The 115,343-nt window shown below is 43.9% G+C and carries 103 protein-coding genes, 1 pseudogene and 1 riboswitch (1 of these 105 only partly in view); of the genes and pseudogenes, 20 read left to right on the top strand and 84 right to left on the bottom strand.

Annotation, left to right across the window (positions count from 1 at the left end; all coding sequences use genetic code 11):
* Positions 1 to 45: 45 nt before the first annotated feature.
* The gene (gene gdhA, locus G5B12_RS01515; RefSeq protein ID WP_173761932.1) at positions 46 to 1,380 is read left to right on the top strand and encodes an NADP-specific glutamate dehydrogenase; all 1,335 of its coding nucleotides are present in this window, start codon (positions 46 to 48) and stop codon (positions 1,378 to 1,380) included.
* 97 nt (positions 1,381 to 1,477) lie between these two features.
* On the opposite strand, the gene nrdR is transcribed toward gdhA, so the two are convergent.
* A complete protein-coding gene (gene nrdR / locus G5B12_RS01520; RefSeq protein WP_021976805.1) occupies positions 1,478 to 1,927 on the bottom strand; it encodes a transcriptional regulator NrdR in 450 nt (149 codons plus the stop codon).
* Between the two features lie 139 nt (positions 1,928 to 2,066).
* Between nrdR and G5B12_RS01525 the strand changes: the two genes are divergently transcribed.
* Together G5B12_RS01525 and sigG are read left to right on the top strand one after the other, a co-directional pair.
* Positions 2,067 to 2,321, top strand: a complete 255-nt coding sequence (locus G5B12_RS01525) for a YlmC/YmxH family sporulation protein (protein ID WP_118063059.1) — start codon at positions 2,067 to 2,069, stop codon at positions 2,319 to 2,321.
* Positions 2,322 to 2,434: 113 nt separating this feature from the next.
* A complete protein-coding gene (gene sigG, locus G5B12_RS01530; RefSeq protein WP_148446691.1) occupies positions 2,435 to 3,214 on the top strand; it encodes an RNA polymerase sporulation sigma factor SigG in 780 nt (259 codons plus the stop codon).
* 65 nt (positions 3,215 to 3,279) lie between these two features.
* On the opposite strand, the gene pap is transcribed toward sigG, so the two are convergent.
* Positions 3,280 to 4,752, bottom strand: coding sequence for a polyphosphate:AMP phosphotransferase (gene pap, locus G5B12_RS01535; protein WP_174087665.1), 1,473 nt, complete (start codon positions 4,750 to 4,752; stop codon positions 3,280 to 3,282).
* Between the two features lie 318 nt (positions 4,753 to 5,070).
* Here pap and G5B12_RS01540 point away from each other — a divergent pair, with 318 nt between their 5' ends.
* Positions 5,071 to 5,439 (top strand): hypothetical protein, encoded by a 369-nt coding sequence (locus tag G5B12_RS01540; RefSeq protein ID WP_174087624.1) that lies wholly within the window; start codon positions 5,071 to 5,073, stop codon positions 5,437 to 5,439.
* A gap of 20 nt (positions 5,440 to 5,459) precedes the next feature.
* On the opposite strand, the gene G5B12_RS01545 is transcribed toward G5B12_RS01540, so the two are convergent.
* The 3 genes from G5B12_RS01545 to G5B12_RS01555 form a co-directional block, all read right to left on the bottom strand.
* Positions 5,460 to 6,641 carry an ATP-binding protein gene (locus G5B12_RS01545; RefSeq protein WP_148446695.1) on the bottom strand — a complete coding sequence of 394 codons (1,182 nt, stop codon included), beginning with the start codon at positions 6,639 to 6,641 and terminating at the stop codon, positions 5,460 to 5,462.
* Between the two features lie 19 nt (positions 6,642 to 6,660).
* A complete protein-coding gene (locus G5B12_RS01550) occupies positions 6,661 to 7,404 on the bottom strand; it encodes an ATP-binding protein (protein WP_148446697.1) in 744 nt (247 codons plus the stop codon).
* A 100-nt stretch (positions 7,405 to 7,504) separates the two neighbouring features.
* Complete coding sequence (locus G5B12_RS01555) at positions 7,505 to 8,194, bottom strand: Crp/Fnr family transcriptional regulator (protein ID WP_021650714.1); 690 nt, start codon at positions 8,192 to 8,194, stop codon at positions 7,505 to 7,507.
* A 153-nt stretch (positions 8,195 to 8,347) separates the two neighbouring features.
* Here G5B12_RS01555 and G5B12_RS01560 point away from each other — a divergent pair, with 153 nt between their 5' ends.
* Together G5B12_RS01560 and eutJ are read left to right on the top strand one after the other, a co-directional pair.
* Positions 8,348 to 10,480, top strand: a complete 2,133-nt coding sequence (locus G5B12_RS01560; RefSeq protein WP_174087625.1) for a glycogen debranching protein — start codon at positions 8,348 to 8,350, stop codon at positions 10,478 to 10,480.
* A 59-nt stretch (positions 10,481 to 10,539) separates the two neighbouring features.
* Complete coding sequence (gene eutJ, locus G5B12_RS01565) at positions 10,540 to 11,364, top strand: ethanolamine utilization protein EutJ (RefSeq protein ID WP_021976796.1); 825 nt, start codon at positions 10,540 to 10,542, stop codon at positions 11,362 to 11,364.
* A 116-nt stretch (positions 11,365 to 11,480) separates the two neighbouring features.
* Here the strand turns inward: eutJ and G5B12_RS01570 are convergent, their stop codons facing one another.
* From G5B12_RS01570 to eno, 41 genes are all read right to left on the bottom strand, one after another.
* A complete protein-coding gene (locus G5B12_RS01570; protein WP_174087626.1) occupies positions 11,481 to 14,741 on the bottom strand; it encodes a response regulator in 3,261 nt (1,086 codons plus the stop codon).
* A gap of 30 nt (positions 14,742 to 14,771) precedes the next feature.
* Complete coding sequence (locus tag G5B12_RS01575) at positions 14,772 to 16,496, bottom strand: recombinase family protein (RefSeq protein WP_174087627.1); 1,725 nt, start codon at positions 16,494 to 16,496, stop codon at positions 14,772 to 14,774.
* A 181-nt stretch (positions 16,497 to 16,677) separates the two neighbouring features.
* Positions 16,678 to 16,839, bottom strand: a complete 162-nt coding sequence (locus G5B12_RS01580; protein ID WP_174087614.1) for a hypothetical protein — start codon at positions 16,837 to 16,839, stop codon at positions 16,678 to 16,680.
* Between the two features lie 149 nt (positions 16,840 to 16,988).
* Complete coding sequence (locus G5B12_RS01585; RefSeq protein WP_173733188.1) at positions 16,989 to 17,219, bottom strand: hypothetical protein; 231 nt, start codon at positions 17,217 to 17,219, stop codon at positions 16,989 to 16,991.
* A 4-nt stretch (positions 17,220 to 17,223) separates the two neighbouring features.
* A complete protein-coding gene (locus G5B12_RS01590; RefSeq protein WP_174087628.1) occupies positions 17,224 to 17,544 on the bottom strand; it encodes a DUF6508 domain-containing protein in 321 nt (106 codons plus the stop codon).
* A gap of 464 nt (positions 17,545 to 18,008) precedes the next feature.
* Positions 18,009 to 18,722, bottom strand: a complete 714-nt coding sequence (locus G5B12_RS01595; protein ID WP_330384935.1) for a succinate dehydrogenase/fumarate reductase iron-sulfur subunit — start codon at positions 18,720 to 18,722, stop codon at positions 18,009 to 18,011.
* The gene (locus G5B12_RS01600) at positions 18,719 to 20,263 is read right to left on the bottom strand and encodes an FAD-binding protein (RefSeq protein ID WP_174087629.1); all 1,545 of its coding nucleotides are present in this window, start codon (positions 20,261 to 20,263) and stop codon (positions 18,719 to 18,721) included. Before G5B12_RS01600 ends, G5B12_RS01595 begins: the two co-directional genes overlap by 4 nt.
* On the bottom strand, positions 20,260 to 20,799 hold the full coding sequence (locus G5B12_RS01605) for a hypothetical protein (RefSeq protein WP_025579815.1): 540 nt from the start codon (positions 20,797 to 20,799) through the stop codon (positions 20,260 to 20,262). Before G5B12_RS01605 ends, G5B12_RS01600 begins: the two co-directional genes overlap by 4 nt.
* A gap of 10 nt (positions 20,800 to 20,809) precedes the next feature.
* Positions 20,810 to 21,328 carry a DUF6921 family protein gene (locus G5B12_RS01610; RefSeq protein WP_021650478.1) on the bottom strand — a complete coding sequence of 173 codons (519 nt, stop codon included), beginning with the start codon at positions 21,326 to 21,328 and terminating at the stop codon, positions 20,810 to 20,812.
* A 16-nt stretch (positions 21,329 to 21,344) separates the two neighbouring features.
* Positions 21,345 to 23,699, bottom strand: coding sequence for a heavy metal translocating P-type ATPase (locus tag G5B12_RS01615; RefSeq protein WP_174087630.1), 2,355 nt, complete (start codon positions 23,697 to 23,699; stop codon positions 21,345 to 21,347).
* A gap of 58 nt (positions 23,700 to 23,757) precedes the next feature.
* Positions 23,758 to 24,117: an ArsR/SmtB family transcription factor gene (locus tag G5B12_RS01620; RefSeq protein ID WP_021650476.1), complete on the bottom strand. Its 360-nt coding sequence runs from the start codon at positions 24,115 to 24,117 to the stop codon at positions 23,758 to 23,760.
* Positions 24,118 to 24,634: 517 nt separating this feature from the next.
* Positions 24,635 to 26,149: a glucosaminidase domain-containing protein gene (locus tag G5B12_RS01625; protein WP_174087631.1), complete on the bottom strand. Its 1,515-nt coding sequence runs from the start codon at positions 26,147 to 26,149 to the stop codon at positions 24,635 to 24,637.
* Positions 26,146 to 26,562 carry a phage holin family protein gene (locus tag G5B12_RS01630; protein ID WP_118253355.1) on the bottom strand — a complete coding sequence of 139 codons (417 nt, stop codon included), beginning with the start codon at positions 26,560 to 26,562 and terminating at the stop codon, positions 26,146 to 26,148. The genes G5B12_RS01625 and G5B12_RS01630 overlap by 4 nt, the downstream gene beginning before the upstream one ends.
* 92 nt (positions 26,563 to 26,654) lie before the next feature.
* Positions 26,655 to 28,055 (bottom strand): hypothetical protein, encoded by a 1,401-nt coding sequence (locus G5B12_RS01635; RefSeq protein ID WP_174087632.1) that lies wholly within the window; start codon positions 28,053 to 28,055, stop codon positions 26,655 to 26,657.
* The gene (locus G5B12_RS01640; protein WP_174087633.1) at positions 28,055 to 29,797 is read right to left on the bottom strand and encodes a hypothetical protein; all 1,743 of its coding nucleotides are present in this window, start codon (positions 29,795 to 29,797) and stop codon (positions 28,055 to 28,057) included. Before G5B12_RS01640 ends, G5B12_RS01635 begins: the two co-directional genes overlap by 1 nt.
* A 110-nt stretch (positions 29,798 to 29,907) precedes the next feature.
* Entirely contained in the window at positions 29,908 to 30,537 is a 630-nt protein-coding gene (locus G5B12_RS01645; RefSeq protein ID WP_174087634.1) for a YczE/YyaS/YitT family protein, read from the bottom strand.
* 34 nt (positions 30,538 to 30,571) lie between these two features.
* Complete coding sequence (locus tag G5B12_RS01650; RefSeq protein WP_174087635.1) at positions 30,572 to 31,039, bottom strand: hypothetical protein; 468 nt, start codon at positions 31,037 to 31,039, stop codon at positions 30,572 to 30,574.
* Positions 31,040 to 31,064: 25 nt separating this feature from the next.
* Positions 31,065 to 31,250 (bottom strand): DUF6440 family protein, encoded by a 186-nt coding sequence (locus G5B12_RS01655; RefSeq protein ID WP_174087636.1) that lies wholly within the window; start codon positions 31,248 to 31,250, stop codon positions 31,065 to 31,067.
* A 59-nt stretch (positions 31,251 to 31,309) separates the two neighbouring features.
* Positions 31,310 to 31,609 carry a hypothetical protein gene (locus G5B12_RS01660; protein WP_291543553.1) on the bottom strand — a complete coding sequence of 100 codons (300 nt, stop codon included), beginning with the start codon at positions 31,607 to 31,609 and terminating at the stop codon, positions 31,310 to 31,312.
* 129 nt (positions 31,610 to 31,738) lie between these two features.
* Complete coding sequence (locus G5B12_RS01665) at positions 31,739 to 32,737, bottom strand: ParB N-terminal domain-containing protein (protein WP_174087637.1); 999 nt, start codon at positions 32,735 to 32,737, stop codon at positions 31,739 to 31,741.
* Complete coding sequence (locus G5B12_RS01670; RefSeq protein WP_174087638.1) at positions 32,727 to 33,512, bottom strand: ParA family protein; 786 nt, start codon at positions 33,510 to 33,512, stop codon at positions 32,727 to 32,729. Before G5B12_RS01670 ends, G5B12_RS01665 begins: the two co-directional genes overlap by 11 nt.
* A 14-nt stretch (positions 33,513 to 33,526) precedes the next feature.
* A complete protein-coding gene (locus tag G5B12_RS01675; protein ID WP_148446720.1) occupies positions 33,527 to 33,847 on the bottom strand; it encodes a SymE family type I addiction module toxin in 321 nt (106 codons plus the stop codon).
* A gap of 132 nt (positions 33,848 to 33,979) precedes the next feature.
* The gene (gene rlmD / locus G5B12_RS01680; RefSeq protein WP_243278894.1) at positions 33,980 to 35,206 is read right to left on the bottom strand and encodes a 23S rRNA (uracil(1939)-C(5))-methyltransferase RlmD; all 1,227 of its coding nucleotides are present in this window, start codon (positions 35,204 to 35,206) and stop codon (positions 33,980 to 33,982) included.
* 102 nt (positions 35,207 to 35,308) lie between these two features.
* Positions 35,309 to 36,154, bottom strand: coding sequence for a class II fructose-bisphosphate aldolase (locus tag G5B12_RS01685; protein WP_118071573.1), 846 nt, complete (start codon positions 36,152 to 36,154; stop codon positions 35,309 to 35,311).
* Between the two features lie 106 nt (positions 36,155 to 36,260).
* On the bottom strand, positions 36,261 to 37,160 hold the full coding sequence (iolE, locus tag G5B12_RS01690; RefSeq protein ID WP_118063076.1) for a myo-inosose-2 dehydratase: 900 nt from the start codon (positions 37,158 to 37,160) through the stop codon (positions 36,261 to 36,263).
* A gap of 26 nt (positions 37,161 to 37,186) precedes the next feature.
* Complete coding sequence (iolG, locus tag G5B12_RS01695; RefSeq protein ID WP_148446722.1) at positions 37,187 to 38,200, bottom strand: inositol 2-dehydrogenase; 1,014 nt, start codon at positions 38,198 to 38,200, stop codon at positions 37,187 to 37,189.
* 632 nt (positions 38,201 to 38,832) lie between these two features.
* Entirely contained in the window at positions 38,833 to 39,876 is a 1,044-nt protein-coding gene (locus tag G5B12_RS01700) for a LacI family DNA-binding transcriptional regulator (protein WP_174087639.1), read from the bottom strand.
* Positions 39,877 to 39,903: 27 nt separating this feature from the next.
* Positions 39,904 to 41,490 (bottom strand): response regulator transcription factor, encoded by a 1,587-nt coding sequence (locus tag G5B12_RS01705; protein WP_174087640.1) that lies wholly within the window; start codon positions 41,488 to 41,490, stop codon positions 39,904 to 39,906.
* Positions 41,490 to 43,229, bottom strand: a complete 1,740-nt coding sequence (locus G5B12_RS01710) for a cache domain-containing sensor histidine kinase (RefSeq protein ID WP_174087641.1) — start codon at positions 43,227 to 43,229, stop codon at positions 41,490 to 41,492. The genes G5B12_RS01705 and G5B12_RS01710 overlap by 1 nt, the downstream gene beginning before the upstream one ends.
* Positions 43,230 to 43,366: 137 nt before the next feature.
* Positions 43,367 to 44,755: a glycoside-pentoside-hexuronide (GPH):cation symporter gene (locus tag G5B12_RS01715; RefSeq protein WP_148446731.1), complete on the bottom strand. Its 1,389-nt coding sequence runs from the start codon at positions 44,753 to 44,755 to the stop codon at positions 43,367 to 43,369.
* Positions 44,756 to 44,984: 229 nt separating this feature from the next.
* Positions 44,985 to 45,932, bottom strand: a complete 948-nt coding sequence (locus tag G5B12_RS01720) for a substrate-binding domain-containing protein (RefSeq protein WP_173761922.1) — start codon at positions 45,930 to 45,932, stop codon at positions 44,985 to 44,987.
* Between the two features lie 124 nt (positions 45,933 to 46,056).
* Positions 46,057 to 47,208, bottom strand: coding sequence for an iron-containing alcohol dehydrogenase (locus G5B12_RS01725; protein WP_173761921.1), 1,152 nt, complete (start codon positions 47,206 to 47,208; stop codon positions 46,057 to 46,059).
* 138 nt (positions 47,209 to 47,346) lie between these two features.
* Positions 47,347 to 48,132: a 5-deoxy-glucuronate isomerase gene (locus G5B12_RS01730; protein ID WP_021976607.1), complete on the bottom strand. Its 786-nt coding sequence runs from the start codon at positions 48,130 to 48,132 to the stop codon at positions 47,347 to 47,349.
* Positions 48,133 to 48,148: 16 nt separating this feature from the next.
* Entirely contained in the window at positions 48,149 to 50,080 is a 1,932-nt protein-coding gene (iolD, locus tag G5B12_RS01735; RefSeq protein ID WP_148446735.1) for a 3D-(3,5/4)-trihydroxycyclohexane-1,2-dione acylhydrolase (decyclizing), read from the bottom strand.
* A gap of 18 nt (positions 50,081 to 50,098) precedes the next feature.
* Positions 50,099 to 51,133 carry a 5-dehydro-2-deoxygluconokinase gene (gene iolC, locus G5B12_RS01740; protein WP_173761920.1) on the bottom strand — a complete coding sequence of 345 codons (1,035 nt, stop codon included), beginning with the start codon at positions 51,131 to 51,133 and terminating at the stop codon, positions 50,099 to 50,101.
* Between the two features lie 385 nt (positions 51,134 to 51,518).
* Positions 51,519 to 52,547 (bottom strand): LacI family DNA-binding transcriptional regulator, encoded by a 1,029-nt coding sequence (locus G5B12_RS01745; RefSeq protein ID WP_148446739.1) that lies wholly within the window; start codon positions 52,545 to 52,547, stop codon positions 51,519 to 51,521.
* Between the two features lie 141 nt (positions 52,548 to 52,688).
* On the bottom strand, positions 52,689 to 54,071 hold the full coding sequence (gene larC / locus G5B12_RS01750) for a nickel pincer cofactor biosynthesis protein LarC (protein WP_174087642.1): 1,383 nt from the start codon (positions 54,069 to 54,071) through the stop codon (positions 52,689 to 52,691).
* Positions 54,072 to 54,815, bottom strand: coding sequence for a nickel pincer cofactor biosynthesis protein LarB (gene larB, locus G5B12_RS01755; RefSeq protein ID WP_021976612.1), 744 nt, complete (start codon positions 54,813 to 54,815; stop codon positions 54,072 to 54,074).
* Between the two features lie 120 nt (positions 54,816 to 54,935).
* Positions 54,936 to 55,673, bottom strand: a complete 738-nt coding sequence (locus G5B12_RS01760; RefSeq protein WP_021976613.1) for an ABC transporter ATP-binding protein — start codon at positions 55,671 to 55,673, stop codon at positions 54,936 to 54,938.
* A gap of 23 nt (positions 55,674 to 55,696) precedes the next feature.
* Positions 55,697 to 56,473 carry an ABC transporter permease gene (locus tag G5B12_RS01765; RefSeq protein WP_021976614.1) on the bottom strand — a complete coding sequence of 259 codons (777 nt, stop codon included), beginning with the start codon at positions 56,471 to 56,473 and terminating at the stop codon, positions 55,697 to 55,699.
* A 206-nt stretch (positions 56,474 to 56,679) separates the two neighbouring features.
* Positions 56,680 to 57,975 (bottom strand): phosphopyruvate hydratase, encoded by a 1,296-nt coding sequence (eno, locus tag G5B12_RS01770; protein ID WP_021976615.1) that lies wholly within the window; start codon positions 57,973 to 57,975, stop codon positions 56,680 to 56,682.
* 462 nt (positions 57,976 to 58,437) lie between these two features.
* Here eno and G5B12_RS01775 point away from each other — a divergent pair, with 462 nt between their 5' ends.
* Entirely contained in the window at positions 58,438 to 58,929 is a 492-nt protein-coding gene (locus tag G5B12_RS01775) for a DUF2798 domain-containing protein (protein ID WP_021976616.1), read from the top strand.
* A 219-nt stretch (positions 58,930 to 59,148) separates the two neighbouring features.
* Here G5B12_RS01775 and G5B12_RS01780 read toward each other — a convergent pair whose 3' ends face one another.
* From G5B12_RS01780 to G5B12_RS01885, 21 genes and pseudogenes are all read right to left on the bottom strand, one after another.
* Positions 59,149 to 60,480: an MATE family efflux transporter gene (locus G5B12_RS01780; RefSeq protein ID WP_174087643.1), complete on the bottom strand. Its 1,332-nt coding sequence runs from the start codon at positions 60,478 to 60,480 to the stop codon at positions 59,149 to 59,151.
* 12 nt (positions 60,481 to 60,492) lie between these two features.
* Positions 60,493 to 61,482 carry a guanosine polyphosphate pyrophosphohydrolase/synthetase gene (locus tag G5B12_RS01785; protein WP_021976618.1) on the bottom strand — a complete coding sequence of 330 codons (990 nt, stop codon included), beginning with the start codon at positions 61,480 to 61,482 and terminating at the stop codon, positions 60,493 to 60,495.
* Between the two features lie 39 nt (positions 61,483 to 61,521).
* Positions 61,522 to 62,334, bottom strand: a complete 813-nt coding sequence (locus G5B12_RS01790) for a purine-nucleoside phosphorylase (RefSeq protein ID WP_118071568.1) — start codon at positions 62,332 to 62,334, stop codon at positions 61,522 to 61,524.
* A gap of 102 nt (positions 62,335 to 62,436) precedes the next feature.
* Entirely contained in the window at positions 62,437 to 62,847 is a 411-nt protein-coding gene (locus tag G5B12_RS01795) for a peptide deformylase (RefSeq protein WP_021976620.1), read from the bottom strand.
* A 22-nt stretch (positions 62,848 to 62,869) separates the two neighbouring features.
* A complete protein-coding gene (locus tag G5B12_RS01800; RefSeq protein ID WP_118063097.1) occupies positions 62,870 to 63,730 on the bottom strand; it encodes an alpha/beta hydrolase in 861 nt (286 codons plus the stop codon).
* Positions 63,731 to 63,809: 79 nt separating this feature from the next.
* On the bottom strand, positions 63,810 to 64,322 hold the full coding sequence (locus tag G5B12_RS01805; protein WP_118063099.1) for a GNAT family N-acetyltransferase: 513 nt from the start codon (positions 64,320 to 64,322) through the stop codon (positions 63,810 to 63,812).
* 79 nt (positions 64,323 to 64,401) lie between these two features.
* A complete protein-coding gene (locus G5B12_RS01810; RefSeq protein ID WP_174087644.1) occupies positions 64,402 to 65,238 on the bottom strand; it encodes a YitT family protein in 837 nt (278 codons plus the stop codon).
* Between the two features lie 145 nt (positions 65,239 to 65,383).
* Positions 65,384 to 65,899, bottom strand: coding sequence for a DUF2318 domain-containing protein (locus G5B12_RS01815; protein WP_021976624.1), 516 nt, complete (start codon positions 65,897 to 65,899; stop codon positions 65,384 to 65,386).
* Between the two features lie 22 nt (positions 65,900 to 65,921).
* Complete coding sequence (locus G5B12_RS01820; protein ID WP_174087645.1) at positions 65,922 to 67,277, bottom strand: urease accessory protein UreH domain-containing protein; 1,356 nt, start codon at positions 67,275 to 67,277, stop codon at positions 65,922 to 65,924.
* A 188-nt stretch (positions 67,278 to 67,465) separates the two neighbouring features.
* A complete protein-coding gene (locus tag G5B12_RS17260; RefSeq protein ID WP_202031866.1) occupies positions 67,466 to 68,866 on the bottom strand; it encodes a PAS domain-containing protein in 1,401 nt (466 codons plus the stop codon).
* Between the two features lie 185 nt (positions 68,867 to 69,051).
* Positions 69,052 to 69,127, bottom strand: a riboswitch (cyclic di-GMP riboswitch).
* Between the two features lie 78 nt (positions 69,128 to 69,205).
* The gene (gnpA, locus tag G5B12_RS01835; RefSeq protein ID WP_174087646.1) at positions 69,206 to 71,368 is read right to left on the bottom strand and encodes a 1,3-beta-galactosyl-N-acetylhexosamine phosphorylase; all 2,163 of its coding nucleotides are present in this window, start codon (positions 71,366 to 71,368) and stop codon (positions 69,206 to 69,208) included.
* Between the two features lie 34 nt (positions 71,369 to 71,402).
* Positions 71,403 to 72,518, bottom strand: a complete 1,116-nt coding sequence (locus G5B12_RS01840; protein WP_118071566.1) for a phosphotransferase enzyme family protein — start codon at positions 72,516 to 72,518, stop codon at positions 71,403 to 71,405.
* Positions 72,519 to 72,595: 77 nt separating this feature from the next.
* The gene (locus G5B12_RS01845) at positions 72,596 to 74,620 is read right to left on the bottom strand and encodes a beta-galactosidase (protein WP_118064695.1); all 2,025 of its coding nucleotides are present in this window, start codon (positions 74,618 to 74,620) and stop codon (positions 72,596 to 72,598) included.
* Between the two features lie 121 nt (positions 74,621 to 74,741).
* Positions 74,742 to 75,572 carry a carbohydrate ABC transporter permease gene (locus tag G5B12_RS01850; protein ID WP_021976630.1) on the bottom strand — a complete coding sequence of 277 codons (831 nt, stop codon included), beginning with the start codon at positions 75,570 to 75,572 and terminating at the stop codon, positions 74,742 to 74,744.
* A complete protein-coding gene (locus tag G5B12_RS01855; protein WP_118071565.1) occupies positions 75,565 to 76,464 on the bottom strand; it encodes a carbohydrate ABC transporter permease in 900 nt (299 codons plus the stop codon). Before G5B12_RS01855 ends, G5B12_RS01850 begins: the two co-directional genes overlap by 8 nt.
* A 107-nt stretch (positions 76,465 to 76,571) precedes the next feature.
* The gene (locus G5B12_RS01860; RefSeq protein WP_021976632.1) at positions 76,572 to 77,861 is read right to left on the bottom strand and encodes an ABC transporter substrate-binding protein; all 1,290 of its coding nucleotides are present in this window, start codon (positions 77,859 to 77,861) and stop codon (positions 76,572 to 76,574) included.
* A 321-nt stretch (positions 77,862 to 78,182) separates the two neighbouring features.
* Positions 78,183 to 78,695, bottom strand: coding sequence for a hypothetical protein (locus G5B12_RS01865; protein WP_118064704.1), 513 nt, complete (start codon positions 78,693 to 78,695; stop codon positions 78,183 to 78,185).
* 85 nt (positions 78,696 to 78,780) lie between these two features.
* Entirely contained in the window at positions 78,781 to 79,716 is a 936-nt protein-coding gene (locus G5B12_RS01870; protein ID WP_021976634.1) for a helix-turn-helix domain-containing protein, read from the bottom strand.
* 198 nt (positions 79,717 to 79,914) lie between these two features.
* A complete protein-coding gene (locus G5B12_RS01875) occupies positions 79,915 to 80,211 on the bottom strand; it encodes a hypothetical protein (protein ID WP_118170822.1) in 297 nt (98 codons plus the stop codon).
* A 129-nt stretch (positions 80,212 to 80,340) separates the two neighbouring features.
* A pseudogene (locus tag G5B12_RS01880) lies at positions 80,341 to 81,195 on the bottom strand (aldo/keto reductase); the annotation flags it as partial.
* Between the two features lie 203 nt (positions 81,196 to 81,398).
* Positions 81,399 to 82,157, bottom strand: coding sequence for a hypothetical protein (locus tag G5B12_RS01885; RefSeq protein ID WP_021976638.1), 759 nt, complete (start codon positions 82,155 to 82,157; stop codon positions 81,399 to 81,401).
* A gap of 170 nt (positions 82,158 to 82,327) precedes the next feature.
* Here G5B12_RS01885 and G5B12_RS01890 point away from each other — a divergent pair, with 170 nt between their 5' ends.
* Positions 82,328 to 82,729, top strand: a complete 402-nt coding sequence (locus G5B12_RS01890; RefSeq protein ID WP_021976639.1) for a TM2 domain-containing protein — start codon at positions 82,328 to 82,330, stop codon at positions 82,727 to 82,729.
* Positions 82,730 to 82,909: 180 nt separating this feature from the next.
* On the opposite strand, the gene G5B12_RS01895 is transcribed toward G5B12_RS01890, so the two are convergent.
* From G5B12_RS01895 to G5B12_RS01910, 4 genes are all read right to left on the bottom strand, one after another.
* A complete protein-coding gene (locus G5B12_RS01895; protein WP_174087647.1) occupies positions 82,910 to 86,029 on the bottom strand; it encodes an alpha-mannosidase in 3,120 nt (1,039 codons plus the stop codon).
* A gap of 30 nt (positions 86,030 to 86,059) precedes the next feature.
* Positions 86,060 to 86,299 (bottom strand): hypothetical protein, encoded by a 240-nt coding sequence (locus G5B12_RS01900; protein WP_148446772.1) that lies wholly within the window; start codon positions 86,297 to 86,299, stop codon positions 86,060 to 86,062.
* 117 nt (positions 86,300 to 86,416) lie between these two features.
* Positions 86,417 to 87,199, bottom strand: coding sequence for a ZIP family metal transporter (locus G5B12_RS01905; RefSeq protein ID WP_173761904.1), 783 nt, complete (start codon positions 87,197 to 87,199; stop codon positions 86,417 to 86,419).
* A 223-nt stretch (positions 87,200 to 87,422) separates the two neighbouring features.
* The gene (locus G5B12_RS01910) at positions 87,423 to 89,123 is read right to left on the bottom strand and encodes a recombinase family protein (RefSeq protein WP_174087648.1); all 1,701 of its coding nucleotides are present in this window, start codon (positions 89,121 to 89,123) and stop codon (positions 87,423 to 87,425) included.
* A gap of 337 nt (positions 89,124 to 89,460) precedes the next feature.
* On the opposite strand from G5B12_RS01910, the gene G5B12_RS17360 reads away from it, so the two are divergent.
* Complete coding sequence (locus G5B12_RS17360) at positions 89,461 to 89,646, top strand: hypothetical protein (protein WP_014080774.1); 186 nt, start codon at positions 89,461 to 89,463, stop codon at positions 89,644 to 89,646.
* Complete coding sequence (locus G5B12_RS01920; protein ID WP_005348504.1) at positions 89,639 to 90,247, top strand: hypothetical protein; 609 nt, start codon at positions 89,639 to 89,641, stop codon at positions 90,245 to 90,247. The genes G5B12_RS17360 and G5B12_RS01920 overlap by 8 nt, the downstream gene beginning before the upstream one ends.
* A 47-nt stretch (positions 90,248 to 90,294) precedes the next feature.
* Here G5B12_RS01920 and G5B12_RS17770 read toward each other — a convergent pair whose 3' ends face one another.
* Positions 90,295 to 90,429 (bottom strand): hypothetical protein, encoded by a 135-nt coding sequence (locus G5B12_RS17770; RefSeq protein WP_004844681.1) that lies wholly within the window; start codon positions 90,427 to 90,429, stop codon positions 90,295 to 90,297.
* Positions 90,430 to 90,680: 251 nt separating this feature from the next.
* On the opposite strand from G5B12_RS17770, the gene G5B12_RS01925 reads away from it, so the two are divergent.
* Positions 90,681 to 92,927, top strand: a complete 2,247-nt coding sequence (locus G5B12_RS01925; RefSeq protein ID WP_174087649.1) for a tetratricopeptide repeat protein — start codon at positions 90,681 to 90,683, stop codon at positions 92,925 to 92,927.
* 37 nt (positions 92,928 to 92,964) lie between these two features.
* On the opposite strand, the gene G5B12_RS01930 is transcribed toward G5B12_RS01925, so the two are convergent.
* The 5 genes from G5B12_RS01930 to G5B12_RS01950 all read right to left on the bottom strand — a co-directional run bounded on the left by G5B12_RS01930 (position 92,965) and on the right by G5B12_RS01950 (position 97,521).
* The gene (locus G5B12_RS01930; RefSeq protein WP_005348496.1) at positions 92,965 to 93,837 is read right to left on the bottom strand and encodes an ATP-binding cassette domain-containing protein; all 873 of its coding nucleotides are present in this window, start codon (positions 93,835 to 93,837) and stop codon (positions 92,965 to 92,967) included.
* Positions 93,838 to 93,840: 3 nt separating this feature from the next.
* The gene (locus tag G5B12_RS01935; protein WP_008705633.1) at positions 93,841 to 94,497 is read right to left on the bottom strand and encodes a hypothetical protein; all 657 of its coding nucleotides are present in this window, start codon (positions 94,495 to 94,497) and stop codon (positions 93,841 to 93,843) included.
* Positions 94,494 to 95,564, bottom strand: a complete 1,071-nt coding sequence (locus G5B12_RS01940) for an ABC transporter permease subunit (protein ID WP_173688852.1) — start codon at positions 95,562 to 95,564, stop codon at positions 94,494 to 94,496. Before G5B12_RS01940 ends, G5B12_RS01935 begins: the two co-directional genes overlap by 4 nt.
* A 116-nt stretch (positions 95,565 to 95,680) precedes the next feature.
* Entirely contained in the window at positions 95,681 to 96,859 is a 1,179-nt protein-coding gene (locus G5B12_RS01945; RefSeq protein ID WP_174087650.1) for a HAMP domain-containing sensor histidine kinase, read from the bottom strand.
* Positions 96,847 to 97,521: a response regulator transcription factor gene (locus tag G5B12_RS01950; RefSeq protein ID WP_019161010.1), complete on the bottom strand. Its 675-nt coding sequence runs from the start codon at positions 97,519 to 97,521 to the stop codon at positions 96,847 to 96,849. The genes G5B12_RS01945 and G5B12_RS01950 overlap by 13 nt, the downstream gene beginning before the upstream one ends.
* A 220-nt stretch (positions 97,522 to 97,741) precedes the next feature.
* On the opposite strand from G5B12_RS01950, the gene G5B12_RS01955 reads away from it, so the two are divergent.
* The 6 genes from G5B12_RS01955 (at position 97,742) to mobQ (ending at position 102,873) form a co-directional block, all read left to right on the top strand.
* Positions 97,742 to 98,659, top strand: coding sequence for a ParM/StbA family protein (locus G5B12_RS01955; RefSeq protein ID WP_015560112.1), 918 nt, complete (start codon positions 97,742 to 97,744; stop codon positions 98,657 to 98,659).
* Positions 98,660 to 98,662: 3 nt separating this feature from the next.
* A complete protein-coding gene (locus G5B12_RS01960) occupies positions 98,663 to 99,046 on the top strand; it encodes a hypothetical protein (protein WP_015560111.1) in 384 nt (127 codons plus the stop codon).
* Between the two features lie 18 nt (positions 99,047 to 99,064).
* On the top strand, positions 99,065 to 99,781 hold the full coding sequence (locus G5B12_RS01965; RefSeq protein WP_014080781.1) for a replication initiator protein A: 717 nt from the start codon (positions 99,065 to 99,067) through the stop codon (positions 99,779 to 99,781).
* Entirely contained in the window at positions 99,778 to 100,635 is an 858-nt protein-coding gene (locus tag G5B12_RS01970; RefSeq protein WP_174087651.1) for an ATP-binding protein, read from the top strand. The genes G5B12_RS01965 and G5B12_RS01970 overlap by 4 nt, the downstream gene beginning before the upstream one ends.
* Positions 100,636 to 100,805: 170 nt before the next feature.
* Positions 100,806 to 101,027, top strand: a complete 222-nt coding sequence (locus G5B12_RS01975) for a DUF3847 domain-containing protein (RefSeq protein ID WP_005348485.1) — start codon at positions 100,806 to 100,808, stop codon at positions 101,025 to 101,027.
* A gap of 136 nt (positions 101,028 to 101,163) precedes the next feature.
* Positions 101,164 to 102,873: a MobQ family relaxase gene (mobQ, locus tag G5B12_RS01980; protein WP_174087652.1), complete on the top strand. Its 1,710-nt coding sequence runs from the start codon at positions 101,164 to 101,166 to the stop codon at positions 102,871 to 102,873.
* Between the two features lie 131 nt (positions 102,874 to 103,004).
* On the opposite strand, the gene G5B12_RS01985 is transcribed toward mobQ, so the two are convergent.
* The 4 genes from G5B12_RS01985 to G5B12_RS02000 all read right to left on the bottom strand — a co-directional run bounded on the left by G5B12_RS01985 (position 103,005) and on the right by G5B12_RS02000 (position 107,629).
* Positions 103,005 to 104,471 carry a caspase family protein gene (locus tag G5B12_RS01985; protein ID WP_006859000.1) on the bottom strand — a complete coding sequence of 489 codons (1,467 nt, stop codon included), beginning with the start codon at positions 104,469 to 104,471 and terminating at the stop codon, positions 103,005 to 103,007.
* A 166-nt stretch (positions 104,472 to 104,637) separates the two neighbouring features.
* On the bottom strand, positions 104,638 to 105,009 hold the full coding sequence (locus G5B12_RS01990) for a TnpV protein (protein ID WP_006859001.1): 372 nt from the start codon (positions 105,007 to 105,009) through the stop codon (positions 104,638 to 104,640).
* 31 nt (positions 105,010 to 105,040) lie between these two features.
* The gene (rlmD, locus tag G5B12_RS01995; protein WP_174087653.1) at positions 105,041 to 106,678 is read right to left on the bottom strand and encodes a 23S rRNA (uracil(1939)-C(5))-methyltransferase RlmD; all 1,638 of its coding nucleotides are present in this window, start codon (positions 106,676 to 106,678) and stop codon (positions 105,041 to 105,043) included.
* 3 nt (positions 106,679 to 106,681) lie between these two features.
* Positions 106,682 to 107,629, bottom strand: coding sequence for a 3'-5' exoribonuclease YhaM family protein (locus G5B12_RS02000; protein WP_021975915.1), 948 nt, complete (start codon positions 107,627 to 107,629; stop codon positions 106,682 to 106,684).
* Positions 107,630 to 107,937: 308 nt separating this feature from the next.
* Between G5B12_RS02000 and G5B12_RS02005 the strand changes: the two genes are divergently transcribed.
* The 3 genes from G5B12_RS02005 to G5B12_RS02015 are packed head-to-tail and all read left to right on the top strand — an operon-like array spanning position 107,938 to position 112,444.
* Positions 107,938 to 110,319 (top strand): endonuclease MutS2, encoded by a 2,382-nt coding sequence (locus G5B12_RS02005; RefSeq protein WP_174087654.1) that lies wholly within the window; start codon positions 107,938 to 107,940, stop codon positions 110,317 to 110,319.
* Positions 110,320 to 110,336: 17 nt separating this feature from the next.
* On the top strand, positions 110,337 to 111,038 hold the full coding sequence (locus G5B12_RS02010; RefSeq protein ID WP_015524367.1) for a response regulator transcription factor: 702 nt from the start codon (positions 110,337 to 110,339) through the stop codon (positions 111,036 to 111,038).
* Entirely contained in the window at positions 111,035 to 112,444 is a 1,410-nt protein-coding gene (locus G5B12_RS02015; RefSeq protein WP_174087655.1) for a sensor histidine kinase, read from the top strand. The genes G5B12_RS02010 and G5B12_RS02015 overlap by 4 nt, the downstream gene beginning before the upstream one ends.
* A 169-nt stretch (positions 112,445 to 112,613) precedes the next feature.
* On the opposite strand, the gene G5B12_RS02020 is transcribed toward G5B12_RS02015, so the two are convergent.
* The 3 genes from G5B12_RS02020 to G5B12_RS02030 form a co-directional block, all read right to left on the bottom strand.
* Positions 112,614 to 113,114, bottom strand: a complete 501-nt coding sequence (locus G5B12_RS02020) for a tRNA (cytidine(34)-2'-O)-methyltransferase (RefSeq protein WP_021975912.1) — start codon at positions 113,112 to 113,114, stop codon at positions 112,614 to 112,616.
* A gap of 81 nt (positions 113,115 to 113,195) precedes the next feature.
* Entirely contained in the window at positions 113,196 to 113,810 is a 615-nt protein-coding gene (locus tag G5B12_RS02025; RefSeq protein ID WP_021975911.1) for an AIR synthase-related protein, read from the bottom strand.
* Between the two features lie 104 nt (positions 113,811 to 113,914).
* Positions 113,915 to 115,343 carry the 3' portion of a B12-binding domain-containing radical SAM protein gene (locus G5B12_RS02030; protein ID WP_174087656.1) on the bottom strand. 257 nt of this gene lie beyond the right edge of the window, so only the last 1,429 of its 1,686 coding nucleotides appear in the window; its start codon lies beyond the right edge, outside the window; the stop codon is at positions 113,915 to 113,917.

Genomic DNA, 115,343 nt, shown 5'->3' on the forward strand with positions numbered 1-115,343 from the left:
TTTAGTTTTCAATGCAATTTAATATGTGATGAGGAGGAAACAACAATGTCTTACACAGAAGAAGTTTATGAAAGAGTTGTAGCACAGAATCCTGGCGAGCCAGAATTCCATCAGGCAGTTAAGGAAGTTCTCGATTCCCTTAAAGTCGTAATTGACAAAAATGAGGAAGAGTATCGTAAGCTTTCCATTCTTGAGCGTCTTGTAGAGCCAGAGAGAATCATCTCCTTCAAAGTACCGTGGATCGATGACAACGGAACTGTACAGGTTAACAAAGGATACCGTGTTCAGTTCAACAGTGCTATCGGACCATACAAGGGCGGCTTAAGATTCCATCCTTCTGTAAATCAGGGTATCCTGAAATTCCTTGGCTTTGAGCAGATCTTCAAAAACTCTCTTACAGGCCTTCCGATCGGTGGCGGAAAAGGTGGCTCCAACTTCGATCCTAAGGGTAAATCTGACAGAGAGGTTATGGCATTCTGCCAGAGCTTTATGACAGAGCTTTGCAAATATATCGGCGCAGATACAGATGTTCCGGCTGGTGATATCGGTGTCGGCGGACGTGAGATCGGATATCTCTTCGGACAGTACAAGAGAATCCGTGGTCTTTATGAGGGTGTCCTCACAGGTAAAGGCCTCTCCTTCGGCGGTTCCCTGATCCGTACAGAGGCTACTGGTTACGGTGTTGTATACATGCTCAACGAGATCGCAAAAGCACACAACGACTCCGTAGCAGGAAAAACAATTGTTGTAACAGGTTCTGGTAACGTAGCTATTTACGCTGTTGAGAAAGCTACTCAGCTTGGTGCCAAAGTTGTTGCAATGAACGACTCCAACGGATATATCTACGATCCGAACGGAATCAACCTTGACGTTGTAAAAGACATCAAAGAAGTTAAACGTGGACGTATCAAAGAGTACGCTGACCGTGTTGAGGGTGCTACTTACACAGAGGGACTTGGCATCTGGAACATCAAATGTGATATCTATCTTCCATGTGCTACTCAGAACGAGCTTGGTCTTGACGGAGCTAAAACACTGGTTGCAAACGGCTGCAAATATGTCGTTGAGGGTGCTAACATGCCTACTACTCTTGATGCAACAACATACCTTCAGGAGAACGGTGTTCTCTTCATGCCTGGTAAAGCCGCAAACGCTGGCGGTGTTGCCACATCCGCACTGGAGATGAGCCAGAACTCCATGAGACTTTCCTGGACAAGAGAAGAGGTTGATGAGAAACTTCACAACATCATGATCGACATCTTCCACAAAGCTGATGACGCTGCTAAACGTTACGGTATGGAAGACAACTATGTTGTAGGTGCAAACATCGCCGGCTTCGAAAAAGTTGTTGACGCTATGAAAGCTCAGGGTATTGTTTAATTTAAGTTTCCTGAATCATTAACATAAATTATAACAGGAACCGCAGAGGAATTTTCCCCATGCGGTCCCTGTTTTTTTATATGTTATTATGAGTTTTTCAGTTGATCAGTTTCTTCAGCTCGTCCATAAAGGTACTGACATCTTTAAATTCCCTGTATACAGACGCAAAACGTACATATGCCACAGCATCCAGATCCTTCAGATGCTCCATGACGATCTCTCCGATCTTGGTGCTGCTGATCTCACGATCTTCTGACCGGAAAATATCCCCTTCTATGGAATCGATCATCTCTTCCACTCTCTCAATGGGAATGGGGCGTTTATAGCAGGCACGAAGAACACCATCCTGGATCTTGGAACGTTTATAGCTCTCCCGGTTCTGATCCTTCTTGATCACAGTCAGTGGAATCGTTTCCACCTTCTCATAAGTTGTAAAACGCTTTCCGCAGGCATCACAGAGACGGCGGCGGCGGATAGAATTGGTATCCTCTACAGGTCTGGAATCTACAACTCTTGTATTATCCTGGTTACAGAACGGACATCTCACGGAACTCTCCCCCTTTCCGGATCAAAAAATCATTACTAAATTTGTTTTTATTATAGAATAAATGCATATAATGTGTCAATAATCGGACTTGCATAAATTTTACAGATTTTCCATAAAATCATATCAGGTGATGAATTTTATGCGTATCTGCGAACTGAAACAGAAAGAAGTGATCAATATCCACACCTGCCGTAGCCTTGGCTGTCCTCTTGATGTGGAATTCTGCTGTGAAACCGCCCGGCTGAAAGCCCTGATCATGCCGGAACCCGGGAAATTCTGCTGGTGTTTTTCAAGAGAAAGTGAATGCATCATCCCCTGGGACTGCATCCGCCAGATTGGTGAAGATATCATCCTTGTTGATTTCCGTGATGAAAAACGGCTGGGAGGAGACTGAACCGACTACATTTGTCAAGGCCCTTTATTTTTTATATTTTCCCCGGAAAAGTATATTTCAACCGCCCTCTGAGAATCATCTTAATGTACTGACAAGACAAGGAGGATTCTAAGATGGCACTGAATAAAGTTGAAATCTGCGGAGTAAATACCTCAACGCTTCCTGTTCTCAACCAGGAAGAAAAGGATGAGCTCTTCAAAAGAATCAAAGCTGGCGATGAAGAAGCCAGAGAATTGTACATCAAAGGCAATCTGCGGCTTGTTTTAAGCGTGATCCGCCGTTTTCAGAACAGCAGTGAAAATCCAGATGACCTTTTTCAGATCGGCTGTATCGGCCTGATCAAAGCAATCGATAATTTTGATACCACCCTTCAGGTAAAGTTTTCTACCTATGCAGTTCCTATGATCGTCGGTGAGATCCGAAGATATCTCCGGGATAACAACAGCATACGGGTCAGCCGCTCTCTGCGGGATATTGCCTACAAAACCATCTACACCAGGGAAAACTATATGCGGCAGCATCTCAAAGAGCCTACCATCGCGGAGATCGCTGATGAGATCGGCATTGACAAGGAAATGATCGTCTATGCCATGGATGCGATCCAGAGCCCGGTGAGCCTTTTTGAGCCGGTGTATTCCGAAGGAGGAGATACTCTCTATGTCATGGATCAGATCAGCGACAAAAAGAACCGGGAGGAAAACTGGGTGGAAGATATTTCTCTCCGGGACGCCATGAACCGGCTGGGAGAACGGGAACGACACATTATTGATCTCCGCTTCTACGAAGGAAAAACCCAGATGGAAGTGGCCGATGAGATCGGCATTTCCCAGGCCCAGGTCAGCCGCCTGGAAAAACATGCCCTTCACAGTATGCGAAATTATCTCAGAAATTGATTCATAAATATCTTCAAACAAAAACTGCGGCAGAATATCCATTATCCTGCCGCAGTTTTTATCTTTTATTTCAACGCTTTCTCAATTTCCTCAATCACGATCCGAAGCGCTTTCAGCCTTGCATATTTCTTGTCTACCGATTCCAGAATATGCCATGGCGCATAAACCGTGCTGGTTTTCTGCAGCATCTCATCTACTGCCATTTCATACTGATCCCACTTCTCGCGGTTTCTCCAGTCCTCGTCTGTGATCTTCCACTGTTTTTCCGGGTTGCTCTGGCGGTCATTAAATCTTGCAAGCTGGGTATCTTTATCAATGTGGACCCAGAATTTCACGATCACAGCACCCCAGTCGGAAAGTTCCTTCTCGAATTCATTGATCTCATTGTATGCACGTCTCCAGTCGTTCTCACTGCAAAAACCTTCCAGTCTTTCCACCATCACTCTTCCATACCAGGTCCGGTCAAATATGGCAATGTGTCCATCTTTAGGCAACCTTGTCCAGAAACGCCACAGATAATGACGGGCTTTTTCATGAGGTTCCGGGCTGGCGATGGGATGTACCTCAAAACCACGGGGATCAAGAGCTTCCGTGATCCTCTTGATATTTCCGCCTTTTCCGGCAGCATCCCAGCCTTCATAGGTGATGATCACCGGCACTCTTTTGCGGTAGAGCCGATTATGCAGGCTTCCGAGCTTCGCCTGGAGTTCTTTAAGCTCTGCCTTGTACTCTTCGTCTCCCACTTCTTTTCCATCCAGAGGGATCTCGCTTAATTTCGGCATCTCCACCAGAGGAAAAACATTCTGGAGAATCGGCACAGCATGTTTGCTGTTCTCCATGGCAACCTCGATGTTGCTGATCATGGTTTCCAGTACCTGTAATTCCGCCCATTTCCGGTCATTGGCATCTACGATATACCACGGAGCAGAAGAAGTGTTGGTATCCTGCATATACTGGTCAAAAACTTTTCTGCATTTCTTGTAGTGATCATTCTGCCAGAGATCGTATTCATTCACTCTCCATCGGGTATCTTTGCTTTCCAGAAGGATGCCCATACGTTTCTCCTGATCTTTCCGGTCGATCTGCATAAAGAATTTCAGAAGTACGTATCCGTTATCCGTCAGCTGCCGTTCAAATCTGCGGATGCTGTCAACCCGTTTTACATAATCATCCCCTTTCAGTTTTTTGTCCATGCGCTCCCGACAGGTCTGATCCATCCATCCGGAATCCAGGAATGTAAATTTACCGGCTTCCGGGATCTCCTTAAAATACCGGTAAAGAAATGGTTTCCGAAGGTCCTCTTCTGTAGGCGCTGACATAGTTGCGACTTTAAAAAAACGGGGATCGATATTCTTGATCACTTTACTTATGGTACTGCCTTTTCCGGAAGCTCCCCAGCCTTCAAACAACACGATCACCGGAATCTTATGCTCCTTTAGAGCCATCTGCAGCTCATATAATCTGGTTCTTGCAGCACTTAAACGCACTTTGATATCCTCTTTTTCCGGAATCTGTTCCGGGTTCCAGTTTTTTAACATCTGCATCGTCCTTCCTCGAATTTTTTGAATATTCTTATTATACCACAGGAGTCCCTGTTTTACGACGAATTTTACATAGATTTAACGCATCATTCCGAAAAAATATCCATATTGCACAATTGTAACTCTTGTTAAACAGCTAAAAATATTTTTTAACCTATTGACATTTTGATCTTCTCTTCATACAATATAGGCACTGTTCGTTATTTTTTTAACTCGTAGTCAAACGGATATTCGCAACCCCGCAGGGGACTTCCTTGATTCGGTTAAAACAGCACAAAAAAGCTGCCCCAAGCAGCAAATCTCAAGGAGCCGATCATGAAACTTACAGAAGAACTTCTGAAAGAAATGGAAAAGAAAAAAGAACTCTACGGTGACGGCATCATCATGCCGGATGGAGATTACCGCCTAATCCAGGACGGACATTTGAAGACCCTTATGGCCCTTTTACCATATACGGAAAATGAAATCTGGAAAATGATCCCGGATGATGATTCCGCTCTTTTCTGGCTGGTAGAAAAAACAGGCTGCGTGCTGACAGATGTCAATTCCACCATCGGAATGAAAATGACCCCTGCACAGCAGAAAACTTACGAAGCGCTTTCCAGCCGTGGGATCGTCTCTAATGAATATTATGATCTTACCAGGCAGCGGGAAAAAGTAAAAGCTGCCCGGGCGAATGCCTGAGCAGCTTTTGTTTTTGTATATCAGTCGTCATACCCTTCCAGGAAGGAATGTTTCACGCCGTCTTTTTTATAGGCAATGACTGTATGAAGATTCACGTTTTCCACACTTCGGAAAATATTACTTTCAATATGGGGATTTACCTTCTTAAGCTCCGCAATGAGATTTTTGATCTCCATTCGCTTGGAAACACTGGTGCCGTCTGTACGGCAGGTAGTACAGGTATCAGTGAACTTGCAGGCACACTGGATAAAATGCAGGTCATTGTAGTCTCTCCAGTGCTTGATATCTGCCTCACGGATCAGATACATGGGGCGGATCAGCTGCATCCCCTCGAAGTTTGTGCTGTGGAGTTTCGGCATCATAGTCTGTACCTGTGCTCCATAAAGCATTCCCATCAGGATCGTCTCGATCACATCATCATAGTGATGGCCAAGAGCGATCTTGTTGCATCCAAGTTCCTTTGCCTTACTGTAAAGATATCCTCTTCGCATACGGGCGCAGAGATAACACGGAGATTTTTCCACATTGTAAACTGCATCAAAGATCTCAGTCTCAAACACTGTGATAGGAATTCCGAGAAGTTTGGCGTTGTGTTCGATCACCGCACGGTTGGCCTCATTATATCCCGGATCCATCACAAGAAATACCAATTCAAAAGGAAACTTGTTATGACGTTTCAACTCCTGGAACAGTTTGGCCATCAGCATGGAATCCTTACCACCGGAAATACAGACCGCGATCTTGTCTCCCGGCTTCACCAGTTCATAGTCGTTGATTCCTCTGGCGAATCTGGAAAACAGCTGCTTGTGGAACTTCTTGCGGATACTCAGCTCGATATCTTTCCGGCGCTGTTCCATTGCTTCATTTTCCTCTTCTTCACTGTCCCCTTTATTGGACTCTTTCTGCATCTGCTGGAAAAGCCAGCCTGTATATCCGCCCTTCAGGCTCAGTGCGGGAATTCCTTTTTCCCGGAGCATCCCTGCCCCTTCCTGGCTGAAAAGTCCTCTGGTACAGTAAAGAACCGGAATCTTATCCCCTTTCAGTTCTTCTGCCCGTTCTTCCAGTTCCTGCTCCGGAACAGAAATCGCTCCCGGGATCATTCCATATTCCACAGTTACTTTATCACGGGTATCTACCAGAAGATATTTTTCCCGTTCCTTCTCTATTTCATCAAAAGAAATCTCCAGTGTTTCTTCACTCATGCTGTTTTTATTCCTTTCCTTACAGCTCCTCCCTGATCGTGCCGTCACAGGCAATGGTCACTACCTGCCATGGGATCATCTTTCCGCTTCGCTCCATGGCACGGATCACTGCATTCTCGATGCCTCCGCAGCAGGGAACTTCCATGCGGACGATACGGATACTCCGGATGGAATTATTTCCTATGATCTCTGCAAGCTTATCTGCATAATCTCCCTCATCCAGTTTGGGGCATCCGATCAGCGTCACATGATCTTTCATGAATTTCTCATGAAAACCTGCATAAGCGTAGGCAGTACAGTCTGCCGCGATCAGAAGCTGTGCATTTTCAAAATATGGTGCATTGACAGGAACCAGTTTGATCTGTACGGGCCACTGGGCAAGACGGCTTGTCTGTTCCCCTGCATTTTGGGGAACTTTTTTCCGCTCTGCCTGCACCGGCGGTTCCTGCTTTTTATTAAGGCTTCTTGCCATACTTCCGGGGCACACGTGTGGCTTCCCTGCTGGCATCGAGGCCTCTGTTTTCTTAAGCTTCATTCTTTTTTCCACTGCCTCCGCGTCATAATCTGCGGCTTCCCGCTCTATAATACGGATCGCATCGGCAGGGCAGGCCGGAAGACAGTCTCCCAGTCCGTCACAGTAATCATCCCGGATCAGTTTTGCCTTGCCGTTTATCATGGCAATAGCTCCTTCGTGGCAGGCAGCTGCACAGGCACCACAGCCGTTGCATTTCTCTTCCTCAATGTGTACGATCTTTCTTATCATGATATCATCTCTCCCTGATTTTTATATTTCTGCAAATGTTTTTTTGTTTTCACTGACATCATACAAAAATCCCGGAGATTCTTCGGTAACATATGTTACCTTACAGATATAACTCCATTTTTTCCTGATCTTTCACAAGGATCTGACGCCTGTCAAGTTCCAGGATTCCTTCTTCCTGCATCTTTCCCAGTTCTCTGGAAAGAGACGGCCTGGTAATGTTTAAATAATCCGCCATCTCTTCTCTAGAAAGATTCATGTGGATCTGTCCTTCACTGTCCTGGCATTCTACAAGGAAACGGACGATCCGCTCCCGGAGACTGCCACTTCCAAGGATCCGAAGCTTCCGGTTCATATTGTAAGCCTTCCCGGCAAAAACCTCAAGAAGATTTTCCCGAAGTTTCCGGCTTAAACTATTTTCTTCCCTGTCTGTAAAGATCCGGCTGCTCATGATCAGAACGGAAACCTGCGTCAGCGCTTCCACATACATGTCATAGGAAGCTTTCTCCATAAAGGCATAAACCTCCCCGAACAGAGCCCCTGGATCTTCCAGCTGCGCCAGAAGGATCCTTTTTCCGGAAAACGTCTCTTTTGCGATGATCACACTTCCGTTAAGAAGCATATAAACCGAATCCGGCCGGTCTGTTTCCTGAAAGATCCGCTCCCCTCTGGAATAAGTCCGCACCGTTCCTTCCTGCTCCATGAGGTTTAGGAGTTCTTTTTCTTCCAGGTTTCTGCAGAGCCGGCTTTGTCTTAAAATAGCCATCCATTCTTCTCTTCTTTTTTCTTCCACTTTTTCACCTCATCTCTGTACAGGTTTTTATCACATTTCTGCAATCTCTGTCAACTCCCGTGAACTTCATAGGTTCCCAGCCTGTACTTTTTTCTGAAAATCAGTTATAATATTTTTTGTTTGTAAAAAATTCTACCAAGGAGGATACCGGAAATGAAAACACAGAATCAGACTATGCTTTCTGAGAATACACTGACATCCCGGCCCACAGATATTATCGCGGGATTTCCTGTACGTCCCGGTTTTTTTGAATTAAATGGCGCTACTCCCCTTTCCAACGGAGTCAACTTTACCGCACATACCCGTCACGGTACATCCTGCGAGCTTCTTCTTTTCCACTCCGGAGAAGAGGAGCCTTTCGCAGTTCTTCCTTTTCCCAATGCCTGTCGTATCGGTGATGTCTATTCCATGATCATCATGGGACTGGACATCGAAGACCTGGAATACGGCTACCGCATCGACGGTCCTTATGAACCGGAAAAAGGCCATATCTTCGATAAGACAAAAGTTCTTCTTGATCCTTATGCCAAAGCCGTTGCCGGTCAGCGCGAATGGGGACAGCAGAAGATTGGAAGCTATCACGCCCGTGTGGTACGCGATTCTTTCGACTGGGAAGACATGCCTCAGTCCACCCGTAAGATCAGTGACCTGATCATCTACGAACTTCATGTCCGCGGATTTACACAGGACGCTTCTTCCGGTGTCACACACCCGGGAACTTTTGCCGGGCTTCGTGAAAAAATCCCTTACCTCAAAGAACTGGGAATCAATGCGGTGGAGCTGATGCCTATCTTCGAGTTCGACGAGAACATGAATGTCCGTACCGTAAACGGCAAGCGTCTTCTGGAATACTGGGGATACAATTCCGTTAACTTCTTTTCCCCAAACACCAGCTATGCTTCCAAGGCAGAACATAACTGTGAGGGAACCGAACTGAAAGAACTGATCCGTGAACTTCACGAAAATGGAATTGAAGTAATTCTTGATGTTGTATTCAACCACACTGCCGAAGGAAATGAACTTGGAAAAACTTTCTGCTTTAAAGGATTTGACAATAAAGTTTATTATATGCTGACTCCGGAAGGAAATTACTACAATTTCAGCGGATGTGGAAACACTCTGAACTGTAATCATCCGATCGTGCGTCAGATGATCCTGGAGTGTTTACGTTACTGGACCATCAACTACCGCGTGGATGGTTTCCGTTTCGACCTTGCAAGTATCCTGGGACGTCATGAGGACGGTTCCCCTCTTAACAACCCGCCACTTCTGGAACTTCTTGCTTACGATCCGGTTCTTCGAAATGTCAAGCTGATCGCAGAGGCCTGGGATGCCGGCGGACTGTATCAGGTAGGTTCTTTCCCTGCCAGCCGCAGATGGGCTGAGTGGAACGGCCGTTACCGTGACTGCCTCCGTTCTTTCCTGAAGGGAGATTTCTGGAACGCCTGGGACGCCGCATGGAGCATTTCCGGTTCCGGTGACCTGTATGGCGGTTTTTATTCCGATCACAATGACAACTATGCAGGATACAATTCCTGCGTCAATTTCCTTACCTGCCACGATGGTTTTACCATGTATGATCTCTATTCCTACAACGAGAAACACAACGAGGCAAACGGCTGGAACAACGCAGATGGTTCCAACGACAACCGCAGCTGGAACTGTGGAGAAGAGGGTGATTCCACCAATCCGGAAGTCCTTTCCCTCCGCTTCCGCATGATCCGAAACGCCTGCGCGGTACTGATGTCCAGCCGTGGAACCCCGATGTTCCTTGCAGGTGACGAATTTGGAAACACCAAACATGGAAATAACAACACCTACTGCCAGGATAACGAAACTTCCTGGATCAACTGGGATCTTCTGGAGAAAAATCACGATCTTTTCGAATTTTTCAAATATATGATCCAGTTCCGAAAAGACCACCCTGTCATCTCCCGCAAGCTTCCAAACGCAGTATGCGGTATGGAAAGCATACACACCCATAACATTGATGCAAGGGATGTGACCATCCCAAGAGATGCCCACACCTTCGCCGTAAGCTTTGCAGGTTATGATAAGAGTAAAGGCGCCGATGACCTGATCTACATCGTTATCAACGCATACTGGGAAGATGTAACGGTTACGCTTCCGGAACTTGCACGCCCTGGTGCATGGTATCTCTGTGTCAACACATTTGGAGACGGAGATGGCCGTTATTTCTATGAAGAAAGCCAGGAGCCACGTATTGAGCACGATTTCTGCATGCGGCCCAGATCCGTTGCCATCTTTACCGGTCGTAATTATTAAAATTCATATCAGGGACAAAATCTTTTTTGTCCTTGTCCGAAAGAAATGGAGTATTTTGAATGGAATTAAAAAACAGAACTTTGTCCAACTTCGCAGAACTTGTGGAAACCGGTGAATGCAAAAAATTCCGCGGCCGTCTGAAAACGGGTATTGACCTTGGTACTGCCAACACCGTTCTTGCTGTCGTTGACCGGAACAACCGTCCCATCGCCGGAATTTCCGCACCGTCCCATGCCATTCAGGATGGTGTGATCGTTAATTATTACGAATCCGTCCAGCTTGTAACAAAGCTTAAAAATGAACTGGAAGAAAAACTTGGCACAGAACTTACCTACGGTGCAGCTGCCATCCCTCCTGGTGTTTCGGAAGGCAGTGTCAAAAGCATCGGTTATGTCCTGGAAGGTGCAGGTTTTGAGGTTACCAATATCGTAGACGAGCCTACCGCTGCCGCTGCTGTCCTCAAAATTACAGACGGCGCCGTTGTAGATGTGGGCGGCGGTACAACCGGCATCAGTATCCTGAAAGATGGCAAAGTCATTTACACAGACGATGAGGCTACCGGAGGCAGCCATATGACCATGACTGTGGCCGGACACTATAAAATCCCTTATGAGGAAGCGGAAATTTTAAAGACCACTCCGGAAAAAGAAGATGAAATTTTTCCTGTAATCAAAGCAACCGTTGAAAAAATGGCTGTTATTACCGAAAAATTTCTCCATGGTTATCAGGTTCCGGCTGTTTACGTTGTAGGCGGATCTTCCATGTTTAAAGAATTTACAACCGTTTTTGAGAAGAAACTGAAACTTCCTGTGTACAGACCTGTACATCCTCTTCTCGTTACACCCCTTGGCATCGCATATCACTGTGAACTGCCCAAAATATGATTGATTCCTAAAATGATCATCTCTCTGCTTTGTATGTAAAAACTGACCAGAAGGCTGTATAACAGGCCCCTGGTCAGTTTTTACATTCATTTATATACATATCGGTTAATGTTCTGTCAGTTATCTTTCATAATCTTATCAATCGTATTGATCAAAGCTTCCGCACTGACAGGTTTTGCCAGATATCCATTCATACCGGCTTCGTAAGATTTTTCTCTGTCTTCCTCAAACGCATTTGCCGTCATTGCAACAATCGGTACAGACGCTGTTTCTCTGTTTTTTAATGAACGAATCTGTTTTGCAGCTTCATAGCCATTCATAACAGGCATCTGGATGTCCATCAGAATCAGATCGTATTGTCCCGGAACCGCCTGTTCCATTTTTTTGACCGCGACCACACCATCACCGGCTGTCTCAACCATAAATCCTGCATCTTCCAGGATTGTCTGCGCAATCTCCTGATTCAGTTCATTGTCTTCTACCAGAAGAATTCTTTTTCCATTGTAAATCCATTCCCTTTTTTCCGGTTCTTTTGTTTTCGGAACAGGATTCGTAAGCAATTCCCGCAGCTGCGACATAAACAGTGGCTTTTCGCAGAAGGCAGTTACACCTGCTTCTTTTGCTTCCTCTTCTATATCTGACCAGTCATATGCAGTCAGTATGATGATCGGGCTGCTGTCCCCGATAACCCGTCGGATACGTCTTACCGTTTCAATTCCGTTCATATCCGGCATCAGCCAGTCAATGATATATGCGTAAAATTCATCACCCATTTCCATGGAATGCTTCGCCCGGATCACCGCTTCCTTTCCGGAAACCGTCCATTCTGACCGCATACCTATTTCTGTCAGCATGCCGGAAATGCTGAGACAGGTATCTGTATCATCGTCTGCAACCAGAACTTTAAGGCCCTGAAGCTGTTCAATCTTTTCGTAGCTTTTTGCTTCGCCACATAATTTAAAGGTCAGATTTACAGTAAATTCACTGCCCTGTCCTTCTTCACTTTTTACTGTGATGGTACCTCCCATCATATCTACAATATTCTTGGTGATCGCCATTCCAAGGCCGGTTCCCTGGATTCCGCTTACCGTTGAGGTTTCTTCTCTGGTAAAGGATTCAAATATATGTTCCTGAAACTCCGGCTTCATGCCAATTCCGGTATCCCGGATAATAAACTGATAGCTTCCATATCCTGTGGGTGCAGATTTCAGCTGCCGGATTCTTAAACTGATTGTTCCACCTGTCCTGTTAAATTTGATTCCATTACTCAGAATGTTCAACAGGATCTGCGTCAGCCTCAGTTTGTCCGCAATAATATCTTCATTTTTTACATCTACGGTATCAATCAGAAAATCCAACTGCTTGGAAGTAATATTGGGCTGTACAATCGTTCGTATGTCGTGGAGCAGTTCCGGAAGGTTCAGCGGATTCTCATTGATCTTCACTTTTCCGCTCTCTATTCTGCTCATGTCGAGAATGTCATTGATCAGTGAAAGCAGATGTTCACTGGAAGTGGAGATTTTGGATAAATATTCTTTTACTTTCTCCCTATTATCTACATGAGAAGCCGCCAGAGATGTAAATCCTATAATGGCATTCATAGGGGTCCGGATATCATGGGACATATTATTCAAAAATGTGGTTTTTGCCGAGTTTGCACTTTCCGCATGCATCAGGGCAGTCTCCAGTTCATGATGGCTTTCTTTCAGTTTCTGGTTCAGTTCATAAGACTGTCTGGCTGCTCTTTTGGCTTTTGCCTCTGCAATCCTGGCTTTCTGCAGGATACCAAGTATGATCAGCAATACAGCCAGAAATACACAGATAAACAAAGTTGCCACTGCCAGCAGATTCTCCTTTATGAAATCCAGCAGAGTAACCTTCTGGGAAGCATTATCGTAGGCAGACAGTGCACCTGTAAGTTTGGATGTAGGCATAGACTTCAAAGTCTTATTCAGGATCGACAGAAGAACGGAATTTCCCCGGCTGACTGCAAAGGATATATTGTCCGGCTGTGTCAGAAAAACACTGTAAAGCTTTTTGTCATTGACATACTCTGTCGCCCGGCCTGAACTGGAAAGAAAACAGTCTGCCTTTTTATCCTGTACGGCTTTTCTTGCATCCTCAAAGGAATCATACTCCATAATTTTCCATGTCGGATAATTATAGGAAATAAACCATTTTAAATTCAGATCACTTTTCGGTATAGCAACGCTGTTTTCTTCATTTTCATCAAAGGATCTTTTACCGGTCACTGCTGCCAGACTGGAAACAAGGACCGTATTGGACAGGGCCATGTCATTTTGTTCTGCAGCATAAGGGTTCTGGCTGGTATGAAAGATCATGTCGATCCTGCCGTCTTTTAATGCCTGGATCAGTTCTTCCTGGGAGTCAAAGCCTTCTATATTAAACTTCAGGCTGCTGTTTCCCAGACAGTCCACTGCATATTTAATATAATCGTTGATCACACCCGTCATTTCACCACTTTCTTTGTCAAAAGTACTGAAACTCTGGTCGTTATTCAGAAATCCCACACCTATCTCACCGTGCTGTTCCAGCCATTCCTTTTCTTCACTGGAAAGGACGGCAACAGACTGTGCAGAAAGATATCTCTGGTAAAGTTCATCGCCGTAAAATAGTTTATCATACTCCATGGAACGCATGGCTGCATCCAGTTCTTCTTTCAGATCCGGACGGTCTTTGCTGATGCCATAATAAATATCAGAGCCACCGATCGTCACAACCGCTGACATTCCGGCTTCAACCCAGGCAGGAGTCTCTGTAGATATCACTCCGTCAATCTCCCGATTCCCGGCCATTTTTTTCGCCCGTTCAAAGCTGTCCACATCCAAATGCTGTGTCTTTATATTCTGCTTTTCTTCCCATTCGCGAAACTGAGTTCCCTGTACGCTCTCTTCCATTACCGCGATCCTTTTGCCATTCAGGGTAGAAAGATCTGACGGAGAAATATCCGTATTTGTAAGATCTGCATACAGATAATATTTTTCTTTTCCCATGGGGAGATCTGAGAACAGCATCGTCTCAGCACGTTCATCGGTATAGGAAAGTGCAGCCATCAGGTCGATCTCGCCATTTTGGAGCTTTTCCACAAGCTCTCCCCAGTCGCCTTTTATATATTCGTAATTCCAGCCTGTATAGGCGGCAACTGCCTGTTCGTATTCATAACCATATCCGCTTCGTTCACCATTTTCACCGGTAATATGATAGGAATCCGGATACCAACCTACCCTGACTGTTTTCGATTCTGTATCTGTCTTCGTTTCCGAAGCAGCCACAGGAACCGGAAGTACTGTAAAGATCATCAGCAGACATAATGCCAGCCCCACATGTCTGCATAAAGTTCTCCTGCTCTTATTCATACTTTTTCCTCGATAATATCGTATTTTTTGTCAAACTCTCCCGCTGTTTCGTTTCCCCGGACGGGTTCTGCGGTTTTCCAGGAGACAGACGACTTCGACTGTGTTTCCTTTGGGCATACGAATTCTTGTCCCTTTACAATCTCCATAATACACCGGAAACGCAAGATCAATATGTTCAATGCGCGAACCCTGACCTGTCCCATTATTAACAGTTTCATTCTTCAATTCAATCTTCTCAATAAATGTATTCATAAATTCTTTCTTTTCCATATCTGTCATTTTATCATACAGTATATCAAAATCCAGAAGAAATTCATACAATTTTTTACCCGTAATTTCTTTCCCGTAAGATGCCCCAATCTTAGCATCAATATCTTTCATCGCCTCCTCAAACTCTGCCACCTTATCATACAGGTTATCCAGCCTGTCCTGCATATCCTGGTATTTTCTCGTATAATGCTTATCCCCAGTATCCAGACGATCCAGCATCTGTATCAGTTTCAGTTTCGACCCTTGTACCTGTTTCAGCTGTTTCTGCAGCTGCTCCCTCTCAGTTTCCAAAGCAGAAACATCCACCTTCTCTTCCAGTTTCTCCTGCACAAACTTTCGGAACTCATCCCCCGCAACCATATACCGGATAAATTCCTCTACTTCTGCATTAAACATTTTCTGGTTCAGCATCGGCTTGTAGTCACAAATCTTTCCATCAACTTTTTTTCTGTGATGGCATCTGTAATAAAATGTATCTTTGTATTCCCCAGTTTTCTTATTCTGCCGTCGCTGAACAGTTCCACTCATTCCACCGCCGCAAAGAGGACATCTGATTAATCCAGTTAAAATATGTTCATGCTCCAGACTATGAGTTTTAACAAATCTAACCCCCGTCCTCTTCCTTTTCTCTCTCGCCGCCTCCCACGTCTCTTCATCCACAATCGCCTCATGCAGTCCATCTGCCAGCAGGTAATCATCAGTCTTCACACGCCGGTATTCATCCCTCGTTCCCTTCACCTTCTCCGTAACATTCTTTCCGTAAGCAATCTTCCCTGTATAAACTGGATTATCCAGAATCTTCATGATCAGCCCTCTGGCAAAATAATTCAGTTCATGCCCTCGTACCTTTTTCTTCGTATAACCTCTCTGGTTCAGATAATTACAGATAGCATCTGCCCCCATATCCGTATGCACAAACTTGTCATAAATAATCCGCACAATCTCCGCTTCTTCCTCATTCACCACCAGAGTGCTGTTCCTGGAATCCAGATCATATCCGAAAGGAGCCTGCCCGCCATTCCATTTCCCCTCTCTGGCCTTCTGCTTTCTTCCTTCCATTGTCTGGACCAGAATATTCTCCCTTTCAATCTCATCCACTGCCGACAGCACCGTAATGGTCAGCTTGCCGGAATCCTTAGAAGAATCAATCCCGTCTTCCACACAGATCAGATTCACTCCATAATCCTGGATAAACTGCAGGGAGTTTAAAACATCTGCTGCATTCCTTCCAAAACGTGACAGCTTAAACACCAGAATAAATGCCACTCCGTCACGTTCCTCGGACACATCCTGCAGCATCCTCTGAAACTCCGGTCTGCCTGTAATACTCTTTCCGGACTTTCCTGCATCACAGTATTCCCTGACCACTTCCATTTCTTTATAGTCCGCATACTTCCGAAGCCGCTCTGTCTGTGCTTCCAGACTATATCCCTCTGTCTGAGCCGCCGTAGAAACACGGGTATATATGTAACATTTCTTTCTCAAATCTTCACCTCATTTCGGTTGCCCATCGTCATACGGTTGCCGTACATAAAATATATCGGAATCACCAGTCTGCGCCAACTCGCAGAACGACCAAAAAAACTGCCCCAAAATCCACCTTCTCCTATGCGGTTTCCATAGCGCAAAAAGACCGGCAGCCCCAAAAGACCACCGGCACACTCGATCACTTCCCCTGCAGCTGTGCATTTCTCTCCTCAATCTCCCCCAGAACCACATCCCCGTACTTCTGGATCATTCTTGCCAGAAACTCTGCACACTTTTCCATGTTTAGCCTGGCCTGTTTCTCCGTCAGTCTGCCGGTGTCGATCAGTTCAATTTTTTCCATAACCAGAAACCACCTCCTACTGTTCCAAGGAGTCCTGATTCCTGATTTTTTGACTTTCCGGACAAAAAAATAAACCTGCTGCCATCCACAGATTTCTCTGCAAACAGCAACAGGTTTCCCCTGATGCATTTATTTACTTTATCATCCGTTCAATACCATCGGTCATACGGATTCCCACGCACCTTCTTTGTCTCTGGTGCCTTCTCAATACTCTTTTCAGCTTCTTCCCTCGTTGCAAACAGCCTGTGAGCCTTCACCTGTATTCCGCCACCCGTATCTGTAAAACGGACCAGGAACATCCCGCCTGAACACCTGCGGATCTCCACCTCTCTCACATACCTGTTTGATTCCACAATATATGCAGTATCCCCGACTTTCATAAGATCACACTCCCACACTCAGAACATCCTTCATCCTCATCAGAACCGGAAGCACCTGCCCGTCAGCAAATCTCCGGTCAAAAGAACCATTGGAAAAATGATCCTCTCTCAGCAGCATTGTCAGTAATGCTGTACAAAGCTCATAATCTGCACCCGAAATTCGTTTCAGTTCCTCATTACAGTCAATCGGCTCCGTAATCATGTAATCCCCATAATTTGTTTTCAAATCTCCCATTGTCTTTAACAGATCTGCATACAGATTCTCTTGTGGATTCTTTAATTCCAATATTTCCTGAATTTCTCGTAGTTTCTCTGACTTTGTCAATGCTATACACCACCTTGATAAACACTCGAATATATGTTCTTTATATTTTAACATATACCCAATAATTATTCTAGCGCAAAATATATTCATGTAATATCCACAACAGCAAGGTTTCGTTGCGACTACGAAATTGATACAATTTAACGGTGCACACCCTTGTGAACACCCCTGTTCGCCTTTCGTTAAATAATTAAAATAGGCTACTCTTTTGCATATTTCTGATCAGCCTGTTTCTTCCATAAAAAAAGAGACATTGACATAATTTGATCAATATCTCTTCTGCTGCTTTGCTGAGACATATTCTTCCGACTGGATATACTCTCTCAGGGAAGCATCAAATTCATCCTTGACGGAATCCAGTCCATAATAAAACCGCTACCACACCGAAACAAAGGATATGTCTCTATTTTTGGTAAAACCATAGATGTAGGTTAATCATGTTTTTTTAATCAGCGTTTTGATACTCACTGTCTTCCCCAAATAGCTACCGAATTTGACCTCACGATCAATTCTTCGACAGGCAGACCAATCGGGCAAATGTTATGGCAAGCTAATGATTTCCCGCATCCCTCAAAATAATTTTCCTTATATTGAGTTGAAACCTCATTCCGATGGCTTATTTCCTGTTCTTCATTCAGAATCCGAAATGCGTTGACTGCAGCAACAGCGCCTGCGAAAGTCCCATTTGCAGAGAAGTTAGGACACACTTCAAGGCAGCAGCCACACATCAGACAGCGTGCCGACTGGTATCTCGGTTCATGTGTCCACGGATTCATATAAGCTTCACTTTCAAGCCAAAGGTTCAGTTTTTTCAAATTTTCAAACAGAATTGACCGGTCAACGATCAAATCTCTTACAAGCGGAAATTTGCTTAAAGGTTCCAAGGTGATTGTAGAACCTTTTAACGTATGTAGAAATGTAGAGCATGCCAGCCTCGGACGTTCGTTAATCAGCATGGCGCAAGCCCCACATTTTCGCACCATACAGCTACATTCCCAGCTGATGGGAGTAACTATATTCCCTGAATTATCTTTCAAAGGGGTTCTACTGTTCAATTCCTTTAGAACATTGGCAACAGAGCTGTTTTTGCTTCCGTCAAACTCAAATTCCTGCCAATAACTGTCTGATTTCTGACTCTCCTGCCGCCTGATTCTTATTTTATATACCAAGTGAATCACCGCCTTTCTGGAACAGGTACAAAGGAAATCTGTATCTGCTTTCCATCAAATCTGGCTACCGTTGTTTTAAGGTAATCATCGTCATTGCTCTTCGGATAATCCTCCCGCCAGTGTGCACCACGGCTTTCTTTTCTTGCAAGAGCACTCTTTAGAACTGCCATGCCAAGCAATGGAAGATTTCCTGTCAGCGCTTGTACCGTTTGAATCCCATTTAACAACGTATTCTCATTTCTGACAACGCCCATAGTATCCTGCATCACTTTGTTTAATTGCTTTATTTCTGAAATTTGAGACGTTGGTGGAAAATCTATCTGTGTCGCACAAGATAGATCTACTACATCTGCCTGTTCACATGCTGATTTTGCCGCAACACGTCCTCCGTATAACGCTCCTAACAGAGAATTTCCACCAAGACGGTTGGCACCATGATATTGGGCACAGCATTCCCCGGCAGCGTAAAGATTCTGAATCGGCGTTCTGTGCTGCTCATCCACCAGAATGCCTCCCATAAAATAGTGAATTCCCGGTAAAACAGACACCGGTTCCTTTCGTATATCTTTATGCAGATAGGTCATACAATCGTCTGCCAGACCAGATAGCTTATTTGAAATAATCTCCTCCGATATTTCCGTCATGTCAAGAAATACCTCTGATTCATGGCTGACCTTCCATATCTCTCTGGCGGTAATATCTCGTGGCATCAGATTTCCAAGCTCCGGGTATTTTTCCTCCATGAAATACCATTGTTTTCCATCTTGCATGGCAAACAACCTGCCACCTTCCCCTCTGGCCGCTTCGCTGATGAGCATGCGTTTTCCACCACATTTCACAGTTGTCGGATGGTACTGGATCATCTCGCCATTTGCCAGAGGAACACCAAGCCGGAACAATTCTGCGGTGACTTCTCCTGTATTGCTCAGCGAACCCGTTGTATTTCCAAACAATCCGTGCATACCACCGGTGGCAACAATAACCGCATCCCCCGGTAATTCCACAATTTCCTGACTGTATTCATCCCTGATTACGCAGCCACAACAAATATTGCCACACAGACGAAGTGTTAGGAAAGAATGATGGCTGAACCGTTCTACCATACCAGATGCTTCTTTCCTGCGAACAGCGTCTATCATAGCTGTCATGATCTGCTTCCCGGTATCGCTCTGTGCAAAAGCAGTCCGTTTCTTTTTCTGCCCGCCAAAATTCCGCAGATCCACATCATCATAGCCACTCATGTTAAATTTAACTCCAAGTTTTAGCAGCCAGTGCACCAGCTCCGGTGCTGCCTGTGTCATTCCCCAAACTGCATTTGGATCTGCCAGACCACATGCTGCCTTTATTGTATCCGTAAAATGTTCTTCGGGACTGTCGTTTTCATCTTTTGTATTCAAAGCTGCGTTGATTCCGCCCTCCGCCATAACAGACTGTGCCCGCTCTGACGGAAGGGAGGAAACCAGTTTTACATTGCATCCATTTTCCGCTGCCTGCAAAGCCGCTGAAAGTCCTGCCAGTCCAGCACCTATAATAATAATTGTCTTACTCATAGATATTGCCACCCAATATAATATAAAATAACCGCTCCCGCTATAAAAAGAAGAAGCACCGAAAGGATCAAATAAATATCACTCCTTCGTTCTTTATAACTGATGATTCCCAGTGATACGAGCAATGGGCGGATATTGATAAAAATATGAACAAAGATTGCCGCTACGAACAAAAGCTGAGTTACCATCTTTACCGTTGTAAAAGGGAACAAAATATATGTCCCATTCTGCACCTTTCCAAACAAGCCAATATGGAATAACAGCAGAATCAGTATTGCCATCCCACTGGCTCGTCTCGCCCAAAATATGGCGTTCTGTTTCAGATACATTTTTCCTGATTGCTTCGCTGTCTGTAAACTCTGAACTGTCAGGATGACACCAATCACCGTATGCACAACAAGAATACCAACACCAATCCATGCAAGAAGTTTCCCTGCACTACTTCCAACTCCGTTCAGCATAAAGCTGCCCATGATTCCATGAATCATAAAAATGAGAAGCATTAAAACAGACAAAATCGTATTCCATTTTCTCATAAATTCCCGCTCACCTCATTTCTTCGCTGTCCATGATCATATAGTCCATCTGTGTTAGCGTTGTAACGTCAATAAAATCATCCGATGCCAGGAATACATCATACTTTCCACTTACCACTCTTGATAGCATCATTGTGTTACTGTACTCTTTCAGATCTACGAAAAAGCCGGCCTGTTTCAACCTGTCACAGAGTTTCTTAGCATAACTGACAAGCGGATAATCCGTCTCAGATACATATAACCGAAAACTAATGTCCGTTTTCATGAGATCTGTTTCATTTGTTTCCGAATCGTCCAGTGCCAATTCTTTTAATTTATTCCGGGTGTTCTCGTTGTCGAGACCATCTGACATCATATTAATACCGAGAACATAAGAGCCTTCCAACTGTGCGGAGGCTTGAGCCGCCTTTTTTGACTTCGGTGTTGCTCCTGTGACTGCATCAATCATAGAAGGCGGTGAATGCAAAAGTGCACCGAAACCTGCAAGAAAAACAATTGTAACTGCTAACAGAATCAATTTCCGTTTCACATTGCCACCTCGTTTCTTATTTTTTCAAAATCCTCATTGCGTTCAAGACGGCAATTATGGTAACGCCTACATCACCAAATACAGCTTCCCACATTCCAGCTATACCCAGAGCACCAAGGATCAGGAACACACTCTTAATTCCAAGGGCAATCACTATATTCTGCATGACAATTTGCTTTGTCGCTTTTGCCACATCAATCGCATCCACCAGCTTAGATGGTTCATCTGTCATCAGAACCACATCCGCAGCTTCAATGGCCGCATCTGAACCAAGACCACCCATTGCGATACCAACATCCGCACGAGCAAGGACAGGAGCGTCATTGATACCATCACCAACAAAAGCTAATTTGCTTCCCTGTCTCTTTTTACTGTCTAAAAGCTCAACCTTTTCCACTTTTTGATCAGGAAACAGTTGTGCATAATATTCATCCAACTGCAATTCTTCCGCAACAGCCTTTCCGATTTTTTCATCATCACCAGTAAGCATGACTGTTTTTTCCACACCGATATGTTTCAAATCAGAAATTGCTTTTTTGCTGTCCGGCTTTACTTCATCTGTTATCAAAATGCATCCGGCATATTGACCATCTACTGCTACATAAACCTTTGTACCAACTTTTTCACAGGCTGTGTACTCCACATGCTCTGAATCCATAAGTTTCGTATTGCCAGCATAAACTTTCTTCTTTCCTGCCATGGCACTGATTCCATATCCGGAAATTTCCTTGTAATCAGAGATAACTGATTGGTCAATTTCTTTTCCATAAGCAGAGAGAATGGATTTTGCAATAGGATGGTTAGAAAAGCTCTCTGCCTGGACCGCATACTCCAGAACCTGTTCTTTTGAAAATCCATTTGCAGGCAGAATATCAGTCACATTGAAAACACCCTTTGTAAGTGTTCCAGTTTTATCGAACACAATAATGCTGACATTATTAAGCGCCTCTAAATAATTACTTCCTTTTACAAGAACACCTCGTTTAGATGCCGCACCAATACCTCCGAAGAAAGTCAGCGGGATTGAAATGACCAATGCACATGGGCAAGATACCACAAGGAAAACAAATCCTCTGCGAATCCACTCTGTCCAACCTCCACCAAGAAGGATCGGTGGCAGAATTGCCAGAATAGCTGCTAAGATTACAACAACAGGAGTGTAATAACGTGCAAATGTAGTAATGAAATTTTCTGTTGGTGCTTTTCTACTGGACGCATTCTCCACAAGATCAATAATCTTTGAAGCAGTAGATTCACCAAATGCTTTCGTTGTCTTAATCGTTAAAACACCCGTCTGATTCATACAACCGGAAAGTGCTTCGTCTCCTTTATGAACGCTTCTCGGAACCGATTCTCCAGTTAAAGCCCTCGTATCCAGCATAGAATCTCCATCCAATACCACACCGTCTAATGGGATTTTTTCACCAGGCTTTACAATAATAATCTCGCCAATGGCAACACTTTCAGGAGATATGGTAATCAATTCTCCGTTCCTTCTGACTGTAGCACAATCCGGACGTATATCCATTAAATCTGATATAGATTTTCTGGAACGCTCAACAGCCAATGACTGGAAAAATTCACCAACTTGATAGAACAGCATAACAGCAACTGCTTCCGGATATTCACCAATGACAAAAGCACCAATCGTAGAAACGCTCATCAGGAAATGTTCATCAAATACACGTCCCTTTGAAATATTCCTCACAGCTTGCCATACAACATCCCCGCCAAGAATAATATAGGAGACAATGAGAAAAACTAACTCGACAGGCAGTGGCACTTTCGCAAAAACAGTCAATGCCATACCAATGGCATAGATTGCTGCACCAGTCGCTAAACGAACTGTCAACTTCTTATCCTCATTGTTATAGGATTCATTGGCCTCCTGCTTTTTTTCCGGTATATAAGATTCCTGTACAATTTCAGAAACTTCCACATCTGGCTCATGGCTATGAACAATCGTTTCAATCTGACTGGCTATCGTATCTGCGGCTGTCTGAGCAACATTGATTGTAAGCGTCTGCTTCATCAGATTTACCACTGAGGATTGCACTCCATCCAACTCTCCGACTTCTTTTTCAATTTTTGCGGAACAATTCGGACAGTCCAACCCTTTTAACGAATAACTCTTTGTAACATTCATAACGGTTTCTTCCTGAACTTCCACACCCGGCTCATGGCTGTGGACAATCGTTTCAATCTGACTGGCTATTGTATTTGCGGCAGCTGGAGCAACATTGATTGTCAGCGTCTGCTTCATCAAATTTACAACTGAGGATTGTACTCCATCCAATTCTCCGACTTCTTTTTCAATTTTTGCGGAGCAGTTCGGACAGTCCAACCCTTTTAATAAAAATATTCGTTTCATAATGACCTCCTTGTAATTTGTTTAGTTGCTCAATTGCTCAACTATAATGCTAAAAATATTATTTCTGCCATAGATGCTCAAATCCCTTATCAATAATCTCTTTCACATGATCATCTGCCAGAGAGTAGTAAACTATCTGCGCTTCTCTACGGAATTTTACCAAATTCGCAAGACGCAATGCCTTTAACTGGTGTGAGATTGCGGATTTCGTTACCCCCAGTAGCACAGCAAGATCACATACACACATCTCACTCTGTTCCAGAGCGTGTAAGATTTGTACTCTGGTACCATCTCCAAATAGCTTAAATAAAGATGCCAACTGGATATAATCATCTTTGGGTTGCATCTTGGATTTCACATCATTCACAATATCCTCATGAATCACATCACAATTACAAATATAAGACGGTTTAGACATACACTTACCTCGTATAATCGAAGTTGAATAGTTGTTCAACTATGATTATATTCATTTTTTGTTCTATGTCAATAAGATTAGTAAATATCTTCTTGGATTTTTGTTTTTAACTGCTTAATACTTTTGTACCGCATCAAAGAATGTGTAGATGAGTTTGAATATAAATTCAAGGACTCCGAAACAGGAAAAATTAAAAAGTTCAAGATAACAGAAAAAAGGATTGTTACTTTTAATCCCAAACTAGCCAAGAAGCAGATATATGAGATTAACTTCTCTTTTTTCTTTTCGTAAAGATTCCTCAAAGTATCTTCCTTTTTCTGATATCTATAAATGAGCAAAGTTCGTGATTTTGCAGAAAAAAAAGATACCTCGATTCCGGATGTTATATTGAAAGCGACCAAAAGCTCCGTTTTTCGAATCAACGAAAAACTCCACAATGGCAAACAGGGCTTTGCCCTAACAAAAAAAGGCTTCACACCACGACCACCGCCGCAATGCAAAGCCTCATCACTCACTATTATATTCTTGTCACAAAATCCAGCGAGATCCACCCATTCCGCTCTTTCTCATACGCTTTCAGCAGCCCCCACTTTGATGCTCCGACACCGTCAGCCTCAGCAACAATAGTAAAACAGCCAACACCCGTATATTTTCCAACCTTCTCCTGATCCGTTCCCGGCTTCTTCCGGATATTCAGATCCGAAATCTCCACACGAACCAGATACGGACGAAACACCTCTTCCTGCTTCTTATCCACGGAACTGTACACTGCCTTTCCATTCTCATCAAACACCGAAAACCCCGGATGCTCGTCTGCACTTTTCTTTGCGTTTTCCAGCACCTTAAATGCCCCCACCTGGCTCTCCGCATCCTGCCAGTTCTTCCTCACACGGTACCAGATCTCCTTTTCCGTCTTCCCGCCATCAAACCGTGTCAGCCCATACTTCTCAATAATAACGCAAATCTCCTGCACATATAAACTATCCGTTGCATAGCCGCCATCCTTAATAATCTGGACAGCTTTCCGGTAATCCTTCTCCCCAGCCAGTCCTGCATATCTCTTTTTCTTCCCATTCATCGCTCCCAGAAGATAAGCCGAATGATCCGCAATCGACTGCTCCACGCAGGCATACTTCCGGAAATCCGCAGTCACTGTGTAAAGCTTTCCGGTTCCATCATCCTCCTGCGTCTTCTTCCGGTACTTACTGGTTCCATCCCAGGCACTTCCGCCCCAGCTATTCCCAGACAGCATACATTTCATTCCAAAGCAGTTATTTGCCTTCTGCGCCAGTTCCGTCCTGCCATAACCCGATTCCAGAATAAACTGCGCCGCAGACACCGAAGCCAGAATCCCACTGGTTTTCATATCCTCTGCACTCAGCACTCCAATCCGCTCCGCTGCCTTCTCATCGGAAATCCCCAGAAACACAGAAGCCTGCGTCCCTTCAGCTTTCCCAGACATAGCAGCCTTCACAGCTTTCCTGAATCCATCCATCGTATAAGGCAGTCCCAGACCTTTCCACAGATGCTCCGGATCTCCATGATTTGTAGCAATTCCCCTTGCGTGTCCCTCTCTATGGGAAATTACCACACCATCTGCCAGCGGATCCAGACCAAACTTCTTACAAAGCATGGCAAACAATTCCACCGCTGCTTCATACGTCCGCACTGCCGATGCCCTTGCCTTCGCCAGATCGGAGCAGGTAAAACCAGATCCGCTTGTGTACCGGATGCAGGCAGGCTCACACATCTCCACACCAATATACGTATTATTTCCACTTCCCTTACTACCGGAGCCACAGTGCCATCCCCTGTGGTTCCATGGCAATGCCTGATACACCGTTCCATCATTTCCATCAATAAAACCATGCACACATGCACTTACAAAAGAAGCGCAATTCCAAGAATCAAGAAAGACCTGTGCCCTCGGCTGCGGACATCCAACCGAGTGAAGCATCAGGCCTTTTACCGTAATCTTTCTCCCTGCAGTATAGCAGGGGTTCTTTGTCAGAAAACTTTCAACCAATCTCATTCCCCATCACTTCCTTCCCCTCTGTCATGCAGCTGTTCCAGCACATCCTTCATCTTCTGCGGGATCGGCAGTCCCAGATGCCCTGCATTCTCCAGCAAACTCACACCCTCATTGGAAATATAGAAAAAAATCACTGCTGTCCTCAGCACAGATCCATTCCCGATCACAGCCACATCCAGAATGTTTGCCATTCCCACCAGCAGAAAAATCAGCACCTTCCTGCAAATCCCCCGGAATCCCACCTCACTGGAAAGCGTATGATCCGCAAAAGCACACATCACCCCGGTCAGGTAATCGATCACCACAAAAGCGATCAGGGCATACAGAAGCCCGTCACAGCCTCCCATAAACCAGCCCAGCCATCCGCCTACAGCCATAAAAACCATCTGAATAAAGTTCCAAAATTCCTTCATGCCAGAATCCTCCTCCCATGAAAAAAGCAGCCTCCATTTCTGAGAACTGCCATAAATAAGTTTTCTATCTCCATGCCCTGCGGCAGAAAGACCTACATTGTTTCCTCCGTCAGCGTATACGTGATCTTCATCGTTTTGTCCGTATTCTTCACCACTGCTGACGAAAGATTATTAATACTTGCCAGATAAGGCGTCAGAAGGTAAGCACACCTGTGCTCCTTCCCGTAACTGCCGCCCAACATAAACACAAAGTTCTTATACTGGAACAAAGGCGTTGCCATGGCTTCAAACCTTGCACTCCCCTGTGTTTTGATCACCCTGTCATCCGCCGTGATCTGGAAATCCCCTGCCACGATCATGTCACCGAGAAGCGTCATATACACCTCACAGGAACCAGCCTCCCCAAGGGATTTCAGTTTGGAAGTAAATCCCAGCGGGATCAGCGTCACATCCGCTGAATTTGCAACATTGATCTTATAAACTCCCTTCTTATCATAAGAAGGCACATACAGATACCCCTTCCTCACACAGCATTTTACATTCCGCTCCGGATAGGAACCGTCCTTTGCCCTTGTGCCCACTTCCGACAGCTTCGCCTTGGACAGTGTCCAGCTTCCCTCCGTAAAGGAATAATCCTTTTTGGAGATCCGGATCCACACCATCTTCGCATCTCCGGAAGAATTTGGCTCATTGGAAAATCCATACCAGTATCCGTCATGTCCGTCCATAAATTCCCCGTACTTCGTGTAATCCCCCAGGAACGTAAAGCTTTCCGTTGTCAGTGTCTGCTCTTCCAGTACGGTATAAGTGGTATCATCCAGCTTCTCATTCAGCCCGATGTTAAACACCGGGATCCTGATCTTCGTAATGGTCACACTGGAAATCCCAAAGGTAATGGAATACAGCAGGTTCTTTTCAAAATCCAGCTCCACTGCCTCAAACAGTGTCATCTGCTTCGCCTTCGGGATATCCCCGATATCCACCTTTTTCAGAAGCAGGAACGTGCTGGCATCCCCTGCCGCACTGCCAAAAGCATTCTGCCCGCCCAGGGCACTGGTCAGTGCCACCGCTGCAATATTTCCATTCCCCTGGCCGGGAGTAAACTCCCACACAAACTTATATCCATTGTCCAGCTTCTTGCTCTCCGTCTGGTTCAGGCTTCCCCTCGCCACATTGGAACCGGAATTAACATTGTTGGAAGCATAAGCCACCGGCAGGTTCTTCCCCTGCTCGTAAATATGATCCGCCTTTTCTTCCAGCACTGCCGGAAACAGCAGGATCCCGCCGATCATGTTCGGGCAGATGGGAAGCAGCGTCCCGTTCCACAAAACAGAATTGTCATACTCCCCGCTGGCTTTCAGATAAATCCCCATGGGATTCAGCCCCAGAATATTGTTCACTGCCTCCGTGATCATGTTCGTCTCCTGAACTGTCTCCACCGCACCCGTATTCGTATCGGTCAGTTCAATGACCATTTCACCTTTCAACTTCATCACACACCCTCCATTTCTACCGGCCTGCAGAAACCGCTGATTCCCGCTCTCTCAGCAAAATACACTTCAAATCCTCTGTTCACCGTCTCCTTCATCTGCATGGACAGCGATTCCCGGAAACCATTCACATCCAGTCCTCCACCAATGGCAAATCTCGTGGTATAATCTTCCACCTCAAGCTTTCCGTCCCAGGCTTCCCCTGCCGCCATTGCCTGTCCGCTGACAGAGGCAATGCAGTCTCCCTCATCAACGGTCCCGCTGCCATTCTCCATCCAGAGATACACATTGAACGTATTCGTATAATTGGCAACAATCTTCTCAATGGGATAATACAGCGACAAAATATGTTTCCCGGAATGCCAGGTCTCCACCGGACAGTGCTCCACAATCTCCTCATTGTTAAATTCAAAGACCACATGGCAGACCGCCTGTCCGTCCTCCTGCCACTTCACCGGCAAGCTCACATCCACAGAAACCTCCGAACCACTCCCGGATCCAAATCCGGATCCAGAATCTGATCCACCAGAGACATTATCCGTACTTCCTGTATTCTCATTCCCGGAAGCATTTCCAACCACATTCTCTGTCACATCATTTTCAGAACTTCCTGCATCCGATACCTCCCCGGTTCCATCAGAACCACCCGTGCCATTTCCAGTTCCACTGCCGCTTCCGCCCGGAAACGGAATCACCACAGTCCCGGAAGCCTCCGCAGACCGTTCCACCGGATCCGCAGCCACATCCACAACAACCTGTGCAAAAAACTGCATATGGTTTTCCTCAGAAGAAGCAAACTGGATACTGACCAGCTTCACCCTGGTCTGCCCGATTTCATGCGCGGAAACATTGGTAAACGTGTGGATCCCAATCTTCCCGGTCTTTGCATTGTCTTCAATCTGGTTCAGCAGCCCCGAAATATTCTTGTCATTCCTTGACTTCGCCTGAGCCAGCCTGGGATTTTTCCCCACACATTTCAGACTCTGCCTTCCCCCGATCTTCTGCCTGATGGAAGTGATGCAGGTAATCTGTCCCTCATCCGCCTGTCCTCCTGCAAACCTCAGCACATCCCCCGGATCCAGCGCAGGGTTCCCGATGGTATCCGAATCAAACGGCACATACCGGATCACTGACAGATCTGCCAGGATATTCCTGCACAGCATCTCCCTGGTCTCCTTTAACCCAAACTGCAGAAGTGGGTTCACACCCAGGTTCATAGTCAGCCCATTATCCGGATCCAGAGCATAATACTCTGCAATCTGCGTCTGCTTATTGGTGGAACTCACTGCCGTGTACCTGGTAATAAAATCCGAAAAGCTGGAAGAAAACCGGTGTCTCTGCTCCACCTTCATCACAGGATCCTTTCCGTACTTTCTCAGTTCCAGCTTCCCCTCCCTGTTAATAATAAAGAAACCTCCCAGAACCTGTGCCACATAAAACAGCACGTCCCGGCAGGTCTCAATATCATTTTCAGTATAAACAGAAAGCGTCACCAGCGCATCCTCCAGCGTATACCTGTCAATATCACTCAGAAGAGTGATCCCCATCTCCGCCGCATACACCGTCCCCAGCTCAATCTCCGTACTCCCGCAGCACTGCCTGGAAATATACCCGGAACCCTTCACAATCTCCTTCGCCCCGAACTCATACGTCATTCCGCCCTTGGTAACGATCGTACCCGTCCAGAAATATTTTCTTGTATTACTCCTGACTGCCCTCAGAAAAGCATCCGACACAGAATACATCCCGCCACCTCCATTTCCCCCACGAAAAAAGCACCAGCCAACTAGGTGACTGATGCTGTGTTATGTTATTGTTTATCACTACAACCTGGAAGTTGTAGGTTTCTTTGCTATTATATCTTTAAAATTCGTTTTGCTTTCGCATTAACAAATTGGATAATCGGGCCTGAAATGATAACTGTAATGATTGTGCATATGCCAAACTTCCCGCCAAGCAAAACACCTATTATCACAACCAGAATATCTAATGCTATTCGAACAATTTTAATTTGCCAGTTGTTCTTTTCTGCCAAGGCAAAAGTAACTGCTTCATAAGAGCCACGACCAAGCGAGGCAGACGCATATAGTCCGGTCCCGACAGCAAACAAAATAACACCCAGCAACATGATAAAGAAGTTGAACCATCGATATGTACTGTAGACATGGCAGGTGGCAAATACATCCACACAGGTGCTGTATACAATTTGATATAGCACCGTCCCAATATGGATTTGACTTTTATCGTAAATTAATGCAAACAAAATCATCCCCACTGCTACAACAAAAGATGCCATACCGATGCTCAAGTGAAACGTTTCAGCGATACCCTGCCATAGCACTGCGAGCGTGGCGCCACCAAATCCTGCATACAGTGCAAGTGTAATGCCATAGGCTGCAACAATGGAACCTATCACAATAATTATCAATTTCTTTAATAAGTCCCGCAATAGCAAGGATTCCCTTTTGTGCTTATCAAACATCATAATTCCTCTATTCTACAAATTCAAATTGTTACACTTAAAAAAGCGGAATTTCACCATCATAGTTTTCTGCTTTTTCCAATAGCGGTCCTTTAGCTCCCATCGTAAACGCGATGTCGCTACTGCGGATAGAGAGCAGCTCCATTCCGGGTCTCACCTTCAAAAAATCCATCATTTTCTTCGTAAGAAGAATTTGCCCCTCCTGTGAAATCTCTACCCAGCAGTAGAAACGCCCCTTGTATTTGATAAATTCGCCAGAACCTGCTGAGTAGTCAAGCAACGGTGGAGTATCGTCCAAAATGTGACCAAGTTTTGACGGATGCAAAAGGCCTTTCCGGGTGACGCAGAAGCCACCGGTAATCTTACTTCCGGTAAAAAGATATACTTTTCCTTCATCTGCAATGTGATATTCTTCCATTGCCTGCGGTGGAATCCGCAATGTTCCATCCGTCCGAATGAGTGATTTCCCGAAAATAAATTTTCCTCCCTTATTCATTTGTGGCATAAAAACACCTCCTGAAATTCCGATTTTACTTTGTAACTATGACTTTTCCTTCTGAATCCAGAAGAGGTGTAATAGCCGCTCCATATCCAGATTTCCAACAAAGATAGTTAACCCCAGTCTCCTTATCTACAAGGATTTGGCGAACTCCTTCATCCTTAAGCTGACTTCCGTCTCTAAATATAACTTCAAATCTTTCTTCTTTCTTTGCCATGTTTATTCCTCTTTTCTCAAGCGTTAAATTCCTATTGATTCTCCCATTATAACATCTCACTACATCTCCTTCAACGTAAAGCTCACCGTCCACAATCCCTTATAACTGGTATCCTTTTTCAGCTTCGCTTTATACCCAGTCACATACATCTCAGACAGTTTCAGCTCCGATGTCTCCACATCAAAATACTGCACGCTGATCTTATCCAGTTTCGCATACCCTGCCAGCTTCTTAAGCCACTTCGCCGTAACAGAAAACGACACCGGGATCTGCGCAACGCCATGCCGCACCACATCCCTCTGCGTCGTCCCTGCCTCCGTCTCACCACCGGAATCCGCTTCCACATCCTCCAGCTCCACCTCATAGGAATCTCCGGATTATGTATATACCACATATGTCTGGTATTCCGGGACATGATGGTCACATCCCGGTCATCCATATAAATTATTTCAAAATATCCCGGATCCAGACATTCAAGATCTTCCCTGCTAAACACCTGGTGCCTCCTTTCCAAAATACCCTTCCAGTGCTTTCTCCATGATTTCCTGCACCGCTCCGGCATCCATCTGCCCAAAATACCTCTCATACAATTCCACCGGCAGCTTCACAGACACACTCTGCGGCTTCTTCTGTTCTTTTCCTGCCAGGACACTTTCAACCGCCTCTTTCGTAATCTCCTTTCCCATCTTCCGCAGTTCCACTGCCTGCTTCGGTTTCAGTTTCTTTCCTTCTGCTTCTGCCACCTGCTGGATCATCTTCTGCATCTTCACATTCAGATAAGACAGATCCACAGCGGCTACCATTGCCAGCGTCCCCTTATCAACGGCATCCTTAAACTCCGGAATCAGCCGGTCCAGCCGCATGTATCTGGCAATATTCCTTCCAGTCATTCCATATTCCTCACCAAGTCCATCACGGCTTTTCTGTGACTTGTGGACATCATGTCCACAGGTTCTCTGTCTGGACTTGTGGACATCGTGTCCACAGGTTTCTTCCAGAGCCTCAATCTCCTGCCGGATATCATTTCGTTTCCCCTGACTGCTTATCTTCTCATAACGTGCCACCAGCACTGCCGCCTTCTCCGATGGAAGCAGTTCCGCAAAAGATCTCTGCAACAGGTTTGTCTCAATCACATATACATAGGCATCCTCATCAGACAGATCCGTCTTCACTATCGCCGGCACTTCCGTCAATCCTGCTATCTTCGCCGCGTTGGTTCTGTTATGCCCTGCAAGCATCTCATAGCCCCTTGCAGCCTTCCTCACGATCACCGGATTCAGCACACCATGATCCTTGATGCTCTGTACCATATCTTCCAGGCGTTCTCCCTCATACAGCCGGAATGGATGATCATGAAACGGATGGATTTCCTCAACAGGAATAGAAACGATCCCGTTCACAGGCACTGGCATATCCTTCACCGGATCCTCAGCAAGAAGATCCAGTGCGTCCTGAAATACTTTTCTTTTTGGTGCATTAGCTTTCATCCCCATCCACCTCCTCTGCCAGATTCCGGTATGCTTTACAAGCCTTATTCTCCGGTGCATACTCCAGAAGCGGCTCACTGTAATAAATTGATTCTCCCACCTTTACTGTATTCGGTATGATGCTCTTGAAAATCCGGATCTGTCCATCAAAAGTATCCGTCAGCTGTTCTGTGATTACCTTACAGAGATTTGTTCTGGCATCACACATAGTCAGCAGGATCCCTGCAATCTGCAGGCGGTCATTCAGTCTGCTTCTGACTTTCTTCACTGTCCGGATAAAATCCTGCAATCCCATCATTGCCAGAAGCTGCGGATTGACGGCAATAATCACCTCATCAGCCGCCGTCAGTGCGTTAATTGTCAATGTTCCGAGCGATGGACAGGTATCTACAATAATATAGTCATACAGCCCTCTCAGCGGCTCCAGAATGCCGGTCAGCATCTTCTCTGAACCCATATCCATCCGCAGCTTACTGTCCACTGCTGAAAGCATCATGGATGATGAAATAAAGTCCACGCTATTTCTGCTCTGAATAAACTCTGACAGATCCGGCATTTCCTCATCTTCCAGCCGATTCATCATCAGATGTCCAATCGTCACCGGCACAGCCGCAGGATCTTCAATTCCGAAGCAGGTTGTCAGATTTGCCTGGCTGTCAAAATCAACAGCCAGAACCCTTTTTCCCATCTCAGCCAGTGAATAAGCCAGGTTCCAGGAGCTGGCAGTCTTGCCAACTCCCCCTTTAAATGATCCGCACATGATAATTCTTGCCACACTTTCTCCCCCTCTCATGCTTTCTTTCCATAACAGCCAGCACTCTGCTCTGCCACATATTTTGCAGTAATTTCTTCTTTTTCATTCTGGTATCTGATTTTCAGTTTCTTAATCTCCTCATCCATAAATGCTGTTTTTGCTTCCTGCTCCTGTGCTTTATTCACATCCGGCGTGATAATCAGCTGACCATTTTCACATTTCACCTGCACATAATCCCCAAGATGAAATCCCAGTTCTTCCAGCCACTTTCCTTTTAATGTAATTACCGGAACCGTCTCATATTTATAACCGCTCTGTCCACAAACCTTCATATTTCTTACATTTTTCTTTGCCATAGAATTGACTCCTTTCAGATTTGACTAATAGATTTTCAGATAAAAAGAAAAAGCCGCTGACACGTTATTTTCTAACGCATCAACAGCTTCTGTCTTGCTTTGTTTCAGTGTATTATTCGGTTTTGTAAAGGTTTATTTGCTTTCAGCATTTTCCCTGATACGGTAATAATCATCCATATCAATGCCTATTTTTACCTTGGCATCTGGTTTTCGTTTGCCCAAAAGGCACACAGTCTCCACCGAATCGGTGACCGGGAACATATCAACCGGCTGCATCTTCTTCACCAGATAATCTCTCTTTGTAAGATATGCAAGGTCTCTGGCCAAAGTCTCCGGATTACAGGATACATAAACGATCTTCTCCGGGGAAAGGCTCAAAAGAGAATGCAGGAATTTACGGTCACTTCCTGCACGCGGAGGATCCATAAGAACTACATCCACTTTTTCCCCTTCTGCAGCCATTCCTTCCATAAACCAGCCGGCATCCCCCGGAACAAAACGGACATTACGAATCTTGTTCTCTCTGGCATTCATTCTGGCATCACGGATGGCATCACGGTTCAGCTCCACACCAATGACGTCTCTGGCATTTCTGGAAGCAATGATCCCAATGGTACCTGTTCCGCAGTAAGCATCGATCACACGCTCTTTCCCTGTCATTGCCGCAAACTCCATGGCTTTTCCGTAAAGCACTTCTGTCTGCACCGGATTTACCTGATAAAAGGAAGACGGTGAAATACGGAAGGTCAGTCCCATAAGACGGTCTTTGATAAATCCCGGTCCGTAAAGTACAATATTCCGGTCTCCGAGAACCATGCTGGTCTGTCTGTCATTGACATTGAGTACTACAGTTGTGATCTCCGGATGTTCCTTGCGGAGAGCTTTTACAAAATTATTCTTGGACGGAAAGATCGGTGAAACCGTAACCAGAACTACCATGATCTCCCCTGTAGAAAATCCTCTGCGCACAAGCACATGTCTGAGAAGTCCGTAACCTGTGTCCTCATCATAAGTCTTGATCTTAAAAGATTTCAGCATACCACGGATGGTACGGATGATCTCCTGGCTCTTTTTATCTTCGATCATACAGTCGTCTACAGAAACGATCCTGTGGCTCTTTTCCTCATAAATGCCGGAGATCACATTTCCTTTCCGGTCACGGCCAAACGCCGCATGCACTTTATTTCTGTAATAATAAGGATCTTCCATTCCGATGATCGGCTCAACTTTACCGAATTTTTTCAGAAGGCCTTCTGTAATTTTCTGTTTCTTGCGAAGCTGATCCTGATAGGGCACTCCCTGGTAACGGCATCCTCCGCATTTCTTCGCAACTGAACAGACTGTTTCTTTCTGCTCCATTTATATCTCTCCTCTTTCACGGGCACAAAAAAGATGTTCCCAGTTATTTTCACTGAGAACATCTTAGCAGACCTTATGTTTTTTTACAAGAAAATCCTTGATTTATGCCTGATATGGCTCGTTAAATACAAGAATATGTCTCTTCACATTCTCATAAGTCCCCTGAACCATAGCCTCATTGAGATCAAAGAAATTATGTTTGTCTGTGGATGCCATATATTTCTCCACATGAGCAGTCAGGCTGTTAAAGCTTGCTGTGGCAATATTCACCTTGCGGATACCAAGAGAGATCGCTCTCTGGAAATCTTTGTCCGTGATACCACTGCCGCCATGAAGAACCAGCGGAATGTCCACTTTCTCATGGATCTTCTCCAGTACATCAAAAGCAAGAGTCGGTGCTACCGGATAGTTACCGTGTGCATTGCCGATGGCAACTGCAAGAGCATCGATACCTGTCTCTCTTGCATAAACAACTGCATCATCCGGGTCTGTGCAGCGGATACCATGGTCACAGCTTCCATCCTCACTTCCGCCTACAAGACCAAGCTCAGCCTCAACGGTGGCGCCATATTTACGGGCTTTCTCCACAACCGTCTTTACCTTGGCGATATTTTCCTCAAAAGGAAGAGTGGACGCATCCAGCATAACGGATGTAAAACCAAGCTCCAGAGCCTTGTCAACCGTCTCAAAAGTAAGGCCGTGATCCAGATGGACAGCCACATCCACCTTGGCTTCTTTTGCAGCCTGCACCATCATCGGTCCCATCAGATGAAGCGGGGAATTCTTGAGACGAACCTCCGCGATCTGAAGGATGATGGGTGTATTTAATTCTTCTGCGGCGCGGATCGCACCTTTCACCATCTCCATATTACCAACGCTGAAAGCACCACAGCCAATATTCTTCTCCTCGGCACGCTTCAGCAGATCTTTCATTTTCACAAGTGCCATGACTGATCCTCCTGTCCTGTTAATCGTACACTGTTTGCAGAAAAAGCGGTGTCCACGCACTTCTGGCCGATACCGCTTTTTCCGTCTGATTTATATTATTTATTATTTAGAGTCCTGTCTTCTCGGCAATGAATTTTCTTGCACGGATCGCATACTCAAGCGGATTAGCCTTAGCCGGATCCTGCTCAGCCTCTACAACCATGTATCCTTCATAGCCAGCCTCTTCCAGAACTTTGAAGATCGGATCATAGTTGATGCATCCATCTCCAGGAATTGTGAAGGCACCAGCTCTTACACCTGCAAGGAAGCTCATGTTCTCTTTCTTAACCTGCTCAACAACTTCCGGACGGATGTCTTTCAGATGAACATGTTTGATTCTGTGAACATACTTCTTAACAACTTCAAGCGGATCCTCTCCACAGTATGTAAAGTGACCGGTATCAAAAAGAAGGCTTACATACTCAGGATCTGTATTCTCCATCATACGGTCAACCTCAGCAAGGCTCTGTACAACAGTACCCATATGATGATGGAAAGTAAGGGCAATGCCATACTCCTCTTTGGCGATCTTACCAAGTTTGTTCATACCTGTGCAGAAAGTATCCCACTCCTGGTCATTCATCTCATATTTATGGCCGAAGATCGGAGTATCCAGCTGACCCTGAACACTGTAGCTCTGCTCAGAAGCGCCAATAACCTTAGCCCCCATAGCTTTCAGGAAAGCAAGCTGTGCACGGAACTCTTTCTCAACTTCCTCAAATGGTTTGGTGATAAGGAAGCTTGAAAACCACTGGTTACAGATCTCAACACCACGAAGTTCAAGAGCTTTCTTGAGAACTTCCGGATCTTTCGGATATTTGTTACCAACCTCGGAACCTGTGAAACCGGCAAGGGCCATCTCACTGACACACTGCTCAAAAGTATTCTCTTTGCCAAGGTCCGGCATATCATCGTTAGTCCATGCAATTGGTGCAATACCAAGTTTTACTTTATTCTTATCAAACATTGGTCAATTCTCCTTTATTATTTGAATTATTCCATAATCTCAGAAATCTTAACCGGTCTGTGCTCCTCGCTGGATTTCTTAGCAGCAAGACCCATTAATACCGGTTTCAGACCATCGTAAACATTCAGAGGTGTCTCTTTGTCATTAACGATGGCATCGATAAATGCTGCAACCTCTTTACCGTAAGCATCCATGTATCTCTCAAGGAAGAAGAACATCGGTTTCTCACCGGTAACGCCCTCAGCATTGCTGATCACTGTGGAAGACTGGCTGTCATTGGAGATAGCAGCCATACCCTCAGAACCGAATACTTCCGCTCTCTGGTCATATCCATAGGAAGCTCTTCTGCAGTTATCGATAACAGCGATCGCACCATTCTCCATCTGAAGAGTGATAACAGCTGTATCAACATCCCCAGCTTCACCGATAGCCGGATCAACCAGGTTCGCACTCTGAACATAAACCTCAGTAGCATCACATCCTGCAAGGAAACGAGCCATATCAAAATCATGAATGGTCATATCCAGGAACATACCACCGGAAACCTTAACATAATCAATGCTAGGCGGCTCAGGATCGCGGGAAGTAATCTTGATGATCTCCGGTTTACCAACCTTACCAGCTGCAACAGCCTGCTGAAGAGACTCAAAGTTGTGGTCAAATCTTCTGTTGAAACCAACCTGATATTTCAGATTCGTGCCCTCAAGAGCATTGATAACCTCTTTGATCTTGGCAATATCATGATCGATCGGTTTCTCACAGAAAACATGCTTGCCAGCCTTGATAGCCTCTACAGAAATCGGAGAATGAGTATCTGTAGAAGAACAGATCAGAACTGCGGAAATCTCAGGATCGTTGATGATCTCCTTATAATCCTTAGTCGTATGCTCAACACCCATGCTCTTAGCCCAAGCAGCAGTCTCATCATTTAAAAACGGATCCGCAACAGTCTTAATTACTGCATCCGGTACCCTTGTTGTGATACTGGTGATATGAACTCTACCAATTCTACCTGCTCCGATAATACCAACTTTAATCATAGTTTTGATCTCCTTTTGATTTATTTTCCCAATGTTATCCTCTTGCGTGTCCGAACACGCTCTTTATGCTTAATATAATATCATCGTAACCCACAAATCGCAACCCCTAATATTGTACAATATTACCATCTTTTTTCTATTAAAAATGACGAGAACTATTTTTAGCTGCAATATGCAATATTTTTAGGTCAACTTCACCACAACAATTCCAACACATTCCCACACTATTCCATATCAAAGCCACACTACCACTGCTATCCAGCCAAGCGCCACCCTCCCATCAGACAAACGCAAACTCAGCCCTTGCAGTCGTCCAGCGAAGCGCTGACGACCCACAACCTATCCGTCAAACGACCTTATTTCTCGCTGGATGCACCAGCCGTGGAAGGGGATGCTGTCTGGCTCTGCTTCTGCAGGAGGGGAGCTGATTCTTGGGCGGCGGAAATCTGCGTTGTTTTACAAAAGTCCGTTGTCTGAGCGGCAGCAGGCCGCGAGTTCGGACTTTTGTAAAACGGTTTTAGCAGAATTCCGGCGCCCTAGAAGCCAGCCCCCGACGAAGCCGCAGACCAGACAGCATCCCCTTCCACGGCGTCCGGTCCGTCCATCCGCACAAAAAAGGAGACACCCCCATTTCAGTGTCTCCCCTCCGGAATCGTATACTCATTTCTTATATATATCTCCGTAAACAACTTCTCCCTATCCGGTTCCTCCCCGTTAAACAGCAGTCTAAACAAAATCATCACCGGCTCATACCCCTGAATCCTAGCATCCTGCCCGATCAGAAAATGAATAAACCCTTTCCTCATCAATTCATAATTCCGCCCCATAAAATCATTGGCAACCATCTTCACCAGCCCCATCTTACCAGCCTCGGCAATGGCCCGGCATACCCCCTCCTCACCATGAGAAGTAAGATAAATCCCCGCAAGATCCGGAACCTCTTTAAAAATCTTCTCCGCAATCTCTCTGGCCCGCACATTCTCCTCAAAACAATACTCCGGCCCAATGATCTCAATCCCCGGATACTTTTTCCTCATCTCAGACCGAAACCCCGACACACGACTGCTAAGAGAAGTATTGGTCCTGTAACCAGAGATAATGGCAACTTTCCCCTTTCCCCCGGTAAGTTCTCCCATAAGCCCCGCAGCCGCCCGTCCACACTGCACACCATTCTGCCCCACAAAACAAAGCCGCTTCGTATCCTCCACATCGGAAGTAAAAGTCACCACCGGAATATGATACTCTTCCACAAACCGGTCGATCTCTTTTTTCACCTCTTCGGCTTCAAGAGGAACCATCGCAATACCGCTGACTTCTTCCTGCCGCATTTTTTCCATGGCAAAAAGAACATCCTCTGCACTTTGATGCTCAATGGTATGGATCAGCACCGTGCCGCCCAGATTATCGACTTCCGCCCTGGCCTCCTCAACACCCTTCATGACTTCCTTCATAAAAGGAGTCTCCGCACCCTGAAGGATCACGCCGATCTTGATATTATTTCTGCTCATGGACAGGGCACGTCCCAGCTGATTCGGTTTATACCCCATCTCCTCTGCGATCTGCCGGACTCGTTCTGCCACTTCCGGCCTGATACGCCCTCTGTTATTCAGCGCTCTGTCAACAGTTCCTCTGGAAACACCAGCAGCCTCTGCAATCTGTCTTATGGTAACACCCATGATCTTGCTCCTCTTCTCTGCTATACCCTATGATACGCCTGAACCCTTCCGGTACTCCGCAGGGCTCATCCCTGTGATCTTCTTAAACGTCTTGGAAAAATAATGGTAATCTCCGAAACCAGAGCGCAGAGCCACATCCTTCACCCTACAGTTCGTTCCGGAAAGAAGCTTCTTCGCACAGTCGATCCGAAGCTCCTGCACATAATTGGAAAAACCGATCTTCATCTCCTGTTTGAAAAGATAACTGAGATAGGCAGGATTCACCTCCGCCGCATCTGCCGCATCCTGAAGGCTGATCTGTTCTTCATAATGTTCCCGGATAAACTCCAGCGCTTTTTTCACAGCAGCAGAAATCCCCTCCGGAACCACATCCTCTCCTCCTGCAAAAAGTTCCGAAATACAGGAATTTCCTTTTTCCCGAAATTCTTCAAAATCTTCGATCTCTTCATACCAGATGGAATCTTTTTCAAGGCCTGCTGTCAGATTCAGTTTCTTAAGCCATTGTACAAGAAGCCTTCCGTCCGTATAACGGTTCTGACATTCTGTAAGGACCTGCTCCCAGAGCTCTTCCGCCTTCTTCCTGTCTTTTCCTGCTTTCAGGGCAGAAATCTGTGTTTCCAGTATGTCGGCACTTTCCGGCAGAACGCTGTCCGCTTTCTTCTGGCCTTCAAAATAAAGAATCTCTTTTTTCTCATAAAAATGCAGTTTCATCATCTCTCTGGCCTGCTGGTAAGCCTGACGGATTCCTTCCTCTCCCATGCAGACGCTGCTGACGCTGATGCCGAAATCGCAAAAATCCTCCTGGCAGTGCCGGTAGCAAATAGCCGCAACCTCTGTCAGCCTCTGCTGCATGGCTGAAGTCCTGCAGTCCCTGGAAAGATCCAGAAAACAACAGAAAATCCCTGCACCAAGATAAATCACTTCTGTAAATTCGCTTTCTGTTCCAAGGAGCTCTTCCGTCCGTTCCAAAAGCCTGTGGCGGAAATGATGGGAATACTGTTCCACTTCCAGCGGGGTCCACTGCCGTTCCCGCTCCGCCCATCTTTCCATAAACATACAGATCACAGCGCTGTTAAAATATTTCCCGGCGATCCCGGCTTCCACACGTTTTTCTTCACGTGCCTGGTTTTTCAGCATCCCGGAGATCAGGCCGTTGAAAAAATAATATTTTAGAGCATGGCTTCCCAGATGGATCAGTTTTCTTGCCTGCGCCTGTTCCTGGCTTTTTTTCCTGCGGTTTTCGATCAGCCGGGCTGATTTTTCCAGGGTATCATAGAGACTGTCCTCATCCAGACTGTTTTTCAGTACGTATTCATCCGCGCCAAGGCGCATGGCCTCTTTTACATATTCAAAATCATCATGACAGCTGAGCACGATAATATAGATATCCCTGTTTTCCTCACGGATCTTTCGGATCAACTCAATGCCATCCATCACAGGCATGGTCAGATCCGTCACAAGAACATCGATCTTTTCTTTCTGAAGAAACCCGTAGGCTTCCTCTCCGTCCTCGGCATCATCCACGATCTCGTATCCAGCTTTTTCCCAGGAATCCAGTGTTTTCAGATAACTCCTTACCAGAAAATCATCATCTGCCACCAGTGTTCTGTACATCAGCTTTTCCTCCCTTCTTCCGGTATATCATAGATTGCTGGCAGAAAGACAGTAACGATTGTACCATTACTGCTGCTGTCATATTTCATTCCACCTTTTTCTCCATAATAAAGCTCCAGTCGTTCTTTTACATTGGGAACTCCCACTGCGGAAAGTCCCTTTGTCTTTTTTGCACGACTTCCCAAAAGATCCCGGATCTGTGCTTCTGTCATTCCTCTTCCGTTATCTTTTACTATAAGGATCAGCTCTCCTTCCTTTACTTTTCCGCTGATCCATATCTTTCCTGTCTGCCGCTTGATGTCAATCCCGTGAAGAAGGGCGTTCTCCACAAGGGGCTGAAGAATCAGCCTTGGAATATAGCACCGGTATGCTTCCTCGGAAATCTCATACTCCACCTGAAAACTCCCCTGATAACGGAAATCCTGCAGATGGATATAGTTTTTCAGGATATGGATCTCATCAGCAACAGAAAGAAAGCTTCCCTTCTTATTAATGCTGGCCTGGAGAAGCTCCACAAAATCTCCGATGAGGCCTGCCAGCTCTTTCTCCCCTTTTAAAAATGCGGCAAACTTGATGGAATTCAGGGTATTATACATAAAATGCGGTGTGATCTGATACTGCAGCGCTTCCAGTTCCGCATCTTTTTTCTGCTGTTCCTCCTCAATCACCTGGGCGATCAGATCTTCGATGTAATCCAGCATATGGTTGAATTCTTTTCCCAGGGTTCCGATCTCATCGGCAGTGGTCACTTCTGTGCGAAGGCTTAAGTCTCCCTCACCAACCTTCTCAATGGTACCTGTCATGGACCGGAGTGGTCCGCAGACCACCCTGGAAAGCCACAGTGCCAGAAGCACAGCTGCCACAAAAACAGCCCCGAAGATTCCGATCAGGAAAAGCCTCATCTGGGAAAGTTCACTTAGGACTTCTTTTTTTGGTACTTCCAGGTATAACCCACAGTCTGAAAAACTTCCTCTGCTGAAAAAGGAGATCACACCGTTTTTTTCTATATATCCTTCCACACCTGGAACATCATGGTCTGTAATCTCCGGAAATGTTTTCCCAAGATCACTGTAATCTTCTGATGTTACAATCTCATTATTTCCATCCACAAGCAGAATCCTGGTGATCTTCTCATCATTGACAGCTTCCAGATATTCATAATAAATGGCCCGTTCCTTGATGTCCGCCGCAACATATCCCAATGCCTCTCCGTTGTCATCTTCCACCTTCTGGATCACCGAAAGAAAACTGCTGCCTTCATGGACCAGGGATTCCACAAGGACCGGAAAAGAATCCCTCTCCTGTATTTCTTCCAGCTCTTCGATCCGCTCTCCTTTAATCCCTTGTTTGTTTACCGGAAACTCTTCCGATGTCACCGCCATTTTTTTGTCTGGAAAAACAAAGTAAAGGGAGTTGATATCTTTATATTCCCGGCTGTATTCCCGGAGAAGCCCGGCTATATTTTCCAGGCTGTTTTCATTCCCGGTACGGATATATTCCTCCGCATTATTCCGGACATCCTCATCCCAGGCAGTTTTCATATTCACATAATAAATCTCTTTCAGGGATTCGTCCAGATTTTTTACAGTCTGCTGCATCCGTCCGTACAGGATCCCGGAATAATTTTCTTCGATCATCTCTGCAGCCCGGAGATAAAATACCACGGTAAGAGAACCGGCGGTAAACATGGTAACTGTCAGAATCGCCAGCATGATCTTTGCCCGGATGCTTTTTAACACAAGACCTCCTCCCTTCTGTAAAAGCGGATACATCTCTTCCGCTTTGGCTGTTTCCTCATAAACACAGGAAACAGCAGGAGTATCTTACCCCTGCCTGATTTCCTGTTTGTGGTTGAATATATGTTTTACAATAAACTTTATAACTGTCCGTGTGCCTCGCGCTCGGTAAGCTCCTGCATGATCGACGGATACATCTTGTCAAGTTTGTATCCGAAGAGTGTTACGATGATCACTGCTGCAATGAGGATCGGTCCGAATTTGTAAAGAGAAACGATCATCTCCAGTGCTGTTTCCGGCTGTGCTGTCATTCCTGCGGAAGAACTTACATATCCGGAACTGCTTAAAAGTCCTGTGATCACTGCAGATGCAAGACCCGCGCCAACTTTTGTTCCGATGGAACCGCCTGCGAAGATCAGGCTTTCCTGACGGATGTGGTTTTTCCACTGTCCGAACTCTACTACATCACCGACCATACTGAATACAACTGCGTTTAACGGTGCAAGTCCGATGGCACGTGTAACACAGCTCATAACCATGAATCCGAAGCTGTATGGGTTCAGGAAGAACAGAAGCTGTCCGCCAAGTGCGATAAATCCGCCGACAAATGCGATGTTTCTTTTTCCGAATTTCTTAATTAACGGTGAGCAGACGAAGATTCCTGCTACCAGTACCAGTGTTTCTGTAAGATACAGTGCGCTGTACATCCATGTGTCATTGTTGAAGATATATTTGCAGTAGTAAGGAAGAATGGTTCCTGTGATCGTAAAGGATACGCTCTGTACTGTCCAGAGAAGCATAACTGCCCAGAAATACTGGTTTGTAAAAAGTGCTTTCAGCATTGTAGGAACCGGAAGTTTCTCGTCTTTCTTTCTTGCCTCGATCTGAACTTTCTCTTCACATTTGAAGAAGCACAGAAGCAGAAGAACCAGTGCCAGTACTGCCCAGACGCTCATAACTTTGATCCATGCAGCCTGATCGTTTCCAACCAGTTTTACAAGTGGCAGTGTACAGGTTGCAGCGATAATTCTGCCAAGAGGGGAAAGGCCCATTCTCATAACACTGAGTTTATCTCTCTCCGATGACTCACGGATCATCATTGTGGAAAGACTTCCATATGGAAGGTTGATCGCTGTATAACATACTGTTGTACAGAAATTATAAGTTACAAACAGATACAGAAACTGAAGCATTCCTGTTGTGTGTGGTACTGTAAAAAGCAGTACTGCTGACAGTGCAAACGGTACACTCATCCACAGAAGCCAGGGTCTTGATTTTCCCCATTTGGAATTGGTACGCTCTACAATGACACCCATAACCAGATCAGAAAATCCGTCAAAGCATCTGGAAAGCAACATGACAAGTCCGACTGTCGCTGCACTGATCCCTACATAATCTGTGTAAAACAGTGTCAGCAGTGTTCCAATCATTCCGAACACGATATTACATCCTACATCTCCTCCAGCATAACACAGCCTCGTTGATACCGAAAGTTTTTTCTTCTCCATCTTATTATCCCGCCCTTTCATTTCTTTTCGTTTTTTGTTTTCGACTTCCTTTTGATGATTCTATTTTATCGAAAATACGGGATTATCAAAGTGTGAGAAATTTTAGTTTTTTCGGTATTATTTTGGCCTGACTGTTAAATCTGTGCCAAAGTTCTCCTGTTTCCGGTTTCCCGGTGTCCTGTTTTTGTCCTATTTTTATGTTTTGTGTTTTATTTTTGGATGAAGATGCTCTGCTTCCTGCCTTTGCACTTTAAGAAGAACCATATTTGTCTTCTTTTATGTATGCATCAATATTTTCCGTGGTAAGCACCTGGGAATCCAGGATCTCATCCTCTCCGGTTCTCTTTCCTTCCAGATCGTTCACAATATACCGGATGGTTTCGTAACCAATCTGATAACCGGACTGGGCACCCAGGGCCACGATACGTCCATCCTGAACTGCTTTCAGAGCATCTTCCTGAGCATCTACGGAAACAATGGAGATTTCCCTCCCTTCCGTTGCCTCCGCAAGTCCCAGGGCCGTCACAGCACTGGTGGTCATGATCCCGTCAAGATCCGGATACTTCTTGAGGATCTCATCCACATCTTTCTGAGAAACCTGCATATTGCTGTAACCGTTTCGCACCATTTCAATGGTGATCCCGGGTTCTTTTTCCATATATTTTTCAAATCCGTTAACACGCATCCGATGCCCTGCCTGATTAAAATCACCGGCGATCACACCGATCTTTCCCTTATGATCCAGGGCCCTGGCAAGCTGCTCGCCAAGCTCATAACCCAGTTTTTCATTGTCAATTCCGATATAAGGTACATCTGCATCTTCTATGGGGGTATCGCAGGCGTACACGGAAATACCTTTTTCCTTCGCCTGCTGCACATACTCTTCACATTCATAAGAATCAATTGGGGAAACCGCCAGCGCCTGGATATCTGTTTTCAGAAGATCCCTGATCATATTTTTCTGGACTTTTTCCTCTGTCTCAGAATCCGGAGACAGGATCACCACATCCGCATGATATTTTTCCGCCGCATCTTCCATTCCGTCACAGACGGACAGCCAGTATTCGCTGCTTTTGGATTTTGTGACAACACCGATGGTTACCTTTTCCTCTTCTGTTTTCTTTGCTGAGGGCCCGCATCCGGAAAGGCTGCAAAAACTTAAAACTGCCGCCAGAATACAGATATATTTTTTTCTCACGAAGGATATGCCTCCCTTTCTTTTGCAGCTGCCGCTGTTTTTACTACGGAAAAAAAGACTCCGGAGCCTTTTTCTCCGGTCCGGAGTCTTTTCTTATCTGGCATTTCGGATTTACATGTGCATTTTACCAGAGTTTTCTGTAGATTTCTTTCACTTCTTCTTCGGTTACGTCACGCATGGTATTCTGCGGGCTTCCGCTGTCCATAGCGTCATGTGCCATTTTATCAATTACATTGAAGAATTCTTCTTTGTTGATTCCGAACTGCTCCAGAGTCGGAGTATCCAGTTCATTTACAAGTGCCTCTACTGCTTTCAGGAATTTCTCAGCTGCTTCCTGATCGGAATCGGAGGCGTCAGCAACACCGATATCACGGCCAAGGGCACCAAATCTGTCATATGCTCCAGGAAGTGCGAAAGTAAGGCACTCTTTCAGAAGCATGGCATTGGAAAGTCCGTGCGCTACATGGAACAGAGCTCCGATCGGGCGGCTCATTCCGTGGATAATGGTAACGGATGCATTGTTGAATGCGATTCCTGCTTCCAGAGCTGCTACTGACATCTGTACACGGGCTTCTTCGTTCTTTCCGTCTTTGTACGCAATTGGAAGATATTTGAAAATTCTCTTTACTGCTGATACCGCAAATGTATCGGAAAGTGTCTGTGCTTTTCTGGATGTATAAGCCTCCACACAGTGGCAAAGTGCATCAAGGCCTGTTGCTGCTGTGATCTTTGGAGGTGCAGTCATAGTAAACTGCGGGTCGATAATGGCAAGATCCGGCATGAGAACTTTGCCTTTAAGAAGCATCTTGATGTCTTTTTTAGTATCTGTGATGATCGTGAACTGTGTTGCCTCAGATCCCGTTCCTGCTGTAGTAGGGATTGCTGCCATTGGCGGCATCTTTACATCGATCACTTTTCCCATGTAATCGGAAATGCTTCCGCCATTTACTACCAGTGATCCGATAGCTTTCATGGAGTCAATGGGGCTTCCGCCTCCCAAAGCTACCAGGAAGTCACAGTTCTCATCTTTATAGATCTGTAAGCCTTTTTCAATCATGGTATCTGTCGGCTCACCACAGATGTCAGAATAAATGCTGTATGCAATGCCCTGATTTGTCAGCGCCTTCTCAACTTTTGCACAGTTTCCCAGGTCGATCATTACTTTATCGGTTACGATCAGAGCTTTTTTACCAAGGAGTTTCAGTGCGTTTTCCGCCATATCCAGTGCTCCGGAACCGGAAATAATTTCTCCAGGTACAATAAATTCTCTTGCCATTGTCAAAATCTCCCTTCAGTCAGTACAATTTTTTTCATAATAGCAGCAGGTCTGCCACTGTCCGTTCCTCACGGACAGCAGCATTCTCCTCTTCCTGCTGCCTGTTATTTACGTTTCAGTATCTGTTTCTCCGAATCCTTAAAACTCGGCGTCATGAAGCCAGGTATATCTCTCATCCTCGCAGCGGTCTGTCTGCAGCCACGGATTTCCGTCAATGTGGCGGATCATCCAGCATGTGTACATCTGATATCCAGGTGCAACTGCCTGCGGATGAAGCTCTCCTCCCGGAATTGCGGAAAAGCTCTCGTCTGTACTCTTAAATACCTGATCACCGACAAAGCTTGCTCCGAATCCTTCCGGATGGTCAAATTTGAAGAAGTATGTCTCAGGCTGCGGATGTCTGTGCGGCAGGTATCCGGACCAGTTTCCTCTGTCATTGAGGACCTCACCAAGTACCATGTTGGACTCTGGTGAAATATCATGATCAAAAATCGTGTTTACTCTTCTCTTTGCAACATTTCCGAATTTGCCCACACAGGAATATCCCCACGGAGCATCTTCCGGTTTATAAAGTTTTGCGCCGAAATCTTTTTCATTCTTTGTGCACTGAACAAGGATCTGTGACTCTGCATTTGCCACAACTGTGATCTCTGTTCCTGTGCATCCGTGAACGCACCATGGTCCTTCTGTGAACACATCTTTTCTTGTTGCTGTCGCCTCGTTTCCGTTCCATTTATAAGTAATGTTTCCGGAGAGAAGGAGAACTGCTGTCTCCTCACCCTCTCTTAAAAATGTTCTTGTCTCTCCTGCTTTCATACGGTAAACACGGATGTCCATCATCATGGCCTTGTACTCATTATCGTATGTTGTAAGAATCTTTTCGCCTTTTTCGTCATATTCCGGATAACCAAATACTTTACTCATTTTCTTACCTCCCAGATTAGTACAGTCTTGCCTCTTCACGGCCTTTCATAACTCCCTCGCAGGCCTTTCTTACGCTTTCTTTCTCAGATGTTGTTGCAATTCCTACATCCCACCAGGACTCATATCCATCTGTCATGGTCTTCGGGATAACTTTCAGATCAAAGAGGCATGCAACATCCTGTTTCTTGGCATCTTCCAGAGCGTCAACAAGCTCCTGGATGGTGCGGCAGGTATAAGTCTTCAGGCCATAGCCTTCGCCGACTTTTGCATAATCTACAGGGATCAGATCTCCGGTCGGTTTCTTGCCGTCTGTGTAACGGAACTCTGTTGCAAGGCTTCCGATTCCGTGGTTCATCTCAAGGTTGTTGATGCAGCCAAATCCGCAGTTATCAAATACCATGATGTTGACTTTCTGTCTCTCCTGCATGATAGTCATGATCTCACTGTGGAGCATCTGGAAGCTGGAATCACCAACCACGCAGTATACTTCATTATCCGGCTCTGCAAATTTAACACCAAGGGTAGCGGCAACTTCGTATCCCATGCAGGAATATCCGTACTCTGCATGATATCCGCCACGTTTGTCTGTTCTCCACATACGCTGCATACAGCTTGGAAGAGAACCGCCTGCTGTGATGATGGTTGCATCTTTGTCGATGGTTCTGTTAATAGCTGCAAGTGCTGCTGTCTGTGTAATCTTTCCGTTTGTAAGTTTTACATACTCCGGAATGGTACGAGGATCTCTTGCCTTGATTAACGGCTCAAAGTCATCTCCTGTGTACTCAATGCTTCCGAGACGCTCCATCTCTTTATCCCATGCAGCTTTTGCTTTCTCGATCTCATCTGTGTATGCGGATTTATATCCTCTTGCACGAAGTTTCTCTGCAAGTGCTTCTACGGTAGCTTTTGCATCACCCACTGCTTTTACTGCATCCATCTTGTATGCGTGGAATCTGCAGTTGTTGATGCTTACGAACTGAACATCCTCGTTCTGGAACAGATGCTTGGAGCTTGTTGTAAAGTCAGACATTCTGGAACCGATAGAGATTACCACGTCTGCGTCTTTACCGATGATATTGGAAGCGTAGGTTCCTGTTACGCCGATACCGCCAAGGCAGTATGGATTGCTGGACTGGCAGGCACTCTTTCCGGCCTGTGTTTCGCCAAACGGGATCTTGAACTCCTCACAGAATTTCTCAACGGTTTCTCCTGCTTCTGAGTAACGAACACCACCACCAACAACGATAAGCGGTTTCTTAGCTCCTGCGATGATCTCTGCTACATCCTCAAGCTCTTCATCTACTGCAACCGGTCTTGTGATTCTGTGTACTCTCTTCTTAAAGAAGTACTCCGGGAAGTCAAAGGACTCACCCTCAACATCCTGGCAAAGCGCGATACAGCATGCACCTGTCTCAGCCGGATCTGTAAGAACTCTCATTGCGTTAATAAGAGCTGTCATAACCATCTCCGGTCTTGTGATTCTGTCCCAGTATTTGCAAACTGGTTTAAATGCATCGTTTGTGCTGATGGCAAGGCTGCTGCTCTGCTCCAGCTGCTGAAGAACCGGATCAGGCTGGCGAGATGCAAAAGTATCTGCCGGGAATACAAGAAGCGGAATGTTGTTTACTGTAGCTGTCGCACATGCGGTTACCATGTTTGCAGCTCCAGGTCCGATGGAAGATGCACATGCGATAATTTTCTTACGGTTGCTCTGTTTTGCAAAAGCGGTTGCAACGTGGCACATGCCCTGCTCGTTTCTTCCCTGAAGAACCTTTAACTGGCCCGGGTTGGTATCCAGTGCCTCACCAAGTCCTACGGCAATGCCGTGTCCGAAGATTGTGAAAAAGCCTTCTACAAATTTTGTCTCCACTCCGTCCATGGAAACGTACTGATTATCCAGGAATTTTACAATTGCCTGTGCAGTTGTCATTCTTACTGTCTTTGCCATTTTTTCCACTCCTTTTCTTTATACTCTTGCGATCATTTCGCCGAATTTTTCTTTTTCTTCTTTAATGAATGCGTGAACTTCATCCGGTCCTGGAAGGGAGTCGGAGCAGTTGTTACTCTTAACCATCATGGATGCCTCTGCAGAACCGAACTCCAGGCAGTCGATGATCTCCCATCCCTGATACAGTCCATACAGGAATCCGGAGCCGTATCCGTCACCGCCGCCGAAACCTTTTCTTGCCTCAACCGGGAATGGCTTGATGCTGAATTTCTGTCCGTCAACTGTGTATGCTGTGGAGCCTTTCATACCATGTTTGATCACAACGATCTTTGCATTCTTTGACTGCCAGTAAGCTGCACTCTCCTCATCGGTCATGCCTTCTTTGATCAGCTTCTCTGTAAGGTCAAACTCTTCTCTGGAGCCCATGATGATGTCGGCTTCCTTGGCTACGATGGAATAGTAGATGGAAATCTCATCTGCGTTCTTCCAGTTGTATTCTCTGTAATCAATATCAAAGATGATCTTTGTATTTACTTTCTTTGCAAGCATAACTGCTTTGATGGCTGCTTCTCTGGACGGGCTCTCTGCAAGAGCTGTTCCGGAAATGAGAATTGCTTTTGCGTTTTTGATGTAGTCCTCATGGATATCATCTACATGAAGCTGCAGGTCTGCGATGCGGTTACGGTACATCAGGATGCTGCTTTCCTTCGGAGAAAGCATCTCGGTAAAGGTAAGTCCCAGTTTCTCTCCGTTTGTGCACTTTGTGATCTGTGAGGTATCGATTCCTCTCTCATTGAAATAATCCACTACATACTCACCAAACTGATCGTCAGAAACCTTTCCGATGAATCCTGCTTTCAGACCATGTTTGGTAACACCTACAGCGATGTTTGCAGGAGATCCTCCTACAAATTTCTCAAACATATGTACTTTCTTCAGGGGTTTGAACTCTTCTTTCACCTGATCGTTGTAAGCAGGGTTGAAATCAATGGCAACTCTTCCAAGGAGTACCAGGTCCATTGGTCTGGATTCATCAAATTCGATATACTTCATGATCTTACCTCCGTTTGTTTGATGGTTTATTTTTTACTTCTTTTTTGTGTGCTTTTTTGTTTTGCGTGCTTTTCTTTTCATCTAGCGTGCTTTCTTGCGTGTTCCTTATGGTGTTAATATAGCACTCTTTTTCAAATTGAGCAAGTACTTCTTTTCATTTTCTTTGTTTTCTGTTATTCTGTACAATTTCTATGGTTTTATTTTGGTGAAAGTGGCTATTGTTACCATGTGCTTTTACGTGCTTTGTATTTCAGCACGCATATAGCACGCTTTTTGAATGTATATTTTTCATAACAAGGAAGATTCTTTCCATAAAAAAAGCCTGCATGTTTCCATCCTGCAGACTTTCTTATTTTTCTGTGTGATCTTTCGCCCACCGGCCTGATCACAGATTATATTTGGTTTTGATCTTGATATCTGTAAAAAGAAATTCCCGTTCCGGTTCCTGCCCTTTGGTCAGGATATCTGCCAGGATCCTTGGCGGTTCATAGCCCTGGACATATCCGTTCTGATCGATGAGGAAATCCACGGAATCATTTTTAAGTGCTTTCTCATTCTTTGGTGTCTGGTCATAGATCACAACATACGGGCGACGGTCCAGCCTGAGCTTATCAAACGCTTTCCCCACACCTGCCTGACCACCAGATACCACCAGGATCCCGCTAATCCCGGAAGTACTCATCATGGCATTCTCGATAATATGTTCCACTTCCGATGCCTCATCGAAACTTCCATGAACTCCGGCAATCTCCAGATGTGGAAATGCCCTCTTGGCTTCCTCCACGAAACCATCCACGCGCTGATTGTCAACATGGTTGCTGAAATATCCGGTAATGATGAGGATCTTTCCGCTTCCTCTTGTCATCATTCCCAAGAGACCCGCTGCGGTACGTCCGCTCTTACGGTTATCCATTCCCACAAAGCAGGCTCTTCTTGTCCCCACAATATCCGAGTTAAAGGTTACCACAGGAATATTTTTCTCTTCGATGAGTGCATTCAGTTTTTCCCGGACAGCCTCACTGTCTACCGGCATCACCGCAAGGCCACGGATCCCTTCCTGTTCCAGTTCTTCAATGGCTTGAAGCTGTTCGTCCTCATCTACGGAAAGGCCTTCTTTCAGGATCAGCTGGATTCCTTTTTCTTTCAGTTCCTGGGCAGCCTTCTCAATGCCACGGTTCACTTCCTGCATAAAAGAAGATCTGGCAAGCTGTGTTACCACTCCGATCTTCAGTCTTTCGTCTTTAGCTGTTCTGGAACGTTTCCGCTCTTTCTGTACGTATCCCATCTCGTCCGCCAGACGACAGATCTTCTCTGCCACCTCCGGATTGATCCGTCCCCTGTGATTTAATGCTCTGTCTACGGTTCCTCTGGAAACCCCTGCCCGTTCTGCAATCTGCTGTATCGTTACCGCCATAAATCCTTCTCCTGCTTCTGCCTTACTGTGTCACTGCCAGATTCTCTGTCCGGCAATAATCGCTCTATATACATTTATATAGTTTTTTTGAAAATGTGTCAATATGTAAGCCCCCATTATCCGTGGACAGACATGTTGACCTCATCCCCGGACAGCCATATGGTATGCTTCTTTATAGGAAATTCCCGTTTTTTCACAGAGTTTTTTTACACTTTCATATTCCGGATAAAAATATTCCTGTCCATCAAAAGTGCAGACCTTTACTTCCACCTCTCCAAGAGGAGTGGTAACCGTTCTTTTTTCCCTTTTCAGAATGGTCCGTTCCATCTCCTGACGGCGGATCCCGATGGTTGTGGTTTCTCTGAAAATGATCTGCTCCATTGTCGGAACTTGTTCCCTCTTACAGAGAACCGTAAGCAGCCACGCCGGACGGTTTTTCTTCATAAATACAGGCATGTAATTGGCTTCTCTGGCTCCTGCCTCATACAGACGTTCCATAACATAACCGAGAGTTTCTCCCGTACAGTCATCTATGTTGGATTCCAGTTTCACGATGGTATCTGTTTCTGTGGAAACATCCGCTCCCGAAACATCCCCGGATTCCCGGATCAGCATGGCCCGGAGGATTCCCGGGCATTCGTACTGGCGCTTGCCTGCTCCGATGCCGATCTTTTCCACTGTGAAATCTTCTGGCAGTTTTTCTGATGTAAGGAATGCTGCCACGACAGCCGCTCCGGTAGGGGTTACCAGTTCACCCTGTACCGGTGTGATATGCAGTTTCAGATGATGGGCACTTACAATGTTGCTTACTGCCGGTACCGGTACCGGAAGGATCCCATGCTGGCAGCGGATGGTTCCGCTTCCCTCACAGAGTCTTGGAACGATTACTTCCTCCACATCCAGATCATCCATGCAGATTGCAACTGAAAGAATATCCACAATGGAATCCACTGCCCCCACTTCATGGAAATGCACCTGATCTTCCGGTACATTATGGGCTTTCGCCTCTGCATGGGCCAGGATGGTGAAGATTTTTTTCGCATAGGATCTCGCACGGTCTGTCATATCTGCATGGTCGATGATCTCCATGATTTCATTAAGGCCGCGGTGTTCGTGGTGGTGATGACCGTGGTTGGAATGCATCGTTTCTGTATGTGTATGACTGTTTACATGAGCTTCCTGCACACGATGTTCATGAAAATGGGTATGCTCATACACATCCAGGGTGTCATGACCATGTTCATGATGATGTCCTTCATGGCCGTGAGAATTCCCATGATGTCCGTGCAGATATTCCATATCATGATCGTGATTCTCATGTTCCTGATCAAGAAGCACATCAAAATCACAGGCGTCGATCCCGGATTTTACCACTCGGCTGATCTTTATATCGAAGCCTTTTACCGGAAGGCTTTTAAGCGCTCGCTCCAGCTTTTCTCTGTCTGCACCCAGATCAAGAAGTGCCGCAACGGTCATATCTCCACTGATCCCGGAGGTACACTCCAGATATAATTTGTTTTTCATCTATTTTCCCTCCGCAAGCCGATTGATCTGGGTTGCCAGATATCCGGCTCCAAATCCGTTGTCAATGTTTACTACCGCAATTCCGTTGGCACAGGAATTGATCATGGTCAGAAGTGCTGACAGCCCATGGAAGCTGGCTCCATATCCTACAGAAGTAGGTACTGCGATCACCGGGCGTTTCACAAGTCCCCCCATCACGCTTGCCAGCGCTCCCTCCATTCCGGCTACCGCAACCACACAGTTGGCCTCCTGGATGGTATCCAATCTGGAAAAAAGCCTGTGCATACCACTGACCCCCACATCATAGATCCGTTCCACGTGGGTACCGAAATACTCTGCTGTCTGGGCTGCTTCCTCCGCAACGGAAATATCTGCAGTTCCGGCTGTACACACTGCAATTTTTCCAATATGTTCTTTTTCTTTTTCAATCTTCAAAATTCCGGAAACCGGATCATAAACCACCTGAGGAAGGATGCTCTTTACCAGTTCATACTGATGCCTGGACGCCCTTGTTCCAAACACTTCTCCGTCTTCCTCATAAAGTTTCTGGTAAATATTCAAAAGATGTTCATCTGCTTTTCTTGCACAGTAAACCACTTCCGCAAAACCGGTCCGTTCTTTTCGGGTAGTATCCAGCTTCGCATAATCCATTTCCTCATATCCTTCTTTTTTCAGAAGGTTCTCTGCATGCTCCACAGAGAGCTGGCCATTCTTTACTTCTTCAAGAATCTGCTGTAATGTCATTTTTTACTTCCCTGTTCTTCCATAGTATAATAACACAATAGCCAGACATTTGCATTATTTCCGCAAATTGTCTGGCTATCGCCATTTTTCGGGCATCTGCCTGAAGTTTTCCTGTTTCTGTTAATCGATCATTTTCTCATACTGCTCGGAAATCTCATCAATGTCACCATATGCGATCAGTTTTCCTTTTTCAAGGATCATCGCTTTGTTGCAGAGGCGCTGTACCTGCTGCAGAGAATGTGAGACAAACAAAACGGTGACGCCTTTGTCGAACATACTGAGAACTTTTTTCTCACTCTTTTTCCGGAATTTGGCATCTCCTACGGAAAGTACCTCATCCAGGATCAGGATATCCGGTGACACCAGTGTTGCGATGGAAAATCCAAGTCTTGCTTTCATACCGGAAGAATAGTTCTTGATCGGTACATCAATGAATTCCTTCAACTCTGAAAATTCAACAATCTCATCAAATTTCTCTTCAATGAAACTCTTGGAATATCCAAGCATTGCTCCGTAAAGATAAATATTCTCACGTCCGGTATACTGTGGATCAAAGCCGGCTCCAAGTTCAAGAAGAGGAACCAGTCTTCCGTTTTTGATAACTTTACCTTCCGTAGGTTTGAATACACCTGCGATCACTTTAAGCAGAGTACTTTTTCCAGCTCCGTTCAGTCCCAGGATACCAACACGGTCTCCCTTCTGCACCTCAAAATTCACATTCTGAAGAGCCCAGAATTCATTATATTTAATTTCTTTTTTTATGAATTTAATCAGATAGTCTTTCAGGTTATCGACCTTTTCTTTACTGAGATTAAATTTCATACTTACATTGTCTACTACAACTGCCGGTTTTCCCATTTTTCTCTCCTGTAAATCCGCAATTATATATAAAGTATAAAGTCATCCTGCTTCTTTTTGAAACAGATCATTCCAACTACGATTGCAACCAGACTGAATATAAGCGCATAAGCAAAATAGTGCATATTCATCATCTCGCCAAACATGGCTGAACGGAAAATACTGATAATACAATACAGCGGATTAAATTTCAGTATCCATGCAAATCCACTCTTTAAAAGTCTGGAAGGATAGTAAAAGATCGCACAGGTATACATAATGATCATCAGTGCTACTGACCAAAGATATTCCATATCCCTGAAAAATACTCCGATCGTCGCAAGAATCATTCCACATCCATAAGAAAGCAGAAGAACCAGGATCAGTGCGATTGGGATCTGCAGCATATAAATTGTAGGCTGGATTCCCTGTACGACTGCAACGATAGCCAGCACGATCAGTGAGATCAGAAAAATTACATAATTATAAAGTACGCTTGACAGCGGATAAATATACTTCGGCACATAAACTTTCTTGATCATCGCCGCATTCGCCCGGACTGATTTCAGTGCGCGTGTCGTCGAACTTGAATAGTAGCTGTACAGCAGACGGCCTGTCAGGATATATACAGGGAATGTCTTGTCTTTGTTTCCAAACAGAGTACCGAATACGATCGTCAGTACCATCATGGTAAGAAGAGGTTCCAACAGGGACCATATAATACCAAGATAAGAACGTCTGTACTTCAGTTTGATTCCTTTTTTTACAAGTTCTCTCAGAAGAAACCTGTAATGCATAAAAGTATTTACGTATTCTTTCATAGCATCTCCAATATTCAATTTTTTTCTTTGTTCACATGGCTGTTAAACATAATATACCATTTTTACAATTCTGGCAACCTTATTTTTTTCCAAAAAAATGCGTCTGAACACATCTTTTTAAAAAAAGCTCAAAAACCGGGGCCGATACAGAAGAAATTCTGTTCCGGCCCCGGTGTACTCCTGGCTGATTTTATATGAAAGGTCTGTTATCTCTTAATATTGAATGCCTTAAATCCCGGGTATACCGCTGCATCCCCAAGCTCTTCTTCAATTCGGAGAAGCTGATTGTATTTTGCAACACGCTCACTTCTGGACGGCGCTCCGGTCTTGATCTGGCAGGTATTTAATGCTACCGCAAGATCTGCAATAGTTGTATCTTCTGTCTCACCGGAACGATGAGATGAGATTGCAGTATAGCCTGCTTTATGTGCCATTTTGATTGCTTCCAGAGTCTCGGATACAGAGCCGATCTGATTCAGTTTGATCAGGATGGAATTTCCGCATCCAAGGCTGATACCTTTTTCAAGGCGCTCGGTATTTGTAACAAACAGGTCATCACCTACGAGCTGTACTTTTCCACCCAGCTCTTTTGTCATGATCTGCCAGCCTTCCCAGTCTTCCTCGTCAAGGCCGTCCTCGATGGAGTAGATCGGGTATTTCTCGATCAGGTTCTTCCAGTGCTCAACAAGCTCTGAAGATGTAAATTTCTTTCCACATTTCGGAAGGACATACTCACCCTTCTGGCTTCCTTTCCACTCACTGGATGCAGCATCCATAGCAAGTACAAAATCTTTTCCAGGCTCATAACCCGCTTTCTTTACTGCCTCGAGAATGTACTCGATGGCTTCTTCATCGCTTCCAAGATCCGGTGCGAAACCACCTTCATCACCAACACTCGTTGCAAGGCCTTTTTCTTTCAGAAGTGCCGCAAGTGCATGAAATACCTCTGTGCACCAGCGAAGTCCCTCTTTGAAGCTCGGCGCTCCTGCAGGCATGATCATAAATTCCTGAACATCTACGGTATTTGCGGCATGTGCACCACCATTTAAAATATTCATCATCGGAACCGGAAGTCTGTTTCCATTCACACCGCCAAGGAATCTGTAAAGCGGAATGTCAAGGGAAATCGCCGCTGCACGTGCGCATGCAATAGACACCGCAAGAATGGCATTTGCACCAAGTTTGGATTTATCTTTTGTTCCATCTGCCCTGATCATGGCAGCATCCACTGCATAAATGTCAGATGCATCCATTCCTGTCAGTGCATCGTTAATTACAGTATTGATATTTTCAACGGCTTTGGAAACACCCTTTCCTCCGAAACGGGCCTTATCCTGATCTCTCAGCTCAAGTGCTTCGAACTCTCCTGTGGATGCACCACTTGGTGCTGCTCCTCTTCCTATCGTTCCATCTGCCAGATAAACCTCTGCCTCTACGGTCGGATTTCCTCTTGAATCAATGATCTCTCTTCCAATGACTTTCTCGATCTCTAAATATTCCATTTGATATTTATCCTCCTGTCTGGCCTTTCGCCCTGTCCGTAAACTTTGCCCGGGCCGCGTTTTGTCAGGGGATACGGCCCGTCACAATTATTCACGCAATAGTTAGAACCTGCTAACCATTTATAAGTTTACTATATCTAACTTTTGTGGTCAAGAGGGGTTACTGTCATTTTTTTCTCAATTACTTATTTAATCGAATCAAGAAAGTCCCCTGCTGAGTTACGAATGTCCGCCCGACTATTTCGTCAATATTTTCAGAATATTTAACAGAAATGTGAGAATTTTACGTATTGACAAGGCTTTGCAGATTATGATAATATAATCGCCGAAATAAAAACTGAATATGGTTTATGGCAAAATCCTGTCATATATTGGAAACGCACATTCTCCTGAATGATTAACGAACAACACATGCTTTACGGTTTTACATTATCACTTAATCATTTTAAAGGAGGATTTTTTATGCCAAAAAACAAATTTCAGGAAGTCATCTTTACTATCATCATGGTATTTTTCATGGTTTACGCCATGATCTGTTACAACATTGTACTGAATACCGGAGCAATGACAAACAGCGTGTTCCTCTCCGCTTTTCGCGAGCTGACTTTTATGGGACCGATCGCCTTTGTCCTTGATTTCTTCCTTGTATCCAAACTTGCCTTTGCCTGCGCGAACCGCATGGTAAATTTTCGTAACTGTCATCCATTCAGTATGATTCTTGCAATTTCTGTTGCCTCTGTTGCCTTTATGTGTCCGCTGATGAGCTTTTTTGCAACTCTTTTCTTTAAACATGCAGGAAATCAGTTTATCGCAGTCTGGCTTCAGACAACTTTTATGAACTTTCCTGTTGCATTTTTCTGGCAGCTGATCTATGCAGGCCCGATCGTACGTTTTATTTTCAGACATATCTTTCCTGAGAAAGAGGATTCAAAAGAAACCGCACCAAATATGTAAGGGTCAGGCGGATACTCTCAATCCGCATTCACTGCGCAACTCCAACTCGAATAAATGCTTCGCAGTTTATCCAGTAAAAAAGCACATTGCCATGGTTAAACCACACCCCAAAGTCAGACGTTTGGGTGACGCTTTACTCCATGCAATGTGCTTTTTTATACTATACTTTTATATACTATATTTTTTACGTGGCTCTTTTTGATCTGATCTTCTGATCTCTCAGGCTGTTTTCTTTAATTCCGGTATCTTAAAGATCTTCACGATCAGCGGGATCACCATAATGATCCACACAATAGGTTCTGCCACGATCACACCGGTATATCCCAAAAGCGGTACCAGCGTCACCGCAATCACTACTTTTCCGATCATCTCCAGTGCACTGGAAACAAGAGGGATCACCGTTTCTCCCAATCCCTGCATGGCATTTCGAAGGACACTGATCACAGCCGTTACGAAATAAAAAACCGTATCAAATTTAAGATAATTCGTTGCATTGAGGATCACAGTCTCGTTCCGGCTTCCTGTAACCAGATATATCAGCTGTTTTCCAATAGTAAAACTGAAGATCACTGTCATCACAGACCAGATACAGGTATACAGAACTGCCAGGCCGATTCCATGGCGCACGCGGTCCATCCGCCCTGCCCCGGCATTCTGCCCGCAGAAGATCGCCATCGTCTGCCCAAACACACCAAACATGATCATAAACATCTCCGTGATCTTGCGGGCCGCTGTATGGGCCACGATGATATCTCTTCCCAGACGGTTGATGGAAGTCTGCAGCGCCAGAGTACCAAGATTTACAAGAGAACTTACAAATCCCATGGACAAGCCGGAACTCAGCATATTTTTCATCATATTTCTGTCCAATCCTGTAAAATCCTCTTTTTTCAGCCGGAGGATCTCATATCTGCGGATCATATAAAACCAGCATACAAGAAACGCCAAAGTCTGTGAGAGTACTGTGGCAATGGCTGCTCCCTGTACGCCTGCTTTTATCACCAGGATAAAGAACAGATCTCCTGCGATATTTAAAGTCACAGACACCGCCAAGATCACAAGCGGTGTCACCGTATCTCCCAACGCACGCAGCGATGCCGCACAGGTATCATAAAGAAATGTTGTCAGCATGCCTGCGATAATAATAAAAATATATGCTCTGGCAGTTCCCACCAGACGATCCGGCACATTTAAAAATCCCAGGATCGGATGAAGAAACAAAAGTCCCAGAACGGTCAGGGCCAGAGAGATCACACTGCCCATCAAAAGAGACAATGCAAACGATTTTCTCACTTCCTCTCGATTTCCGGCGCCAAATTTCTGTGCAGTTACTATGGCAAACCCATTTGCAAGGCCCATCAGAAATCCGATGATCAGGCCGCTCAAAGGACTGGTAGCCCCTACAGCTGCCAGCGCATCTTCTTTCAGAAAACTTCCCACGATCCTGGTATCTGCCAGGCTGTACGTCAGCTGCAGAAGATTTCCCAGAAATACAGGAAGTGCAAAGGACAGGATCAGCGTGGAAGGTTTCCCCTTTGTCAGATCTTTCATGTCAGGCCTCCCTCAGTCAATGATATCATTCTGAAAACGAGAAAGATGCTCATAGGGAAGGATCATTCTTCCGCGAAACAGTCCACAGCCGTCATTGATCAGGCTGTTGTTTACCGCACCAAACATATTGACATCCAGTTTTGCCAGATCCAGTCCGAGAAGCCGCATTCCACGTTCGTAAGCTTCATCAAAATAGATGCATTCTCCCTCCGGAATGGTATCTCTTCTTCTGCGCTCACTTTCCTGTTTTTTCTCATAACTTAAATGGTTCGCGGATCCAATCTCTGCCACATCATCCATGTCCTTTGTACGCAGCTGTACTTCCATATAACTTCTGGAGCTGTTATCATAAAAAGTAATATGCAGAGACTGATAATCTTCCTCGCTGTTGTTGCAGATATAATCCCGGTAATAAGGTTTTGCTTCCTCGCTTAACAGTGGAGAGGTACTTTCCTGCACGCCTCTGGCCGGCTCTGCGGTAAATCCTCTTTCTTCCAGAAATCCCGGAAGTACATTGGCGATCTCATAAAGATACCGAAGTTCTTCTTCTCTGACATTCTCGCCGTTTTTAAGATGGCATCTCGGCATGGCGATAACGATCCTGTAGGCAATAAAATCCCGGAAGCAGCTTAAGCGCTCTTTGATCTGGGATACGGAAGGATATTTCCCATGCTCTTTATAGTAATCATAGATAAATTCTACTACATATCCATTAAATTTCTCTTCCGCACGGATCAGAGATTTGATCCTTCCCTTGAAGGTAAATGCCAGAAACGGGTATTCCCCTGCCATATATTTATAAAATTCCCGGATCTTCTGGGACTGGGCAGTAAGGAAATCGTTATGTTCCAGAAGTTCCTGGATCTGGATCAGGAAATTACAGTGTACCAGATCGATCTCGTTGCGTTTTTCTTTTGCTTCTGTCCGCAGATCCCGGATATATTTTTTCAGTATCCGAAGAAGGGTATCTCCGGAATACAGGTAATCATTCAATGTTATCATTTGTGTTTCTCTTTTCTTAAAATTTCCTTCTTTCCAGGATTACATATTTACCACTACTTTTTCAACCAGTTTCTGGAAAAACTCCGCTATACGGTCTGCTGTCTCCTGCACTTCTTCATGGTTCAGCGCTTCTTTTGAAATCCCTGCTGCCATATTTGTGATACAGGAAATTCCGCAGACTTCCATTCCCATATGACGGGCTGCCATAGCTTCACATGCGGTACTCATTCCGACAGCATCACCGCCCCAGCGCTGAGCAAGTCTTATCTCTGCCGGGGTCTCATAGTTAGGTCCTGTAAACTGCACATAAACCCCTTCCTTCAGTTCAATTCCACATTCTGCAGCGCATTTTCGAATCACATCCTGAAGGGATCGGCTGTATACTTCGCTCATATCCGGAAATCTGGTTCCAAGTTCATCAATATTAGGGCCGATCAGAGGACTTGGAACTGCCGTTGTAATGTGATCCGTGATCATCATAAGATCGCCGGGATGGAAGGATGGATTGGCGCCTCCGGCCGCATTGGTGAGAAGAAGTTTTTTTGCCCCAAGAAGCCCCATCAGACGTGTCGGAAGAACTACGTCAGACATTGGATATCCTTCATAATAATGAACCCGGCCCTGCATGATCACAACCGGTGTTTTCTCTACATAACCAAATACAAAACGTCCTTTGTGCCCTTTTACTGTCGATACCGGAAATCCTTCGATATCTGTATATTTAATGATCTGTTCGATCTGGATCCTCTCTGCAAAGTCGCCAAGTCCAGATCCCAGAACCAATGCGATTTCCGGTTTAAAATCTGTTTTCTCTCTTACACTTTCCAGACATGTCATTAATTTCTGATACATAGTTTCCGCTTCCCTTCTTATCTTAATACCGTCAGAACCATATTGCAAAAATCCCCTGCTTTTTTCTGTACTTTTTGTTCTTAACTCTGTTATATATCATATTTATATGATAATTCCGTCACAGTGATCAATCTCATGCTGAATGATCTGCGCTGTCCAGCCAGAATATTTCTGGCGTTGTTTATGGAATGAAATATCCTGAAATTCCACTTCTATGTTTTCATATCGGGTAGTCTTTCGCACACCGTCAAGAGAAAGACATCCCTCCTCTGTCTCGTATGCTCCGGACTTTTTCACTATCACCGGATTCAGCATTGCCACATTGATAAATCCCATATTTACAGCAATGATTCTTTTATTTACTCCAATCATATTGGCAGCCATCCCCACGCATCCTGCTTCGTTGGCTTTCAGTGTATCCAGAAGGTCCTGTACTATCTGTTTATCTTCCTTTGTGGCAGGCTGCGCTTTCTGTCTCAGAAAAAAAATATCTCTCATTATCGGTCTGACCATGATTTTACTCCTGTTTTCTGTTTTATTTTAATTTTCTGTTGAAAAAATCGATGATCCAGTTCCATGTTTCATCCTGGAAAAACTGAAGATCCGCATGATCTGCTCCGTCCAGCGTCAGCAAAGTTACATCACAGCCCTGCGCTTCCAGGAGATTATATAATGTTTTTGACTGCACATAGGGCACTGTCCGATCACAGTTTCCATGGATGATCAAAAATGGCGGCGCATCCTTCGTTACTTTGGATACAGGACTGCAGTTATACGCCTTTTCTCTGTTTCGTTTGGAATTAAAGCCCAGAAGGAGGGACTCTGCGGAAGAAGCACATTGTTCTGCGGATTCGCACGGAAACGCAGAAAGATCTGTGGGCGGATACCAGGGGCAGGCTGCCTGTACTTCGCTGGATTCTTCCAGATATTCTCCTACATCCAGGGCCGGATCATGATCCAGCGCAGCCATACATGTAAGATATCCTCCGGCGGATTCTCCCATAACTCCCATCTGCTCTTTGTTGATACGGAACCGGTCTGCATGCGCTTTCAGATAACGGATCGCTGCCTTTACATCCTGCAAAGGCATTGGATATGGCCCCTGATTGGAAGTGCGGTACTCCACACTTGCCACTACAAATCCGCCTGATGCCAGCCTGCTGAGATAAAGATTATGCGCCGACTTATCCATCATCAGCCAGGCCCCTCCGCAGATCCAGAGAATACATGGATAAGTTCTGCCATCCTGTGCCTCCGGATAGATAATATCCAGTTTCAGGTCTCTTCTGCAATGTCCAAACCAGGAGTCCACCTGTGCATAAGTCACATCATTTACCGTAATATACTGCGGTTTTTCTATTTCCAGTTTCAGTGTGTGCTTTTCTGCTTTTGCCATAGTATTTCCCCCTTTTTTGATCGTTATATTCTGTCTTTGAAATATCTTTTATTTTATCACAGTACCGGGAATTGTGCCTTTATTTTTTCATTCGATATTCCATTTCATTCCATTTTTCGTCACCCAGTACAGAAGCTGAGATTCCAATATATTCAAATCCCATTCTCCGGTACATCTCTACTTTTTCATCTACGCAGGTAAGAACCGCACGTTCTCTCCCTCTTTTCTGCTCACGGTCAAGATAACGCATCATCAGTTCTCTTGCAAGGCCCTGTCCACGGTATTTCGGGAGGACCTCAAGCCCCAGAAGCATATTATTTTTCCCATCAGGATCACAAAGATCTGCATTGGTAAAAAATTTATCCTGGAAAGCCTCCTCACTGGTCGTAAATCCTGTGAGATATCCTGCCAGCTTTCCGTTTTTCCGGTCAACTGCCACAAGGAACAGCTCCGGAATTTTTTCTACACGGTCTATAACATCCGCTCTGCTTATTGCCTCTGCCGGTGGAAAACAGATCTGCTCAATTTCCGCTGCCTGTTCTGCTTCCTCCCTGTGTATAGAACGGAATTCATATTTCTCTGAAAGTCTCATAATTCTTCTCCTTTGATTTTTCTCATCCATATATAGAATAACATTTTTCCGGAGAAAAACCCATCTTTTATTGTAAGCCTTATCGCAGGATCTCATCAATAGTTGAAACAGTACTGAAAGATCCTTTATTCCTGGAAATAATTTCTTTCACTTTCTGCAGTTCAAAGTAATTCACATAACAGATCAGTGTTTTATTTTCCCCCGCGATCACACCGGAAGAATTGATAATAGTACAGGTCTTATTCAGTTCTTCTTTAATATCGCAAATAATTGAATCTGGATCTTTTGTGATGATGGTCACCTGTTTCAATGCCTCAAAATGATCTGTGAAATGATCGATGATGGAAGTTGACACGATGTACACCAGAAGACTTAAAAGTGCGGAATCTCTGTCAAGAAGTACAAACACCGCCCCATATACACAGGCATTGAACGCAATTAATATGTAGGAAATACTGTAGTCTTTTCCCGAATGATTGTAGATTTTTTTTACAATGATATTGGCAAAAATCTCAGAGCCGTCAATGCAGCCACCATTTCGAAGGATCAGGGAAAGTCCCACACCAAGAATCGCCCCTCCGAAAGCCACCGCAATAAAATGTTCTGTATTTAGTTCAAAAGGGATTTTTTCAAAGTAGGAAAGACCTATTGTGTAGATCACAAAACCTACGAACGTTTTTGCAAAGAAATATTTACCGATAAGAATGATCCCGGCGATCAGAAATGGCAGAAAGACAAGCAACACACACAACGACAGATTATACCCAGTGAGTTTGCTTATGATAATGGCAATTCCGGCAGTTCCGTAATCGATGGCATCATTGGGAAGCAGGATACAGGCAACGGAAAAGCTGGCCAGTATGGCTCCGATAATGATCATCAGATACGAAAACAATGTTTTGATTTTTTTGTTCATAAAGACCTCCTTTTTGCAAGCAAAATTGTTTGTCAATAGTAACAAAAAAGCTGTTATAATAGATTTTTCTATTGTAACAGCTTTGTTTTCCCTCTTTTGGAATGGGTTTATTATATGATGTTTTCTTTTTCCTGTCAATGCTGCATTAACTCTGATATGCACCCTTCCAGTTTGCAAAAATATCTGCGGAATCCTTCAGAAAATCATAAGATATCTGGATCTTACCATCTGCAAGTATCCAGTCACTTTCCAGAATCGGCCAGGGATTGCAGCCTCCTGCAGTTTCTCCTACCTGATCCATGGTAAAAGAATTTCCACAGTTCTGGCAGACCAGTTTATCGTCTTCCTGTTTGTAATAACCATTTCCGGAATCATAACAGATCTGACAGGTATTAAAAGCGGTACGGATAGTTCCATCCGAAGTCTTTACTGCGATCACTTCCATTTCCGTGCCATCTACATTTGCAGGATAAAAGACTGCATTTTCTGTCAGTTCATCAACCGGTATGGTCAGATTCCCACCGGAACTGACGCTGATTTCCTGATTTCCATCTGCTGCGGAAGTCTCTTCTGTAGTTTCTGTTTCTGTTACATTTCCACATCCTGCAAGCGCCGTCATTGCTATAAGAAACGCCATACCTGTTATCATAATTTTTTTCATCTTTAACATTACTCCTCTGTTTTTATTTTCCTGTTACATAAATAGTCCCTGTGATCATGCCCATCCAGCAGCTATACGTATAGACGCCTTCTTTTTCCGGTATAAATTCGATGACATTTTCTCCGTTCTCGAAAGTATGATCCATTCCAAAATCCTGAAGGATCATCCTATAATTACATCCATTGATGCTGCCCTCCGGTACATTGATCTCCCACTTCACAGGTTCCCCTGCCTTCACAGTAATATCCGGATACCATCCAGAACGCAGCGTACTGGAAACATACTGCACTCCATCTTTTTCCACTGCCACATCTGTCTGATCATCATTCTGCACATTATCCGCTTCTGCTGCTACCTTTTCGCCGGACCTGCTTTCCAAACCTGACAGCACGCTTCCCTGAGACATCATGGCAAGTCCCATAACAACCACCAGGATCGCTCCTGTTTTCAGGATCTGTCTGGTAAATTTCTTTCCCAGTGCAGAAAAAATTGAGCCAAATCCAAGCATCAGAGGAACCGTTCCCATACTGAAGCAGAACATGGAAAAAGCTCCTGCTACCCAGCTTCCGGAAGCCAGTGCAACAATCTCCATAGACTGCAACGGTCCACAGGGCATGAACCCGTTACACAGTCCAACTAGAAAAGGCGTCCTTTTTTTCCATAAAGATTTCCCTCCAGGAAATGGAATGTGGATTCTCAGTTTCCGAAGCCCCGGAAAAATCCCCAGCATATTCACACCCATAACGACCATGATAATTCCGGCCAGGAGTTTCAGAGACCCCTGAAACACTGTGGAAGCCTGTAAACTGTCCCCAATTCCAGCCAGACCTCCTACGGCCCCGAGAAATCCTCCGATCACGGTATAGGAAACAACCCGTCCCATATTATAGGAAAATGTATTCCGAAACATTGACCTTGATATTTCCTCTGCGTTCGCTTCTTGCTTCTGCAAGGTCTGAGAAAGATTGATCCCGCCGCACATGGCAATGCAGTGTACAGAAGTGATCAGACCAATGACAAACAGCATTCCATATCCCATTCCTGTCTCGGCAAGAGAATCCGGCGCAAGATGGTTAAGAATTCCAAAACGCTGCAGGATCACAAATAAAAGGGCGATCGCAAAAATTTCCGCTGCTGCCTGACGAAGCTGTTTCCTGCGAAACTGTTCCGCGGGAATTACCTGATATCCCAGATCCTCGATCATTTTTACAATTTCTTTCATCCCGATTTTCTTCGAATCATAGTCAAACTCTGCCCGTGAATATTCATAGCTGACTGTAATTCCCGTGATCTCCGGTCTTAATTTCAGTACATTCCAGATCCTCGACTGACAGTTAATACAGGTCATACCATCAATATAAATAACCGTATGCTTCACTGTTTTGCATCCTTTCTCATAAAGTTTGTAAAGCGATAAAATAAAAAACTGTTACAATAGATCTTATTTCTACTGTAACAGTTTTTATATCCTACTTTTACGATAGGTTTAATTATATTATTGTATTTTTCTTCTGTCAATGGTAAAGGCCGATTTCACAGAATCTTCACCTTTTAACCAGTCAGACTTTACAGCCACTTTCTCATCACATCCCGAAGCCTTGTCATATCCAGTGGTTTGGAAATGTGTTCATTCATTCCGGCACTTCTGGCAAGCTGAACATCTTCCGCAAAGGCGTTGCCGGAAGAAATCATATCCACTGCTGTCTTTCCGTTTTCTGCTGTCACGACCTCTGCTCCGGTCATCCCTATGATTTCTTTTGCGATCTCAGAGTAGTCATACGCTGACAAAATAATAATGGTTACATCATTTCCAACTATTTTCCGGATCTGCCGGGTCGTCTCCAATCCGTCCATTCCCGGCATTTTCCAGTCAATGATAATGGCAAAATAATCGTTTTCTTTTTCATAACGCGCCGCAACAAGGTTAACTGCTTCTTCTCCGGATGTTACCCACTCCCCGTCGATTCCTATTTCTTCCAGAAGTGCCACCGTATTCTCGCAGCAATTCTGATCATCATCTACCACAAGTACCGGCAGATCGATCAGCTCATCCCAGGTACTGCTCTCCTCAAACAGTCCGGATAATGTTTCTTCCACCTTCAGAGAATTAAAGCTGTTTTCCTGAAGATCCACATAGTATTCACAGAGATTTGCCGTTGTGTATGCACGGTGAAAAGCATCTACTCTCTGCGTATACTGTCTCGCTCTCTTCTCCGCATCAATATTTATAAAAATCCCGGCCATACGAAAAGCAGTTCCGTCCGCACGACGGCTCACCTCTCCCTTATCCTTAAACCACTGATAAGTTCCATCCGCCATACGCATGCGGTATTCCACATCATATTTTTTCTCATTGGTCTTATCCTGAAAAGCTTCCTGAAAAGTCCTGGAAACCTCCTCAAGGTCCCGTGGATGAATTCCCCTTTCCCATGTTTCCAGATTGTTGGGAAAATCCAGAGTATCATGATATCCAAGCATCTTTCGAAATTCATGACTGAAGAAAACTGATTCAGGATTTCCGGACTGAGCACATTCTACAGACCAGAACCCGGAACTGAGCACCTGATTTACCAGTTCCAGATTTTCCTGCATCTCGTCAATGTGCGTGGATAATATCCATAATGCGTTTCCTTCACTGTCAATGGTATCTTTCTTATATACACGCACATTAACCGGTGCACCTTCTTTATTCAGCATCTGTGCTTCGCCTACTCCATGGATCTTTTTAAAACGTTCGATCTTTGCAAACGTACAGTTCTGCCCACAGAATACATTTTTCAGCGATCCGGAAAATTTTTCCATAAATTCTTCATAGGTATATCCAAGATTGTGAAGAAAAAATTCACTGATATAAGCAATTGTAAGATCACGGTCATAATATCCGGCCAGAACACCTACCGCCTGGTTATTTTCGATGTTTTTCCGTATGGCCGCATACGTCTCCTCACAAAGATGGGACTCTCCCACTATATATAAATTTTCTTCTTCAAATAGTGCCTTGTTTATCAACTGTTCACTCCATATTTCACCATTTGCAGCTTTTGGAAAATCCCTGTAACGCGCAGGAAACCGCAATGCATTTTATCTGTTCTTCCAACAAAAAAACAGGGTCAGGCTATAGACATGCAACTATACCATTCCCTGTTTCTATTCCCTGCAGCTGGCTGCCATTTTAAAGGCCCTTTAGCTTTGCGTCACAGCTTTTCAACTGCTTTGCCCATATATTCTCTTTCAAATCTGTACTATTATACACTCATTTATAAATGCCTGTCAACAGCTCTCTTACAGAGTTTTGCAAAACATCTGTCAGATCTGATACCAGCGGATCTCATTGGCAGAGAGATGAATTTCAAAGCTCTTTCCGTCCCCTGTATAAACAGTTGTATCCTGTGGTTCATAGGTGTTATTTACCACACAATACTTTCCGTTTTTCACATAGGCATGAACTTCCACATTATAATTAGACGAGAACCAGCGGTGAAGTTCATCCTCTGCTGCCGCAGACCAGAGCACGGATCTGTACAGAATACGACTGTTTTTAAAGCTGTAAGGCAGCCCGCTGATATAAACGCCACGACCCTTTCCGAAGGTTTTTACCGCCATCTGGACTTCCTGGTCTTTCTGGATCAGGATCTTCGTATCCGGCAGTGCAAAGATATTCTTTTTGCCCTCGCCGAAATCTACGGTTCCGTCTGTATCTTCCAGAATAAAATGATCTCTGTGTTCTTCCCAGTTGTATTTGTCTGTATTGAGATTAAATCCTCTTTCTTCCTCTACTCCCAGGATATCATCCAGCTGAAAGAATTTTCCCTGCCACTGGTGGGCTGCCGGCTCACCAACGCCGATAAAACCGCCGCCATTGTAGACAAATTTCCGCACTGCTGTAAGGATTTCCGGATTTGCCCAGTTCTCGCCGCCGGACTGTGCAGTGTCCGCATCACCTACATTGATGATCACGTCAAAATCATTAAGAAGATCTTTATTTTCACGGATATCATCGAAACTGATAAAGGAAACATCAAACGGCGCACCGCTTAATGCCTCGATGATTCCAAAATAAGAATAATTCTGTTTGTAATAGATAGCATGATGTACCATATGGTTGCCCCAGGAGCGCATTTTTCCCCAGCAGTTTAAAACTGCCACACGTTTTACGCAGTATGGCGTGGTTCCCTGGATATTGTCATAGAGCACACGAAATTCCTGGCATACTTCTTTGATATACTGTACGAAATCCGGAAATTCCAGAGCCAGCTTCAGATAGCCGCCATAGCCGATTCTCTGGATCGGGCTTCGAAGGATAGCTCTTCTTGCAGTTACCCAGTTTACTTTTGCCTCTTTTACCGGATCTCCGCCTTCATGGAAGGTATCCGGGAAAAAGTATGGAAGAAATCTTCCTTCTGTATATTTTACATGTTTGATATCGCTGAACAGACGTAAGGTTGCTCCGTTTCCAACACTTCCCACTACTGCATCCAGTCCGATGGAAGCAAACTCATCCATAAAAGGCTCCATGCCGATCCAGTGATCGCCCATGAACATCATGGCTTCTTTTCCATACTCATGGACAATATCTACCATTTCCTTTGCAAGCTTTGCCACTTCTCTTCTCTGAAAAGCCTGGAAATCTTTAAATTCCTTTGACGGGATACGGTAGGTATTATTCATATACCCCTGGTCAATGATAAACTCCGGACGGAATTTATAGCCTACTTCCCGCTCAAACTGTTCCAGAATATAAGGGCTCACTGAGGCAGAATATCCAAACCAGTCCACATATTTTTCTCTTGCTATCTCGTCAAAGATCAGCGTAAACTGATGAAAAAATGTGGTAAATCGTACCACGTTCACATAATCATGCGAATCCAGAAATCTGCGGAGACGTTCCAGGGAATGTGCCCGTGTTGCAGGCTGGCGCACATCAAAGGTGATCTGAGGCTCTACATCCTTCCAGTCATTGACAACAGCATTGTACATATGTACCGGGTCCCACATGATATATGCAAGAAAACTTACCGTATACTCATGAAACTCTTTTGCCGGACGGATCACCACATTTCCGGATTTTTCATCATAGGACCATTCTTCTGTACCGACAGCCTCTCCTGTGGTACGGTCCATAACTTCCCACCATCTTTTAATATCATCTCTGGTATTGACAGCAAGCATATCCGGATACAGATGGTCCATCAGGTGTATCTCCAGAGTATCGGAAACTGCCGTGTGAAAAGATGTCATGATATACATCTGCTGGATCTCTTCCGGATGTGCCTTCGCCCAGGCATTATCCTTTCTGGTAGTATAATAGGTAGCATATATCTTGGCCCCTGTATTTTTCAGCTCTGCCGGAAATTCTGTTCCGTCACAGTCACGGATGGCATCTGCACCCCACTCATCCAGCATTTTCAGTGTCTCCGGAATCACATCCAGATCTGTCGGGATGGTCACTCTTCCTTTTGTCTCGCTCATTATCTTTACCTCCATTGTAAAAATCCCCTGTTTTTTATTTCTGATATTTTTTTACGATTGCCTGCATCTGCTCCCATTTCTGCTCCATATCTGCCACCAGCTTAAACTGTGTACGACAGCGGTCCAGATTATGGTCTTCACGGTCGATTTTAAAATAATGATCTCCTTCCAGATAGTCAGTAAGAAAACGGATGCCACATTCATAGGTCATCACCTTGGCGCCCATAGGAAGCATCTCGATCTCCCTGGCGTTTAACTTGTCTCCACAACTTTCCAGAAAACCTTTCACGTAAATCTCGTAGAGCTCCATGTCACAGGAGACTTTACTTAAATCTTTCTCATCTTCCAGCGCAGTGCTGGCTCCGAACCGGATCGCATCACCAAAATCATTCATGGCCAGTCCTGGCATTACAGTATCCAGATCGACCACACAGATTCCCTTTCCCGTTTCCAGATCGATCATGATATTATTCAGTTTTGTATCGTTATGGGTTACCCGAAGTGGAACTTCCCCATTTTCCAGAAGTTTTCCAAATATTCCAGCCAGATCTTCATGCTGCAGTGCAAACGCAATTTCTTCTTTTACCGATGCGGCACGGTGACAGCAGTCCTTTTCCACGGCATCTTTCAGCGCCTGAAAACGCTTTTTTGTATCATGGAAATCCTTTATGGTTTCATGCAGAGTCTCTGCCGGATAATCAGCCAGCATTTCCTGAAATTTTCCAAATGCAACAGCACTTTCGTAAAAATCCTCCGGTTTTTCCACCAGATCATAGCTTACCGCATCTGTAATAAAAATATAGGCTCTCCAGCACTCTCCGTTCTCATCTGTCAGATATGCTTTTCCCTCTTTTGTGGGAATCAGATTCAGAACTTCCCGTTCCAGATCTCCACCCTTCTCAATGACCTTCTTTTTCAGATGTCCGGTGACTCCTGCGATATTTTCCATAAGCTCTTCCGGTTTCTGAAAGATCTCCCTGTTGATCTTCTGGAGGATCACCTTGATGGAGCCCATTTCTCCGATCCGGTATCTCAGCATGTAGGTTCTATTGATATGCCCGCTTCCGCAGGGGGCGCAGGAAATCAGTTCCCCGGTAAATGCAAACTGATCCGCGATTTTTTTTATCTCTTCTTTTTGTATCTTTGTCATCTTACCTTCTCTTTCCCAGACAGCAGTAAAAAGCATACCGTCCGAAAGCAGATATGCTTTATACTTTTTTGCTGTGATTATTTTTTCCCCTTTAAGATTCTTGTAGTAAGCGGGGCCATAATTTCACTGTCCGATCCATAAAGGACTTCGTAACCTTCCGGAACAGAAACTGTTTCCGTTTTCTCCCCGAAATTCTGGATAAACAGATATTCCGTATCTTCATTTTCCCTGGTTGTCACAGAAACTCCTTCCGGTATAAACGTAAGCGGCATCTCCACACCGGCTTCTTCTGCTGCTCGTCCCAGGAAGTCCTCATAAAAGGCTGCTTCCATATCGGCTGCCACATAGTAAACATGGCCTTTTCCATATTTTTTGTGAGTCAGCACCGGATAGCCCTGATAAAAATCTTTTCCGTAACGCATCAGCACTTCCGCATCGGAAACTTTTGCTAGCTCACAGAGATTTTTGCAGGTATAGCTTTCTGTAAGTTTGAGGTGATTTCCGGTTTCCGGAATACCGGTATTTTCTTCCCAGTCATAAAGCGCATCGATTTCTTCTGCACGGATGCCTGCTGTTTCCATGAGACCGTGAGGCGTTCCCCCAAGATAACATTTATCCGTCTCATCTACAAGTCCGGACCAGTAGGAAATTACCAGTGTACCTCCATTTTCAGCAAAGGTACGAAGCTTTTCGGCGTATCCGTGATAGAACATATAGGCCATCGGTACTGTTACCAGCTTATAATCAGACAGGTCATGTTCCATACTGATAATATCGGTATTATAACCTTTTCTTCGAAGTGCACGATATTGTTTCTGTACGTTTTCCTGGTAATGCATATCTTCATTTCGAGGTCCCTGGGCATCTTTCAGCGCCCAGTCATTTTCACGGTCATAAAGAACAGCCACCGGAGACTTCGTTACACTTCCCACAGTTTCCTGGATCTGTTCCAGAACTTTTCCTACCTCTGTCACTTCACGAAAAACTCTGGTATCATCACCGCCATAGTGATCGATCACCGCACCGTGGAATTTCTCGGAGGCACCCTGACTCTGGCGGAGCTGGAAATACAGGACACTGTCGGAACCATGGGCGACTGCCTGCAGGGAAGCAGCCAGATGCATTCCCGGTTTTTTCAGCTTATTGATCGGCTTCCAGTTGGTTGCAGAAGGACAGGATTCCATCAGAAGGAACGGTGCTTTTTTGATACTCCTCATAAGGTCGTGCTGCAAGGCTCCATCCACTGCTGTGGTATAGTTGTCTTTTTTATGCCAGCTTGGGTAATTATCCCAGGAAGCGATATCCATAACATCCTTAAACTTTTTATAGTCAAGTCCGTCGTAGTCGTACATCAGATTGGCGGTTGCCGGAAGATCTGACCCGCCTGCGCGGATCGCAGAAATCTCATGTTTCATGAAATCTACAGTTCTGTCTGTAACAAAACGTTTCCAGTCCAGAGTCAGTGCATGAAGCGCATTTTCTCCTTTTGGTGACGGACTTTCGATCTGGTCAAAGCTGTTGTAGGTATGGCTCCAGAAGGTTGTGCACCATCTGGAATTCAGATTCTCAATGGTTCCATATTTCTCTTTCAGCCATTCCCGGAATTTTTCCTGGCACAGAGGACAGTGACATTCCCCGCCGTATTCATTGGAAATATGCCACAGGATCACTGCCGGATGTTTTCCGAAGCGTTCGGAAAGCTTCTTATTGATATTAAAAATCTTTTCACGGTATACAGGAGAAGTATAACAGTGGTTATGTCTTCCACCGAAAAATCTTCTTGTCCGATCCGGGTCCATACGGAGAACTTCCTCGTATTTATCTGCCATCCATTTCGGTCTGGCTCCGGATGGTGTGGAAAGGATCGTATAAATGCCTTCTTTATACAGATTGTTAATTACCGCTTCCAGCCAGTCAAAGTTATATTTCCCTTCTTCCGGCTCCAGTACAGCCCAGGAAAACATCCCCATGGAAACCGTGTTGATATGTGCTTTCTTAAAATATTCGATATCTTTTTTCAGAATGTCCGGTCTGTCCAGCCACTGCTCCGGGTTGTAATCGCCACCGTGCAGGAAATGGTCATATCTGATCTGCTTTGCCATTTTTTCTTTCTCCTTATATTTTTTATTATGACACTTTATAAAAAGGATGCTGTGTGATCCACTTGAAGCATATTATACAATACACCTACAGCTTTCGACAGCATCCTTTTAAATTTGAATCTTATTTAACAGCTCCGGTAATACCTTCTGCGAACTGTTTCTGTAATACGAAGAATACGATCATAGTCGGAATAGAACAGAATAATACGCCGCACATCAGCATACCGTAATCTGTCACATATCCGGTGATCAAATTGGCGATCAGCATCGGCATAGTCAACGCCTTGTTGTCTGTCATGATTACCTTCGGCCACAGATAAGCATTCCATGCATTCATGAATGTGATAACTGCTGCTGCCGCATAGGTAGATTTCATTGTCGGGATAAACATCTGGAAGAAGATCCTTACCTCGCTTAACCCATCAATACGTGCTGCCTCAATAATGTCGATCGGGAATGCTCTTGCATTCTGACGGAACATCATGATCATGAATGGTGTAGAAAGGATCGGAAGGATAAAACCTACCGCTGTATTTAAGAGTCCTGCTTTGGAGAACATCTTAAATAAAGGAACCATTGTTGCAACCTGTGGAACCATCATGGCAAGAAGCAGGATGGAAAACAGTCTGTCTTTCCATCTGTCATGATATACTTCAAATCCATAACCTGCGATGGAGCAGATCAGAAGGCAGAGTACAGTAGTAAGGACCGCATAAAACAGAGAGTTTCCAAGTGCTCTCCACAGCGGCTGCTGTGCAGTCAGGTTCTTAAAGTTTTCCATAAAATATGTACCTGGAAGAATCCGGCCTCTGGATACATCAGTAGTTGTATTAGTTGCTGCGGAGATCATCCAGTACAGTGGAAATACAGAGATAAATGATACGATGATCAGAAAAATATAGGTAGGGATCAATCTTCTCTGGATCGCGGATTTGTTCTTTTTCTCAGTCACGTGTATCACCTACTTTCAAGTTGATAAATGCCAGGATCGCTACCATGATAAATATGATAAATGACATTGCTGCCGCATATCCGAAGTTTGGCACATTGATAAAGCATGTATTATAAACATAATGGGACATTGTGATGGTAGTGTTCGCCGGGCCACCTTTTGTCAGGTTGACAGACTCGTCGAACAACTGCAGTGTACCATTGATTGACATGATAAATGTCATGATAATTGTCGGTTTCAGAAGTGGTACGGTAATTTTCCAGAAAGTCTTCCAGCCGTTGGCACCATCGATCTTTGCTGCCTCGTATACAGAATATTCAATATTCTGAAGTCCTGCAAGATAAAATACCATGTTATATCCAGTCCATCTCCAGATCAGCGCGATGATAATAACAATCTTTGCACTTGTGGAGTTTCCAAGGAAGTTATAACCGGTTGTTAAAATTCCAAGTTTGATCAGGATACTGTTGATCAGACCGTCTGTTGCAAACATGGAACGGAAGATCAGAGAATAAGATACCAGAGATGTCGCACATGGAAGGAATACACATGTACGGAAAAATCCTTTGAATTTCAGATCTTTGTTATTCAGAAGCTGTGCAAGCAGGATCGCAAGGATCAGCATGATCGGTACCTGAATAATAAGATATAAAAATGTGTTGACGATGGACTGCTGAAATACTTTATCCATCATGATACGTTTGTAGTTACTGAAGATCGGGTCCGCAAACCTCATGTTTGCTCCGGCACCTGTCTGTAAAGAAATGATAAATGCACGGATCATCGGATAAAAACTCATGACAGCGATCATGATGGTTGCAGGTGCCAGAAAGATCCAGCCTGCCGCTCTCTGTTTCGCTACCAGAGACATGCCACTTTTTTTGGAATTCACAGGAACTCCTCCTTTCAAACCTCTTAAGCCTTTACATAAGACAGAGGACTGCATGCAGTCCCCTGCTTCGTATTTACTTATTCATTTCAGAATGCAGCCTTCAGATCTTACTCTGTCATCTTGAATGCCAGTGTATCCTGTGCTTCCTGAAGTGCAGACTCTTTGTCTGCGCCGTTTACGATATTAACAACTGCTGTGTTGATGCACTCTCTTGCCTCATAGTGATACGGAGTCTTTGTGAATTCCGGAATGTGTGAAGAGTACTCTACAATTGTTGAGAAGATTGGCTGGTTGTTGAAGAACTCGCTTGGCTCGTTGTAAACGTCAGACTCACCAGCTGGCAGGTAGCAGGAGATTGCTCCTGTTTCCGGAAGGATCGCATCATAGAAATCTGTACTGGAACCAAATGTGCTTGCAAGGAAGTCCTCAGCAAGCTCTACGTTCTTGCAGTTGGATGTGATATACCAGGAAGAACCACCGTTGTTCGCATAGTTTGTAGCTGTGTCAACACCGTCAACTTTCGGCATTGTTGTGATCTGCCACAGACCCTTCTGATCCTCTGTTCCCATCAGTGTAGCTGTGATCCAGTTACCGTTAACGATACCTGCTGCCTCACCGCTTGTGATTGTGGAGATGTACTCATCCCAGTTGTTTACTAATTTAACAACATCGTTCTTTACAAGGTCTACATAAAGATCTACACATTTCTCAGCTACATCATTTCCTACAATGTAAGCTTCTCCATCCTCATTTACGAAGTTTGCTCCACAGGACTGGATCATCATCATCAGAGTATCGCCGCCTGTTGCCTCACTTGTAAGGAGGTATTTACCGGTTTTCTCATGAACATCTTTACCGATCTCCTCGAATTTACTCCATGTGATATCTGTAAGGTCATCGATGGTGTATCCTGCCTCTTCCAGGATATCGGTACGGTAGCAGGCGATTGTTGCACCATTATCAAATGGAACACCGTAATGTGTATCATCTACCATGGAGTAGGACTGTTTCAGTTTTCCAAAGTCATCCCAGTTGATGTCCATGTCTTTCAGATCTGTGAAAGCGTCCGGATAGCTCTTCAGATATTTCTGGTAGCTGTTGTCCTGCATCAGAACGATGTCCGGAAGTGTGCTGTAATCTCCGGCGTTTGCAGCTGTTGTAAGTTTCGTCTGGCAGTCATCGGAAGATGTCTCAACTACATCTACTTTAAATCCTTCATGATCCTTTGCATACTGCTCACCTGCAATGTTCATAGCCTTGATGTTAAAGTTCTGGTCCCATGCCCATACGGTCAGTGTATTGTCATCGTCACCTTTTGCATATACTGCTGTAGTTGTTGCAGCGAAAGACATTGCCATAATGCCTGTCATTAATACTGCGAGTAATTTTTTCTTCATTTACTTTTCCTCCTTTATTAAGCATTTCCCGTTTGCTTATGAATGGATTATAGCATCCGTATTCCGGCCATAGTTTGCAGAACCGTTCATATAATGTGCAATTTCAACCATTTTATTGATTTTGCACTATTTCATGATTCAGGCACCTGCTTTTTTATGCATTTTGAGTGTTTTTCATTTTTCTCATTGGTCATCATGGCAAAGAAAAACCTTCTTTTTCGACATTCTGCGAATATTTTTCGCCAAAAAAGAAGGTTTTTGTTTCTATTTCATAAAAATATATGCTATTTTTTATACATATTTCACAAACATTTTAACATATTATGCAAAATAAACCTTTTCCGGAAACTGCGTTTTCATCGTATGCAGCATTTCTTCTGTCAGATCCAGAAGAAGTTTTATTTTCCGTCCATCTTCCCGGATGATCATGGTATAGTATGGTACATCCTCTTCATAAGAAGTATAATCATATTTTTTCAGCTTCTCTGTACCGGAATTCTTTTTGTATTTTGCCACTTTTTCGTGGTAATGAGGTGCGGTCACCTCCATCTCCTCGAGATTCAGCACATGAGCTGTTTTCCGGTATTTTTTACCATAGATCACATCAATGGTCAGCTGCCCGTTCTCCAGTATATATTCATAATCTCTCTGACTGAAAATATCATACACAAAATAAAGCAGCGCCAGCAGAAACCCCGGAAGCATAAACGCCTGGGAGATGGTGATTCCCATCAGTACAAAAAGTACCGCAAAGATCACCATCACTTTTCTGAGGGCGCCTGACATATGTTTCTTTTTTCGGGAGACCTGCTCCACAATTCTGTAGTCGTACATTTTTTCCTCTTTCCATCTGTCTGATCCGGCATATAGTACGATATTTATTCTGTTATGCCAGATTCTCAGATCTGTTTTTGTTATTTTACCAGCCTTCCTCTGAATGGATATCAAACTTAAGGAGCTGCTGTTCGTAATTCTCAGGACGTTTTCTCCACTCCAGAGGTGTCATCCCCGTAACCTTACGAAAATTCCGGTTAAAAGTGGAATTCGTCGTAAAGCCACACTTATGTGCCACATCCGCAATGGGCTGATCCGTCTTTTTCAGATAGTCACAGGCCGCCTGAATCCGGATGGTATTGATATATTCCAGCGGGCTCATCTTCATGTAAGTCGTAAAGATCCGGCGCAGATGTGTCTCGCTGATGTGACAGTATTCTGCCAGCTCATCAATCCGAAGATCTTCCATGTAATGATCAGAAATATAATCCTGGAATCTAGAAATCATATCCATGATTTTTCCTCTGCCCTCACTGTAACGTTCTTCCCCAGAATCCCGGTTGATCCTTGCGATTTCCACAAGAAGTGATGCCAAAATCCCCTTGGCTTCTTCCAGATAAAATTCTTCCCCGTCCCGCATGATATCCAGGATCTTCCGAATCTTGTCTGCCATAGAACGGTTCTCCTTTTCATTCAGAAAAAGTGCTCTGGAATTGATACGATGAACAATCTTTTCTTTTTTTACCGAATTATCAATGAATTTATCCAGAAAGCCTTCCACATCAATAAAAAGATATTCCCAGCGGCTGATGGTGCCAAGATCACTGTTTGTGGTGTGGGGATAGTTGGGCGGGATCACCGTAAATTCCCGGTCATGAAACCGTACCTTGTCTTCTCCAAGAACCAGAAATCCCTGGCCTTCATAACAGAAACCAATCTCCAGATAATTATGAAAATGAAGATAATCTACATCATTTCCGTAATTTTGTATCCATTTCTGGCCCAGCAATGCAAGGATCGGGCTACCTTCCGGCATTTTGTAATACCGTAGCTCCATTTTGGGTTTTCGTTTTTTTGCCACAGATATTCCTCCGTATATTTTTCCTGTGTCTGCATGTCAGGCAGATAAAAACATCCGCACTCGCATAAAGTCTTTGTTATCTTACAGCTATCTGCCAAAAAAAGCAACCGGCAGAAAGCTCTGATCTGTTGATATCTGTGCATTCTGCAAATTGCTTTTTTATTTATTTTCTTTGTTTTATTTATTGTTCTGTTCCGGTCATTCACCGATCACCCGATAGGTTTTCCATTTGCCCTGGCGGAAACGGATCCAGAAGATCACTCCACGGACCGTCCAGTCCAGACACATAGCCAGTGCGATTCCGATGACTCCCAGATTCAGGACGATTCCAAACAATATGGAAAAGATCAGTCTCACACCAATGGTCGTAACCAAAGAGATTCCCATGGTAAACATGGCATCACCTGCTGCCCGGAGGCCTTTTCCCAGAGGATCCGCAAATGGAAATACCACTGCATTGGCTATATTATGGATCAATACCAGATAGAGGATCATCTGTCCTGTCTGCCTGGAAACCGCAAAAATTTTTATGAGCAGTGGTGTTATCAGAAAGATCAGGGTATTCCATCAGGAGTGGAAGTATCATATCTTTTAACTGTTTATCAGAAAACATTTCGGCGCCTCTTATTTCTTCTCATCCAGAAGGATCACACCTTCTGCCGGATTTTTGTCGATTGCGCCTACGATGGGATGGGGAACGTACATCTCTTCCAGATATGCAATGTCTTCCGGAGAAAGTTTTACATTCAGTGCATTTGTCGCATCATCCAGATATCCTGTCCTGGTAGCTCCAACGATTGGTGCTGTTACTCCTTTTGCCCACTGCCATGCAATGGCAATCTGAGACATTTTACAGTTATGTTTCTCAGAAAGTTCTTGAACCCGTTTTACGATCTTAATATCCTGCTGTTCCATACGGTCGTATTTTCCCACCGCAACCCGGTCTGTTTTTCCTCTGAGGGAATCAGACTTCCACTGCGGCCTTGCCAGATGTCCGGCTGCAAGAGGACTGTATGGCATCCGTGAAACATTCATCTGGTTACAGATCGGGATCAGTTCTCTTTCATCTTCCCTGTAAAGAAGATTGTAATGATCTTCCATTACGGAAAATGGTGTCCAGTTATTGTCCCTGGCTGCAAGCTGCATATTGTAGAACTGATATCCGTACATAGCGGAAGCACCCAAAGCGCGTACTTTTCCGGCTTTTACCAGATCATGGAGTGCTTCCATGGTTTCCTCTATGGGTGTTTCATAATCAAATCTGTGGATGATATACAGATCCAGATAATCCGTTCCCAGACGTTTCAGGCTTCCGTCGATTTCCCGCATGATGGCTTCTCTGGAAAGACGGCCCGGGTTAAAATAAAACTTGGACGCGATCACAACGTTATCTCTGGCAATGTTATCTTTCAGCGCACGGCCAAGATATTCCTCGCTGGTTCCTGCTGAATATCCGTTAGCTGTATCCTGTGCTTTATAACGCCCCCAAAAATTTTATCGAGAAGCCATTTCGCTTTCAAGAATTTTTATTTTCTGTTTCTATTGTAAAGGATTCCTTATGCTATGTAAAATACCCAGTTTATAAGTTTTATTATGCCTTTCAGGCATTGTTGTCATTCGTTCCATATCATAACCCACTCTGCACACAATTTACATCAAATCCGTAAATCTCACAACATATCTCAATGATCATAAACAGAGGAAAGCATCATATCCACTCCGATCAGAAGAATGATCACAACCGCCCACGCACCAATAGCAGATACCATTTTCAGATATGCTTTTTCACTCAGAAACAACAGCACCAGCAAAGTTCCTGTATAAGTGGCTGCAACTTTCAATGTATTTGTCAGAACAATCTTCAGAAAAACAAATCCAATTGCTCCGGCAAGTCCTATTCCCAGTACAAAATACAGGACACCAACAGCCCCACTTACTGTGATCAGGGTAACGAGAACCGAAATAATCCCCTGAACCGCTTTGGGCAGGGAAACCAGCTGCCGGCAGAGAACATTCAGGATAATGGATGCAGCAAACGTGGAAAGCAACGCAGCTACCATTCCACTGATCATCTGCAGGAGAACATTATAGATTCCGCCCTTTTCTTTCACACCCATAAGCACCTGTACAAAATTATTGACCGCCTCAAAGCACACTGCGGTCAGCAGCAATATTACAACATCCTGAAAAAAATCCAGCATGGTAAGTGCTTTTATACCGATCAGATATTCGGACATATTTTTTCCAAGATTAAATGATTCTGAAAAAAGATCCACACATAACGGCGCCAGCACGTTTCCAAACGGGATATATCCGATCATGGCATACCACGCATCCAAAATCACCCCATCATCTGCCATACTGCCCAGACCAACGGTAACCGCAGTTACGATTATAAAGGCCAGCAATGCAGCAGATATCACTTTTGTTACTCGATACATTTCATATCTCCTCCTTCCGTATGTGATAAGTATATCAAATCACTCCGGTTTTTGGTATAAAAAATCGGAAAAGGAAGGTAAAAAACATGTCGAGAATTGACCTTTTTTCCACATTGGTATACAATAAAAAGCAGCTTCATACAAACTATATTTTAAGGAGGATATCGCGTATGTCTCAGGGAACAAAATTTTGCAAACATTGCGGTCAGATCATTGATTCCGACTGTGTTGTCTGCCCAAAATGCGGAAAGCAGGTAGAAAATTTAAATTCTTATGGTGGTAATGGCAATGGTCCTATTATCATTAATAACAATAATAACAACAACAATAATAACTTTATGGGTGGTTACAATAGTGTGGTCAGCCCAAAAAGCTGGCTGGTAACTTTGCTTTTATGTCTCTTTGTCGGTGTATTTGGAATACATCGTTTTTATGCCGGAAAGATTGGAACTGGAATCATTATGATCCTGCTTTGCTGGACCGGGATCAGTGCGATCTGGGCTCTTGTTGATCTTATCATGATCATCCTGAGTAAATTTAAAGATGGCCAGGGACTTTTAATCCAGAGATAAGTTTTCTGTAAGCAGGCAGCACAGCCGGGTGATCTCCGGCTGTGCTGTCTTTTTTAACTGCATCAGGCTTGTTTCCGTTGACATCCCGTGCAACCATGAAACAGTCGCTGCTCGATCCTTCCGCATAAAGTTCAGGATGCAAAAAATAAAAAAACGCCGGCGCCATATTTCAGTTATTGTTTATTTTTTCGGAGTTACCCGGAAAGTTCGGATCTCATAAGGACGTACCGTTACCTTAAGTTCTCCTGTCATTTCTTCGCCATCCGGATTTTCCATCAGATCCGTCTCCTGCCAGGAGTCTACCGGAAAACCAAAATTTAGCGTTACCGGACCGCGCATGCCTGCATACTCGTGGAAACGGATGATCAGACTTTCAGAATCTTCTGCCTTCTTTATACAGTCGATGGCTACATGGTCTGTATCTGCCTTGCAAAAAGCAGGACGTACCTCTGCATCCACTGCACCTTCCACAGTCCAGAGCGGATTGTTCAGTCTCCAGGCTTCTTTCTGCACACCGGATTCCTGCCAGCTGCCACTGTGTGGATAAAGTGCATAGGTAAAATCATGGATTCCCTGATCTGCCGCATAATCCGGATGGATTCCACATTTGATCAGCGACATGCCAAGAACATGGCCCCTGGCACTGTAGCCATATTTGCAGTCGTTCATTAGGCTGACTCCGTATCCGGTTTCGGAATAATCCGCCCACTGATGGGCAACGGTTTCAAATTTTGCTATATCCCAGCTGGTATTCTCGTAGGTGGGACGTTTCACATTTCCGTACTGGATATCAAAAGTTGCCTCGCTGGTGCGGATATCCAAAGGAAAAAGAACTCTCAAAAGCTGCTGATGCTCATGCCAGTCTGCATGAGTGACAAAATCAATTCTGCGGTTATCATTGTAAAAGCGGATTTCCTGTGAGATCGTGGAATCCTGATAATTCCAATCCATTTTTACTTTTGTCATCAAAGAAGATTTTTCCACAGAAACCGTTTTCAGATCCTCTACCTCGTATCCTTTTTCCTGGTAATAGATATCAATATCCCAGGCATCGTACTTCATTGGACGGTCCTCATAAACCACCAGGTGGTTTCCTAATTCGCCTGCCTTCAGGATCTCACGGTCATTTTCCTTATCAAAAATGGAAGTCATACGGCCTTTTTCATCCCAGACAATATGATAAAATGGCGTGTCCAGTTCCCCGGTCCACTCTTCTGTGCAAAAACATTCCGCCCTGGTTCCAATTATAAGAGTCAGAGTTGTAAATCCGGCAGGCTCTATGCCAGAAACTTTTACAAGCCAGCCATCTTCCGTATATACAGCAGGCAGCTCTTTTCCATCTGCTGAAAACCAGCTTCCCTTTCTGCCCTCGTAAGTTTTTACTTTTACTGTTACAATTCCTTCACCTGCAAAACTGCTGTTATTTACTACAGTTACAATGGAATCTGATTCTCTTACCAGAACCTTCAGGGCATTTTTCTCGATCGTATCCAGGATTTCATTGGCTTTTGCATACTCTGCTGCGGAATCCTCGTATACCTCATGGATGGATGAACCAGGAATAATATCATGGAACTGGTTTCTGAGTGCGATCTTCCAGGCTTCCTGGAGCTCTTTTTCCGGATAGGAAGAAAAATCGCCGGTCTTTACAGCGGCCTCACTTACCAGCCACTCTGCCTCCCGCAGTTTCAGTTCTGTCTTCCGGTTGTTTTTCTTATTCCGTGCCTGAGAAGTGTAGGTTCCTCTGTGATATTCCAGATACAGCTCGCCATCCCAGGTTGGTACATGACGGTCTGTAGACGCAATGGTCTTCTGAAGATTTTCGAAATAATCATAGGCCGTTCCAGGAATTACTTCCGGAAGTCCTGGCATAGCCTTCAGATGGCGTCCCATCTCCAGCATATCACGGTTCACTCCGCCGCCTCCGTCTCCGTTTCCGTAAGCCAGAAGCAGATCCTTATTGATCTCTTTATCATGGTAAAGATCCCATACCCCTTTTACAGATGCCGGATCGATAAGCCCATTATATGTATAACCACCATCATCGCCAAAAGTCGGAGTGCTCATAAAGTGCGTCAGTACTTCGGAACCATCCACACCGATCCAGCGGAAAGTATCGTGAGGCATATGGTTGTACTGGTTCCAGCTAATCTTAATGGTCATAAAATTGTCAATTCCGGAACGCTTCAGGATCTGAGGCAGTGCCCAGCTGTAACCAAATACATCGGGAAGCCAAAGAACATTGGCCGTTACGCCGAACTCTTTTTTGAAAAAGCGCTGTCCGTTCAGGATCTGACGTACCAGAGCCTCACCGGAAGAAATGTTACAGTCAGCTTCTACCCACATCGCTCCGTTTGGTTCCCAGTTTCCGGTTTTTACGGCTTTCTGTATCCGTTTATAAATATCCGGATAATCCGTCTTAATATAATCATAAAGCTGTGGCTGGGACTGGACAAAGGTAAACTCCGGATACTGCTCCATCAAAGTGCACATCGTTGAAAAAGTGCGGGCTGCTTTTTCCCTGGTGTGTTTCAGCTGCCAGAGCCAGGCCACATCGATATGAGAATGGCCCACAGTATGGACTGTTACCGGGCTGGTCCACGAGATTCTGGAAACCTCCTTCTTCCAGACTTCCAGAGCTTTTTTCAGAGATCCATAAAAGGCATCAGAACCAGGCCTTCTCCAATCTATAGCCAGATGTGCACGATCCATAGCTGTCAGAAGATCTGTTCTTATGGAATCGTTCTCATCCAGCATACGCACAGTCTCAACAGCCGCTCTGCTGCTGTAATAAAAATCATCCGCAACCTCATCCAGAACGGCAAGCTCTGCCTGTTTGAACTGATGAGTCTGTTGTGTTGGTACTCCGCCGCCTTCCAGTCCTGCCCAGAGGCGGATAGCCAGCTCCACTTTCGTACCGGCAAGCTCTGAAGGAAAGATCACTTCTTCATGATAGGAGCCGGTTTCGCAGTATGGCGAACCATTGACGTAGATCAGTCCCTCGAACCCGGAATTCAGGCCCTCGCCGGTTTTTCCCATATTAAAAAGCCCGGCGATCTTTTTCCCCGCCCATTCCGCCGGGATCTCTACGGACTGTCGGATCCACAGATAAGTACCTCTTCCGATCCAGAAATCACCTTTTTTCAGAGTTCCCGTGTAGACCACGCTTTCCGGCCGTTTTCCCACCGGCTCCTCCTCCTGCGTGCTCGCGTCAAATGACGGGATCTCCATCCGTTCTCTGTAACGGAGATCTTTTAACTGTTTTGTGTTTCTTTCCAGTTTTTCCAGTGTAAAAAACATTTGCTACATTCCCCCTTGTCTGCAACCTGTTTATTTCTTGTTTTTTCTTATCTCCTCATATACCCCATATCCGAGAAACAAAATTCCGACGATCAGTGCAACAGCAGAAGCGATTGACAGGAAAGGCCCCACATACCCCAGTCCGGCAGCAAATAATGTGGCATCCCAGGTATTCACACCGCTCATAAATATCGCAGCTGAGATGTATTTTGCAGAGATCAGGATTGCCGATATCAGACAGAAAACTGCGCCGATGCCTTTATTATTCATTTTTTGTTCCTCCTTTTCTTGTGGTTGATAGGTAGAGCATATCATATATGTAGGGTGTATTGCTACTCTATTCAAATTTTTACCTATTTTTTCATACGTGCGAAATAAACAGACCAATCATCCCAACGCCACATCTAATATCATCATAAAGGAAAAACCTGTTGCAAAAAATATGGTTCCAATATTCGAATGCTCCCCTGTTGACATTTCCGGGATCAGCTCCTCAACCACTACATAGATCATAGCACCGGCAGCAAGACTGAGTAAATACGGCAAAACCGGAATAATAAGATCCGCTGCCAGAATTGTGAGTATTGCTCCAAAAGGTTCTACAATTCCTGACAGCACACCACTTATAAATGCCTTTCCTTTTCCCATGCCTTCAGAGCGAAGGGGCATGGAAATGATCGCACCCTCCGGAAAATTCTGAATTGCAATTCCTATAGAAAGTGCCACCATTCCCTTAAATGTGATATGAGTATTTCCTATGAGATATCCCGCGCAAACCACGCCAACCGCCATTCCTTCCGGAATATTATGTAACGTTACTGCCAGGACCATCATTGTCGTTTTCTGAAACTTACTCTTCGGACCTTCGGCGCTGTCACTGTACTGGTGAATATGTGGAATCACATGATCCAGCAAAAGCAAAAACAACACTCCTGCCCAAAAGCCTGCCACTGCCGGTACAAAAGAAAATTTTCCCAGTTTCCCCGACTGTTCAATTGACGGAAGCAAAAGGCTCCAAACAGAAGCAGCCACCATAACTCCTGACGCAAAGCCAGTCAGTGCCCTCTGCACGTGTGCATTTAAATTTTTTTTCATAAAAATCACACAGGCCGCTCCCACAGAAGTACCCAAAAACGGGATCAGAATTCCATAGAATACATTTATGTTCATTTTAGCGTTCCTCCTTTTTGTCATGTGTTAGTTATAGCTAACTTATTGTTTTAAAAGAAGCCATGTGAATTTCTAATATTCTTATCCACATGGCCTTATTTGTTTAAGTATAGCACTTTCATTTTATTTCCACAAGACACTTCTTAATTTTCTGAACTCATGCTTGTGTGTCAAGCGGATATTCGCAATCCGCTTCGCTACTTGCTCATAACCAAATATATTATTATCTCTCCGCTCCATATTTATCTTTTCTCGAAATCAACGCTATCGTCTCAACGGTACTTTCGTTGTCCCAACAAAGTTCCTGTGTCTCCCTGTCTCCAAAATACACCGGAAAACGAAACTTTATGTGCTTCAGGAATCTGCCATCTGGCTGCTCCTGCTCATAAATGTCCACCTGTTCTACAAAACTGTTAAGAAATTCTTTCTTCTCCAGGTCGGTGAACTTATCATATAGTTTATCAAAATATAAAAGAAATTGATAGACGTTTTCTTCTGATATTTTCTGTTGCTGGATATTCAGCAGGCGGTTCTTAACTTCCTCTATACTGTTCTCCACGCCTTCGATCTCATCGTACAGACGGTATAACCTTGTCTCCATATCCTGATATTTCTTCTCATAAAATTTATCCATAATATCCAGACTGTCCATCTGCTGTCCAAGTCTTGCTTTTGCTCCGGTCAGCTGCCTGTGCTGCTTTTCCAATCCGTCAATCTCTTTTTCTATTTCTTCTGTATCTATTCTTGAACCAATTTTATTCAGAATTGCTTCTTCAAATTTAGGATTCTTCACCAGCTTCCGAATAACTTCTTCCACTGCATTGTTAATCTTCTCCTCACTCCATTGTTTACGATATCCACATTTATGACCGTCTACCAGACGACGATGTTTACAGGCATAATAGAAATAATCTTTATATAAGGTTCCGTCTTTCTTTTTCTTTCGGTTCACGTTCCCATACATACCGCTTCCACATAACGGACATCTCAATATTCCAGATAAGATATGCTCATGATCCAGACTATGCGTCTTTTCATATTTCACACCTGTTTTTTCCCGTTTTTGATGTGCCAGCTCCCAATCTGTTTCTGAAATAATTCCTTCGTGGATACCATCATGCAGCATATAATTTTCCTGTTTTACAATGCGATATTCATTTCTTGTTCCTGAAACTTTCTCGTTCTTCCTTCGTCCATAAGCCAACTTTCCACAGTATACCGGATTATCCAGAACGCCTTTTATAAACGAAGAGGCAAATGCGTCCAGTGTATTATTCTGTCGTTTTTTCTTTTTATATCCATGCTGGTTCAGCCATGCGGCAATCGCAGAGATTCCCATATTGGTATGAATAAATTTGTCATAGATCAGACGAATAATCTCTGCTTCGTCCTCTGCAATCTGCAATTCTCCATTTACCAATTCATAGCCATATGGAGCAAATCCACCGTTCCATTTTCCTTCCCTGGCTTTCTGCTTACGTCCTTCCATTGTCTGAACAAGGATATTCTCTCGTTCAATCTCTGCCACCGCAGACAGAACAGAAATCATCAGCTTTCCACTATCTTTTGAGCTGTCAATTCCATCTTCTACACAAATCAGATTCACTCCAAAATCCTGCATCCTCTGCAAAGAGTTTAATACATCTGCCGCATTACGACCGAATCTGGAAAGCTTGAACACCAGTACAAACTGTACCTCATCTGTTCCATTCTCAATATTATCCAACATTCTCTGAAATTCCGGTCTGCCATCTACGCTCTTTCCAGACTTACCTTCATCGGAATACTCATTTACAATTTCCATATTCTGAAATTCCGCATATCTCTTGAGTTTTTCTTTCTGAGCATCCAGACTGTAGCCATCTACCTGCATGGTTGTGGATACTCTGGTATATATATCACATTTAATCTTTTTATTCTTCATAATCTTCCTCGCAGTATAACTCTGTTTTATTGTCCCAACCTTATTTTAGTACTTGTTCCAACTATTTTCAATACTTATTTTCCGTATTGACGCATTTCTTCGCCAATCGTATAATTAAGTTAGATACAGAGCATTTCTGTTATCAAAATATTGCCCGCCCACCATTGGCGACTTATAAATGATTGGCTCGAAAATATTGTTCGCTTACCGGAAGCGTCTAATAAATGTCCGGCTTGAAAATTATTTAGAAATAATTTCTGTTTTTGATATTGTGTTTTTATCACACATTGCATATACTATAAATACACAAAAAAGCCAAAAAAGAGGAGGTGTTAGTATGGCTACTTCAAGTATTACTCATAATTTTGTCGTATCCAATCCAAATAGCGTAAAGCGTTTTGTCGCAGCAATTGACGAAGCCGACCGTGACCGCACACCAAAGCAGACACTTCCCGGACGTCAGTTAACGAACCCACAGGAAATCTTAGCTTTAATGTCAAAAAGGAAGAAAAAACATGTCTGATAAATATTTTACCGTTAATATTCGGGCATATTTGGATAAAGACGAACCGACATATATCGGAGAGGAAAGTCTTTACGACTTACTCTCCGATTTTTCTTGTCCCAAAAATCCCGATGTGGAATACTTTTTATTACATAATGCGATTGAGTTTACCAAAAAAGATCAATCTATCACTTATCTGGTATTTGATGCTGAAGATGCTTCACTGGTTGGTTATTTTTCACTTACAATAAAACCAATCTCTGTCCGTGCTTCAAATATCAGCAAGACAATGGCAAAAAAACTGTCCCGTGTCAGTATTTTGGATGAAGAAACACAATCCTATACTACCGCAGCTTACCTGATCGCCCAGTTGGGAAAGAACTATTCTCTTCCAAAGGAAAAACGAATTCCTGGAAATATTCTACTGGGATTTGCACTGGAAACCATATCCAGTCTCAAATATTCCGTAGGTGGCGTTATGGAGTTTCTTGAATGCGAAGATAATGAATTTCTTCTGAGCTTTTATACGCAGAATCATTTCAAGCCATTTGATACGCGTATTACCGCTTCTCAGAATAATGAGCCACACACTCTGCATCAGCTTTTAAAATTTATTTGATTTAAAAATGCATGAAAAAAGCGACAGTCTGATTTACATTTTGTATTTCAGGAAACTGCCGCTTCTTTTTCTTCCTTATTCTGTTTTTCTTCCTCCAACTCCCGGAGGACTTCTTCGCCGTACTTATCAATCATCCGTACCAGAAAATCGATACACCGCTCAAATTCAATATTCTGTTGCATAAGCTCCTCCCGTTATTGTTTTGATCTGAGCTTATTTTACAGAACCTGCCGAAAAACCACATTGAATAGAAATTGATTGTAAATTGACACAATCAATTTAAAAATATCCGCATTTCCTTGAATCGAATATATGTTCGTGTTATGATGGATATACTTAATCTTTAACTACGAAAGGGGAATTTCTATTGAATCGATGCGATTTTTCTTCTATTAGCACTTGCTTAAAAAATCATATCAGCGAAAGTAATCAAATGAGTCAGCCTGATTTTTTATACGAATTATTTGAAGATTTTATGGATGATCCGGCAAATCAGGATTTTTCAATGGATAACGGTCTGGTTTGCCGCTGGATGACTGGTCAGGCTAAAATCAGTCCTAAAATATCCGCTTACTATTCCAAGCCATCCAACCAGGAAAAATTAGCCCATACCATCCACCAGAATCTTCTTCCACTGATGTCTGACTGCAATATGGCTATGCAAGATATATACACATTATTTATACAAGATGACACCATCTCCGATGCCAAAAAGAAAAATCTGGCTTCTCTGTACAAACCAGCCAGCTCGCGTCTGCTTTTTCTTGCAAAGCTGATTTCTTTTGGCATGGAGCGACAATTTATCAAACGTAATACCAAAAATCAGGAGCTGCTTGCCGGAGGAGCTTTATCCCCCATTGTGCTGGATTATATTATGGACAGTGAGGTTCCGAAACCATGCCGTCATTTTATCGGAAGAGATAAAGAACTGGAAGAATTATATACCGTGCTTGAGGAAAACCGTCATGTTTTCCTTTGCGGAATCGCCGGAATCGGAAAAAGTGAACTTGCCAAAGCCTACGCAAAGCGGTACATAAAGCAATACACCAATATACTTTATATAGAATATACCGGCAATCTTCATCAGGATATTACTGACATGGATTTTATTGACGATCCGCCGGAAAGCACTGACCAGGAACGGTTTCAAAGACATAACCGTTTTCTGCGTTCCCTGAAATCTGATACTCTGCTTATCATAGATAATTTTAATGTCACTGCGACACAGGACAGCTTTCTGTCAGTAGTATTAAAATATCGCTGCCAGATTTTGTTTACAACCCGAAGCAAACTGGATGAATACTGTACTCTGCCATTAAAAGAAATAGAGGATATGAACGCTCTCTTCCAGCTGGCATCAGTATTTTATTCAGAGGCAGACACGTACCGGGCAACAGTTGAAAAGATCATCGAAACTGTTCACTCTCATACTTTTGCCGTGGAACTGGCAGCAAAACTTCTGGAAAATGGAATCTCAACTCCAGACCAGTTATTAACAAGACTTCAGGTGGAAAAAGCATCTTTCCATAACGAAGATAAAATTAAAATAATCAAAGATGGACAAAGCAGCAAAGCCACCTATTACAGTCATATCCATACGCTGTTTTCTTTATACACTTTATCTCTTGAACAGCAGGATATCATGTGTAATATGTGCTTTCTTCCTTCCACCGGTATTTCTGCCCGTATATTTGCCAAATGGCTGGAAATGCCCACACTAAATGAAATCAACGATTTAATTGAGACTGGTTTCGTTCAGACAACAACACGTCGCACCATCTCTCTGCATCCGATGATTCAGGAAATCACCCTTTCAGAGACAAAACCATCTGTAAGTAGCTGTCACATATTACTGGATTCTTTACAGAAAATATGTTTAATGCATGGAATTGAAGTCGATTATTACAAGAAGCTGTTTCAGACAGCAGGAAACATCATAGAATTGATTGAAAAAGATGATATACCAAAATATCTACTTTTTCTGGAAAATGTTTTTCCATATATGGATAATTATAATTACCAGAAAGGTATGAAAGCAATCATTCAGGAATTGAAAAATTTTTTGAAGCGTAAAGACATTGGCACCGATTCTGACCGGGCATTGTTACTGGATTTTCAGGCTACTCTTGAAATCAAGCCAGAAAAAGCAATAAAACTGGAAAAGGATGCACTTGCCCAGATAGAAAATATCACTGCTGACAATGCTCGCCTTGTTTCCAACCTTCATGCCAATCTCGGTGGACTTTACCGCATGAACGGTCATCCCGATCTTGCAAGAGAACACATGGAAAAAAGTATCTCACTGCTTGACCAATTTAACCTGCTTCATATAAATGACAGCATACCTCAGATTGCCAATTATGCAATGTTCCTGACAGAACAGCAGGAACCCGAAAGAGGCATCTCTGAATTGCAAAAATTATCCGGCATCATCAAGGAATACCATTCCGATGACTGTCTGGATTATGCCAAAGTACAGGAAACCCTTGGAACCATTTATCTGATGACTGCCAATCTTCCGCAAGCCAAAACACATTTTAAAAGAGCTTTCAAAATATATGAAAAGATCTGGGCTGATGAACCAGAAATGATTGAAGCAAAATATCAGGAAATTCAGGAGTTATATCCACAGATTGGATTTTGCATTGGAAAAAATCTATCCGGTCTTTTAACAAAATAAGCATAATTTACGGCGGGCAACTTGCCCGCCGTTATATTCAACTATTCGTCAAATAAATATATGCATCTTCCAAAGTGATATCATTATCCAGGACACAATTCTCATTTGGCTTTCCTTTGCTTAATACTTTCATATGAATTCCATTTTCTACATACTGCTTAGATGATATAGAATAATTGGCTTCTAACAAACGGGCTTCTTCTGCGTTTTGTACCGTACAATTCCAAACACAGCCCTTTGCATTTTCCAGCAACCCACTCACGCTTCCAGAATATAAAAAACTTCCCTTTTTCATAATGGCAAGCTGTGTACAGGTTGCTGCTAAATCTTCTACTACATGAGTGGAAAACAGCACAGTTCTATCCTTTGAAAAATCAACCAAAAGATTGCGGATCCTGATTCTTTCTTCCGGATCTAACCCGGTGGTAGGTTCATCAATAATCAAAAAATCCGGATTATTAAGAAGTGCCTGTATGAGTCCGACACGTCTCTTCATACCACCAGATAATTGCCGCATTTTTTTATTCTGATGCTCTGTAAGAGAAGTCTTTTCCAGATAATAGGTAATTCTTTGTTCGAGGTCATTTCTGGCTACTCCTGACAGTCCCCCCATATATACAAGACATTCTTTCACCGTAAGATTCGGATATAAGTCGATTTCCTGTGGAAGATAACCAATCTTTTTCTGTATTTTCTCATAATTTCCCTCGTTATACAGAATTCCATCAAGGGAAACCATTCCTTCCGTTTGTTTTAAAACAGTTGTAAGAACCCTCATCAAAGTGGTTTTTCCGGCACCATTCTCACCCAAAAGTCCGTAAATTCCCTTAGGTATTTCAAGAGATGCCTTATTTACTGCAACTACACCATTTTTAAATCTAACTGTTAAATCATTTATTCTAATACTCATAATCTATCCTCTTTTCTTTAAAGTCATTGGTAATACTGCAAATAAAAACAGCCCCGCTATAAAAGACACAAGCGTTCCATAAATCCAACTCTCGGACATTAATTGAGTAGGTTCACAAAAGCTGAAAGAAAACAATCCCAGATTTCCGAAAAATGAACTTCCCGCTTTTGATATAAGTCCAATGACAATTCCAAATAAACATCCAATACCTGCCCACATATTTCGAAGCAATGTACACAAAATCACAGAGCATATACTCCAAAGCCAGATAGTTCCAAACATTGCAATGAAATATAAAAGAAATATCTGAATACCCGAAATGCCTTCGTTTACACTGCCCGGTTTTTGCCAAAAAAACAAAACATATCCAACACAGGAAAGTATTAATAAATATAATATTTGAACGCCCACTCTCTGCGATATTACTTTTAACTGCTTTTTTTGATCATACAAATGAAATACATCGGCACGCTTACTTTTTACTTCCATCAAATATGTGTCACTACAAAAAATAATTGTTAAAAATGCTATTGGCGACTGAATCGCTGAACCGATTTCTTCATAGTATATAATCGGATGAATAGCACACAATATCAGTATAAATGCACATGAATAAAAAATCTTATATAACGACAGGCAGTTTTTTAGTTCCGTTTTCAATGAACCCTCCTCCTTTTCCAGATTGTAACAGAAATACATACTAATATAACTGATGAAATTACAAGAATAATCTGATTTATGTTTGACATTTTGGCTGCATGTGTTTCAAAAAATCTGCCAGGGAATCGCACCATAATAGAGAACGGTCTCATATAATAAATATCATTCTTCATGGTCAGCATATTTGAATATATAATGTGTAAAAACAAGATTGGTGCTGCCGGAAGCGGATTTTTAAATATTAATGCTGTAATTGTATAGACACAACATATCATCAAAAGATTCGGAACAATATAGATCAGAGAATTCACGCAAAAATCAATTGGTGTTACTGGAAAGCCCGATTCTAAAGACGTTTTCAAACACAGCATAAAGAATATAACATTCAAAATCACTAATACTCCCAGCATACTAATGAATCCGCTTATTACTTTCCCACATATATATTGGATTGCCGTAACAGGCTTTGTATGTAATAATTCATAGGTACTTTTTCGTGTATCCTGAATAAATAAAAATGATAGCAAGACTGTTGCAAAAAAGGCCATATGCAATCCTGCAAAATCCGTAAATTTTTTGGCAAAGTACCAGGAAAAAGAATGTTCGGATAATTTCCGCTCGATATAATGATTGATTTCTTCTGCTGTCCCCTTATGAATTTCAAGGTCCTCATAAGCATATATTGCATTATAATAGCCATATTGGGATTCCAAAAACTCAGAAGCAGTCTTTACATCCATATTCTGAATTTCTTTCATTACATGATCTGCTTCCTGCCTGCTAAATCCAAAACCATTTTTGGAGGTGTCCATTAACGTCTCTTTGATCGTATCTTCCCACTCCCTTCTTCTTTCTTTATCATCAGATGTGGGAATGTACCCATCCATGACATCAGCATCTTCCAATGCTACGTCATTTTGTGTGATCTGTTCATTCTGTTTGATATAATGAATTTGCAAATACGATGACAGACATTGATACATACTGGCAACTATAATAATCAAGCCAATCCACAAAACAGGGTTCTTTAAATAATCAAGTATACTTCTTTTTATGATTGTTTTCATTGTATCTCTTCCTTTCTTTATTTCTTTAACAACATCATACAAATCAATTCTCAATAAATTCACAACAAAAAAGACTAAAACCACTTTATTTGTGATTTCAGCCTTATAAAGTATTTTTATTCAGCTTTGAAAAGAGCTTCTACATGAGCACCGCCTTGTCTGGCATTATATATTTTCAAATTTCCTCCATGCTTTTCACAGAAAATACGAGAAATATACATACCAAGGCCAAAATGCTTTAAATCATCTTGTGGATTCTTATGATAAAATGGCTCTGTTACTTTTTCCTCAGTATCCACAAATCCTATTCCATCATCTTCAACAGAAATTATAAGAAAACCATCCTTTTTCTTTATCTGCAAAGCAATACTTTTTTGTGCATATCGAACCGCATTTTCCAGTAAGTTGTCTGTCACTTCCATGACAAGTTCCTCATCCACTTTCACAATGTTTTGTTCCTGCACTCTTTCTACCTTACATAATTTACTTTCCTTCTTGGACAGCATGGCAGCTTCTGCCTCAATCTTTTTTGCCAGTTCCGATAACTCTATCTCTGAGCATTGCAGTTCCCTCTGTTCTAAATGGGACATTTTTCTCATGTTTTCCGTGAAATGCTCTATACGGTCAATCTGATACATGCCTGTTTGTAAGATATCAATAACATCCTCTGTTTTTATACTCTCGGCAGAAACAAACTCTAAGAGCATTTCCTGATACCCACGCAATATGGAAAGTGGAGAACGTATATCATGTGCAATTGCATTCCGCAAAGCCTTCTCGTCATCAATCATTCGCCACATCTTTCTGTTGTTATCTGCTAAATCACTTCGCATCATTTCAAATTCTTTACACAAAGTTCCCATCTCATCTTTATTTTCATAGGACACATGAAAATCCAGTTCATTATCTGCAATCATTTGTGAGGCATCTTTTAGTTCCTGTAGAGGTGTCTTTAACTTATTTTTATAAAAAAAGAATACCGCAGCAACACTCCCAACAATCGAAAAAATCAGTACCGAATATGTTTCCATAAAGTCACACATTTCCGAAAGATGATAGTCCAAACGATTCATCTGCGATTGATTAGGTCTTGATATCTCAATCTCGTATTTCTTTCCATATTGCTGAAACACGTCCGTATAATCTGCATAATCAATATATTTTTCCCATATTTTATTCTGCATATTTCCTGCAAAATGAACTGTAAATCCAGATAACAGAAATGCTGCCGTTAAGCTGATCACAAAATAAAGCAGAATTGTTTTTTTCAGTGACAAGTTTCTTATTTTTTCCATCGGTATCCAATCCCCCATACAGTTTCTATGTATTCTTTTTCTGAATAATCCGCTATTTTTTTCCTTATACGCCGTACTAATTCCGTTATCGTTCTACTGTCCCCTTCCGCATCATATCCACAGACTTGTGCATATATACGTTCTTTATCAAACACCTGCCCTGGATGCATGGATAAGAATTCAATAATCTGATATTCAATTTTTGTGAACTCCATCCTGTGTCCGGCTATAGCTACTATTTTTTCAGAATAATCAATCAGCATTTCATCCATGAAACGGTATTCCGTTTTTTGTTGATGCCTTTCTTCTCTCTTTATGTTTGTGGCAATCCTTGCTTCCAACTCCCGAAGACTAAATGGTTTCGTAATATAGTCATCCCCACCCGAAAGCAACCCATTAATTTTATCATCTTCATCAACTCTTGCTGTTAGAAACAAAATCGGGCATAACACTTTACTGCGTATCAGACGACATACTTCAATCCCATCCATGCGTGGCATATTGATATCCAACAAAATAATATCCGGTTTCATTTTTATTTTATTTAATGCTTCCATTCCGTCTGTAGCCGTAATGGTTTCATATTGTTTCATATTAAAATAACTACAAAGCATTTTCACCAATTCTTTATCATCATCGACAACTAAAATCTTGTATTTCATCCAAACCACCTCCAGTATCCATATTATACGATAAAAAACAATGAAATCACAACAAGAGTACATGAAGAATGTACGCACAATATATCTTTTTTCTCAATTCCAGCTCAATTTCCACTCAATGTCTTTTACCTCCGATTTTCGTATGCTTATCTCACAGCAAAGCAGTACCACACCGGTATGACCTGCTGAATCAATCAATACGAAAACGGAGGTATTTTTTATGCGAGAACTCAAAAACACAAAAATCATCGCTGTAGATCATGGCTATGGCAATATGAAAACAGCAAACACCGTCACACCAACCGGAATCAAAGCCTATGAAACCGAACCAATCTTCACCGGGAATATTCTGGAATATAACGGCATTTACTACCGGATTGGCGAAGGACACAAAGAATTTATCCCGGATAAAGCTATGGACGAAGAATATTATCTTCTGACGCTAATGGCTATTGCAAGGGAACTGAATGTCTTTTCCATCCGTGAAGCAGATGTTCATCTGGCTGCCGGACTTCCTCTGACATGGATCAGAAATCAAAGAGAAGCTTTTCGTTCCTATCTGCTCCAGAATCCAGAAGTCCATTACCGTTTCAACGGCAAAGAATATCATCTCCACTTTGCGGGATGTAGCCTTTACCCACAGGGATATCCGGCTATTGTAAACCACCTTGGAAATTTCAAGGGAACTAATCTCCTTGCAGATATCGGAAACGGAACCATGAACATTCTGTATATTAACAATAAGAAAGCTCAGGAGAGCCGATGCTGGACAGAAAAACTTGGTGTAAACCAGTGCATGATTGCCGCAAAGAACGCTGTTCTGGACAAATTCGGAGTGAAAATTGAAGAATCCACAGTAGAACAGATTCTGCGGTTTGGAACAGCTGACATTTCAGCACCATATCTGGATTGTATCAGTTCTATTGCCAGACAGTATGTGGCAGAACTTTTTTCCACGCTCCGCAAATATGAATATAATCCTGACCTGATGCGCCTGTATGTGGTTGGCGGCGGTGGATGCCTGATCCGTAACTTCGGAACGTATGACAAATCACGAGTCACAATCATTGATGACATCTGCGCCACTGCCAAAGGTTACGAATCTCTGGCTTATATGAGCCTGAAAAGGAGGGGATAAACCATGCAGAACAATATCCGCAACACAAACCTGCGCTTTAATCTGGACAAAGAACAACAGCGGAGAGCCTGGGAATATTTACAGACGATGGACAGGCAGGATTTTAAATCTTACAGTCAGGTAATCTCTCTTGCACTGGTAGATTATTTTGACCGCTACTACCGCACACAGGCTGATCCTTATCTGGAAACAAGAGAACGGGAAGAACTTTTTGTGAAACAGATTGTAGATGCAGTGGAAAACAGTCTGAAACAGGAATTGCCACTTTTTCTTTCCGGACTGACTGTAGGCATGGCGCAAAGGGAGCCCCAAATCAGGGCGTCCTTTCCAACACCTGAAAATTCACAGCCGGATAATGATGTAGACTGGGATTTTCTTGGAGAATAACTGATTGGAGGTGAACACATGACGGACTTTCTGACAGCAGACACCAACCTGCCATCTTATATGATGTTTCCCCGTTTCCTTCTGGACATGGAAATAAACGAAACTGCCAAAATGCTTTATATTATCCTGCTCGACCGGGCAAGGCTTTCCCAGAAAAATGAGGGCTGGTCAGATATCGATGGTCATGTGTTCATTTACTTTACAATTGAAGCACTGGCAGAAGTTCTCCACAAAAGCCAGATGACGATTAAAACTGCTCTGGCAGTACTGGAAAAACAGGAGCTTATCTTCCGAAAACGGCAGGGACCCGGACAGCCCAATCGAATTTATGTAAAACTCCCAAAAGAAACCATCCACTATACAGACAGATTTCTTTCCCTAAGACAGACAGAAAACTGTCCTATTGACAGACAGGATTCTTTCCCTGATACAGACAGAAAACTGTCTGGTAATAAGAAAGAGATAAAAAAGAACAATTTAGCAATAAGAGGGAGTAAGGAGCCACTCTCACCCTATGGAAAATTTCAAAATGTTTTTCTGTCAGAAAAAGAGCTTGAAGATATCCGGCAGACAATCCCTGACTGGAAGGATTATATTGAACGCTTATCCGGTTATATGGCTTCTACCGGAAAACAATATCAGAACCATGCAGCTACCATCATCAGTTGGGCAAGACAGGATCATCCTGCTTCCCGGCAAAGAAATTACGAAAGTGAGGAATACGAAACACTATGACAAGATTTACAGGAAAAGCAACCGCTATAACACCAAACAGAGAGCTTCAGCCTGATGAATATTTTAACGAAACAGACCACCTGATCTACTGTTCCAAATGCAATACGCCAAGACAATGCCGGCATGAATTACAGGGAAAGGTGCTTATTCCTTCCATTCGCTGTAAATGCCAGCAGGAAATCTTTGAGCAGGAAGAAACCCAGAGAAAACTTCATGAAAAACAAATGGAAATAGAGCATCTTAAAACCAGCGGCTTACAGGACAAAGCACTCTATGACTACACTTTTTCCAAGGATAACGGCATCAATCCGGAAATAAAACTGGCACACAATTATGTAAGCAACTGGGAAGAGATGAAAGCAAACGCCTCCGGACTTCTCATCTGGGGTGATGTCGGTACTGGAAAATCTTTTTTTGCAGGCTGCATTGCCAATGCCCTGCTGGAAAAAGGCGTTCCTGTACTGATGACCAACTTTTCCCAGATTCTGAATACCCTTACCGGAATGCATTTTGAAGACAGAAACCAGTTCATCAACAGCTTAAACCGCTACAGTCTTCTGATTATTGATGATCTCGGAATTGAGCGGAACTCTGACTTTGCACTGGAACAGGTATTCAATGTGATCGACAGTCGTTACCGCAGTAAAAAGCCCCTGATCATAACGACCAATCTCACTTTATCAGAGCTGAATAATGCCGCTGATATCGCACACAAACGAATTTATGACCGTATTCTGGAGAGATGTATTCCTGTCCGTATCAATAACCGGAATATTCGTCAGGACAATGCAACAGCCAATTTAAAACAGGCAAAAAGAATTCTGTTAAACAATCATGCTCCGAACCAGAACTGAAGCAAAGAAGCATAACACGATAATTATTCTTCACTGACAGTGGTACTACTTTCTTTCCTTATTTATCACCAGAAACATGCCACTGTCAGTTATCCGAAACTATAGTACCAAACCATAAGATTTTAAAACCAATACTGCCCGGATACGGGCATAAAAAGGAGGTGCCAGATATGGCAGATAAAAAAATCATGACACCGGAAGAAAAAGCACTTTTACAGGCAAGACACCGCCAAGAAGAAGCCGAAGCAAGAAATCGCAAAAAAGAACGTGATGCCAGAACACACCGATTAGTCCAGGAAGGAGCCATTTTGGAAAGTATTGTTCCCCATATTAAAGAAATGGATTTGGATTCCCTGAAACGGGAGCTGATAATCCGGCTACGAGGAATGTAAACGCACAAGTTCTACTCCCGAAGGGCGCACTTACTCACCACCCGATAAATCGGGCGGTGGTATCCCCTACGGGGCTCGTGCGCTCTGCCGAGGGATTTTCCGCTGTTGCAGGCAACATCGAAAGGAGGTGCCAGATATGGCAATTTATCATATGCAAGCCAAAGTTGTCAGCCGTGGTTCCGGACGTTCCGCTGTCGCAGCTTCTGCTTATATGAGTTGCAGCCGGATGTACAATGATTACGATGGCATCCAGCATGATTACACCAGAAAGCATGGACTCATTTATCAGGAAGTATTGCTTCCACCGATGGCTTCACCAGAATGGAAAGACCGTGAACAACTCTGGAATGCTGTGGAAGCTGCAGAAAAAACAAAAGACAGCCGACTGGCAAGGGAATTTGTTGTCGCACTTCCCGTTGAATTAGATAAGGACAGTAATATTTCTCTTCTAAAAGATTTTATTCAAAAGAACTTTGTAGATATGGGCATGTGCGCTGACTTTGCTATTCACGATACGGATGGACACAATCCTCATGCACACATTCTGCTTACCGTCCGTCCACTGAACGAAAACGGAACATGGCAGTATAAAACAGAAAAAGAATATCTCTGCATAAAAAATGGAGAAGAAAAAGGATTTACAGCTACTGAATTCAAAGCTGCTCAAAAAGATGGCTGGGAAAAGCAATACAGATATAAAGTTGGGAAAAAGAAAGTTTATATGACCGCATCTGTCGCACAGGAAAAAGGCTATGACCGCATCGACAAGCATCCAAAAAGCAGCCGCTATGGCAGACAGAATCCCATTTCTGAACAATGGAACAGTGATGAGCAACTCTGTATCTGGAGAGCAAACTGGGCAGATACTGTAAATGAAATGCTTGCCCACAATCAGATAAATGCATCCATTGATCACCGCAGCTTTGCAGATCAGGGAATCACCGAACAGCCGACCATCCACGAAGGCTATATTGCTCAAAACATGGAAAAGAAAGGAATGATAGCTGACCGCTGTGAAATCAACCGCCAGATTCGTGCAGATAACCAAATGCTCCGGGAATTAAAAGCTCAGGTAGAGAAACTGGTTCAAGCTGTCAAAAATTCTATTCCTGTAATTGCAGAAACAATGGAAACTATCCGAAATCATATGATTTTTACACAATATCATTTACTTCATAATGAGATGCAAAAAGAAGTAATTCATGATTGGATGAATCATTTTAATCCAATACTGAATAAATACAACACCGTTAAAAAGAAACTCAAAGCTAAAGTTACAGAACGGAAAGAGCTGAATGTAGAAAAAGAGAAAACCAGTATTTTGAATCCCATCCAGCATATAAAATTGAATCAGCAGCTTACCACTGTTACGGAAGAAATTGAAGAACTGAAATCAAGGAAAGAGCAACTAATCTTCCAGGCACAATGCTCCACTGATAAAGATATGACGAATCTATCCAAAAAATATGACCAGATGAATAGCAATCTTGATATCCTGGATTCTCAGGACATCTCCCTTAAAAAGCAGCTTAAAAAAGACGCCGCTGCTTTCCGGGAAGAAAAATTTCGTCCTGAACCTGAACAGTATACAGAATTGCTGGACACCAGAATCCAGATACGTCCTAATTTCCGGGATAAGCTGATCGAGCAGCTCAAAGGTACTTTTGGTAAGTATTATGACTATCACCGCCGTGATATTGCCGCCAATGAGGTAGATTATCTCAATGTGGAAGATCCTGATGTTTTTTCCCATCGTGCCTGGGAACTTGAATATCAGAGGAAACAGGAGATGCGGCGAAATCAGCCTGCCAGAGCTAAGAAAAGGTCATATGATATGGAATTATAATCATCATCGAGTAGATAATATGCTCTTACAACTCTCTTGTTTAAAAGGCGTATGGATTTAAAAGTTCCATACGCCCAATTCACTTTAACCAGTTACAATCTGCCATGTTTTCTTGTATAAAACCACATTCATTATAATGCTGAGATTCTTTGTTGCATATCAATAACTTGAACTTTACTATTTTTAAGAACTAATCCATACGAAAAATGAATCGTATTTCCTCCCACTGGTTCAAATTTAACATATTGTCCACATATATTTCTATTACGTTCACCAAATATTTTCTTTATCTTTTCTGGCAATACACTATATATCGGACATGACACATCTATAGTATAAAATCCATTTTTCATAGGATTACCTCTGTCACTAAACCATTCACTTATTGAAATTCTATTACCTGCTACAGATTTACATTGAGCTGTATATTCTTTGCCACGTAATGTAAACATTAATGGGGTTTCCTCTGGAATATTAGAAGATACTTGAAATCTTATCTTTCCATCATTCATTTTCCAGCTCAATGAAGCTTCAATCTTCAATTCCTTTCCATTAATAGGTTGTTTAGGTTCTAATTCCTCGGGCAATGGCAATAAATCTCCCATCTCAACGTAATGATTTTTATAATACCATCTACCATATTTCTGTATAAATCCCCATGATGACAAATAATTGCTGTTTAACTGATCTATAGTAGCATCCGAAAACTGAAATCCTCTTTTTGAATAATCTACTCTTGAATATGCACGTAAAATTTTAATAATTGGTATATGATATTTATTATAGGCATCTATATATGGCAAACATTCAATATCATAAATATTATCCGAAGCATTCTCATAAGATTTTCGACGAGCACATATGAATTCATATATTTTCTCATCAGTAACCTGTTCATTGACTGGTTGTGGCGTAACAGAAAAATAAAAGTCTCCCACTAACGAAGAATATTCCCATGAAAGCTGTTCTTCTCCGTATTGGCTAATTGATATTTCTGACACTTTATTTCTAACAAATTTAAACATTTCTTCAATTTTCAAATTTGGAATAAGCATAGCATCTTTTAAAACTTGTGTATATAATCCATTACTACATTGTCCATCAAATGCACTACAGTCAGCGCTTGTAGAATAAGCAATCATAGTACCTTTAGGTGGATTATTAAATGGCGCAAAGCCTGTTAAAAATCCCCTCCCCATAGCAAAAGGATTATCTCGACATGCATCCAATATACATATTAATGTTTTTCCCTTATATGAAGATGCACCTTCTAACAGCGAATTTAAACAATAACAAGAGACCATTGTCTTGCTTTTATCACTTAACTTTAAATCAATAGGAACGATAAAATTTTTACCGTCGATTTGCATACCATGCCCTGCATAAAAAAATACCCCTACAGCATATTCATCTAATGCCTGTAAAAAATCATTAACAGATTTTTGAATATCTATTAAATTTGCATCCATTATTTTTGTAACATCAAAATTTAATTTATTCAAAATACTAGCAATATCGTCAGCATCATTCTTAGGATTATTCAATTTCCCTACATTTGAATAATCAGAATTACCGATTACTAATGCAATTCTATCCATTATTCTCACCTCTGAAATTATCTTACGTTTTATTTCATAATTAAAAATTTTAAATTCATTTCTTAATATAAATTTTAATCTGTTATTTTGATCATACCACCTTCTTAGCCCATTTTATATAAACTCTTACAAACACTGAAAAGCTCCCGAAGGAGCTTTCCACGCTTTAAATATACACTAATTCTTTCAACACAATCTCTTCTGCAGCATTCCGGGCATTATTTACCGCTCTAACCCATTCCATCTGGTCACGAGCTTTCAATTCTTCCGTAATGCCCTGCTTCTCCATCATCTGACTCACCAGAATATCCATTCTCTCCTGTGCTTCATCGTCCACAGTATTCAGATGTTCTGTCAGTCTGTCTTCCAGCATATACAGTGAATACATTGCCGGACGATGCTCTTTCAGATATGTTTTCCGCATCATTCCATATTTCCCATAATGCGGTTCTTCATCTGTACTGACAAGATTCGAATAGTAAATTCCGTCTGCGCCAAGTGTGTAGGTTCCACCCATTTTTTCAAATGTGCTTTTCATGTGTTATTCCTCCTTGAAATCAGCGATGTCCTTAGATCATCGCATAATATTTCAGGGCAGCCTTGATAGCATCTTCTTTCTCTTTCGGGCATTGCGGAACTCTTGCATTTTCTGATTTTGGAAGATTATAGTTTTCTCCCACTTCAATTCCACATTTGCGTTTTACCTGAGAAATATATAAACTTGAAACCTTCAAGCCAAATTCTTTCAGCACATAATCTTTGATTTCCTGATAGGTTGCTTTCAACTCGGCACTGGTGGCATCCAGCTCGTCCAGGTCTAAGTCGATCTCTATCGTGTCATCTGGTTTTTGTTGGGACAAAAGAACTACCGTCTCGACGTGCGTACTCTGCGGAAACATATCCGTAGTAGAAACCCGCATCAACTCATAATCCTCCGCACAAAGCACCTTCAGATCCCTGGCCAACGTAGCACTATCACAACTCACATAAACAATCCTCTCCGGTTTCATCTTAAGGATCGTATTCAGAAGTACCTCATCACAACCCTTTCTTGGCGGGTCCACAACGATGACATCTGCATAAACACCATTCTTCTCATACTCCCTCGGCAGTACTTCCTCTGCTTTTCCAACAAAAAACTCCACGTTCTCAATACCATTGAACTTCGCATTCTCTCTTGCATTGTCAATGGCCTGTGGTACGATCTCCACGCCGCGGACGAATTTTGCTTTCTGGGCCAGGAACAGGGAGATAGTTCCGATCCCGCAGTACAGATCCCATACAGTTTCATTTCCCGTAAGGCCGGCATATTCCAGAGCCTTTCCATACAGTTTTTCGGTCTGGATGGGATTGACCTGGAAAAAGGACAGTGGTGAGATCTGATAGGAGATATTTCCGATACTGTCCGTTATATAGGACTGTCCCCAGAGGAGGCGAAGCTGATCGCCCAGGATCACATTGTTTCGTTTTTTATTGACATTGATGGTGATGCTGGTCATTTCCGGAATTTCACAGAGTGATTCCACAAGAGCCTTTTCTGCAGGGATCTTATCTCCATTTAAGATCAGACAGACCATCATCTCATCTGTATGGAAGCCATAACGAATCATAATATGACGTACAAGACCTTTTCCCGTGGCCTCATCGTAGGGCTGTACATGATATTTTTCCATGTGTCCGATCACACGATCCAAAACCTCTTTATTCTGTTTCACTCCCAGAATACATTCTCGGTTATCAATGATGGAGTGGGTTCTTCCTGCATAAAAGCCTGTGATGATCTTTCCGTCTTTATTTTTTCCTACCGGAAACTGTGCCTTGTTTCGATAATGATAGGGGTCTTCCATCCCCATGATCGGTTCCATATCAAGATTCTGAAAACCTCCGATTCTTTCCAGATGTCCACGAACCTTTTTCTCTTTAAATTTCAGCTGCTGCTCGTAGGATAATGCCTGAAGCTGGCATCCTCCGCACTGGCGGGCAATGGAGCAGGCAGGTTTCACACGGTATGGAGACGGTGTGATCACCTCCATCAGGCGGCCATAGCCGTAGTTCTTTTTTGCCTTGATGATCTTGGCGCTGATCCTGTCTCCGATCACGGCGTCTTTCACAAAAACGGTGAAGCCATCGGCTTTCCCGATACCTTCACCGTCAACTCCGCAATCCTCTATATCCAAAGTCAGTATATCGTTTTTACGGAATTCCATCTATTAAATATCTCCTGTTCTTCTTAAATTGGACTCAAAAAGACGGTTGTAACCGAGCCATTCTTTTTTGCCCTTGTCTGCGTGGAAAATCTCTGTCAATGTCTCCATTCTTGCATCGGTATTGTCTGCCAGATTCAGAGCTACAGCCTCTGCAAGTGCCGGTTTCTTGGGAGAACCGTACTCCAGCTCACCGTGATGGGCAAGAATGCAGTGGATCACCTGGTTCTCAAGCTTCTCCGGAAAATCCGGAATTTCTTTTACCAGATCGTGTACCATCTGTGCACCAATCACAATGTGTCCCAGAAGCTGTCCCTCATCTGTATAATCATTCATAGGAAAAGCAGAAAGCTCCTTGGTCTTGCCCACATCATGAAGAAGAGCGGTTGTGATCAGAAGATCACGGTTCAAAAGCGGATACGCATTTGCCATGTAATCACAGAGACGTGTCACTCCAAGGGTGTGCTCCATCAGTCCGCCGATAAATCCATGATGTACGGTCTTGGCTGCGGAATGTCCTTCAAACACTTTCATAAATTCCTGATCTTCCACAAAAAGCTTCTTCAGGAGCTGAGAAAGATAAGGATTTTTCACACTGTTGATCAGGTCGCGCAGCTGGCTCTGCATATCATCCACACTGTTCTCACTGGTAGGAAGATAATCTGCCGGATCATACTCCCCTTCTCCTGCCTTGCGTGCTCTCTTGATATTCAGCTGCATGGCACCTGCAAAACTTGTCACATCTCCCATGATCTCAATGTAATCCAGTGCATCAAAATCATCGATTCCCAGAGAATTTGGGTCCCAAATCTTGCCATCGATCACACCTGTTTTATCCTGAAGGATCAGATTTTCATAGGGCTTTCCGTTCTTTGTTGTAGCTGCCTGTTTCTGTTTGCAGAGATAGATCCCGTTTACTCTGTCTCCCTCATGTAATTCATTTAAAAAACGCATAAAATTCTTGCCTTTCTGTTCTTTTTTACTTTCAAAGCGGAAATACTCATGTACCTATCCACTTCACACTTTACATTCACAGCCAGCCTTTCTTTACGATCTCTGGCCACATCCCGGTCCGGTCTTCCCTGCATTTTCGCACAGTTTCCTCTTACTTCCGGGCTTTATTCAGTATCATAACACATTTTACTTTCCTTTGCTATGGAAATCATGTAAAATAGGAAACGAAGTGTTTTTTTGCATATCCTGTGTTACGCAGAAAAGCACAGAATCAACAGAAGTAACAAAAAGGAGTAACTATAGCAACAATGAACAAAAAAGCATACAAAGCACTTGAATACTATAAAATCATAGATCTGCTCACAGACAAGGCATCCTCCCCCATGGGAAAAGATCTCTGCCGGAAGCTTACCCCTTCCACAGATATCGAGGAAATCCGATCCATGCAGCTGCAGACCCACGATGCCCTTGCACGCCTGTTCAAAAAAGGCGGCATTTCCTTTGGAAGTGTCAAGGATATCCGTGGCACACTGAAACGTCTTACTGTAGGCAGCGCTCTGAACGCACCGGAGCTGCTTTCCGTCTGCAGTCTTCTGGAAAATACCGGCCGTGTCAAAGCCTATTCCAGAAGTGACCGTGACGACGGAATGACCGATTCCCTTGACGGAATGTTTGCGGCACTGGAACCTCTGACACCACTGAGCACAGAGATCCGCCGCTGTATCCTTTCCGAGGATGAGATCAGTGACGATGCCAGCAGCACCCTTCGTCAGATCCGCCGCAGCATCAAGGCCACCAACGACCGGATCCACACTCAGCTTTCTTCTCTGGTTGCAGGAAGCGCCCGGAATTATCTTCAGGATTCTGTCATCACCATGCGTGACGGCCGCTACTGTATCCCGGTAAAAGCCGAGTACAAAGGCCAGGTTGCCGGTATGATCCACGACCAGTCCGCCACAGGTTCCACTCTTTTCATTGAGCCTATGGCTGTTGTCAAACTGAACAACGACATCCGCGAGCTGGAGCTGAAAGAACAGAAAGAGATCGAAGTAATCCTTGCGTCTTTAAGCCAGCAGGTAGCCGCAGAGCTGGAATCCATCCACGCAGATCTTTCCATCATGGTACAGCTGGACTTTATCTTTGCCCGTGCCGCTCTTGCCATGGACATGAATGCCAGCGAACCTATCTTCAATACCGAAGGACGGATCCGCCTGCGCCAGGCCCGTCACCCGCTGATCGACAGGAAAAAAGCCGTTCCTATTGACATCCGCCTTGGAGATGATTTTGACCTCCTGGTTGTCACAGGACCAAACACCGGTGGTAAAACCGTCTCCCTGAAAACCGTAGGACTTCTCACTCTTATGGGCCAGGCAGGCCTTCATATCCCGGCACTGGACCGTTCCGAACTTGCACTTTTCCGCGAGGTCTATGCGGATATCGGAGATGAGCAGAGCATTGAGCAGTCCTTAAGTACCTTCTCCTCTCATATGACAAACGTGGTTTCCTTCCTGAAATCCGCAGATCAGGACTCCCTGGTCCTCTTCGATGAGCTTGGTGCAGGTACCGACCCAACCGAGGGTGCCGCTCTTGCCATTGCTATCCTGTCCCATCTTCACGAACAGGGCATCCGCACCATGGCGACCACCCATTACAGCGAGCTGAAGATCTATGCCCTCTCTACCCCGGGTGTGGAAAATGCCTGCTGTGAATTTGATGTGGAAACTTTACGCCCCACCTACCGTCTCCTGATCGGAGTTCCCGGAAAAAGTAACGCATTTGCCATTTCCTCCAAACTGGGACTTCCGGATTTCATCATCGACAAGGCAAAAGAACAGATCAGTGAGCAGGATGAATCTTTTGAAGATGTTCTGACATCCCTGGAGCAGAGCCGTGTCACCATCGAAAACGAACGTGCAGAAATTGCCCGTTACAAAGAACAGGTAGAAGAGCTGAAAAAATCCCTCCAGGAAAAAGAGGAAAAACTGGATGAACGAAAAGAACGTATTCTCAGAGAAGCCAATGAACAGGCACATGCGATTCTCCGTGATACCAAGGAATACGCAGACCAGACCATGAAACTTTTTCATAAATTCCAGAAGGATCACGTAGATACCGCTTCTGTGGAAAAAGAGCGCCAGAACCTGAAGAAACGTATGTCAAAGGCTGAAAAAGGCATGTCTTCCAAACAGCAGAAGCAAAAACCAAAGAAGCAGCTGAAACCATCCGATCTTTCTCTTGGCGATACTGTAAAAGTTCTCAGCCTGAATCTGAAAGGAACCGTTTCCAGCCATCCGGATTCCAAGGGATATCTCTTTGTGCAGATGGGAATCATCCGTTCCAAAGTACATATCTCCGATCTGGAGCTTGTGGACGAGCCGGTGATCACCACCCCATCCATGCAGCGTACCGGTGCCGGAAAGATCCGCATGGCAAAAGCGGCCAGCATTTCCACAGAGATCAATCTTCTGGGAAAAACCGTGGACGAAGCAGTTGCAGAGCTGGACAAATATCTGGATGACGCCTACATCGCACACATGAAATCCGTCCGCATTGTTCACGGAAAAGGTACCGGCGCCCTCAGAAAAGGTGTCCACAATTACCTGAAACGCCAGAAACATGTAGCTTCCTTCCGTCTCGGAGAATTCGGAGAAGGCGATGCCGGCGTAACCATCGTAGAATTCAAGAAATAAAAAAAGGAGCGGAAACCATGGCTACAAAACAGAAAATCCTCATTGTTGACGATGACAACAACATTGCAGAGCTGGTAGCTCTCTACCTCACAAAAGAATGCTTTGAGACCAAGATCGTAAATGACGGCGAGGAAGCCCTGAAGCAGTTCCATATTTTTCACCCGGATCTGATCCTTCTGGATCTGATGCTTCCGGGTATTGACGGATACCAGGTATGTCGTGAGATCCGTCATACTTCCGATGTACCGATCATCATGCTTTCCGCCAAAGGAGAAACCTTTGACAAAGTCCTGGGGCTGGAACTTGGAGCAGACGATTACATCATCAAACCTTTCGACTCCAAAGAACTGGTTGCCCGTGTCCGTGCAGTGCTCCGCAGATTCCATGTAAAATCACCCTCTGCCGCACCAAAGGAAAAATGTGTATCCTATCCGGATCTGGTGATCAACCTGACTAACTATTCTGTGACGTATATGGGACACCAGATCGACATGCCGCCAAAGGAACTGGAGCTTCTCTATTTCCTGGCAGCTTCTCCCAATCAGGTTTTCACAAGGGAGCAGCTTCTGGACCATATCTGGGGCTATGAATATATCGGGGATACCCGAACCGTGGACGTTCACATCAAACGTCTCCGTGAGAAGATCAAGGATAATCCAAACTGGGCTCTCTCCACAGTCTGGGGAATCGGTTACAAATTTGAGGTAAAAGATTCATGAAACAGCATCTTTATACCAAACTGCTGATCCTGTATTTTGTGTTGGGGGGAATCTGCTTTCTGCTGCTTTCCTCCGGCGGCTCCTACCTGGTAGAAAAAAGGCTTGAACGCTCCACCGGAGAGTACCTTTACCGCACAGCCAGCCAGATGGTTTCCGGAAATGAACTCCGTCAGTCTGTAAAAGACCCGGAAAATGCCTCCCTCTCCCTGGCTCTTTCCTCTGCTGCCGCATTTCAAAATGCAGATTTCTGGGTCATGGACACGGACGGAACCGTTCTGATAAACACAGATGAACAGTCTTCCGGCTCCGGTGAGATCACTGTCAAAAATTTCCGGCCTGCAGATTACGAAAATATCTGTTATTCTTCCGGTACGTTTTATGGGACATTCAAAACCACGCAGTTAAGCACCGTCGTTCCCATAAAAGATACAGACCAGGTGATTGGTTATCTGGCAATCCACTACCCTATGAAAAACCTCTACGAAAGCCGCAGCAATATCGTAGAGGTTATGATCCTGATCTTTATTGTGATCTATCCACTGTTTTTCAGTTTTCTTCTGATCTACTTTTACCGGGTCCATAAACCTCTGAAAAAAATTTTAAAAGGCGCTCTGGAATTTGCCAACGGAAATCTTTCCTATACGATTCCAGTGGATTCTGAAGATGAGATGGGATATCTTTCCCACTCCCTGAATTACATGGCAGACAAGCTGAACAAAAACGGAGAATATCAGCGACAGTTTATCTCCAACGTATCCCATGATTTCCGCTCACCTCTGACCTCCATCAAAGGATATGTGGAAGCCATGCTGGATGGTACCATCCCACCGGAAATGCAGGAACGCTATCTGAAAGTCATTGCCTTTGAATCCACACGTCTGGAGAAATTGACCCGAAGCCTCCTTACCTTAAACGAACTGGATGTCAAAAAACGGATGATGCACATGCGGCGTTTTGATATCAACGAAACCATCCGTACTACAGCGGCCTCCTTCGAGGGGACCTGTTCGGAGCGGAATATCCGGCTGGAACTCCTTCTGGCAGGCAAAGAGCTGTTCGTCCGCGCGGATATGGAGCAGATCCAGCAGGTACTGTACAATTTATTGGACAATGCAGTAAAATTCAGCAGCGACAATTCTTCCATTACACTGGAAACAACCGTCAACCATGGCAAAGTTTTTGTCTCTGTCAAAGACCGGGGAACCGGAATTCCAAAAGAAAGTCTTTCCAAAATCTGGGACCGTTTCTACAAGATTGATGCCTCCCGTGGAAAAGACCGTAAGGGAACCGGCCTTGGACTTGCCATTGTGAAAGAGATCATCAACGCCCACAAGCAGAATATTAATGTAATCAGCACTGTTGGTGTGGGAACGGAATTTATTTTTACTCTTGAAAAAGCAAAATAAAACATCAAAAAACCTCTGATCCGGAAAGCTGTAAAAGAAATATTCCTTAATATTTCCTGCAATCTTTCCGAATCAGAGGTTCTTTTATTTACTCTATAAATCTTCTTCAGCTTGCTATTCAGTATGTAAATCAGACATTTACTTTCAATTTTTCAATCCGTTCACAATCTTATTTCCAGTCGTAATTTCTCAGATGCCCTTCCAGATTCATATGTGCAAAATTATGCTGGCGCAACGCCTCATAAAGCACAATAGCAACGGAATTGCTCAGATTCAGGGAACGGATATCCCCGATCATAGGTATCCTCACGCAGGTTTCCTGATTTTTCACCAGAATATCCTCCGGAATTCCCGCACTTTCCTTGCCAAACATAATAAAACAGTCATCCTCATACTTTACATCTGTATAAGTCTGAGGCGCCTTGGTGGTTGCGTAATAGATCTTCGCTCCCGGATTCTTCTTGAGAAAATCCTCATAGTCCAGATATCTGGTCACATCCAGATGTTCCCAGTAATCCATGCCTGCACGCTTGATTGCCTTCTCATTGAGACGGAAACCAAGCGGCTCGATCAGATGTAATCTGGTTCCTGTTGCCACACAGGTTCTGCCGATATTACCTGTATTTGCCGGAATTTCCGGCTCATGGAGTACAATGTTTAAAACTCCCATTATTTTCCTCTTTTCTATAAAACTGTCAAGCGGATATTCGCAATCCGCTTCGCTGTATATAATCCTAAATGCTGCAAACATTCAACGATTTATATTCAATCTTTTCCATTCGTCTTCCGCCGGACGCTCCAGATATCTGGCATTTCCGCCGCTGTAAAGAAGCCTGTCATTTCCGGAATTGGTCTGCCCGATCACTGCTGCCATGATCCCTTCTCTTCGTAACTCCTGCACAAACGCATCGCCACCCTGGATTCCCAGAAGAATACTTCCACCGGAAAGGAGTTTATAGGGATTCACATCAAAGATCTCACAGATCTCTATGGTTTCCTGTCGGATGGGTACGCTTCGAAGGTCTGCGCTAAGTCCCACTCCGGATGCTTCCGCCATTTTCCAGAGTGCAGACAGAAAGCCGCCTTCCCCCATCAGATACCTGGCACTGGCTCCGGACGCTTCCGCCATCTTCCAGACCTTATTGTTCTCTTTTTTCATTCCTGTTCCGTAAACTTCCGGAAGTTTTCCGGCATCTTCAAGGAACCGTTCCGAAAAAACTTCCCGCAGTCTGTCATGGTAGTTCTCTGCAATCCATGCCGTACCTTCTGCTGCCACAGGGCCTGCCACGATCAGTTCATCTCCGGGTTTCAGCTGTCCGTCAATTTCCGCCTGAAGTGCCTCCAGTGCTTTTTTCCCAAGTTTCATAACTGCCGCCTTAGTAAATGATCAGCGAAAGCACAGTCGGAACTACCATTGCCAGAACCAGAATAACTGCGATGATCGCTGTGATCACTTTTCTTTTTTTCGGATCAAACATTCCCATAATTTTTATTCACCTCATCTGTAATATCCGTTAATCGCGCATTGTTGGTCAAAGGATCCCTGTCTGTATAATCGAAAAGAATCGTCTTTCCATCCCGGAACACCTCGATATGGGCGGTCTTCGGGATTTTTTCCGCTTTCCGGTAATCCCAGATCAGCCGCTCGTATGGCTTCTGATCGGATGCAAAAGATGGTCTGCTCTTTAAATTCTCCCGAAGATAAAGATCCAGAAGCATCACATCGGAAAGGACTTCCAGCGGGATCTCTTTCTGTTCTCCGGCAAATTCCATCAGGATCTCATAGCGTCTCATCCTGGAATGAGAAATCTCCGAGTATCCTTTTTTCTCATAAAATCTGCCAAGTGCCTCATACATCCGGAAAGGATCTTCAAAATACTGTTCCAGAAATACAAGGGTGTGTTTGAACTGACCACTATTATAATACACTTCCACCATACTTTCCACCATTTTCAGCCCCAAAATCTCCCCGTAGGTCAGCCAGGCTGTGGAAAGCACCTCATAAGGTTCCCGGTCTTTGTAAAGGATCTGATATTCTCCGGTCATCTCCATCATATGCGAACCCTTCAGCACTTTCAGAAAACCAAGCTGAAACTGCTCCGGCCGCAGTGCATAGACATCGCAGAAAGACTTGTGGAAGCTTTCATATCCCTCATAGGGAAGTCCTGCGATCAGATCCAGATGCTGGTGGATATTTCCAAAGCTGTGGATCTGCTCTACGATTCCTTTCAGTTTTTCAAAATCCATGGTTCTCCGAATAGCTTTGATGGTCTGCGGATTGGTGGACTGTACCCCGATCTCCAGCTGGATCAGGCCCGGGCGCATGGTTTTCATCAGAGCCAGTTCCTCCTCACGGAGAAGGTCCGCGGAAATTTCAAAATGGAAGTTCGTGATCCCGTTGTCATGCTCTGTAATATACCGCCAGATTGCCATGGCGTGGTCATGTTTACAGTTGAAGGTACGGTCCACAAATTTGACCTGTGGAACTTTATTATCAATAAAAAACTGCAGTTCTTTTTTTACAAGTTCAATATCCCGGAACCGGAGCTTCTTATCTATGGAAGAAAGACAGTAACTGCAGGAAAATGGACATCCCCTGCTGCTCTCATAATAAATAATGCGGTTTTTAAACTCCGTAAGGTTGCTGTATGCAAACGGAACTTTACTTAAGTCCATCAGTTCCCGCCAGCCTGTGTGTACAATATCCGGGACTTTGGTTTCGTCATGAAATGCCACACCTCGGATTTCTTTCAGGTTTTCCGGTTTTCTTTCTATATAATAGCCTGCCAGTTCATGGAAAGTTTCTTCTCCCTCTCCTACCATCACACCAAAAAACGCGGGATTCTTTTTCAGAAATTCCACCGCATCGTAAGATACTTCCGGACCGCCTGCCCAGAAA

This window comes from Blautia sp. MSK.20.85 (assembly GCF_013317245.1).
GTDB lineage: Bacteria > Bacillota > Clostridia > Lachnospirales > Lachnospiraceae > Blautia_A.

Coding starts and splice junctions, on each gene's coding strand:
- gdhA (WP_173761932.1), top strand. CDS start 46: ATGTCTTACACAGAAGAAGTTTATGAAAGAGTTGTAGCACAGAATCCT.
- G5B12_RS01525 (WP_118063059.1), top strand. CDS start 2,067: ATGCGTATCTGCGAACTGAAACAGAAAGAAGTGATCAATATCCACACC.
- sigG (WP_148446691.1), top strand. CDS start 2,435: ATGGCACTGAATAAAGTTGAAATCTGCGGAGTAAATACCTCAACGCTT.
- pap (WP_174087665.1), bottom strand. CDS start 4,752: ATGTTAAAAAACTGGAACCCGGAACAGATTCCGGAAAAAGAGGATATC.
- G5B12_RS01540 (WP_174087624.1), top strand. CDS start 5,071: ATGAAACTTACAGAAGAACTTCTGAAAGAAATGGAAAAGAAAAAAGAA.
- G5B12_RS01545 (WP_148446695.1), bottom strand. CDS start 6,641: ATGAGTGAAGAAACACTGGAGATTTCTTTTGATGAAATAGAGAAGGAA.
- G5B12_RS01550 (WP_148446697.1), bottom strand. CDS start 7,404: ATGATAAGAAAGATCGTACACATTGAGGAAGAGAAATGCAACGGCTGT.
- G5B12_RS01560 (WP_174087625.1), top strand. CDS start 8,348: ATGAAAACACAGAATCAGACTATGCTTTCTGAGAATACACTGACATCC.
- eutJ (WP_021976796.1), top strand. CDS start 10,540: ATGGAATTAAAAAACAGAACTTTGTCCAACTTCGCAGAACTTGTGGAA.
- G5B12_RS01570 (WP_174087626.1), bottom strand. CDS start 14,741: ATGAATAAGAGCAGGAGAACTTTATGCAGACATGTGGGGCTGGCATTA.
- G5B12_RS01580 (WP_174087614.1), bottom strand. CDS start 16,839: ATGGAAAAAATTGAACTGATCGACACCGGCAGACTGACGGAGAAACAG.
- G5B12_RS01585 (WP_173733188.1), bottom strand. CDS start 17,219: ATGAAAGTCGGGGATACTGCATATATTGTGGAATCAAACAGGTATGTG.
- G5B12_RS01600 (WP_174087629.1), bottom strand. CDS start 20,263: ATGAGTAAGACAATTATTATTATAGGTGCTGGACTGGCAGGACTTTCA.
- G5B12_RS01605 (WP_025579815.1), bottom strand. CDS start 20,799: ATGAGAAAATGGAATACGATTTTGTCTGTTTTAATGCTTCTCATTTTT.
- G5B12_RS01615 (WP_174087630.1), bottom strand. CDS start 23,699: ATGAAACGAATATTTTTATTAAAAGGGTTGGACTGTCCGAACTGCTCC.
- G5B12_RS01620 (WP_021650476.1), bottom strand. CDS start 24,117: ATGTCTAAACCGTCTTATATTTGTAATTGTGATGTGATTCATGAGGAT.
- G5B12_RS01625 (WP_174087631.1), bottom strand. CDS start 26,149: ATGAGATTGGTTGAAAGTTTTCTGACAAAGAACCCCTGCTATACTGCA.
- G5B12_RS01630 (WP_118253355.1), bottom strand. CDS start 26,562: ATGAAGGAATTTTGGAACTTTATTCAGATGGTTTTTATGGCTGTAGGC.
- G5B12_RS01635 (WP_174087632.1), bottom strand. CDS start 28,055: ATGAAGTTGAAAGGTGAAATGGTCATTGAACTGACCGATACGAATACG.
- G5B12_RS01640 (WP_174087633.1), bottom strand. CDS start 29,797: ATGTATTCTGTGTCGGATGCTTTTCTGAGGGCAGTCAGGAGTAATACA.
- G5B12_RS01645 (WP_174087634.1), bottom strand. CDS start 30,537: ATGATGTTTGATAAGCACAAAAGGGAATCCTTGCTATTGCGGGACTTA.
- G5B12_RS01650 (WP_174087635.1), bottom strand. CDS start 31,039: ATGCCACAAATGAATAAGGGAGGAAAATTTATTTTCGGGAAATCACTC.
- G5B12_RS01655 (WP_174087636.1), bottom strand. CDS start 31,250: ATGGCAAAGAAAGAAGAAAGATTTGAAGTTATATTTAGAGACGGAAGT.
- G5B12_RS01665 (WP_174087637.1), bottom strand. CDS start 32,737: ATGAAAGCTAATGCACCAAAAAGAAAAGTATTTCAGGACGCACTGGAT.
- G5B12_RS01675 (WP_148446720.1), bottom strand. CDS start 33,847: ATGGCAAAGAAAAATGTAAGAAATATGAAGGTTTGTGGACAGAGCGGT.
- rlmD (WP_243278894.1), bottom strand. CDS start 35,206: ATGGAGCAGAAAGAAACAGTCTGTTCAGTTGCGAAGAAATGCGGAGGA.
- G5B12_RS01685 (WP_118071573.1), bottom strand. CDS start 36,154: ATGGCACTTGTGAAAATGAAAGATCTGCTGAAGCGTGCCGAGGAGAAG.
- iolE (WP_118063076.1), bottom strand. CDS start 37,160: ATGTTTGATAAGAATAAAGTAAAACTTGGTATTGCACCAATTGCATGG.
- iolG (WP_148446722.1), bottom strand. CDS start 38,200: ATGATTAAAGTTGGTATTATCGGAGCAGGTAGAATTGGTAGAGTTCAT.
- G5B12_RS01700 (WP_174087639.1), bottom strand. CDS start 39,876: ATGGGTGTTACCATAAGACAGATTGCAGAGGCTGCTGGTGTTTCCAGA.
- G5B12_RS01705 (WP_174087640.1), bottom strand. CDS start 41,490: ATGTACAGAACACTGGTGGCAGATGATGATTTTCTGGTAAGGAGTTAT.
- G5B12_RS01715 (WP_148446731.1), bottom strand. CDS start 44,755: ATGAAAGGGCGGGATAATAAGATGGAGAAGAAAAAACTTTCGGTATCA.
- G5B12_RS01725 (WP_173761921.1), bottom strand. CDS start 47,208: ATGGCAAGAGAATTTATTGTACCTGGAGAAATTATTTCCGGTTCCGGA.
- G5B12_RS01730 (WP_021976607.1), bottom strand. CDS start 48,132: ATGAGTAAAGTATTTGGTTATCCGGAATATGACGAAAAAGGCGAAAAG.
- iolD (WP_148446735.1), bottom strand. CDS start 50,080: ATGGCAAAGACAGTAAGAATGACAACTGCACAGGCAATTGTAAAATTC.
- iolC (WP_173761920.1), bottom strand. CDS start 51,133: ATGAAGTATATCGAATTTGATGAATCCAGACCAATGGACCTGGTACTC.
- G5B12_RS01745 (WP_148446739.1), bottom strand. CDS start 52,547: ATGGCGGTAACGATACAGCAGATTGCAGAACGGGCAGGGGTTTCCAGA.
- larC (WP_174087642.1), bottom strand. CDS start 54,071: ATGAAAAACAAATTATATCTGGAGTGTACCTCCGGGATCAGTGGAGAT.
- larB (WP_021976612.1), bottom strand. CDS start 54,815: ATGACATTACAGCAGATTCTTGAAGAAGTAAAGAATGGCCAGCTCTCT.
- G5B12_RS01760 (WP_021976613.1), bottom strand. CDS start 55,673: ATGGGAAAACCGGCAGTTGTAGTAGACAATGTAAGTATGAAATTTAAT.
- G5B12_RS01765 (WP_021976614.1), bottom strand. CDS start 56,473: ATGAAAGAATACGTAAATACTTTTATGCATTACAGGTTTCTTCTGAGA.
- eno (WP_021976615.1), bottom strand. CDS start 57,975: ATGGAATATTTAGAGATCGAGAAAGTCATTGGAAGAGAGATCATTGAT.
- G5B12_RS01775 (WP_021976616.1), top strand. CDS start 58,438: ATGCCAAAAAACAAATTTCAGGAAGTCATCTTTACTATCATCATGGTA.
- G5B12_RS01780 (WP_174087643.1), bottom strand. CDS start 60,480: ATGAAAGATCTGACAAAGGGGAAACCTTCCACGCTGATCCTGTCCTTT.
- G5B12_RS01785 (WP_021976618.1), bottom strand. CDS start 61,482: ATGATAACATTGAATGATTACCTGTATTCCGGAGATACCCTTCTTCGG.
- G5B12_RS01790 (WP_118071568.1), bottom strand. CDS start 62,334: ATGTATCAGAAATTAATGACATGTCTGGAAAGTGTAAGAGAGAAAACA.
- G5B12_RS01795 (WP_021976620.1), bottom strand. CDS start 62,847: ATGGTCAGACCGATAATGAGAGATATTTTTTTTCTGAGACAGAAAGCG.
- G5B12_RS01800 (WP_118063097.1), bottom strand. CDS start 63,730: ATGGCAAAAGCAGAAAAGCACACACTGAAACTGGAAATAGAAAAACCG.
- G5B12_RS01805 (WP_118063099.1), bottom strand. CDS start 64,322: ATGAGACTTTCAGAGAAATATGAATTCCGTTCTATACACAGGGAGGAA.
- G5B12_RS01810 (WP_174087644.1), bottom strand. CDS start 65,238: ATGAACAAAAAAATCAAAACATTGTTTTCGTATCTGATGATCATTATC.
- G5B12_RS01815 (WP_021976624.1), bottom strand. CDS start 65,899: ATGAAAAAAATTATGATAACAGGTATGGCGTTTCTTATAGCAATGACG.
- gnpA (WP_174087646.1), bottom strand. CDS start 71,368: ATGAGCGAGACAAAAGGAAGAGTGACCATCCCGACAGATCTGGATGTG.
- G5B12_RS01840 (WP_118071566.1), bottom strand. CDS start 72,518: ATGACAAAGATACAAAAAGAAGAGATAAAAAAAATCGCGGATCAGTTT.
- G5B12_RS01845 (WP_118064695.1), bottom strand. CDS start 74,620: ATGGCAAAGCAGATCAGATATGACCATTTCCTGCACGGTGGCGATTAC.
- G5B12_RS01860 (WP_021976632.1), bottom strand. CDS start 77,861: ATGAAGAAAAAATTACTCGCAGTATTAATGACAGGCATTATGGCAATG.
- G5B12_RS01865 (WP_118064704.1), bottom strand. CDS start 78,695: ATGTACGACTACAGAATTGTGGAGCAGGTCTCCCGAAAAAAGAAACAT.
- G5B12_RS01875 (WP_118170822.1), bottom strand. CDS start 80,211: ATGATCCTCTATCTGGTATTGATCCATAATATAGCCAATGCAGTGGTA.
- G5B12_RS01885 (WP_021976638.1), bottom strand. CDS start 82,157: ATGTATCGAGTAACAAAAGTGATATCTGCTGCATTGCTGGCCTTTATA.
- G5B12_RS01890 (WP_021976639.1), top strand. CDS start 82,328: ATGTCTCAGGGAACAAAATTTTGCAAACATTGCGGTCAGATCATTGAT.
- G5B12_RS01895 (WP_174087647.1), bottom strand. CDS start 86,029: ATGTTTTTTACACTGGAAAAACTGGAAAGAAACACAAAACAGTTAAAA.
- G5B12_RS01900 (WP_148446772.1), bottom strand. CDS start 86,299: ATGAATAATAAAGGCATCGGCGCAGTTTTCTGTCTGATATCGGCAATC.
- G5B12_RS01905 (WP_173761904.1), bottom strand. CDS start 87,199: ATGAACATAAATGTATTCTATGGAATTCTGATCCCGTTTTTGGGTACT.
- G5B12_RS01910 (WP_174087648.1), bottom strand. CDS start 89,123: ATGAAGAATAAAAAGATTAAATGTGATATATATACCAGAGTATCCACA.
- G5B12_RS17360 (WP_014080774.1), top strand. CDS start 89,461: ATGGCTACTTCAAGTATTACTCATAATTTTGTCGTATCCAATCCAAAT.
- G5B12_RS01920 (WP_005348504.1), top strand. CDS start 89,639: ATGTCTGATAAATATTTTACCGTTAATATTCGGGCATATTTGGATAAA.
- G5B12_RS17770 (WP_004844681.1), bottom strand. CDS start 90,429: ATGCAACAGAATATTGAATTTGAGCGGTGTATCGATTTTCTGGTACGG.
- G5B12_RS01925 (WP_174087649.1), top strand. CDS start 90,681: ATGAGTCAGCCTGATTTTTTATACGAATTATTTGAAGATTTTATGGAT.
- G5B12_RS01930 (WP_005348496.1), bottom strand. CDS start 93,837: ATGAGTATTAGAATAAATGATTTAACAGTTAGATTTAAAAATGGTGTA.
- G5B12_RS01940 (WP_173688852.1), bottom strand. CDS start 95,564: ATGAAAACAATCATAAAAAGAAGTATACTTGATTATTTAAAGAACCCT.
- G5B12_RS01945 (WP_174087650.1), bottom strand. CDS start 96,859: ATGGAAAAAATAAGAAACTTGTCACTGAAAAAAACAATTCTGCTTTAT.
- G5B12_RS01950 (WP_019161010.1), bottom strand. CDS start 97,521: ATGAAATACAAGATTTTAGTTGTCGATGATGATAAAGAATTGGTGAAA.
- G5B12_RS01955 (WP_015560112.1), top strand. CDS start 97,742: ATGCGAGAACTCAAAAACACAAAAATCATCGCTGTAGATCATGGCTAT.
- G5B12_RS01960 (WP_015560111.1), top strand. CDS start 98,663: ATGCAGAACAATATCCGCAACACAAACCTGCGCTTTAATCTGGACAAA.
- G5B12_RS01965 (WP_014080781.1), top strand. CDS start 99,065: ATGACGGACTTTCTGACAGCAGACACCAACCTGCCATCTTATATGATG.
- G5B12_RS01970 (WP_174087651.1), top strand. CDS start 99,778: ATGACAAGATTTACAGGAAAAGCAACCGCTATAACACCAAACAGAGAG.
- G5B12_RS01975 (WP_005348485.1), top strand. CDS start 100,806: ATGGCAGATAAAAAAATCATGACACCGGAAGAAAAAGCACTTTTACAG.
- mobQ (WP_174087652.1), top strand. CDS start 101,164: ATGGCAATTTATCATATGCAAGCCAAAGTTGTCAGCCGTGGTTCCGGA.
- G5B12_RS01985 (WP_006859000.1), bottom strand. CDS start 104,471: ATGGATAGAATTGCATTAGTAATCGGTAATTCTGATTATTCAAATGTA.
- G5B12_RS01990 (WP_006859001.1), bottom strand. CDS start 105,009: ATGAAAAGCACATTTGAAAAAATGGGTGGAACCTACACACTTGGCGCA.
- rlmD (WP_174087653.1), bottom strand. CDS start 106,678: ATGGAATTCCGTAAAAACGATATACTGACTTTGGATATAGAGGATTGC.
- G5B12_RS02000 (WP_021975915.1), bottom strand. CDS start 107,629: ATGCGTTTTTTAAATGAATTACATGAGGGAGACAGAGTAAACGGGATC.
- G5B12_RS02005 (WP_174087654.1), top strand. CDS start 107,938: ATGAACAAAAAAGCATACAAAGCACTTGAATACTATAAAATCATAGAT.
- G5B12_RS02010 (WP_015524367.1), top strand. CDS start 110,337: ATGGCTACAAAACAGAAAATCCTCATTGTTGACGATGACAACAACATT.
- G5B12_RS02015 (WP_174087655.1), top strand. CDS start 111,035: ATGAAACAGCATCTTTATACCAAACTGCTGATCCTGTATTTTGTGTTG.
- G5B12_RS02020 (WP_021975912.1), bottom strand. CDS start 113,114: ATGGGAGTTTTAAACATTGTACTCCATGAGCCGGAAATTCCGGCAAAT.
- G5B12_RS02025 (WP_021975911.1), bottom strand. CDS start 113,810: ATGAAACTTGGGAAAAAAGCACTGGAGGCACTTCAGGCGGAAATTGAC.